This is a genomic window from Mesorhizobium sp. B2-4-3, from assembly GCF_006442815.1.
Taxonomy (GTDB): Bacteria; Pseudomonadota; Alphaproteobacteria; order Rhizobiales; family Rhizobiaceae; genus Mesorhizobium.
Genome location: NZ_VFVL01000026.1, coordinates 1 through 91851, shown reverse-complemented (window position 1 = coordinate 91851; position 91851 = coordinate 1). Strand labels below are relative to the sequence as shown.

The 91851-nt window shown below is 63.6% G+C and carries 86 protein-coding genes and 1 pseudogene; 54 read left to right on the top strand and 33 right to left on the bottom strand.

The features are described 5' to 3' along the window. Together FJ956_RS22410 and FJ956_RS22405 are read left to right on the top strand one after the other, a co-directional pair. Nucleotides 1-1535: SdrD B-like domain-containing protein (locus FJ956_RS22410; RefSeq protein ID WP_281405628.1), on the top strand; the 1535-nt coding region annotated here is incomplete at its 5' end. A gap of 130 nt (nt 1536-1665) precedes the next feature. Next, the gene (locus FJ956_RS22405; protein ID WP_140680426.1) at nt 1666-1953 is read left to right on the top strand and encodes a hypothetical protein; all 288 of its coding nucleotides are present in this window, start codon (nt 1666-1668) and stop codon (nt 1951-1953) included. Between the two features lie 189 nt (nt 1954-2142). On the opposite strand, the gene FJ956_RS22400 is transcribed toward FJ956_RS22405, so the two are convergent. Beyond that, nucleotides 2143-3417 carry an outer membrane beta-barrel protein gene (locus tag FJ956_RS22400; protein WP_181170273.1) on the bottom strand — a complete coding sequence of 425 codons (1275 nt, stop codon included), beginning with the start codon at nt 3415-3417 and terminating at the stop codon, nt 2143-2145. Between the two features lie 235 nt (nt 3418-3652). On the opposite strand from FJ956_RS22400, the gene FJ956_RS22395 reads away from it, so the two are divergent. The 6 genes from FJ956_RS22395 (at nt 3653) to FJ956_RS22370 (ending at nt 11347) form a co-directional block, all read left to right on the top strand. Beyond that, nucleotides 3653-6085, top strand: a complete 2433-nt coding sequence (locus FJ956_RS22395) for an ATP-binding protein (protein WP_140680428.1) — start codon at nt 3653-3655, stop codon at nt 6083-6085. Nucleotides 6086-6090: 5 nt separating this feature from the next. Beyond that, entirely contained in the window at nt 6091-6483 is a 393-nt protein-coding gene (locus FJ956_RS22390) for a response regulator (protein ID WP_140680430.1), read from the top strand. A 256-nt stretch (nt 6484-6739) separates the two neighbouring features. Further along, on the top strand, nt 6740-7132 hold the full coding sequence (locus tag FJ956_RS22385) for a response regulator (RefSeq protein WP_140680432.1): 393 nt from the start codon (nt 6740-6742) through the stop codon (nt 7130-7132). Then, entirely contained in the window at nt 7132-8883 is a 1752-nt protein-coding gene (locus FJ956_RS22380) for a YaiO family outer membrane beta-barrel protein (RefSeq protein WP_140680434.1), read from the top strand. Before FJ956_RS22385 ends, FJ956_RS22380 begins: the two co-directional genes overlap by 1 nt. A gap of 2 nt (nt 8884-8885) precedes the next feature. Then, nucleotides 8886-9923 (top strand): HEAT repeat domain-containing protein, encoded by a 1038-nt coding sequence (locus FJ956_RS22375; protein WP_140680436.1) that lies wholly within the window; start codon nt 8886-8888, stop codon nt 9921-9923. Then, nucleotides 9920-11347: a glycosyltransferase gene (locus FJ956_RS22370; protein WP_181170274.1), complete on the top strand. Its 1428-nt coding sequence runs from the start codon at nt 9920-9922 to the stop codon at nt 11345-11347. Before FJ956_RS22375 ends, FJ956_RS22370 begins: the two co-directional genes overlap by 4 nt. Nucleotides 11348-11410: 63 nt before the next feature. Here the strand turns inward: FJ956_RS22370 and FJ956_RS30875 are convergent, their stop codons facing one another. Further along, nucleotides 11411-11704, bottom strand: coding sequence for an Hpt domain-containing protein (locus FJ956_RS30875; protein WP_281405629.1), 294 nt, complete (start codon nt 11702-11704; stop codon nt 11411-11413). A 245-nt stretch (nt 11705-11949) separates the two neighbouring features. Here FJ956_RS30875 and FJ956_RS22360 point away from each other — a divergent pair, with 245 nt between their 5' ends. The 8 genes from FJ956_RS22360 (at nt 11950) to FJ956_RS22325 (ending at nt 23487) form a co-directional block, all read left to right on the top strand. Next, nucleotides 11950-13089, top strand: a complete 1140-nt coding sequence (locus FJ956_RS22360; RefSeq protein ID WP_140680440.1) for an ABC-three component system protein — start codon at nt 11950-11952, stop codon at nt 13087-13089. 494 nt (nt 13090-13583) lie between these two features. After that, a complete protein-coding gene (locus FJ956_RS22355) occupies nt 13584-15539 on the top strand; it encodes a DUF3732 domain-containing protein (protein ID WP_140680442.1) in 1956 nt (651 codons plus the stop codon). Between the two features lie 70 nt (nt 15540-15609). Next, nucleotides 15610-16755, top strand: coding sequence for a PIN domain-containing protein (locus FJ956_RS22350; RefSeq protein ID WP_140680444.1), 1146 nt, complete (start codon nt 15610-15612; stop codon nt 16753-16755). 254 nt (nt 16756-17009) lie between these two features. Beyond that, a complete protein-coding gene (locus FJ956_RS22345; protein ID WP_140680446.1) occupies nt 17010-18059 on the top strand; it encodes a LacI family DNA-binding transcriptional regulator in 1050 nt (349 codons plus the stop codon). Nucleotides 18060-18134: 75 nt separating this feature from the next. Further along, nucleotides 18135-19382, top strand: coding sequence for a sugar ABC transporter substrate-binding protein (locus FJ956_RS22340; RefSeq protein ID WP_140680448.1), 1248 nt, complete (start codon nt 18135-18137; stop codon nt 19380-19382). Nucleotides 19383-19711: 329 nt separating this feature from the next. Continuing rightward, nucleotides 19712-20626: a sugar ABC transporter permease gene (locus tag FJ956_RS22335; RefSeq protein ID WP_140680450.1), complete on the top strand. Its 915-nt coding sequence runs from the start codon at nt 19712-19714 to the stop codon at nt 20624-20626. Then, nucleotides 20626-21483, top strand: a complete 858-nt coding sequence (locus FJ956_RS22330; protein WP_140680452.1) for a carbohydrate ABC transporter permease — start codon at nt 20626-20628, stop codon at nt 21481-21483. The genes FJ956_RS22335 and FJ956_RS22330 overlap by 1 nt, the downstream gene beginning before the upstream one ends. Nucleotides 21484-21501: 18 nt before the next feature. After that, nucleotides 21502-23487 (top strand): glycoside hydrolase family 127 protein, encoded by a 1986-nt coding sequence (locus tag FJ956_RS22325; RefSeq protein WP_140680454.1) that lies wholly within the window; start codon nt 21502-21504, stop codon nt 23485-23487. A 75-nt stretch (nt 23488-23562) separates the two neighbouring features. Here the strand turns inward: FJ956_RS22325 and FJ956_RS22320 are convergent, their stop codons facing one another. Together FJ956_RS22320 and FJ956_RS22315 are read right to left on the bottom strand one after the other, a co-directional pair. Continuing rightward, a complete protein-coding gene (locus FJ956_RS22320) occupies nt 23563-24474 on the bottom strand; it encodes a DUF1194 domain-containing protein (protein WP_348641088.1) in 912 nt (303 codons plus the stop codon). Beyond that, entirely contained in the window at nt 24471-25448 is a 978-nt protein-coding gene (locus FJ956_RS22315) for a DMT family transporter (RefSeq protein WP_140680457.1), read from the bottom strand. The genes FJ956_RS22320 and FJ956_RS22315 overlap by 4 nt, the downstream gene beginning before the upstream one ends. Before the next feature lie 165 nt (nt 25449-25613). Here FJ956_RS22315 and FJ956_RS22310 point away from each other — a divergent pair, with 165 nt between their 5' ends. After that, nucleotides 25614-27590, top strand: a complete 1977-nt coding sequence (locus FJ956_RS22310) for a BTAD domain-containing putative transcriptional regulator (RefSeq protein ID WP_140680459.1) — start codon at nt 25614-25616, stop codon at nt 27588-27590. A 163-nt stretch (nt 27591-27753) separates the two neighbouring features. On the opposite strand, the gene FJ956_RS22305 is transcribed toward FJ956_RS22310, so the two are convergent. From FJ956_RS22305 to FJ956_RS22295, 3 genes are all read right to left on the bottom strand, one after another. Further along, entirely contained in the window at nt 27754-28563 is an 810-nt protein-coding gene (locus tag FJ956_RS22305; protein WP_181170275.1) for an endonuclease/exonuclease/phosphatase family protein, read from the bottom strand. Nucleotides 28564-28587: 24 nt separating this feature from the next. Beyond that, nucleotides 28588-30048 (bottom strand): phospholipase D-like domain-containing protein, encoded by a 1461-nt coding sequence (locus FJ956_RS22300; protein WP_140680461.1) that lies wholly within the window; start codon nt 30046-30048, stop codon nt 28588-28590. A gap of 149 nt (nt 30049-30197) precedes the next feature. After that, nucleotides 30198-31025, bottom strand: coding sequence for an oxidoreductase (locus FJ956_RS22295; RefSeq protein ID WP_140680463.1), 828 nt, complete (start codon nt 31023-31025; stop codon nt 30198-30200). Between the two features lie 75 nt (nt 31026-31100). On the opposite strand from FJ956_RS22295, the gene FJ956_RS22290 reads away from it, so the two are divergent. Continuing rightward, the gene (locus FJ956_RS22290) at nt 31101-32033 is read left to right on the top strand and encodes an AraC family transcriptional regulator (RefSeq protein ID WP_140680465.1); all 933 of its coding nucleotides are present in this window, start codon (nt 31101-31103) and stop codon (nt 32031-32033) included. Between the two features lie 14 nt (nt 32034-32047). On the opposite strand, the gene FJ956_RS22285 is transcribed toward FJ956_RS22290, so the two are convergent. The 4 genes and pseudogenes from FJ956_RS22285 to FJ956_RS22270 all read right to left on the bottom strand — a co-directional run bounded on the left by FJ956_RS22285 (nt 32048) and on the right by FJ956_RS22270 (nt 35052). Continuing rightward, a complete protein-coding gene (locus FJ956_RS22285; protein ID WP_140680467.1) occupies nt 32048-32710 on the bottom strand; it encodes a class I SAM-dependent methyltransferase in 663 nt (220 codons plus the stop codon). A gap of 37 nt (nt 32711-32747) precedes the next feature. Further along, entirely contained in the window at nt 32748-33770 is a 1023-nt protein-coding gene (locus FJ956_RS22280; protein ID WP_140680552.1) for an aminopeptidase, read from the bottom strand. Between the two features lie 191 nt (nt 33771-33961). Further along, nucleotides 33962-34150 (bottom strand): annotated as a pseudogene (locus FJ956_RS22275) (hypothetical protein); the annotation flags it as partial. A gap of 152 nt (nt 34151-34302) precedes the next feature. Continuing rightward, nucleotides 34303-35052, bottom strand: coding sequence for a DUF899 family protein (locus FJ956_RS22270; RefSeq protein ID WP_140680469.1), 750 nt, complete (start codon nt 35050-35052; stop codon nt 34303-34305). 121 nt (nt 35053-35173) lie between these two features. On the opposite strand from FJ956_RS22270, the gene FJ956_RS22265 reads away from it, so the two are divergent. From FJ956_RS22265 to FJ956_RS22255, 3 genes are all read left to right on the top strand, one after another. Next, nucleotides 35174-36394 (top strand): helix-turn-helix domain-containing protein, encoded by a 1221-nt coding sequence (locus tag FJ956_RS22265; RefSeq protein WP_140680471.1) that lies wholly within the window; start codon nt 35174-35176, stop codon nt 36392-36394. Between the two features lie 28 nt (nt 36395-36422). Continuing rightward, on the top strand, nt 36423-37427 hold the full coding sequence (locus FJ956_RS22260) for an NAD(P)-dependent alcohol dehydrogenase (protein ID WP_140680473.1): 1005 nt from the start codon (nt 36423-36425) through the stop codon (nt 37425-37427). A gap of 102 nt (nt 37428-37529) precedes the next feature. Then, nucleotides 37530-38171, top strand: coding sequence for a DUF5074 domain-containing protein (locus FJ956_RS22255; RefSeq protein WP_140680475.1), 642 nt, complete (start codon nt 37530-37532; stop codon nt 38169-38171). 25 nt (nt 38172-38196) lie between these two features. Here the strand turns inward: FJ956_RS22255 and FJ956_RS22250 are convergent, their stop codons facing one another. From FJ956_RS22250 to FJ956_RS22240, 3 genes are all read right to left on the bottom strand, one after another. Further along, entirely contained in the window at nt 38197-39279 is a 1083-nt protein-coding gene (locus FJ956_RS22250; RefSeq protein ID WP_140680477.1) for an acyltransferase family protein, read from the bottom strand. Between the two features lie 107 nt (nt 39280-39386). Beyond that, nucleotides 39387-40649 (bottom strand): MFS transporter, encoded by a 1263-nt coding sequence (locus FJ956_RS22245; protein WP_246672139.1) that lies wholly within the window; start codon nt 40647-40649, stop codon nt 39387-39389. Next, complete coding sequence (locus FJ956_RS22240; protein WP_246672140.1) at nt 40646-41449, bottom strand: MBL fold metallo-hydrolase; 804 nt, start codon at nt 41447-41449, stop codon at nt 40646-40648. Before FJ956_RS22240 ends, FJ956_RS22245 begins: the two co-directional genes overlap by 4 nt. A gap of 41 nt (nt 41450-41490) precedes the next feature. Between FJ956_RS22240 and FJ956_RS22235 the strand changes: the two genes are divergently transcribed. Continuing rightward, nucleotides 41491-42171 carry a metalloregulator ArsR/SmtB family transcription factor gene (locus FJ956_RS22235; RefSeq protein WP_140680481.1) on the top strand — a complete coding sequence of 227 codons (681 nt, stop codon included), beginning with the start codon at nt 41491-41493 and terminating at the stop codon, nt 42169-42171. A 155-nt stretch (nt 42172-42326) separates the two neighbouring features. Here the strand turns inward: FJ956_RS22235 and FJ956_RS22230 are convergent, their stop codons facing one another. From FJ956_RS22230 to efp, 4 genes are all read right to left on the bottom strand, one after another. Beyond that, nucleotides 42327-43049: a DUF899 family protein gene (locus FJ956_RS22230; protein ID WP_140680483.1), complete on the bottom strand. Its 723-nt coding sequence runs from the start codon at nt 43047-43049 to the stop codon at nt 42327-42329. A 102-nt stretch (nt 43050-43151) separates the two neighbouring features. Beyond that, nucleotides 43152-43535 carry a VOC family protein gene (locus FJ956_RS22225; protein WP_140680485.1) on the bottom strand — a complete coding sequence of 128 codons (384 nt, stop codon included), beginning with the start codon at nt 43533-43535 and terminating at the stop codon, nt 43152-43154. Between the two features lie 218 nt (nt 43536-43753). Then, nucleotides 43754-45328, bottom strand: a complete 1575-nt coding sequence (locus tag FJ956_RS22220) for a winged helix-turn-helix domain-containing tetratricopeptide repeat protein (RefSeq protein WP_246672141.1) — start codon at nt 45326-45328, stop codon at nt 43754-43756. Nucleotides 45329-45442: 114 nt separating this feature from the next. Continuing rightward, nucleotides 45443-46012 (bottom strand): elongation factor P, encoded by a 570-nt coding sequence (efp, locus tag FJ956_RS22215; RefSeq protein ID WP_210241595.1) that lies wholly within the window; start codon nt 46010-46012, stop codon nt 45443-45445. Nucleotides 46013-46141: 129 nt separating this feature from the next. On the opposite strand from efp, the gene epmA reads away from it, so the two are divergent. The 7 genes from epmA to lpxK all read left to right on the top strand — a co-directional run bounded on the left by epmA (nt 46142) and on the right by lpxK (nt 53052). Further along, the gene (epmA, locus tag FJ956_RS22210) at nt 46142-47185 is read left to right on the top strand and encodes an EF-P lysine aminoacylase EpmA (protein ID WP_140680489.1); all 1044 of its coding nucleotides are present in this window, start codon (nt 46142-46144) and stop codon (nt 47183-47185) included. 207 nt (nt 47186-47392) lie between these two features. After that, nucleotides 47393-48736: a TldD/PmbA family protein gene (locus tag FJ956_RS22205; RefSeq protein ID WP_140680491.1), complete on the top strand. Its 1344-nt coding sequence runs from the start codon at nt 47393-47395 to the stop codon at nt 48734-48736. Continuing rightward, nucleotides 48723-49532 carry a 3'(2'),5'-bisphosphate nucleotidase CysQ gene (locus FJ956_RS22200; RefSeq protein ID WP_140680493.1) on the top strand — a complete coding sequence of 270 codons (810 nt, stop codon included), beginning with the start codon at nt 48723-48725 and terminating at the stop codon, nt 49530-49532. The genes FJ956_RS22205 and FJ956_RS22200 overlap by 14 nt, the downstream gene beginning before the upstream one ends. A 73-nt stretch (nt 49533-49605) precedes the next feature. Then, nucleotides 49606-49851 carry a DUF4170 domain-containing protein gene (locus tag FJ956_RS22195; protein WP_140680495.1) on the top strand — a complete coding sequence of 82 codons (246 nt, stop codon included), beginning with the start codon at nt 49606-49608 and terminating at the stop codon, nt 49849-49851. A gap of 5 nt (nt 49852-49856) precedes the next feature. Further along, nucleotides 49857-50636: a lysophospholipid acyltransferase family protein gene (locus FJ956_RS22190; protein ID WP_140680497.1), complete on the top strand. Its 780-nt coding sequence runs from the start codon at nt 49857-49859 to the stop codon at nt 50634-50636. Then, a complete protein-coding gene (gene waaA / locus FJ956_RS22185) occupies nt 50633-51949 on the top strand; it encodes a lipid IV(A) 3-deoxy-D-manno-octulosonic acid transferase (RefSeq protein WP_140680499.1) in 1317 nt (438 codons plus the stop codon). The genes FJ956_RS22190 and waaA overlap by 4 nt, the downstream gene beginning before the upstream one ends. A gap of 74 nt (nt 51950-52023) precedes the next feature. Then, entirely contained in the window at nt 52024-53052 is a 1029-nt protein-coding gene (gene lpxK / locus FJ956_RS22180; RefSeq protein WP_140680558.1) for a tetraacyldisaccharide 4'-kinase, read from the top strand. Nucleotides 53053-53135: 83 nt separating this feature from the next. Here the strand turns inward: lpxK and FJ956_RS22175 are convergent, their stop codons facing one another. The 3 genes from FJ956_RS22175 to FJ956_RS22165 form a co-directional block, all read right to left on the bottom strand. Further along, on the bottom strand, nt 53136-54092 hold the full coding sequence (locus FJ956_RS22175) for a UDP-glucuronic acid decarboxylase family protein (RefSeq protein ID WP_140680560.1): 957 nt from the start codon (nt 54090-54092) through the stop codon (nt 53136-53138). A 93-nt stretch (nt 54093-54185) separates the two neighbouring features. Next, nucleotides 54186-55028, bottom strand: a complete 843-nt coding sequence (locus tag FJ956_RS22170) for a glycosyltransferase family 92 protein (RefSeq protein ID WP_246672142.1) — start codon at nt 55026-55028, stop codon at nt 54186-54188. Nucleotides 55029-55084: 56 nt separating this feature from the next. Continuing rightward, nucleotides 55085-55318, bottom strand: a complete 234-nt coding sequence (locus tag FJ956_RS22165) for a DUF2093 domain-containing protein (RefSeq protein ID WP_040986608.1) — start codon at nt 55316-55318, stop codon at nt 55085-55087. Nucleotides 55319-55432: 114 nt separating this feature from the next. On the opposite strand from FJ956_RS22165, the gene FJ956_RS22160 reads away from it, so the two are divergent. Continuing rightward, nucleotides 55433-56029, top strand: a complete 597-nt coding sequence (locus FJ956_RS22160; protein ID WP_140680501.1) for a hypothetical protein — start codon at nt 55433-55435, stop codon at nt 56027-56029. A 7-nt stretch (nt 56030-56036) separates the two neighbouring features. On the opposite strand, the gene FJ956_RS22155 is transcribed toward FJ956_RS22160, so the two are convergent. Continuing rightward, nucleotides 56037-56963, bottom strand: coding sequence for a LysR substrate-binding domain-containing protein (locus FJ956_RS22155; protein WP_140680503.1), 927 nt, complete (start codon nt 56961-56963; stop codon nt 56037-56039). 90 nt (nt 56964-57053) lie between these two features. On the opposite strand from FJ956_RS22155, the gene FJ956_RS22150 reads away from it, so the two are divergent. Beyond that, a complete protein-coding gene (locus FJ956_RS22150) occupies nt 57054-57947 on the top strand; it encodes an EamA family transporter (RefSeq protein ID WP_140680505.1) in 894 nt (297 codons plus the stop codon). Nucleotides 57948-58065: 118 nt separating this feature from the next. Then, entirely contained in the window at nt 58066-58821 is a 756-nt protein-coding gene (locus FJ956_RS22145; protein WP_140680507.1) for a hypothetical protein, read from the top strand. Between the two features lie 50 nt (nt 58822-58871). Here FJ956_RS22145 and mutL read toward each other — a convergent pair whose 3' ends face one another. Together mutL and FJ956_RS22130 are read right to left on the bottom strand one after the other, a co-directional pair. Next, a complete protein-coding gene (gene mutL / locus FJ956_RS22140) occupies nt 58872-60740 on the bottom strand; it encodes a DNA mismatch repair endonuclease MutL (RefSeq protein ID WP_140680509.1) in 1869 nt (622 codons plus the stop codon). Between the two features lie 277 nt (nt 60741-61017). Continuing rightward, a complete protein-coding gene (locus tag FJ956_RS22130; protein ID WP_140680511.1) occupies nt 61018-61920 on the bottom strand; it encodes a LysR substrate-binding domain-containing protein in 903 nt (300 codons plus the stop codon). A gap of 89 nt (nt 61921-62009) precedes the next feature. On the opposite strand from FJ956_RS22130, the gene FJ956_RS22125 reads away from it, so the two are divergent. From FJ956_RS22125 to FJ956_RS22110, 4 genes are all read left to right on the top strand, one after another. Beyond that, nucleotides 62010-63560 (top strand): trimethylamine methyltransferase family protein, encoded by a 1551-nt coding sequence (locus tag FJ956_RS22125; RefSeq protein WP_140680513.1) that lies wholly within the window; start codon nt 62010-62012, stop codon nt 63558-63560. A gap of 64 nt (nt 63561-63624) precedes the next feature. Beyond that, nucleotides 63625-65274, top strand: a complete 1650-nt coding sequence (locus FJ956_RS22120) for an ABC transporter substrate-binding protein (protein ID WP_140680515.1) — start codon at nt 63625-63627, stop codon at nt 65272-65274. 94 nt (nt 65275-65368) lie between these two features. After that, nucleotides 65369-65842: a DUF3828 domain-containing protein gene (locus tag FJ956_RS22115; protein ID WP_140680517.1), complete on the top strand. Its 474-nt coding sequence runs from the start codon at nt 65369-65371 to the stop codon at nt 65840-65842. Nucleotides 65843-65846: 4 nt separating this feature from the next. Further along, nucleotides 65847-66458, top strand: a complete 612-nt coding sequence (locus tag FJ956_RS22110) for a hypothetical protein (protein ID WP_140680519.1) — start codon at nt 65847-65849, stop codon at nt 66456-66458. 221 nt (nt 66459-66679) lie between these two features. Here FJ956_RS22110 and queF read toward each other — a convergent pair whose 3' ends face one another. Continuing rightward, complete coding sequence (queF, locus tag FJ956_RS22100; RefSeq protein ID WP_095818451.1) at nt 66680-67141, bottom strand: preQ(1) synthase; 462 nt, start codon at nt 67139-67141, stop codon at nt 66680-66682. A gap of 115 nt (nt 67142-67256) precedes the next feature. Between queF and FJ956_RS22095 the strand changes: the two genes are divergently transcribed. The 8 genes from FJ956_RS22095 (at nt 67257) to FJ956_RS22060 (ending at nt 76508) form a co-directional block, all read left to right on the top strand. Then, complete coding sequence (locus FJ956_RS22095; RefSeq protein ID WP_140680521.1) at nt 67257-69302, top strand: NADH:flavin oxidoreductase; 2046 nt, start codon at nt 67257-67259, stop codon at nt 69300-69302. 177 nt (nt 69303-69479) lie between these two features. Then, a complete protein-coding gene (locus tag FJ956_RS22090; protein ID WP_140680523.1) occupies nt 69480-70253 on the top strand; it encodes a glucose 1-dehydrogenase in 774 nt (257 codons plus the stop codon). A gap of 168 nt (nt 70254-70421) precedes the next feature. Further along, on the top strand, nt 70422-71744 hold the full coding sequence (gene hisD / locus FJ956_RS22085; RefSeq protein WP_140680525.1) for a histidinol dehydrogenase: 1323 nt from the start codon (nt 70422-70424) through the stop codon (nt 71742-71744). 12 nt (nt 71745-71756) lie between these two features. Further along, nucleotides 71757-72779 carry an alcohol dehydrogenase catalytic domain-containing protein gene (locus FJ956_RS22080; RefSeq protein ID WP_140680527.1) on the top strand — a complete coding sequence of 341 codons (1023 nt, stop codon included), beginning with the start codon at nt 71757-71759 and terminating at the stop codon, nt 72777-72779. Nucleotides 72780-72813: 34 nt separating this feature from the next. Continuing rightward, entirely contained in the window at nt 72814-73545 is a 732-nt protein-coding gene (gene hutC, locus FJ956_RS22075; protein WP_140680529.1) for a histidine utilization repressor, read from the top strand. Between the two features lie 282 nt (nt 73546-73827). Further along, nucleotides 73828-74829, top strand: a complete 1002-nt coding sequence (locus FJ956_RS22070; protein ID WP_140680567.1) for an ABC transporter substrate-binding protein — start codon at nt 73828-73830, stop codon at nt 74827-74829. A gap of 145 nt (nt 74830-74974) precedes the next feature. Further along, a complete protein-coding gene (locus FJ956_RS22065; protein WP_140680569.1) occupies nt 74975-75712 on the top strand; it encodes an ABC transporter permease in 738 nt (245 codons plus the stop codon). Between the two features lie 13 nt (nt 75713-75725). Beyond that, a complete protein-coding gene (locus FJ956_RS22060) occupies nt 75726-76508 on the top strand; it encodes an ABC transporter ATP-binding protein (RefSeq protein ID WP_140680531.1) in 783 nt (260 codons plus the stop codon). A gap of 127 nt (nt 76509-76635) precedes the next feature. On the opposite strand, the gene FJ956_RS22055 is transcribed toward FJ956_RS22060, so the two are convergent. Then, nucleotides 76636-77043, bottom strand: coding sequence for a hypothetical protein (locus tag FJ956_RS22055; RefSeq protein WP_140680533.1), 408 nt, complete (start codon nt 77041-77043; stop codon nt 76636-76638). A 140-nt stretch (nt 77044-77183) separates the two neighbouring features. Here FJ956_RS22055 and FJ956_RS22050 point away from each other — a divergent pair, with 140 nt between their 5' ends. After that, nucleotides 77184-77702, top strand: a complete 519-nt coding sequence (locus FJ956_RS22050; protein ID WP_140680535.1) for a MarR family winged helix-turn-helix transcriptional regulator — start codon at nt 77184-77186, stop codon at nt 77700-77702. A gap of 4 nt (nt 77703-77706) precedes the next feature. On the opposite strand, the gene FJ956_RS22045 is transcribed toward FJ956_RS22050, so the two are convergent. Next, on the bottom strand, nt 77707-78441 hold the full coding sequence (locus FJ956_RS22045; protein WP_140680537.1) for a polysaccharide deacetylase family protein: 735 nt from the start codon (nt 78439-78441) through the stop codon (nt 77707-77709). A gap of 215 nt (nt 78442-78656) precedes the next feature. Further along, on the bottom strand, nt 78657-80726 hold the full coding sequence (locus tag FJ956_RS22040) for an EAL domain-containing protein (protein ID WP_140680539.1): 2070 nt from the start codon (nt 80724-80726) through the stop codon (nt 78657-78659). A gap of 298 nt (nt 80727-81024) precedes the next feature. Between FJ956_RS22040 and FJ956_RS22035 the strand changes: the two genes are divergently transcribed. Both FJ956_RS22035 and tdh read left to right on the top strand, forming a co-directional pair. Next, on the top strand, nt 81025-82212 hold the full coding sequence (locus FJ956_RS22035; RefSeq protein WP_140680541.1) for a glycine C-acetyltransferase: 1188 nt from the start codon (nt 81025-81027) through the stop codon (nt 82210-82212). Between the two features lie 218 nt (nt 82213-82430). After that, nucleotides 82431-83465, top strand: a complete 1035-nt coding sequence (gene tdh, locus FJ956_RS22025) for an L-threonine 3-dehydrogenase (RefSeq protein ID WP_140684931.1) — start codon at nt 82431-82433, stop codon at nt 83463-83465. Between the two features lie 6 nt (nt 83466-83471). Here tdh and FJ956_RS22020 read toward each other — a convergent pair whose 3' ends face one another. Next, nucleotides 83472-83972: a DUF2380 domain-containing protein gene (locus FJ956_RS22020; RefSeq protein WP_140684932.1), complete on the bottom strand. Its 501-nt coding sequence runs from the start codon at nt 83970-83972 to the stop codon at nt 83472-83474. Nucleotides 83973-84101: 129 nt separating this feature from the next. Further along, nucleotides 84102-84572 (bottom strand): MarR family transcriptional regulator, encoded by a 471-nt coding sequence (locus FJ956_RS22015; protein WP_140684933.1) that lies wholly within the window; start codon nt 84570-84572, stop codon nt 84102-84104. Between the two features lie 129 nt (nt 84573-84701). Between FJ956_RS22015 and hmgA the strand changes: the two genes are divergently transcribed. From hmgA to FJ956_RS21985, 6 genes are all read left to right on the top strand, one after another. Further along, entirely contained in the window at nt 84702-86015 is a 1314-nt protein-coding gene (gene hmgA, locus FJ956_RS22010; protein WP_140684934.1) for a homogentisate 1,2-dioxygenase, read from the top strand. Then, a complete protein-coding gene (locus FJ956_RS22005; protein WP_140684935.1) occupies nt 86012-86911 on the top strand; it encodes an MBL fold metallo-hydrolase in 900 nt (299 codons plus the stop codon). Before hmgA ends, FJ956_RS22005 begins: the two co-directional genes overlap by 4 nt. After that, entirely contained in the window at nt 86908-87921 is a 1014-nt protein-coding gene (locus FJ956_RS22000) for a fumarylacetoacetate hydrolase family protein (RefSeq protein ID WP_140684936.1), read from the top strand. Before FJ956_RS22005 ends, FJ956_RS22000 begins: the two co-directional genes overlap by 4 nt. A 15-nt stretch (nt 87922-87936) precedes the next feature. Beyond that, nucleotides 87937-88473, top strand: a complete 537-nt coding sequence (locus FJ956_RS21995) for a DinB family protein (RefSeq protein WP_140684937.1) — start codon at nt 87937-87939, stop codon at nt 88471-88473. A 68-nt stretch (nt 88474-88541) separates the two neighbouring features. Continuing rightward, on the top strand, nt 88542-88799 hold the full coding sequence (locus FJ956_RS21990) for a BrnT family toxin (RefSeq protein ID WP_140684938.1): 258 nt from the start codon (nt 88542-88544) through the stop codon (nt 88797-88799). Next, nucleotides 88786-89112 (top strand): BrnA antitoxin family protein, encoded by a 327-nt coding sequence (locus tag FJ956_RS21985; protein ID WP_140684939.1) that lies wholly within the window; start codon nt 88786-88788, stop codon nt 89110-89112. The genes FJ956_RS21990 and FJ956_RS21985 overlap by 14 nt, the downstream gene beginning before the upstream one ends. A 121-nt stretch (nt 89113-89233) precedes the next feature. Here the strand turns inward: FJ956_RS21985 and FJ956_RS21980 are convergent, their stop codons facing one another. Genes FJ956_RS21980 through hppD form a run of 3 tightly spaced genes read right to left on the bottom strand, consistent with a single transcriptional unit; the run spans nt 89234 to nt 91010 of the window. Then, entirely contained in the window at nt 89234-89608 is a 375-nt protein-coding gene (locus tag FJ956_RS21980; protein WP_140684940.1) for a type II toxin-antitoxin system VapC family toxin, read from the bottom strand. After that, nucleotides 89605-89835 carry a type II toxin-antitoxin system prevent-host-death family antitoxin gene (locus FJ956_RS21975; protein WP_140684941.1) on the bottom strand — a complete coding sequence of 77 codons (231 nt, stop codon included), beginning with the start codon at nt 89833-89835 and terminating at the stop codon, nt 89605-89607. Before FJ956_RS21975 ends, FJ956_RS21980 begins: the two co-directional genes overlap by 4 nt. Nucleotides 89836-89894: 59 nt before the next feature. After that, nucleotides 89895-91010 carry a 4-hydroxyphenylpyruvate dioxygenase gene (gene hppD, locus FJ956_RS21970; RefSeq protein ID WP_140684942.1) on the bottom strand — a complete coding sequence of 372 codons (1116 nt, stop codon included), beginning with the start codon at nt 91008-91010 and terminating at the stop codon, nt 89895-89897. Nucleotides 91011-91149: 139 nt separating this feature from the next. Here hppD and FJ956_RS21965 point away from each other — a divergent pair, with 139 nt between their 5' ends. Further along, entirely contained in the window at nt 91150-91617 is a 468-nt protein-coding gene (locus FJ956_RS21965; protein WP_140684943.1) for an Lrp/AsnC family transcriptional regulator, read from the top strand. Nucleotides 91618-91851: the final 234 nt, after the last annotated feature.

Here is a 91851-nt window from a genome sequence, read left to right as displayed (position 1 = left end):
CGAGTGCCGAGACGCTGACTTCGGGCGAGAACGACACCACCGGCAACGACTTCGTCAACACGCAGCTCGGCTCGATCTCGGGCACCAAGTGGCAGGACGCCGACGGTCTGGCCTCGACGACGAACGACCGCACGGCGCTTGCCGGCTGGCAGATCACGCTGCATGGCGACACCAATGGCGACGGCATGGTCGACGTCACCTTGACGACGACGACGGACGCCAGCGGCCATTACACGTTCTCCGACCTCAAGCCCGGCCTCTACACCACCGACGAGACCATGCAGAGCGGCTGGTTCCAGGTCTCCGGCTCGAGTGCCGAGACGCTGACTTCGGGCGAGAACGACACCACCGGCAACGACTTCGTCAACACGCAGCTCGGCTCGATCCACGGCTTCAAATTCGAGGACATGGATGCCAATGGCAAATACGATGGAAGCGATACCCCGATGCAGGGCATCACCATCCAGTTGCAGGGCGACGTGGACGGCAACGGCACGATCGATACCCTTACCACTGTGACCGACAAAGACGGCCATTTCTCGTTCGAGAATCTTCGCCCGGGTACCTACACCGTCAGCGAACTGTTCACGGACGGAAAGACCTGGGCAGCGACCGTCGATCATGACGGCAATGGGAGCGGCGACGCCACCACGACAGTAACCGTGCTGAGTGGACAGGAACTTGTCGCGGTCAGTGGGCAGGAGGGGCCGCTCGGCACCCACACCGAAGTCAACGTCGGCAACGCCCTGACCTTCGGCAATCACGAGCTCGGCGCTCTCGGGCTCACCCCGGGCTTCTGGTACAATCATGAATATGTGTGGGATGCTCCGCTCCCCGGCTTCGGTTCGGACAACAGCAATGGCGGCGTGGATGGCAAGGGTGTCTCCCTCGCTTCCAAGCTCGCTGCCGCCGGCACGATCTCGGCGCCGGACATCGCCAACAGTCTACCCGGGAATCTCGATGTCGACGGCGACCACCACAAGGATCTGGTGTTCACCGATGCCAGCGGCAAGTCCCTGGTCATCGAGTGGGACGATGCGCGCGAGATCGTCGGCGGCGCCAACGGTACGGGCGGCGACAAGCTCGGCGATTTCGTCCGCTATGCGATTACCACGCTGCTCAATGAGGCCGGCGTCCCGAACTTCAGCGCGCCGGCAGGCATGAATGCCAACATCACCGACTGGCTGATCGCAAATGGCGGTGTGACGCATACCGACTTCAACGGAGACGGCCAGATAACCGATGCCGACCCTTATATCCTCAACTACAACAATGCCACGGAACCGGGCAAGGACGGCTTCACCAAGACGATCAAGGCAAGCAGCGCCGCCTGGCAGAACACCGTCAACGGCGTGCCGTCCGGCGCCCAGATCTTTGCCGACATGAACGCCACGACCGACGGCGCCACCGGCAACAACATGATGATGTCGTTGAACCAGTCGCATGTTTTCACCACCCAGGACGAGGGCGATCACTTTGGCATTCTCTCGTCTGTGCTGAATTATTCGGGCAGCTACCTGCAGCTCCACGTTTGATGAAGCCATGCGCTGATCTCATGCGAACACCGATCGAGGGCGAACTAATCTCGCCCTCGATCCCTCGCGCCGGAGGCGTCCGATACCAATCGCGCGCGATCAAATTCAAGAAAAGGCGAAGAGGGCCGATATGAACCAGCGCGTTGAGAAGATCATCGATCGGCCCGATGCGCCGGAGATTTTTTGCGATGGCGCCCTTGCCATTAGCTTTCGCCAGGATGTGCTGCGGCTTACCCTCTATTCGGATCGCATCGATGCCGCGGAGCGCGCGAACGTCAATCGCGTCGTTGTCGGGCAGCTATCGATGCCACCGGCGGGTTTCGTCGATCTCTACAATCAGATGACCGCGGTCATGGCGCGACTGACGCAGGCCGGCAAGGTGCAGCCGGTCGAACAACTCGCACAGCAGCTTTCCTAGAGCGGTTCAGCGTTTCACAGAATCGCGGAACCGCTCTAAGTATTTGTTTTTACGCAATTCCGGACGGAAAACCGCTGCGCACTTTTCCTGGAATTGCTCTAGGGCGAGGAAAACCCTCAGCAAAGCGACTCACAAAGAAAAAGCCCGCGATTCGGCGGGCTTTCTTTTGCTTTGGCTGGAGGCCTTTGCTTAGTTGAACTTGTACTTGGCGCCAACGCGGACCGTCTGGATCCGCGGGGTGTCTTCGAGGAAGCCGCCGGAGCCGAAGTCTTCCTTCTGGTACTGGGAATAGCGATATTCGAGACCGACCGTCATGTTGTTGGAAACGGCAGTTTCGAGGCCGCCGCCGATCGAGAAGCCGCTGGAGCCCCAATCAAAGATATCGCCGCTGCCACCGCCTGCGACCGAGCCATGCAGGTTGAAGTGCTGCCAGCTGTAACCGCCAATGACATAGGCCAGCGTCGATTCGTTGACCTTCGCGCCGATACGCGCCAGTGCGTCGAAGCCATAATCGGCGTCGCCCTTGATCGAGAGCGGGCCGAGATCGAGCTTGGAGCGGATGCCGGAGTACCGCGCGTCGAACTGAACGCCGGCCACCCAGGCGCCGAAGTCCTGATCGTAGCCGACGCTGGCCTCGCCGAACACGCCTTCGCCGCCGATGCCGTCCAACTCACCTCCCGTAATCGAAAGGTCATGCACCTGGGCGCCTGCGCCGAGGGCGCCGCCGACATAGAAACCGGTCCAGTTGTAGGTCGGCGCGGCAAACGAGGCTCCACCGCCATCCTGGGCGTTGAACCGGTAGTTGGCGCCGATGAGGAAAGTGTGGGTCGACGGCTCGATGTTCAGCGACGCGCCACCCAGGTCGAGCACCGACTTGTCGCCATAGTCTGCGTAGCGATACTCGGTCTTCAGCGTCCAGTTGCCGCGAAGGACCGTCTCCATGCCGACGCCAAGCACATAGCCGCTGCGATTCTGGGTGAAGCTGAACCCGCCGCCGCCGAGCGACCCGTCAAGCTTGAAATGCTGCCAGCCATAGCCGCCGAGCACATAGCCCAAGGTGCTCGGGTTCAGCAGATAGCCCGCGCGCAAGCCGGCATCGAAGCCGTAGACGTTCTGGAGGTCAGCGTCGAGAAAACCGGACGCGCTCAGCGACGGTCCGATATTGCCGTAGTGGGCGTCGATGAAGCCGCCGAGCAGGAAGCGTTCGCTGACCATGTAGTCATAGCCGGCCGACAGTTCGCCGAACACGCCATTGCCGCCGATGCCGTTGAAGCTCACGCCAGGAACGCTGAGCTGGTGAACGGTTGCGCCGGCGCCGACGCCGAAGCCGACATAGACGCCGCTCCAGTTGAAACCGGGAGCCGCCTGCTCCTGGACCACGTCGGCGGCATGCGCGGCCGACATCAAAGCGACGACCGAAACGGCGCCTAACAAAACAGATTTCGCGGAAAAGCGAGTAAGCATAGCCCATAACCCCAATTAAACCCGACGAGGTTCTAGCAGAGGTTGTTGAAATTTGTGGTGGCAGAAATGCCACACCCATGGGCAAACTGCCGCAACGACAGGCACAAACAGGCGATGCTCCCAAAAATGGCCAGCCGGACCGCTGCAATCACTCCAGCGGGGGTCGATGCGCAGGACCCTTTAGACCTCGGATAGGTTTTGCCGGTATCTATCGGGAAAAAGGAGCTGGAAAGTCATGACCGAGATCTGGCGCTCACTCCTGGGCAATCTTGCCCTCGTCTCGATCCTCGTCGTCGCCTGGGACCTCGTGGCGGATTTCACCGGGCGCCTGCCGCGGTTGATGCAGTCGCTGATTCTGGGCGCGGTCATGTGCGGCGGCGCGATCATTTCCATGGCGACGGCGCTCAACGTCTCCGGCTTCGTGGTCGACCTGCGTGCCGCCTTTATCGCCGCGGCCGCCTTTTTCGGCGGATGGCCGGCAATGTTCATCGCAACCGCCGGCTCCATTGCCTATCGCGTCTATCTTGGCGGGCAGGGCGCGAATGTCGGGGCCATGAGTATCCTGATCACCGCCGTCGTCGGGCTGGCGTGGCATCACGTCGTCGCGGTCCGCTCGCGCACCATGCTCGATATACTCGGCCTCGGCGTGACGGTGGCGCTCACCGGGCTGATCATGCTTGTGGTCATCCCGCAGCAGGTTCTCACCGGCTTCGTTCAGCAGAGCACGCTTCCGTCTCTGGTGTTCCGATTCCTCGGCACCTTCATCATCGGCGTGCTGCTCGACCGGCAGCAGCGGCGCCGCGATCTCGCCATGTCGAACATGATCTACCGTGCCATGGTCCGCGAGCTGCCGGATTGCCTTAATGTGAAGGATGCCGCCGGCCGCTTTGTCGTTGCAAACCCGGCCACCGCCGAAATGATGCGCGCCGCCTCGGCCGAGGACCTTATCGGCAAGACGGATTTCGAGTTCTATCCGAAGGACGTGGCCGAGCGCTTCAGGCAGGATGAGATGGGCGCGCTGGAGGCCGGGCAGACGTCGCGCCTCGATCAGCCGGCACTTTTCCCGGATGGCAGCCAGGGCTGGCTCTACACCTTGAAGGCACCCTTCCGCGACGAGACCGGCAAGATCGTCGGCGTTATCACCTACAACCGCGACATCACCGAGCAGAAACGCAACGCCCAGCTCAAGAACGACTTCATCTCGACGGTCAGCCATGAGCTGCGCACGCCGCTGACGTCGATCCGCGGCTCGCTCGGCCTGATCGCGGCGGGCGTCGCGGGCGAATTGCCGGCCAAGGCCGCCAATCTCGTCAACATCGCCCACAACAACAGCGAGAGGCTGGTTCTTCTCATCAACGATATCCTCGACATAGAGAAGATCGAATCGGGCATGATCAGCTTCAAGATCAAGCAGATGCCGCTGCGCCCGGTCCTGGAGCAGGCCATCGCCGCCAGTTCAAATTACATGGCCGAGAGCAGGATCCGCATCGTCCTGGTCGACGATGCGCCGCGCGCCGAGGCCAATATCGACCCCGACCGCCTGCACCAGGTGATGGCGAACCTCCTGTCGAACGCGATCAAGTTCTCCGATCACGGCGGCACCGTGATGGTGAAGCTGCAGCGCCGCGACAGCGACATGCTGCGCATCTCCGTGATCGATCAGGGCGCCGGCATTCCCGAAGCGTTCCGCAGCCGCATATTCGGCAAGTTCGAGCAGGCCGACGCGTCCAGCACACGCAGGAAGGGAGGCACGGGCCTCGGCTTGAGCATCGTCAAGACCATTGTCGAAAAGCTGGGCGGCGCCGTTTCCTTCGAGACGGAGGAAGGCAAGGGAACGTCGTTTCACGTCGACCTGGCCGAAGCGCACAGGCAGGAGGAAAAACCGGTCTTTGTCGAGCGCCGGTCGCGCAAGCGCGATGGCCGCCTGCGCGTCCTGATTTGCGAGGACGAGCCCGACGTCGCCGCGGTGATCGCCGCGCTTCTCGACGCGGAAGGCTTTTCCAGCGACGTCGCCCCCGACATCGGCACCGCCAAGGCTCTGCTGGCCTCCCGCGATTACGTGGCGCTGACGCTCGACATCAAGCTGGCGGGGGAGTCCGGCATCAAGCTCTTCCACGACATCAGGGCGTCACCGGTGAATTCCGACATTGCGGTCATCGTCATCTCCGCCGTCGCCGACGAGGCCAGGCGCTCGCTGAACGGCACCGCTGTCGGCATCGTCGACTGGCTGGAAAAGCCGGTGGATTCGAAGCGGCTGCACGCCGCTCTCGCCAAGATCGTCGGCCGCAGGGTCGAGCCGAAACCGCGGATTCTGCATGTCGAGGACGACGAGGGCGTGCTTGCCGTGATGTCGGAGGGCCTGGGTTCGGGCGTCTCGATCACCTCGGCGAAAACGCTGAAGGACGCGCAGCAGGCGATCGCGAACCATCGTTTCGATCTTGTCATCCTGGACATCGCGCTCCCCGACGGATCGGGACTGGACCTGCTGACCGATCTGCCGCTCGAAACAGGGGTCATCGTGTTTTCCGCGGCCGAGCTGGACGACAAGCTGGGCGATCGCGTGCAGGCGATCATGACCAAGACCAAGGCGTCGGAGATCGATGTCGCAAGGCTGGTCAGGAACATGCTGGTTTCGACCCGCGACGCCTCCGCGCAAGCCAGGGAGTGATATTTATGCCGGCAAGGATCCTTTATGTCGACGACGAGGACGACATCCGCGAAATCGCCCAGATGTCGCTCGATCTCGAGCCGGAGTTCGAAGTGCGGTCCTGCTCTTCGGGCGCGGCGGCGCTGGTCGATGCGGCGGCATGGCTGCCCGACCTCATCCTGCTCGACGTGATGATGCCGGACATGGACGGGCCGGAGACGCTGAAGCGCCTGGCCGAATCGCCGTCGACGGCGACGATACCGGTGGCGTTCATCACGGCGCGCACCCAGACGCACGAGGTCGAGCGCTATCTCGCCATGGGAGCGGTGGGCGTTATCGCGAAGCCCTTCGACCCGCTGGCGCTCGCCGGCGAGGCGAAGAGGCTGCTTGCATCGCGCGCCGGCGGCCCGGAGGCCTAGCCGGGAGGGCGCGTGCAGCGGCGGGAAGCTTGTCGGCAAGCGCCGGCCTGGTGTTTACGCCTCCTATACCATGCGCCGATATTCATCTACTGATTGCATCGAAATGCGGCCGTCGCGAATCGGCTTGTCTATGATTTGCGCGGCATTGGTCGGCGCGGTGGCCGCGCGGGCTTGGTTCATGGACCGCGTTGGCGGATGTCGGTTCATGGGTCGGTTACTCTCCGGGGGGCACGAGGCGTAAACCGGAGCATGACTGGTGGATGGAGCGAAGGCGAGAATTCTGATCTGCGACGACGATCCCTTGTTGCTCGAGCTGATGGAATTCAGGTTGAAGGCGAAGGGATACGAGGTCGTCAAGGCCGTCGACGGGGCGGAGGCGCTCGAGAAGGTGCGGCGGGACGCTCCCGACGTCGTCGTGCTCGACGCGATGATGCCGAAGGCTGACGGCCTGGAGGTGCTGGCCCGCATCAAGGGCGACCCGGCCCTGTCTGAAATACCGGTGGTCATGCTGACTGCCCGCAAGGGCGAAAAGGACATCGTCTCGGCCCTGGACAAGGGGGCCGACGACTATCTGGTGAAGCCATTCATCCCCGAGGAACTGCTGGCCAGGCTCGCGCGGCTGATCGCGCGCAAGGGCGGGAAGCGCTGATGCGGCGCGGGCGGCGCTTGAGCCTTGCCGCATGCCTGATCCTGGCCGTCGCCGCCGCTCCGCACGCGGCGCTGGCGCAGACGGTCGACGAGCTCTACGCCTCGGCCGTGAAGGCAAGGCAGGCGCAGCATTTCGACGAGGCCGCCGACCTCTTGAAGCGCGCGCTGGCGCTCAAGCCCGACGATGCCGACGCGCTGGTCCAGCTTGGCTTCGCCGAGCTCGGCCGCAACGACCTTCAAGCGGCGCGCGATGCCTTTTCCAAGGCCCTTTCGATTGCCCCGACTTACCGGGATGCCTCCTTCGGCATGGCCGAGGTCGAGTTCCGCTCCGGCAACCTGGACGCCGCGCTGCCGCTCGCCGAAACCGTCGCCAAGGCCGACCCGGCCAATGCCGACGCCGCAGCGCTTGTCGAGAACATCCGCAAGGCGAAACAGCCGGCCGCCAGCAAGCCGAAATCTGCTCGCGTAGCGCCGGCGGCGGTGAAGAAACCGCATCGCCGGCCCGATCGCGTCTCCGGTCTGATGGAAGAGGGCAGGCGCCTGCGCGAAGCAGGCAAGCTGCCTGAAGCGGAAAAGGTCTATCGCCGCGCCCTGGAGCTGTCGCCGAAAAACACCGACATCCTGGTCGCGCTTGGCCTTGTCGTCGGTTCCAGCCAGCGCTTCGACGAAGCCGGGCATTTCTTCGACCGGGCGCTGGCCATCAGGCCCGGCCTTCTCGATGCCAGGCTGGGCAAGGTGCGCCTGGCGATCTGGCAGGGCGACACGCCGCGCGCCCGTGCGCTGATCGACGAGGCGCTGGCGAGCGCGCCGGACAATGCCGAGGCGCTCGATCTCGATGGCAGGATCGCCCTGCTCGAGGGCGACAATAGGCGGGCCGGGCAGTCGTTCCAGCGCGTGCTTGCGCTTGAGCCGAAGAATGCCGAGGCGCTGGTGGGGATCGGCGACGTGCGCCGCGCCGAGGGCGACGACGAGGCCGCACGGCAGGCCTACACCCAGGCGCTCGCCATCGAGCCGGGCTCCGCCGACATCGAGCAGAGGCTGGCCGTGCCGCCGCCGCGCAAATGGCGGCTCGATCTCGGCAGCGAGGTGAGCGACCTCACCAATGGGCTGGGCGACTGGACCGACAGCTCGGCCGGCCTCGCTTATCGGCTGTCGCCACGCACGACGATTTCCGGCCACACCCGGCTGGCGACCCGCTTCGGCCGCACCGACGTGCAGATCGAGGGCCGCATCGACCAGGTCTTGACGCCGGCCTTCTCCGCCTATGCGCTCGCGGCAGTGACGCCGGACGCCGACTTCCTGGCGCGCTATTCGATCGGCGCCGGCGCGTCCTGGCAGGTCGTGGCGCCGGCAAATGCGTTCGGCCCGCTCTCGCTCAACATCGATGCCCGCTACGACGATTTCGCCGACACCAGCGTCACCAGCATCCAGCCCTGGATCCAGGGCTATGTCCTCGACGGCCGCCTGGGGCTTTCCGCCCGCTGGGTGCATGCCGAGGACGACACCGGCACGCGCGCCGACGGCTATGTGCTTCGCGCCGACCTCGCGGTGACGGAGCGTCTCAACGTCTTCGCCGGCTATGCCGACGCCCCCGAGATCGACGACGGCGCGCTGGTGCCGACGCGCACCGTCTTCGGCGGTCTTTCCTTCGACGTCAGCGATCCGCTGACGCTGCGCGCCAGCGTCGCGCATGAAGAACGCCCGACCTTCGACCGCAACATATTCGGCCTCGGCCTGACGGCGCGGTTCTGACCATGTGGTACATCTGGGACCTGTCGATACTGCTCAGCGCGCTTTCCCTGGTGATCATGCTGTTCCTGATCGCGCGCCGCGTGCTGCAGGAGCGCCGGGGCAGGGCGACGGCCGACCAGCGGCGCCAGATTCTGACCGCCCTGATCGCCTTCACCGAAAACCGCGATCGCGAGGCGTTGAAGACGACGGTGCTTGGCGTGCCGGCCGGCATCGCGATCGACGCCGGCTTCGAGTTCATTGCGCTGCTGCGCGGCGAAGAGAGGGACGACGTGCTTGTCGCCTTCAACGAATGCGGCCTGCCGGCCCGTATCGGCAGGCAGTTGCGGAAAGGCAACGTCGCCGAACGCATCCACGCCGCCGAGATGCTGGCGGCGCTGGCTTCGGACGATGCGTCGGCCAGCCTGCTTGCAGCACTCGCCCAGGACCGCTCGCGCGAAGTCAGGATCGCCGCGGCCATCGCGCTCTGCGATCTCGGCAGCCTGCCGCTGCTCGGCACCGCGCTGGACTTTATCGGCGTGGCCGGGCAGCGCTCGCGGCGCCTGATCGAGCTGTTCAGGCGCTTTCCGCGCTCGCGCTTCAACGAGCTTGCGGTCCACGCATCGCGCGTCGACGCCTCGCCCCTCATCAGGGCGGCCGCGATCGACGCGCTGGCGCGGGCCGGCGGCTTCGGCTTCGCCGATTTCTTCGCCGGCCTCGCCGGCGATGCCGCGCCCGAGGTTGCCGCCGCCGCGCTGCGGGCGCTCGGCCTGACGGGGCACGCCCAGGCGCTCGCCATCCTCAAGCGCGCCATGGAAAACGACGACTGGGACGTGCGCGCCGCCGCCGCCGAGTCCGCGGGCCGCCTCGGCCTGCCCGAGCTCGCGGCACCGCTCTCCACGCTGATGGACGACGAGGTCTGGACCGTGCGCTATGCCGCCGCCAACGCGCTGCGCTCCTTCGGCCAGCCGGGGGAGCGGCTGCTGCGCGAGATCGCTTCCGCCGAGGTGTCGCGCAGCCAGCGCACCGCCTCGCTCATCCTTGCCGAGGGACCGGCCCTATGATCGCCGACTGGAGCCACGAGGTCGTTCTTGCCGCCACCATCCTGTCCTGGTTCATCATCGGGGCGGGGCTGGCGCAGACGACGATCTACCTCTTGCAGCTCGTCGTCGCCGGCTACGCGCTGTCCAAGCGCCCGCCGGTGGCGCGCTCGGCGTTGCTGTGGCAGCGCTATGGCGACGTCGCGCCGCCGATCGCGCTCTTGGTGCCCGCCTACAACGAGGCGCTGAACATCGTCGAGAGCGTGCACTCGATGCTGGCGCTCGAATATCCGAATTTCGAGGTTGTCGTCATAAATGACGGCTCGAAGGACGACACCTTGCTGCGCCTCATCGAGGCCTTCAGGCTGGTGAAGTTCCACCGCCCCTACGAGGAGGCGTTGGCGCACCAGCCGATCCGCGGCCTCTATTCCTCGCCGATGACCGAGCGGCTGTTCGTGGTCGACAAGGAAAACGGCGGCAAGGCCGATGCCCAGAACGCCGGCATCAATGTCTGCCGCGCGCCGCTGTTCTGCGTCATCGACGGCGATTCCATCCTCGAGCCCGATGCGCTGATGCGCGCCGCCCAGCCCTTCATCGACGACCCCGAGCGCACCATCGCCGTGGGCGGCACGATCCGCATCGCCAACGGTTCGCGGATCGAGGCGGGCAGGGTGCGCGAGATCCACCTGCCGCGCCGCCTGCTGCCTCTGTTCCAGGTGGTCGAATATCTGCGCGCCTTCCTGATGGCGCGGCTCGCCTGGAGCAGCATCAACACGCTGATGCTGGTGTCCGGCGCCTTCGGCATGTTCCGTCGCGCTGAAGTGGTGGCGGTGGGCGGCTTCACCAAGGGCTCGATGGGCGAGGACCTCGATCTCGTCATCAAGCTGCACCGCCATATGCGCGACAACAAGCGCAAATACCGCATCCAGTTCATCCCCGAGCCGGTGTGCTGGACCGAGGCGCCGGAAACGCTGAGCGTGCTCGCCCGCCAACGCTCGCGCTGGCAGCGCGGCGCGCTCGAATGCTTCTTCCGCTACCGCTCGATGCTGTTCAACCCGCGCTACGGCCGCGTCGGCTTCCTCGGCTTCGGCCACATCTTCATCGTCGACGTGCTGGGACCGGTGGCGGAAGTGCTGGGCTATATCCTGATCCCGGCCTTCTGGCTGCTCGGCATCCTCTCGGCCGAATATCTGCTCGCCTTCACCGCGCTCATCTTCACCTATGGCGTCTGCGTCAGCGTCTGCTCGCTGATCCTCGAGGAGGCCGAGCTGCAGCGCTTCCCCCGCGCCCGGGACCTCGCCGTGCTGACGGCCGCTGCCGTGATCGAGAATTTCGGCTACCGCCAGCTCAACAATTTCTGGCGCGTGAAGGGCTGCTGGCAATTCTTGCGCGGCAACCAGGGCTGGGGCGAGATGACCAGAACCGGCCTCGGCGGCGCCAAGAAATAAGCGCGGCGGGCGGCGTCAGCACTGCAAAGAGGTAAGCCCCCCGGCCGGCGGCTCAGGTCAGCGTCATATCACGCCCAGCGTCCGCTCGATCTCCGCGATCAAAGCATCAAGCGCCGCGCGCACGCTTGCGCCATCCGCCTGCTCGATCAGCAACGTCTCCAGCACCGACGCCCGCGCGCTGATCTCCGCAAACCCGAACGTGCCCGCGGCGCCGGCCAGCGAATGAGCGAGGCGGACCAGCGAGTCGTTGCCGGGCAGGGGCGCGCTTTCACCCGCTATGGCCTTCAGCTCGGCGAGCTGATCGGCGCAGCGGGCGAGGAAACGTTGGCGGAGCGGGGCGAAGGGATCGGTGGAGATGGGGGTGCTCCGGGGTGGGTGGAGGCGGTATTCAAGCAGAAATGTGAGTGGGGTGGAATAAGCTGTCTGCTCGTGCCTTGCGGCGGTGCTCCGCGTGTCTGGGCGAGGTGGCGAGGCCTCATCTCATACAAGGTTGAATACGGGGCTCGTCTGCGGATAATCTAGTGTTCTGGGTCGGGATGATTCTTGGGGGATGCACCTGTAGTGCGTCAGGATAGGTGACTCTGCTAGTCATTGATAAACCGTTGAAGGCTACGGCAGCTGGCCAATATCTTGGCTATTCGCTGCAGCAGTTGCGACTGTGCCATCACCTTTTCAAAGCTCCAGATGGCGATACTGTATCACTAGAGTATTTGGATGATATCGCAGTCCACCGGTCAGACGGAACAACCCTGCTGGAGCAGGACAAAAGTGCGCTCACCGGAAACCCCGCGGCTGATCGATCTGAAGAACTTTGGAAGGCATTTGGAAATTGGGCCGATCTCTGTTCTTCAGGTTCAATTGATCCAGCTAAGACTGATTTCCGGCTATATGTAACGCCGGCTAAGACTGGTGCATTAGTCGGTCAACTACATTCGGCCCTGACGTCGGTGGCGGTCGGCGATGCATTGGCGAAGATTAAGAAGTTGGTCGACCCCAAGAAGCTCGACATCGGGTGCACGCCGCAGATCATTCGCTTTTTGAGCGCTGGTGATGATGTTTGCCGCCTTATCATCCAGCGGTTTCAGCTTGTCGCTGAGATAGATGCCGTCGAGAGTGTCCGTGAGTTTGTGCGCGCTGGCATCCCGTCGGATGCATTGGATGAGCTTACCTCCGCGGCCATTGGAATAGCGCGCGATCGCGTCGACAAGCTTATCCGAGAGGGAAAGCCTCCCGTTATTTCAGCGACAAAATTCCGCCGACAATTCCATACGTTCTCTGGACGTTCCAATCTAACCAATATGCTTCCATCTAAGGCGCCGACGCCAACTGAAGGGGCGATTAGTGCAGTCGTCACCACTGCGCCGACTTTCGTGAGGCAACTTCAGGCAATCAATGCAAGCGACGATATGCTGATTACAGCAGTCAGCGACTACCTACGTTCAACGGCCGACAAAGTTCACTGGGCCGACGAAGGATTGATCGTTGAGGACAGTTTGAGTGATTTCGACGACCAATTGGTACGCCAACATAAGATAGCTCGTGACGAAATCGAGGACACCTGCACCAACGTGGATGAACCTGGACGAGGTCGTACGCTCTACCGAAGATGTGCGGCAACCACGCTACCGTTGGACGGTCGCACGCTTCCATCCCATTTCATTGCTGGTGCCTTCAACGATCTCGCTGATCTCCGTCGCGTCGGTTGGCATCCGCTGTATCAGACGTTGTTTCCCTTGGAGTAAATTGCGATGGTACAGTCGGAGGTATCACCCGTTGCACTGGTTCAGAATCCTGCATTCGGCGCACTCCTGCTTTGGAATTTTGGTAGAGGATTTCAGGTTGAGCGAGTGGGTGACTTGCCAATACTGACGCAGTTTTTCTTAGTCCTGCCATTAGTGCTTCATGGTCCCACGATGCGTGTAATTCGCTCTACAAATCAGAGTTCGGGCCTCGCAAAATTTGTCTCAAAATTGGCTGAAGAGCGAGAGCGCTTGTTCGCTGTGCACGATCGCGCACTAGCAATGCGTAGCTTGACGCTTGAATCCATGGCGGCTGGCATCTCGACCAAGCTTTTGAGCGTTGATTATGACACAGCCGCTGTGCGCTCAAATGAGGCCAAGCCGCCTTCAGCACCGGATCGGTTAAAGCACCACGTCGCTAGCGCGGAAAAACTTGGCGGGTGGCTGGCCCGGCTTCCGTCAAATCAAGGATTCTCACTTCTGCAGGTCGAACCGTAATGCACTTTCAGATATTAAAGCTCATCCTTTGGTCCCGTGCCGGCCATTCTCCACGCATCGTGGAGTTCGAACCCGGCATGGTCAATGTGATCAGCGGTGCTTCGAAAACAGGCAAGTCCGCCGTAATTCCAATCATCGATTATTGCCTTGCTTCAGGAAAATGCAGCATTCCTGTGGGCACGATTCGCGACGCCTGTTCTTGGTTCGGCATCGTTATCGAGACGATCGAAGGGCAAAAGCTGCTGGCGCGTCGGGAGCCTGGGGAGGCGCGGCAGACTGGGGATATGTTTGTGCTCGAAGGGGACACCGTCGAAGCGCCTGAGCATTCCCCTGACAAAAACACTACGGCCGAGATCGTTAAGCGAATGCTAGACAAGCTGGCTGGTCTTTCCCAACTCGGGCTTAATCCGGACAGCGAGGTCGCGCGAGTGAGCTTTCGCGATTTGATCGCGTTTACGTTCCAACCGCAGTATATTGTGGCCAACCCAATGGTGTTGTTTTTCAACGCTGATACGTCTGAGCATCGAGATAAGCTAAAGGCCATCTTTCCCTACGTATTAGATGCCCTCACGCCCGAAATGCTAGCAGCGCGTTGGGAAATGGATCGGCTAAATCGAGAATTACGACGGAAGGAAGCTTCCCTTGCTGCCGCTCGCACAGCTGTGCGGGCATGGCAAACCGAAACACAAGCTTGGCTTCGCAATGCGGTCGAGTTTGGCCTGCTTCCGAGCGACACCCAAATTCCCACGGAGTGGAACGAGGTCGTCGACTTATTGCGGCGCGCTACAGGGGCGAATACGCGCGCGGCCTTCGCCACCATTGAGTCTATCCAGCCTACGATTGAGAGACTGCAGGCGCTACGGCAACTCGAAAGCGATGCGGCAGGAAAGCTCGCGGAGCAACGCCATCGGCTAAATGAAATTCAACGGCTACTAACGAGCAGCCAAGCATATGGCTCGGCTATCCGCATCCAGCGTGACAGATTAAACGTGGCATCGTGGCTCAAGGCTCGTGCTGACGACGCAGGCGACGTTCTAGTCGCCCTTGGCGACGGTGGTCGGGACAAGCTCGATACGCTAACCGAAGCGTTGGCTGGGATAGACGTTCAGCTTCGCACTCAGCCAACCATGTCAGACACCTTTGATAAGGAGCGGCTTAGACTCCGGGAAGAGGTTGAGTCGGCAACCGCAAACCTTATCGCAGTTAGGCAGGAGATCGCTCTTCTGGAGCAACAGTCTGAGCAAGTTCGTGCCCTTACCTACCGGCAAGACCGGATTGAGCGCTTCATAGGAAGACTTGAACAAGCGTTGGTGTCGTTTGATAGGTCGGAGGAAGGTTCTTTATTTGCCGACGAAGTTTCGCTGCTGAGAACCCGCATAGAAGAACTGCGCGGGATTTACTCGGAAACCCAAGTGCAGCGAAAAACACAAAACGCTTTGCGGCAGATTGAAACCTTTGCGGCTGCTATTATCCCGAACTTAGATGCGGAGTGGCCAAACGCACCTATACAGCTGATGGTTAATGATCTCACGATCAAGGTCATACACACCGATCGTGAGGACTATCTCTGGGAAATTGGAAGTGGCGCAAACTGGCTTGCGTATCATGTGGCCATTACATTGGCGCTACAGCGCTTCTTCATTGAGGGGCCACATTCAGTTCCTGGAATGCTGATCTATGATCAACCAAGTCAGGTGTACTTCCCGCGAGGGTTTGACACGGCAGGGGGAGAAACTCGCGTCGGGCGCACCCGGGATGAGGATATTGCGGCCGTTAGGAAGGTGTTTGAAGCGATAGCCAGTGAGATCGTGCGAGGAAAGGGTCAACTTCAAGCGATTGTTCTCGACCACGCGGGTGATGACGTGTGGGGTGAGATCGAAGGTGTGGTTCTGGCGCAGGAATGGCGAGGTGACGAGAAGCTCGTTCCACCCCACTGGCTGGTTAGCAGTCCGTAAGACGCACGAAGGCGGAATTGACAAAATGCGCAGCCTTTCTTCGGTCGCAGTGAACTAAGGGATCAGAAAATTGCCGGAATTGACCGTGGAGCAGTTGGCAAAAGCGATACATGATGGGCAGGTTACCCTCCTCACGATCGATACAAATGTATTCGAGAGATATAACAATGGCTTGGAGTACGGGCTGCTCAAGCGCCTTTCGCAGTTCCGTGACTCAGAAATTGAGCTGGTTCTTTCGGACATCGTTCATCGCGAGCTACAGCGCCATATGATCCACGAGGCCGAGGAAGCGGAGGCGCGCCTGACCTCTGTTATCAAAAAGGTTGGCGGATCCTGGAACATCGGCAAACAAGAGCGGGACAAGCTACAGGTAGGCCTGTTCGGTGGAAACTCGGCGGTCAAGGTTACTCAGCAACGGCTTAACGCCTTTCAGAAAGAAACGGGATTGAAGATTGTTGAGGCACAAGGAAAAGTTGAGATTCGCGATCTCGTCGATGACTATTTTGAGCTTAGACCGCCCTTTGGGAACAAGCCCGACAAGAAGCACGAATTTCCTGACGCGATTGCGGTGAGGACCCTTAATCATTACGCAACGGAAAAAAATACCCTGATGCTCGTCGTATCAAATGACGGAGGATGGCGGGCCTTCGGTGCGGACTCAGGAAATCTTGTGTGCGTTCCGGACCTTGGAACGGCCATGTCCCTTCTCCAACGGCTGCCCTTTCTTGTCGCAGCGCAATTGTCGGAAAAGTTCGAGGCGGGAGAACTCCCGCAGTTGGAAAAGGCGATCAAGGTCGAACTCGATAATTACATTGACAGCATGGATTTACATGTTCAGGCGAGTGCGGCATATTTTTACGAGCACGATCTCCCAGAGAAAAAATTCCTTGGCATTACTCATTTTGAGGAACCTATTTTCAAAGTCGTCGATCATAGTGAGGAGGATGGAGTTTATGTGCTTGAAATTTCTCTTTCCGCGTCCGTCGAAATTAGCTGTACGTTTAATTTCTTTGTAACTGATTGGATTGACAAGGATGAGGTGCCGATCGGGTCAGTGATAGCTGATCAAACAGAAGAAATGCCTTTTGTATTAACGGTAACAATTGTTGGTGATCCTTTCGCGAAATTTGAAGTAGAAGAAACAGAGGTGGTTCAAAGCGAAAGCTCCGTCGATTTTGACTACATTGAGCCTGACTATGGCGACCCAGAAGATTAAAATCGACCTTGTGGCGTAATAGAAGGTTTAGTGCGAACGACCAGCAAGGGGCCTAAGCGTCTCCTTGCTTTTTCTCTGTCATCCCCGGTTGAAGAGCAGGGCCCGGCATCCCCTTGCCAACCCCGCCACCTTCCCCTAATCTCCCCCTGAGAAAACCTTTTCCCAACCCGCTCCGCGCTCGCTGGCCTCATCCGTCATCACCGCGCAGGGCGATAAGAGAAAACCTTTTCCCAGCTAAGGAATCCGTCGCGCCCATGTCCACCGACGCCGAGCCAGCGCCAGTTTCCGCCAAGCCGCCGGTCACGCTGCGCGAGGTTGCGGCCGCGGCCGGCGTCAGCGTCGCGACGGCGTCCAAGGCGCTGAACGGGCAGGGGCGCATGACGGCGGAGACGCGCGAGCGCATCCGCGAGACGGCGCGGCTGCTCGGCTTCCGGCCGAACAGCCTGGCGCAGAGCCTGTTGCGAAAACGCTCCTTCACCGTCGGGCTGCTCACCAACGATACCTATGGCCGCTTCTCGCTGCCGCTGATGGCCGGCGTTTCGGATGCGCTGGTCGACAAGGGCGTCTCGGTGTTCCTGTGCAATGTCGAGGACGACCAGCGGCTCGGCCAGTTGCATGTCGAGGCCATGCTCGACAAGCGCGTCGACGGCATTGTCGCCACCGGAAAACGCATCGACCGCCATCTGCCGGTCGATCTCTCCAATCTGCGCATTCCGGTCGTCTACGCCTTCACGCAACCGGATCCCGGCGCGGTTGGGCTGGTCTCCGACGATGCCGGCGGCGCGCGGCTGGCGGTCGAGCGGTTTGTGCGGCTCGGACGCCGGCGCATCGCCCATGTCACTGGGCCGGCAAGCTTCGCCGTGGTGCATACGCGCGCCGAGGCCTGGCGCGACGTCCTGAAGGAGAACGGCCTGGCCGCCAGCGAACCGCTGCTCGGCGCCTGGTCGGAGGCCTGGGGCCACGATGCGGTGGCAAGGCTGTTCGGCAAGGTGGGGAGGGAAGGCTGGCCGGACGCCGTCTTCTGCGGCAACGACCAGATCGCCCGCGGCGTCATCGATGCGCTGCGCGAGCGCGGCATTAGCGTGCCGGACGATGTCGGCGTCATCGGCTTCGACAATTGGGAGATCGTGGCCGAGGCGACGCGCCCGCCGCTGACCTCCGTCGACATGAACCTGGCGAGCCTCGGGCGCGAGGCCGGGCTTGCCTTGCTTTCGCTCGTCGAGGGCCATCCGGCCGCGCCGGGCATCAGGAAACTGCCGTGCCGGCTGGTGGTGCGTCAGTCATGCGGCAGTCCGCCGCAATGAAGCAACAAGGCCACGCGCCCGGATAGACCGGGCGGCGTGGCCAAAACAGGGAGGAGAACCATGAGGAGGAGTAATATGAAGACCATGTTTGCGAAGCTGACTTTAGCCGCGGCCGTCATCGGCGGCGGCCTGCAGGCGGCGTCCGCCGAGACCGCCAACATCTGGGTGCGCGCCGACGGCTCGAACTTCATGCCGCGCATCGTCGACGCCTTCAACAAGGCCAACAAGGACCAGGTCAAGCTCGACATCATCCCCAATGCCGAGATCATCCCGAAATATGGCGCCGCCGCCGCCGGCGGCACCGCGCCCGACGCGCTCTCGCTGGATCTCATCTACACGCCGTCCTTCGCCGCCGCCGGCCAGTTGGAGGACATCACCGACTGGGCGAAATCCTTGCCCTATTTTGCCAGCCTGTCGCCGGCGCATGTGAAGACCGGCACCTATAAGGACCGCATCTACGGCCTGCCGTTCTCGGCCGACGCCTCGGTGCTGATCTGGAACAAGAAGCTGTTCAAGCAGGCGGGGCTCGACCCCGAGAAGGGCCCGGCCAACTGGGCCGAGATCGAGGCCGACGCCGAGAAGGTCAACGCGCTCGGCGGCGACATCAAGGGCTTCTACTTCTCCGGCAATTGCGGCGGCTGCAACATCTTCACCTTCACGCCGCTGATCTGGGCCTCGGGCGGCGACATCCTGTCCGAGGACGGCTCGAAGGCGACGCTCGACAGCCCGCAGCTGCGCGGCGCGATCGACCTCTACCGCTCGATGGTCAAGAAGGGGCTGGTGCCCGAGGGCGCGCAGACCGACACCGGCGCCAATTTCTTCGCCGCCTTCGCCGGGGGCAAGATCGGCATCTCGCCGTCCGGCGCCTTCGCCATCGGCGCGCTCAACACGCAGTACCCGGACGTCGACTACGGCATCACCTTCCTGCCGGGCAAGGATGGCGGCTGGTCTTCCTTCGCCGGCGGCGACAATTTCGTCGTCACCAAGGGCACCAAGAAGATCGCCGTGGTGAAGGAGTTTTTGGACTTCGCCTATTCGCTGGAGGGTCAGACGATCCTTGCCAAATATGGCAGCCTGCCGGTGCGCAACGACATCGCCAAGGACGCGCTGAAGGATCTCGACCCGCGCTACCAGGTGGCGGCCGAGGCGATGGCCAAGGGCAAGACGCCTTATTCGGTGGTGTTCAACGACCTGATCAACTCCGCCAACGGCCCGTGGACGCAGATGATCAACGAGGTGTTCTTCGGCGACGACGTCGACGGCGCCATCAAGAACGCGCAGGATACCATGCAGTCGATCATCGACCAGGCGCCGAACAAGTAGACACCAGGGCCTATAGGTGGCGAGGATCGCGCAACGCCTTGCCGCCAAGGCTCCGGCCGGCCGCCCGCCCCGTCTCCCTGGCCGGGCGGCCGGGGACTGCATCGCTGAATGGCAGGAACTGACGCGTTGAGAAGACACACTCACCAATTTGAGGCGCCGCGAGGTTCGCTCACTCTTCTCCCCTTGTGGGAGAAGGTGGATCGGCGCGCAGCGCCGAGACGGATGAGGGGTGTTCCAGGGAAAGCTAACGTCTCACTCCGCTGGAACACCCCTCATCCGTCGCCTTCGGCGACACCTTCCTCCACAAGGGGGGAAGGGGAGGCGCTGCCATGACCGCCATTGCTGTCACCTCTGCGCCCGCGCGCTCACGCACCAGCCGCCGGCAATGGGTGGGCCTGCTCTACGTCCTGCCGGCCGTCGCCCTGGTCACCGTCTTCTTCGTCATCCCGCTCGGCATGACGGCATGGATGTCGCTCAACAACTGGCCGCTGATGGGCGAGCATTCCTTCGTCGGCCTCGACAACTACTTTGCCATCCTGCGCGACACGCGCTTCTGGAATGCGCTGAAATTCACCTTCTACTATACGGTGATCGTCACCATCGCGATCTTCGCCGTCGCCTTCCCGCTGGCGATCTTCATCGAAAAGCCGCGCCCGCTCACCAATCTCTATCGCACTGCCTTTTTCATGCCGGCGGTGGTGGGTTTTGCTTCGGCGAGCCTGCTCTGGTCATGGCTGCTCAACGTCGATTCCGGCCTGTTCAGCCCGGCCGCTTACGAGCTCGGCTTGATCGGCAAGAAGATCAATCTTCTCGCCACCTTCCAGCCGGCCTTCTGGTCGATCATCGCCATGGTGGTCTGGAAGGTCGCCGGCTTCACCATGATCATCCTGATGACCGGCCTGCAGTCGATCCCGCAGGATCTGCAGGAGGCGGCGGTCATCGACGGGGCAGGGCCGTTCGCCAGGTTCCGGGCGATCACGCTGCCCTTGATGCGCCGCACGCTGGCGCTGGCGCTGATCCTGTCGGTCGCGGGCTCGATCCTCGCCTTCGACCAGTTCTACATCATCCTGCGCGGCGGCCCGCGCAACCAAACGCTGACGGCGGTCTACTGGATCTTCAACCAGTCCTTCGTCTCGTTCAAGCTCGGCTACGGCGCGGCACTTTCCATGGTGCTGCTCGCAATCCTGGTGGCGCTCAGCCTCATCCAGCTCTGGCTGCTGCGCAAGCCCGAAGGGCTCGACTGATGGCCGAGGCGATGTCGCAAAACCGCAAAATCGGCTTCAGCCTCGCCAGGCATTCCACCGGCATCATAGCCTCGGTGCTGTTTTTGGCGCCGATCGTGTGGACCGTGCTGTCGACCTTCAAGCCGGCGCAGGAAGCGCGCCAGCCACCGCTGCCGCCATGGCCGACTACCGGCTTCTCGATCGAGAATTATCAGACGCTGAACTCCTTCGGCGACGGACTCTGGGTCTCGGCGCAGAACAGCATCTATGTCTCGGTGATGACGGTGTTGCTCTCGGTGCTGGTCAGCGTGCTCGCCGGCTACGGCTTTTCACGCTTCCGCTTTCCGTTCCGAGATTTCTTCTTCGTCCTCATCCTGTCGACGATCATGATCCCGTTCCAGTCGATCCTGACGCCGATCTTCCTGGTGCTGACGAAGCTCGGCCTGCACAACACGCTGACCGGGCTGGTCTGCGTCTATGTCACGCTGCAGCTGCCGTTCTCGATCTTCATGATGCGCAACGCCTTCGACGCTGTGCCGCGCGAGATCGAGGAGGCCGCGCGCATGGACGGCGCCAACAACGTCACCATGCTGGTGAAGGTGATGCTGCCTTTGGTCTGGCCGGGCGTCGTCACCATCGCGCTGTTCGCCTTCCTCGGCGCCTGGAACGAGTTCCTGGCGGCACTCGTGCTGATGACCGACCAGTCCAAATTCACCTTGCCGGTGATGATGACCGCGCTTCAGTCCGGTCGCTTCGGCGCCATCGACTGGGGCGCCGTGCAGGCCGGCGTCACGGTGATGATGGTTCCCTGCCTGATCCTGTTCCTGGCGCTGCAGCGCTTCTACATCCGCGGCCTGATGGCCGGGGCCGTCAAGTAATTCGAATGGAGTGAAATCATGACCGCATCGCAGCCCGCCGCGCAGCCCTCCGCCAGGCCGAAGCTTGCCTTCCGGCCGCTTCCCGTGCCGCAGGTCGATGTCCGCGGCTTCTGGGGCGATCGTGTCGACGCGGTCGCCACGCGCACCGCCGAGATCCTGTACGACCGCTGCGTCGAGGCACGCATGCTGGAGCAGATCGATCCGGACCGCCCGTCGCCGGGCGTGGTCATTCCCTTCCATTCGCCGTCGCCGGATGAAGCCGACGAGCAGGGCGCCGAGTTCACCGGCTCGACGGTGACGACGCAGATGTTCTGGGATTCCGATTGGGGCAAGACCATCGAGACCGCCGCCTATTCGCTTTACCGCCGCCGAAATCCCGATCTGGAAAAGAAGATCGACGCCGTCATCGACATGTACGGCAGACTGCAGCAGGAGGACGGCTATCTGTCGAGCTGGTACCAGCGCATCCAGCCCGGCCTGCGCTGGACCAACCTGCGCGACTGCCATGAGCTCTATTGCGCCGGCCATCTGATCGAAGGCGCCGTCGCCTACTTCCAGGCGACGGGAAAGCGCGCGCTGCTCGACATCATGTGCCGCTACGCCGACCACATCGCCTCGATGTTCGGCCCCGAGCCCGGCAAAAGGAAAGGCTATTGCGGCCATGAGGAGATCGAGCTGGCGCTGGTCAAGCTCGCGCGGGCGACGGGCGAGAAGAGATACATGGACCTCGCCAAATACTTCATCGACCAGCGCGGAGTTGAGCCGCATTATTTCGACGAGGAGGCGCGCGCCCGCGGCGCCGATCCGAAGGCCTATCACTTCAAGACCTACGAATATAACCAGTCGCACAAGCCGGTGCGCGAGCAGGATAAGGTCGTCGGCCATGCGGTGAGGGCAATGTATCTCTATTCCGGCATGGCCGACATCGCGACCGAATATGGCGACGACACGCTGCGCGTAGCGCTCGACCGGCTCTGGGACGATCTCATGACGAAGAGCCTCTACGTCACCGGCGGCCTCGGGCCGTCGGCGCACAATGAAGGCTTCACCAGCGACTACGACCTGCCCAACGAGACCGCCTATGCCGAGACCTGCGCCTCGGTCGGCCTGGTGTTCTGGGCGAGCCGCATGCTCGGCATGGGGCCGAACGCCCGCTACGCCGACATGATGGAGCGGGCGCTTTACAACGGCTCGATCTCGGGACTTTCGCTCGACGGCTCGCTGTTCTTCTACGAGAACCCGCTGGAGAGCCGCGGCGGCCACCATCGCTGGAAATGGCACCGCTGCCCGTGCTGCCCGCCCAATATCGGTCGCATGGTGGCCTCGATCGGCAGCTATTTCTACGGCCTCGCCGACGATGCGCTGGCGGTGCACCTCTACGGCGATTCGACCGCGCGCTTCGAGATCGCCGGCCGGCAGGTGACGCTCGTCCAGACCTGCAACTATCCCTGGGATGGCGCGGTCGCGATCGAGGTCGGGCCGGAGGCGCCGATTGCGTTCACGCTTCATCTGCGCGTGCCTGGCTGGTGCCGCAAGGCAGCGCTTCGGATCAACGGCAAGCTGGTCGATCTCGAAGCGGCCACGGTCGACGGCTATGCAGCGATCCGCCGCGAATGGCGCCAGGGCGATAAGGTCGAGCTCGATCTCGAAATGTCGATGGCACGCCTCTTCGCCAACCCGCAGGTGCGCCAGGACATCGGCCGCGTGGCGCTGGCGCGCGGCCCGCTGATCTACTGCGTCGAGGAAACCGACAATGGCGGCGGGCTGCATCGCATAGCGCTATCGCGCACGGCCAGGCTCGAGGCGCACAAGGAGCCGAACCTGCTCGGCGGCGTCGTCACGCTTTCGGCCATCGGCAGCCGGGCCGAAACGAAGAACTGGGGCGCCGATCTCTATCGTCCCGAACCGCCGACGACGAAGGAGACGAAGCTCAAGGCCGTTCCCTATTTCGCCTGGGACAACCGCGATCCAGGCGAGATGCTGGTCTGGCTGAGGGAGGGGTAGAGTGCCAGAGCTGCGTCGCATCGAGAGATGCAATGCGCTCGAGGCAGGGCCTGACCAAAGCGCGACCTTGCAAGCCTATTGAATGTTGGCAGGCATGAGAGCGAGGGGCGTCCCTTCGCTTGCGGTGTGAGTACCGACATTCATGCTGACTTCGGTCACCAGCTTGCGGCGAAGGGCGGTGGCGTAATCGTGCGACTCCTTTGGCGACATGACGAAGGCCTGCGAGCCGCCGATGACGGACCGGGCGAAGTAGGACGCCAGCGGTTGCTTGGGGTCCTCGTCGTCCGCCGGAATGGCGATCGCGTTGATCGTGTATCCCTTATTGATGGCGTTCTGCCGGCTCGGCTGAACAGGCAGCCCGTCATTGTTCTCGCCGTTTGAAGAGATGTCGATCACCTTCTTCATCGCATTGCCCGGAAACTGGTCGAGCAGAAGGCTTCCGACATCGATAGCCGCCGATACCGACGTTCCGCTCCGGCCTCGACGGAAATAGCCGGTGTCGCCATTCCTTCTGATCACCGACGCGGCTGCGTTGGCATCTTCCAGGCCGCAAATGCGCGTCCACGGCAGCACGGTGTGCGTGTGGCCGGGGCTCGACCATTCGAAATAGGTCACGCCGATGCAGCCAAGGTAATTCTGGGAGATGACCCTGATGATCTCGGGCGAGGTGAGCGCCGCGGCATGTCCCTCGCGCTGCAGGTCGGCGATCTTGGGGTCGATCGAAGAGGAGAAGTCCACGGCGAAGACGACCGCGACGTCGACGTTCAGAACCGCACCGTCGACGTCGGCGGCCTGCGTGGTCGGCACCCAAAACGCCGCGGCGGCGAGCGTCGCCAGTCTCAGCAAGGAATGGGCACGCTTTCGCGGCCCGACATCAAGCCGGGAGCCCGGTTCACTATGAAGGCTTTCGAACATTCTATCCCTCCATCTCAACGACAGGTTGGTTCGGTTGGCAGACGAGCGCGGGGCATCATCGGCAAGGATCATGGAATGTCCTCGTGAACGGGATTGGCGGTGGCGGGAGTCCCCCAGCCGGCCGGAGTACCTGCAAAGGCGCGGACTCCCGCGCTGGAAGTGCCAGCGTCGGGTCGCGAGGTGAGGCACACCGGCGCCCGGGTCGACATAGCAACCGACAGGATCGAGCCGAGGATGATCGTTCCACCCAGAACTCCCACCGCTGAACATTGTTCGCCGAGGAAGATCGCTGCGCCCATGGCGCCGAAGACGCTTTCGGCGCTGACGATCACGACGGCATGGCTGGCCGATGTGAAGCGCAGGGCGGCAATCTGTATGCCGAAGGCGACCGCTGTGGAGAACACCCCAAGCACCACCAGTTCGGGGCCAGCCTCGGAAGCCGCGGTGAATGACAGATTGCCTTGCATCGCCCCGAGCGGAAGGGCGAGCGCTGCGACGGCGAGGAACTGCGCGGCCGCGGCCGTGAAGGGACGGGCATGGGCCTGCATGTGCCGCCCGAGTTCGAGCGTCCAGAGCGCATAGCAGCCGGCCGACAGGAGGGCGGTGAGATCGCCGCCGCTGAAACCAGCGACTCCACCAGAAAGAAGCAGGCAGCCGACGACGGTCGATCCGGCGGCGAGCATCAGACCGGTCGTCGGACGCTCGCCCATCAACAGCCAGGCGGCCAGCGGCGTTATCACCGTTGTCGTGCTGATCAGGAAGCTTGCATTCGTAACGGTAGCGCCGAGATAGCAGAGCTGCTGCAGCACGATGGAGACGACAAACAGCGCAACCACCCGGGCCAGGCTGGAAAAATGGCCGGCGCCGGCAGGCATTCGCCATTCGATCGGGACGAAGGGCAGCATAAGCAGCCCACCGATCAGGCAGCGCAGGCCAACGGCGCTCAGCGCATCGAGGTGATCGAGCACCGTCTTTTGCGCCACGTTCCCGAAGCCCCACAGAGCGGCGGCGAATAGGAGCAGCAAGTTGGCTGTGAGCTTCGACATCCGCCGCACCCCCGGACCGGAAACCCATGGTAGGTTCCAGTTTCCCTAATTCAGCGAAGCCTAATTGATGTATCGTCACGGCAGCGCTTGAGGGCGGGGCGGCGGAGTTTCCGCAGCGTTAGTTTTGAGTTAGAATTTCGTCATTCTGAAAAGCTGTTCAAGCACATGCGAAATGGGGCGGGCGTCGCCGGCAGCAAAGTCTCACTCTTCGGCGGTTTCCAGATTGAAAAGGAAGCTGGCGGTCCGGTTTGGTTGACCGGAAAGCGAGGCCCGGCGATCCTCGCTTATCTGGCCCGCTGTCCAGGCATGGCGGCACCACGGGAGAGACTGGCCGACCTCCTGTGGAGCGATAGCGACAGTGAGCACTCGCGCAACAGTCTGCGACAAACGCTCAGCGTCCTGCGCCGGGACCTGTCGCGGGCAGGCATGGATATCGTCCATTCCCGCAAGGAGCTTATCGGCCTCAGGCCGGACGCGGTGCGGGTTGACGTCGAGGACTTCGAAACGGGCCTGTCGGCCCGTTCCGCGCCGGAACTCGAAACTGCCTTGGCACTTTACACCGGGCCATTTCTCGATGGCTTTTACCTGGGAAGCAACGCTTTCGATGATTGGGCGGCATTGGAACGCGAAAGGCTGCTGAGCCGCGCGCTTCTCTCGATGGAGAAGCTCGCCCGTCTCGTGGATGCTGAAAACGGACTGGCCGTGGCTGATCGAATTCTGGCCATGGAGCCGACGCGAGAGGAATCTTATCGGCTGAAGATGGAACTGCTTGCATCCTGCGGCCAGCGAGACAAAGCGTTGCGAACCTTCGAGGCTTGCAGGAGTGCGCTGAAGAAGGAGTTCGGTGTTGACGTCGGCCCGGAGACAAGAGCGCTCTGGCAATCCATCTCTGCTGCCGACGTCGCGACGAGCCAGCGATCGGCAAACAGCCTTCCTGCCGTTCAGCGCCTCGGCCGTCCATCCATCGGTGTCGCCGACTTCGTCAATTTGACGGGCGAGCGCGGCGACGATTTTTTCGCCAAGGGTCTGGTCCATGACATCACCACGGCGCTTTCCGAGGTGGCCGACTATGTCGTGCTCTCGGGGCTCCCGCCGCTCAAGGAGGGCGGCGAGGAATCCAAGGCGTCGGCGGCCCCGCGGGCCCGCTACATGCTCAACGGCAGCATCCAGAGGTCTGGGGACGAACTGAGGGTGAACGTTCAGTTGGTCGACGCTGCGGATGGCTACAATGTCTGGGCCCAGAAATTCGATGGCCATTCGGAGGACGCGCTCGAATTCCAGGACAGGATCGCGCAGGCGGTCGTGCTGGCGGTCAGCCTCGAACTTCAACTGACCAACTGGAAAGTTCGCGACAAGAGCCCGTCTGGCGCCCCCGAAGTACGCAGGTTGGTGAACGAAGCTCTGATGAAATACTTCGAGATGACTCGGGATTCGCTGCTGGTGTCGAAGGGGCTCGCCGAAAAGGCCCTATCGATCGCGCCCGACAACGCTCGCGCGAAACGGACACTCTCCATCGCGACGACTATGGGGCTTGCATTCGGCGCGCTGCCTGGCAAGCAGGAGCATGTCGACCACGCGCTGGGGCTTGCCGAAGACGCGGTAAGGGCCGTGCCGGATGATGAGATTGCCCGTTGCATCCTGTCGTTCGCCTACGAATGTGATGGCCGGATTGACGAAGCAATTGTGCAATGCCGTCACGCGGTCAGCCTCAACCCAAGCTATCCGAGCGGCCACGGTGATCTCGGCGAGCTCTACGGCCTGCGCGGCCAGGTGAGCGAGGCGCTGCGCGAGGCCAATGAAGCGATCCGGCTCGGCACGCATGACGTCATCGACTTCTGGCGCCACCATGGTCTGGCCGTGGCGCTGTTCGCCGGAGGCGACGACCGCCGGGCGCTTGAAGTCACCCGCAAGGTGGTGAGGACAAAGCCGGGTTTCGTCCGCGGCGCCCTCTATTGGGCGGCTGCGGCCTCGGCGACCGGAAACAATGAAGAAGCCTCACGCGCCATCCATCATTGCCTGTCGCAACTGCCCCATCTCAACCTGGGCAATGCCTGTCCCGGCTTTCTGCCGCGCTACGTGAAGGAAGACCATCACGCCCGGTTCGTTGAAATGCTATCGAAAGCCGGCCTTCCCAATTCCTAGTGCATGTCGCCCAAGAGTGCGCAACCATGCTGCGCCAATGCCTAGAGCATGATGCCGAAAAGTGTGGAGCGGTTTTCGGACGACATCATGCTCTATCTCTTTGATTTAGAGCCGGATTCAGATTTCAGGTCGACTCGACCTGAAATCATCCGGCTCTAGTTCGCTACAGATGCACGAAGGCCGTCAGCGGCAGGTGGTCGGAGGCGACCCGCGACAGCGGCGTGTCATGCGCCTCGACGCCTGAAACCAGATCGTGCCGGTTGCCCATGATGCGGTCGAGCGCCAGCACCGGCAGGCCGGATGGGAAAGTCGGCACCGCCGGCGGAGTCGGGCCGAAGGTGGTGTGCAGGGTGTTCAGCGCCGACCGGTTGCCGAGCCGCCATTCGTTGAGGTCGCCCAGAAGCAGCGTCGGCCTTTCGTCGGCGCTGCTCATGATGTCGAGCACGACGCGGGCCTGTTCCGAGCGCGAGCGGCGCAGCAGGCCGAGATGGGCGGCAATGACGCGCAGCGACCGTTTCTCGTCGAGATCGATCTCGGCGACCAGCGCGCCGCGCGGCTCCAGTCCCGGCAGCTTGAGCTGGTGGACGTCGCGCACGGTGCCGCGCTTGAACAACAGCACATTGCCGCGCCAGCCATGCCCCTTGCCGTTGCCGCTGACCGGCACCGGCACCAGCCCCGTTTCCAGTTCCAGGCGGGCCAGGTCGAGCAGCCCGGCCCTGTCGCCGAAGCGGTTGTCGGCCTCCTGCAGCGCGATCACGTCGGGGCTCATTTCGCGGATGACGCGCACCGTCCGATCCGGATCGAACCTGCGGTCGGTGCCGATGCATTTGTGGACATTGTAGGAGGCAACGACGATTTCAGTATCATTGACGCGCTTGCGCGGCGTCGCCTTCGCCTTGCGCGCGCTTCTGCCGCGGATCGAGAGCAGCACGGTCTCGGGCAGGCTGCGTCCTTTGATGTCGTCTATCTCCATGATCCCGGTGCTCGATTTCCTGCTCTAAAGATAGGGCGATCCCAGCCACAGCAAACGGTCGAAGACGCGGATTGCGAACGGCCTTGCCTTCAGCGTCTGCAGCGTCACCGGCTGGGCGGTGGAGATGGCCGCCGCGATGCGGGCGTCGATCTCGGCGGCGAAGTTTTCATCCAGCACCTCCATGTCGATCTCGAAATTCAGCCTCAGCGAGCGGGCGTCCAGATTGGAGGAGCCGACATAGGCCCACACGCCGTCGATCGCCATCAGCTTCGAATGGTCGAACGCGCCTTCATGGCGCCAGACGCGGCAATAATGCTTCAAAACCTGGTCGAACTGCGCCGTCATCGCATGGTCGACGAGGAAAAGGTTGTTCACCGCCGGCACGACGATGTCGATTTCGACGCCGCGCCGGCCGGCCGTGGTCAACGCGCTGATGAATTCGCGGTCCGGCAGGAAATAGGGCGACATGATGCGGATCGATTTGCGGGCGACCGAAAACGCGCCCATCAGCAGCTTGAGATTGGTTTCGTTGGATGCGTCCGGTCCGGTCGCGACCGCGCGCACCAGCATCGGCTGCCCCGGCGGCGGCGCGGTTCGCTCGACCTGCCAGGGCCCGTCCTTCAAGGCTTCGTTGCCGGCGAAGCGCCAGTCCTCGGCGGCAACCGCGAACAGATCGGCCACCACCGGCCCGGCGACTTCGAAATGGGTGTCGCGCGAACTGTCGGAACCGGCGAATTCGGCCGAGAATCCCTTGCGGATGTTCATGCCTCCCGTGAACGCCACCGTGCCGTCGACGATCAGGATCTTCCTGTGGGTCCTGAGGTTCGCATAAGGAAGTCTCAGGCCCATGACGATGTTGCCGTTGAAGAGATCGACGGTGACGCCGGCCTCCCTGAGCTGCTTCAGGATGCTGGGCACCGAGTAGCGCACGCCGACGGCGTCGATCAGCACCCGCACGGTGACGCCGCGCTTGACGGCGTTGCCGAGCGACTGGACGAAAAGCGCGCCCACCGCGTCATTGTCGAAGATATAGGTTTCGAGCAATACGCTTCTTTGCGCCGCGTCGATCGCCCGGCACATCGCCGTGTAGGCCTCGTCGCCTGTCTTGAGCACGGCGATGGTGTTTCCCGAGGTGAGCGGGCGCCGCGCCACCCTGTCGCCAAGCGTCTTCAGCCCGGTGAAACGCTGGCCGTATTCGGCGTTGATCAAGGCTTCGAGCGCGATGTCGCGGTCGTGCCTGGCGGCAGCCGCCTCGCTGGAAACGGGACGCATGGCGCTGATCGTCGCGCGGCGGATGCGGTTGATGCCGGCGATGGCGTAGATGATCGCGCCGAGGAAAGGCGACAAGAGCATCACGCCCACCCAGCCGGTGGCGGCGCGCACGTCCTCCTTCGTCATGATGGCATGCACGATGCCCACCGCGGCCATCGCCAGCGACAGGATCAGGATAAGCGTGGACCAGTGACTCGCAATCGCCTCGAACATCGGCCCGACTATTGTGCGAGCCGGCGCGGAAGGCAATGCGGGCGGTGAGGCTGGTGTGAACCCGCGCGGCGATGGTCGCCGCCGGCCGCACAATCGGCAAGGTCAGGCTTGCCGGGTGCCTGACCGCGTTTGCCCTTGCCGCTACGCCGTCAGCCATCGGTCGAGACGGTTACGGCCCTCCAGGCTTCGATCTCTTGCTGCAGGCGCTGGATTCGCTCGGACACGAGCTTGAGGGCGTCGCTGCCAAGCAGAAGCTGCGGCGGCGGGGCTTCGGATTCCACCAAAGCCAATACGGCCTTCGCAAGCTTATCCGGATCGCCAAGTTGCTTGCCGCTTTTCGCCTGTCGCGTCTCTCGGATCGGATCGAAGAGCGCATCGTAGTCGCCGATGGACCTTTCGGTCCGGACCATCGAGCGTCCGGCCCAGTCCGTCCGGAAGGAGCCTGGGCAGACGGCGGCAACGCGAACGCCGAACGGGGCCATTTCGGAACGCATCACTTCCGATATGCCCTGGAGCGCGAACTTGCTGCCACAATAGTAAGCGATGCCCGGCATTGTGATCATGCCGCCCATCGACGTGACGTTGACGATGAAGCCGCGACGTCGCTCGCGGAACCTGGGAAGGAACGCCTTGGCGACAGCCACGGCGCCGAAGACGTTCACATCGAACTGACGCCGCATTTCTTCGAGCGGGGACTCTTCAAGCACGCCCTCGTGGCCATAGCCGGCATTGTTGATCAGGACGTCGACGGGTCCGTGCTCTTCCTCCGCCTGTGCGACGACGTCCGGCACGCGGTCGAACTCCGTGACATCGCAGGTGACTGTGCGGATCGCTGGGAGGGATCCGGCAAGTACCGCGCGTGACGTCTCGGACCGGACGGTGCCAATGACCGTATGGCCCATCTGGATGGCGGCGGAGGCGATGGCGAGGCCAAAGCCCGAATTGGCGCCGGTGATGAAGAAGGTCTTTTTTGCCATGATCTGCGGTCCTTCATTGATGGAGTGCAGCTTGGCAAATAGTATGATCTCACGGCGGCCTCGATTGTGGTTTCTATGAATACCTTGCCAAATCCTATTAGGGTGGACATCGGACGAAGACGGAGACTGGTCGAGCTGGCCGGAGCTCTCGCCGGTCGCAATGGATATAATGCGACCGCGCTCGAGAGCGTGCGGGTGCTCCGGACGGAGGCAGTGCTCCATGACGTCCCGGTGCTTTATGAGCCGGGCGCGGTGTTCGTCCTGCAGGGGAGCAAGCGAGGCATCCTCGAACGGGAGGTCTACCTGTACGATGAAGAACACTATCTGGCGGTGTCGGTCCCTGTTCCCTTTCGAATGGAGTCGTCGGCCAGTCCCGATCGCCCGCTGCTTGCGGTCTATGTCGAGTTCGACATGCGCATGGCGGCCGACATTGCCGCGCAGCTGGAGATGCATTCGGCTGTGGGAAGCGACCGGCCGCGAAGTCTCGTATCGAGCAGGATGGGCTCCGATATCGAGGATGTCCTGCTGCGCCTGCTGACGGCGCTTCGCAATCCTGCCGAGACCGCCGTTCTTGGATCAAGCCTTCTGCGCGAGCTGCATTACCGGGTCCTGATTGGCCCGCAGGGAGGCGCGATGGTCGCGGCCCTGCAGCAAAGAGGCAGGTCGGGGAGGATCGTGCGGAGCCTCGCATGGTTGCGGGAAAATTACAGCTCGGAAATCTCGGTCGCCGATCTGGCGAGAGAAGCGGGCATGAGCGTGCCTTCCTACCACGTTCATTTCAAGGAGATGACCGGAAGCAGCCCGATCCAGTACGTGAAAGCCATGCGGCTGCACGAGGCAAGGCTGATGATCGCGCGCAAGGGCACGATCGCTCAGGTCGCGGCTTCGGTCGGCTATGCGAGTGCGGCTCAGTTCAGCCGCGACTTCAAGCGGCATTTTGGACGCACGGCTTCCGAGGAGATGAGCTGGGTCCGTCGCCACCTGGGCGAACTTGCTTGGGCGGAGTAGTCCGTTATTGGCGCTCAGCCGGCTTCAGGGGCCTTCTTCCTGAAGAAGCCTGACAGAATGTTCGGACCCGCTTCGCCTGGCCGCAGCCTGATCCCGTCCTCGAAGCAGTTCAGCGTCACGCACTCGAATCCGCTGGCCGCCAGGAGCGCCACCAGCGAGTCGCGGTCGAAATGGTGCAGGTGCTCGTTGGGCAGGCGCATGCGCCACTTGTCAAACCAAGCGTCGCCGTCGGCGCCGAGCTCGCGCCAGCGGCAATAGGGGACGGCGAGGGCCAGGTGGCGGGTCTGAAGGCGGGAAAGGAAACCGAGATCGGGGATGTGCTCGAGCACGTCGAACATGGCGACGAGGTCCCAGGTGCCGGCGAGCGCCTGATCCCAGTCGACAAAGCGGACCCCTTTGGGCAGGGGAAACTCGGCGATATCGCAGCCGGCGCAATCGGCGACGCCGGTCATCTTGGCGGCCTCGATGAATGTGCCGGTGCCATATCCGATTTCCAGCACCGAGCGAGGAATCTCGCCGGTGATGCCAAGCACCCAGCCAAGCCGCTGATAGCCGAGCTTGATGGTGCGGTCGCTCAAGTCCTCGTAATAGGAAATGTATTTCTTGTCGTATTTGATCGGTGTGAAGTCGATCTGGTGGATCACGCCGAACCTGTCCACCTCATAATTGTCCAACATGTCCGCGCGGCCTCCGGATGCCGAGTTCCTTACATGGTCAACGACACGCAGCCATGGTTCTAAGCGCCTCGGCACGGGAAGGCGCGGGCAAAGCCCCGATCCGCCGAACGGAAGCGTAGAACCTCGGATAGTCGCCGGAGCACAAGTCGAACAAGCGAAGAAACGCCGGAACCTGTTCGCCGTAGACAGCGGTCGCGGCAAGCTTTGCGTTGTTGATCGGGCTATCGAACCAGGCGTCGTATCCGCGGTATCCGGCCCATCGCTTGTCGCGCATTTGCCGATAGCGTATCCGCAGCCTGTCGATCGTGGCGGCTTTGGCGGCCGCCATGTGCTCCGGGCTACGCGGGCTTCCATAGACCTGGCTCAGCTCGTCCCGGGTTTTCGATATCAGTCCGAGAAAATCCGCCTTGCGCTTGCGATCGATTTCGTAGCTGCGCAATGCGGCGCGATTGCCGGTGGCGCGCAGCCATTTCCTCGTACCGGTGGTTTCGACGGAAACCGCGAAAGCCTCGTTGAACGCGGAGTCGCCGTTCACATAGACTTTCTGATGCGCCAGCTCATGGAAGACAAGGCTTGCCAGATAGGTGTCGTTCTGACGCAGCATGGTGCTGAGCAGCGGGTCGCTGAACCAGCCCAGCGTGGAATAGGCCGTGATGCCTGTCACATAGACGTCCAGCCCCTGCCGCTGCAGCCCAGCGGCATTTTCGAGCGCGTCTTTGCGCGAAAAATAACCCTTGTAGGGAACGCAGCCGAAGACCGGAAAGCACCATGTTACCGGCGCGAGAGAAAATTGCGGCGCGGCAAACACGGCCAAGGTCACATCGTTGCGACCGACGTCGACATAGCTGCGGTAGCTGCTGTTGTCGGGCAGTGCCAGCTCTTCCGTGGCAAAGCGGCGTATGACGCTAGCCGAGGTCAACTTGGCGCGCAACGCCTTTGGCGTCGAAGGATCATGGATCAGCTTCGCAACATTCTTGCGGGCAGCCATGATCCCGACATGGCCTTCCAGTGATTGCGCATAGTAGGAAATGCTGGTGCACCCAGTCACGCCGGACGCCATGATCGCCGCGGCAAGCAATCGAAAAACGCGCTTCACAGCTTGCCCACCGCCTGCTCATCTCCCATGGAGCAAATGTCTCCATTTGCCCCCGTGTCTCAGGCGCGCCTATTTTCGTCAAGACCTGGAGGGTAGCGGGTCGGATACTCGATTTCGCAGTGGTGATCGGGCAATACGGCGCTCAAACGAAGATCTCACCCCCGCCGCGCGGCCAGCCGCAGCCACGGCGCAAGATGGAACGCCGCCATCAGGAGATACATCGGCACCATGCCGCCGAGCGCCGAGGCGCCCGACATGCACATCATGTCCTGGCCGCCATAGGCGGCCGTCAGCAGCGCCATCGTGGCGAAGGTGGGCGCCGCGGCGAGGCAAAGCCAGTCGGCGAGGCCGAAGCCGCTCAGGCCGGGCGGGTGAGGGGAGTCGATGCTCATGATATCCACCTTCTGATGCGGGCAGGTTTGCAAGCCCATTGGAACAAGCGCGAGGCGATCGGCTCCGGCGGCGCGCGGTTTGCGCCGCCGGACCAGCTTCACGCTCAGGCGTTCTTGTTGCGGAACGCCGCTTCACCGGCATCCGACACCTCGGCCCATCTCTGGTCGGGGGCGGCGCCTGCTTCGTAACTGTCGTGCCAGTTCCACCATTTGTAGGTCTGGGTCTGCGGATAGCCCTCGGGCGAATCCTCCCACACCTCCTGGCGGCCGAGCGGCGTGACGTCGAGATAGCTCCAGACGGTGCCAAAGGCTTCGTCGCCGCGGTTGTTGACGAAATAGGTGCGGAAGATGCGCTTGCCGTCATGGATGAAGACGTTGTGGCCATGCCATTCGTCGACGCCGAAATCCTTGTCCCAGCTGTCGGTGATGGTGTACCAGGGCATCTTCCAGTCCATCTGTTGCTTCAGGCGCTGGATGTCGGCCTGCGGCGCGCGCGAGGCATAGGCAAGCGTGGTGTCGCGGGCGTTGAGGTGCGCGAGGTTGCCGACCTGGTCGGCACCGAGCGAGCAGCCGCGGCAGGCATGTTCGGGCCAGCCATAGACGCCGGGCTCGAAGAAGGCGCGGTAGACGACAAGCTGCCGGCGGCCTTCGAAGAGGTCGAGCAGGCTCGCCTTGCCGTTCGGGCCTTCGAATACGTAGTCCTTCTTGACTTCCATCCACGGCATGCGGCGGCGTTCGGCGGCCAGAGCGTCGCGGGCGCGGGTGACGGCCTTTTCCTTCACCAGCATCTCTTCATAGGCGCCTTTCCACGCTTCCTGCGAAACGACCGGCGGTGTCTTCATGTGTTGGGTCATTGCTCTTGTCCCGTTCTTGGGTTTGGTTGGGGGTGACAAGGACAGACATAGGGCCGCATCCGGCGATGGTGAGAGTTACAAGTGTGACGCGATTTGCTGTGGCGGGCTTCGAGGCGGCGGCATGGACTCGCTGATCAACGCCGCCGGCCGCGCGCTAGCGGCGGGCGATCCGCTCGGCGCCTTGAAGCGCGTCGCGCTGCGCGACGATGCGCCGGCGCTGGCGCTGCGCGGCATCGCGATGGCGCAGCTCGGCGATTTCGCCAAGGCCAAGGCGCTGCTGAAGGACGCTGCCCGAGCCTTCAGCCCGAGGGAAGCGGTGGCGCGTGCGCGTTGCGTCGTCGCCGAGGCCGAGATCGCGCTGGTGTCGCGCGACCTTGGCTGGCCGGAGAAGGCTCTGCGATCCGCCCGCACGACGCTCGCCGCGCATGGCGACCGGCTGAACGCTGCCTATGCCGGCAGTCTCGAGGCGCGCCGCCTCATCCTGATCGGCCGCCTCGACGAAGCCGAGCGCCTGCTATCGGACTTCGATCCGGCGCCGCTGCCGCCCGTGGCGCGCGTCGCGCATGAACTGGCCGCCGCCGGCATCGCCGTCAGGCGCCTCAGGACCAAGGCGGCGCGCTCGGCGTTCGGCCGGGCGTCGCTTGCCGCCTATCAAGCCAACATCCCGGCATTGCAGGCCGAAGTCGAAGCGGCGTCCCTGGTGCTGAACACGCCGGTCGGCCGGCTGATCGCGCGCGGCACCGAGAAAGAACTGCTGCTCGACGAGGTCGAGGCGTTGCTGACCTCGGGCACGCTGGTCGTCGATGCCTGCCGCAACGTCGTGCGCCAGGCCGACGCGGTCGTTTCGCTTGCGACCCGGCCTGTATTGTTCGCGCTGGCGCGCACGCTTGCCGAGGCATGGCCGGCGGATGCCTCGCGCGAAGTGCTGCTGAGGCGCGCCTTTCGCGCTAGGCACGCCGATGAATCGCATCGCGCGCGGCTGAGGGTCGAGATGGGACGGCTGCGCGCCGAACTCGCCGGGCTGGCAGAAATCAACGCGACGGCCGCCGGTTTCGCGCTCACGCCGGTCAGCGCCGCTGAGGTCGTCGTGCTGGCGCCGCCGGTCGAGGAGGAGCATGGTGCGGTGATGGCCTTCCTGACCGACGGCGAGGCCTGGTCGAGCTCGGCTCTGGCGATCGCGCTTGGCGCCAGCGCGCGCACCGTCCAGCGCGCGCTGGAGCAGCTTTCGGCCGAACACAAGGTGCAGGCCGTCGGCCGCGGCCGGGCGCGCCGTTGGATGATGCCGCCGGTGACCGGATTCCCGACTGTGTTGTTACTCCCAGGACCGCTGCCGAGCGACTAGTTTCCCGACGCTGGATCGAGGAGACGTCATGAAACTGATCAGATTGCGGGCGCCAGGCGGCCTGGAAAAACTGGAACTGGTTGAGGAGGATCGGCCCGAAGCCGGATCGGGAGAGTTGCTGGTCCGGATCCGGGCGTGCTCGCTGAATTTCCACGACAGCATGGTTGTCACGGGCAAGAAGCCCTGCGCCGACGGTCGTATTCCGCTATCCGATGGCGCGGGCGAGGTGGTTGCTGTCGGGGACGGTGTCGAAGCATTCAAAGCCGGCGATGCCGTCGTCAGTTGCTATTGGCCCGATTGGCTGGGCGGCGAGGCTTCGCGCGCGAACAAGCAGGGCGAATTGGGCGACGATCTCGATGGCTATGCACGGGAGTATGCGTGCATGCCCTGGCAGGCTTTCACGAAAGCGCCGGCGGGTTACACCCACGTGGAGGCGGCTACACTCACTTGCGCCGGGGTCACTGCCTGGAGAGGCCTGGTGGTGTGCGGTCAGGTGAAGCCCGGCGATACGGTGCTGATCCTCGGCGCGGGCAGCGTGTCGCTGTTCGCGCTGCAGTTCGCCAAGATGGCTGGTGCCCGTGTTATTGCTACATCCTCCTCTGATGCGAAGCTCGAAAAGCTACGGCGACTCGGCGCCGATGCTCTCATCAACTACAAGGCCGTGCCGGACTGGGGGAGCAAGGCGAGGGACCTGACCGATGGGCGCGGTGTCGATCATGTAGTCGAGGTCGGCGGTCCAGGCACGCTGGCCCAGTCGATAACAGCTTGCAGGATAGGCGGCCACATCGCTCTGATCGGGGTGTTGACCGGCTTCGCCGGAGAAGTGTCGATCCCGGCGCTGTTTTCCAATCAGATCCGCGTTAGTGGAATTTCTGTCGGGAACAGGGCTGACCAGGAAGACATGATCCGGGCGATAACGGTCAATGGCCTCAGGCCCGTGATCGGTCGTAGTTTTCCGCTGCACGAGATTGCTTCGGCCTTCAGGTCGTATGAGAGCCAAAAGCATTTCGGCAAGATCTGCGTCGAATTTTAAGGCGCCGGCTTCGGTAAATTCGCGACTGTGTTGTTACTCTCAGGTTTGTAGCCGGGCGGCTAGAGTCGAAGCTGACACAAGAGACCGATGGAGATTTGGAAAATGAAACGAGCCGCTGCCGAGATCCTGCGTGAATACGGACCGTTCCCCGGCGTCGAGCGCGTTAACGGCGTTACCTATGACGGCGAAAATGTCTGGTTCGCCAGTGGCGACAAGCTGAACGTGCTCGATCCCGACAGCGGCATGATCGTGCGTACGATCGATGTCGCCTCGCATGCCGGTACTGCCTTCGACGGCGAATATCTCTACCAGATTGCCGAGGATCGTATCCACAAGGTCGACCCGAAGATCGGCAAGGTCGTCGCAACCATTCCTGCCCCCGGCAACGGGGGAGACTCAGGCATGGCCTGGGCCGAGGGTTCGCTCTGGGTCGGCGAATACCGGGCACACAAGATCCATCAGATCGATCCTGAAACGGGCAAGGTGATCCGCACGATCGAATCGAAGCGCGTCGTCACCGGCGTCACCTGGGTCGATGGCGAGCTCTGGCATGCCACCTGGGAGGGCGAGGAGGGCGATCTGGTGCGCGTCGATCCCGACACAGGCGACGTGTTGCAGGAACTGGCGATGCCCTCCGGCGTGTCGGGGCTGGAATCCGACGGCGGCGGCTGCTTCTTCTGCGGCGGCGGCAGCAGCGGCAAGATCAAGGCCGCGCGGCGCCCGGGACACGGCGGTGGCAAGTAACGGGCTAACGGATGGGGCGGCCTGATCAGGCCGCCTCGCGTGCCGGCCGCGGCATGCTGGAGGCCTTGGCGGCGTTCGGCCTGTCGACATGCGCCCAGGCCGGCCGTTCGAACAGGAAAGTGCCGAAGCCGATGCGCTTGACGATGAAGTAAAGCACAACCGGGCTGACGATCGAGACGAGCAATACGGCGAGGCTCAGCATGCCGGTGTCGGTCAGAAGGCCGCTTGCCAGCATGACACCGCGGAAGATCGACATCGGGATGGTGAAGGCGACATAGACGACCAGCGAATGCTCGCCGAGCCAGCGCAGCCATTCCATGGAAGTGAATTTCGACAGGTAACCGCCGGCGACGCAGAGCGCCACCGCGCCGGCCACGGCAAGCGACAGATGCAGCGGCGGCCATGCCGCCAGGCCCATCTGCATGCCGACCGGCTGCACGGCGTAGCCCGGCGAATAGACGAGCAGGCCGTTGACGAGCGCCCAGGCGAGCAGGCCGAGAACGGCGACCGCCGGCCGGGCCTGCGTCCACTCCACCACCCGGAATATCAGCGGCGCGAGCACGAAGCCGAGATAGAAGAACACGAAATAGGCGGCGAACTGCTCGAGCGCGTAGCTGTCCGGCTTCGGCGCCCACATCTGCAGCGCGGCGGCAGCCAAGATGACGACCCAGTGCGGCACGCGAAGCTCCCGCAGCAGGCGGATGACGATCCCGAAAACCGCCAGCATGTAGATGAACCACAACACGCCGTACGGCTCGACGGCGGCCATCGCGAGATCGTGCAGCATGCCGGCCGGATCGCGGCTGAAGATGCCGATCTTCAGTCCGATCGAGATGGTCGCCCAAAGCACATAGAAATAGAGGTAATGGACGACGCGCCGGTCGACATAGCGCCGCCATGGCCGGTCGATCACCTGCGACAGGAACAGGCCCGAGATCAGGAAGAATTCCGGCATGCGGAACGGCGTCGCGAAGCCGATGACGTAATGCAGGAAGCCGACGCCGCCGGTGTATTCACCGGTGTTGTAGGCGGCATACATCATCACCACCAGGATGATGGAAAGACCTTTTGCCGTATCCACCCACGGCATGCGGTTCGGGTTGCTCATGAACGATCTCGAGGAAATGTACCTGTCCAGATTGTAGCGGACGGGCACGTCCCGCGCAGCATCAAGCTTCCATTAACGTAAACGCGGCCCTCGTTTTGGAGGCGGTCTCAACGATCGCCCGATGTCGGAACCACGGCGGCGGAACGCGTCTCGCGCATCGTCACCGCGACGATCGCGCCCGACAGGAAGGTCAATGCGGCAATAGCCGCAATCGCGGCGACGAAACCGAAGAAGTCGGCGATCAGGCCTGCGGACAGCGCCCCGACCGCATAGCCGAGATCGCGCCAGAAACGGTAGACGCTGAGCGAGCGCGCCCGCCAGGAGGGATGCGATGCGTCCGACACCGCCGCGATCAGGCACGGATAGACCATCGCCGTGCCGAGGCCCAGCAGCAGGCTCGCCAGCAGCCACCAGCCGAAATCGCGCGTCATGGCGGTGAGCATAAGCCCCGCCGCCTGCACCCACATGCCGGCGACGATCAGTCCCTTGCGGCCCCAGCGGTCGCTCAATGGCCCGGTGGCGACCTGGAAGATGCCCCACACCGCCGGATAGACCGCCTTGAGGATGCCGATGCGCTCGACGCCGAGCCCATTGGCGACGAAGAAAAGCGGAAACAGCCCCCAGCTCATGCCGTCGTTCAAATTGTTGACCAGGCCGGCCTGCGAGGCGGCGAACAAATTGCGGTCGCCGAACGAGGTCAGCATGAAGATCTCGCGGAAGCTCAGCGGCGAAGCCTGTTTTGGATGGTTGGCCAGTTCCAGCCGCACATGCTCGCGCGTGTCACGCACGAGCAGGATCGACAGCGCGGCGCCAAGGACCGCGTAGCCGATGCCGAGATAGATCGGCACCGGACGCAGCCCGTAGCGGCTGGCCATATAGCCGGTGAGGAAGGCGGTGACGCCGACGGCGAGGTAGCCGGCGAACTCGTTGAGCCCGACAGCAAGCCCACGCGATTTCGGCCCAACCAGATCGACCTTCATGATCACCGTCATCGACCAGGCGAACCCCTGGTTGATACCGAGCAGCGCGTTGGCGGCGACGATCCAGCCCCAACTCGGCGCTGAGATGATGATGAACGGCACCGGCAGACCGAACAGCCAGCCGAGGATCAGCACGCGCTTGCGCCCCCATGTGTCGGCAAGCTGGCCGGAGACGAGGTTGGCGCAGGCCTTGACCACGCCGAAGCTGACGATGAAGGAGACGACCAGCGTGGTCGACGCAACGCCGAATTCCTCCGCGCCGATCAGCGGCACCACGGTGCGCTCGATGCCGACCATGCCGCCGACAAAGGCGTTGATCAGCACCAGCAGCGAAAACTGCTTCCAGTTGGCCTTGAGGCCGAGCGCGACGGCGGGCGCCGCTGTGCTCAAGATTTCGCCCCGGCGTTGACGGCCCGGGTCCGCGCGGCCTCTGGCGGCGGGGGAGGGATATCGGCGGTCATCGCGGCCACGAACTCATCCTCGTCCTCGATGCGGAAGGCCTTGTTGAAGCGCCGCTCGAAGCCGATGGTCGACGTCGGCTTGCCGCTCAGCGAGCGGCCGCAGACCGAGCCGGAATAGGCGCCGGGCAGCACCTCGATGTGGTCGGGCAGTTCTTTCAGGCGACGCACGCTGGCGTAGAGCGCGCGAGCGCCGTCCTCGGCGTTTGAAGCAAGCTCGGTGCGACCGAGATCGCCGACCATCAGCGTGTGCCCGGTGAGCACGAACCAGGGTTCGGCCGACCGTGTCCGGTCGGTGACGAGAAGGCTCAAATGCTCCGGCGTGTGGCCCGGCGTATGCATGACGGTCGCCGTGACGTTGCCAAGCTCCAGCACCTCGCCGTCCTTCACCCGCCGGAACGGGAAACCGGCTTCGGCGCCCTCGAACAGCACATAGTCGGCGCCCGTCGCCTCGGCCAGCGCCCGGCCGGCCGAGATGTGGTCGGCATGGATATGAGTGTCGACGACATAGAGGATGCGCATGCCCGCGGCATTCGCCGCCTCGACATAGGTCGCGATGTCGCCGAGCGGATCAACCACGGCCGCGGAAGCCTTGCCGCCGCAGCCGAACAGGTAGGAGGCGGCAACCGGGTCGCTATGCAGGAACTGCCTGAGAATCATCGCTTTTTCCTCCGAGCGGGCGAATGTGCCGGGCAGCGTGCCCTGCTTGACAGTCCGAGCTGAAACTGCCATTCAACAATTCTATTGAATGACGATGCGTTAGCGAAAAGGCGATGTCAATCCGCAATCCGAAACAGGCGCTGTACGAGCAGTTCGCGATCGTGGCCAAGGCGCTCGGTCATCCGCTGCGCCTGGAAATGATCGAGCATCTGGCGCAGGGCGCGCGCAGCGTCGAGGCGCTGGCGGTCAAGCTGGGCCAGCCTGTCGCCAACATTTCCCAGCATCTGCAGGCGCTGCGCCGCGCCGGCATCGTCTCGGCCGAGCGCGACGGCAAATTCGTGCATTATTCGCTGGCCGATGCGAGCGTGCTTTCCGCTTTCGCCGCGGTGCGCGGCGTCGCCGAGCGGCATCTCGCCGAGGTAGACCGCATCGTGCGCGGCTATTTCGACGCGCGTGATGACATGCGGTCGGTCACGCGCGACGAGCTTCAGAGGCTGATGCGCGACGGGTTGGTGACGCTGATCGACGTTCGTCCGGCGGATGAATTCGCGCTCGGCCATGTGCCCGGCGCCATCAATGTCCCGCTCAGCGAAATCAAGGCGTGGTCCGGCGGTGCCGATACCGGCAAGGAGGTCGTCGCCTATTGCCGCGGCCCATGGTGCGTGATGTCCTTCGAGGCTGTCGCGGCGCTGCGCTCGCTCGGGCTTGCGGCGCGCCGGATGGAGGATGGCATGCCGGAGTGGAAAGCTGCGGGCTTACCGGTGGAAATGGCAGCTGATGGTGTGGCCAATTAGACAGCGCGGAATACTTACGCGCCGGATTGGCCACTGAGCACCAATTGCAGACGTTTGGTGACAACATGCGAATGCCTTGAGCGGAACCGTGAGCGGATTGGCAGGTCTCCACCCTTTTCCGCTACGCCATACCTCTGGCAAACCATCTCGACCGCTTAGTAGGTGATCTTCGGGTACCAGTCGGTCCCGCGGCCTTCCGGCGTCCAGTCCAGGACGTTCCACAGCATCATCAAGTCGGGCTCGGTTGTCGGGTCTTTGCCCGGATCGGCTGACTCGAAACCCAGTTCCGCGCCCCAGAAGTGCCGAATGGTTCCGTCGCGCCGGGTGAAGACGTTTTCGGCGGCGGTGTCGGTCCCGTCGTCCATGATCGCGTGGTAGTCCCGGCTAAAATTCCCGTTGACGTCGGCGTAGAGAGGCAGGTTCTTCCAGCCACGCTCTACCTTGAAGGCAATCTGCCGCTCGATGGTCGAAAGGCCGACGACGGCGAGGGCGATTCGTTGGCGGAGGTGGTCGGCGTTGCCGTCCAGGCAGCTCAGCAGCGCGGTGCACATGGGGCAAGGGCGCTGGCGCTTGGGGCCATACATCCAGTTGTAGACGAACAGAGTGTCCTTATCGCCGAAGAGCTCCTCGAAGCCGATTGGATTGGCGCCGGCCACGCTGCTGGCTTCGCCGATGAACTGATAGTCGCCCTTCACCTCGCCGCCAGGCGGCAAGGCGCGACGCTGGGCCGCGACGCGCGCGATGTGGCGGTTGAGTTCGATCTCCTCGATCAATAGGGCCTCGCGCGACTTGCGGTATTCGGCGCTCTCGTTCGGCTGGCGGGCGCGGTTCTTGTGAGCGATCGCAGCAGCGGGTTGCAGGGCGGAACCGTCGGCCATGACGTTGTCTCCTTTCCAATCCCTTTCAACTGGTCACCCGCCTTAGGGTTCCGCCTGGATCGCTGCTGCGCGCGATACGCGGACTGTCGTATAAACGATACCTTATTGCGCCTCGTAGAGTTCCAACGGCAATCCATCCGGGTCGCTAAAGAAGGTGAAGCGCCGATCCGTATATGGGTCGATCCGGATTGCCTCCACGGCAACGCCGGCGGCTTCCAGGCGCGCAACTACGGGGTCGAGGTTTCCTACAGCAAATGCCAAGTGCCGCAGCCCTGTCGCCTCTGGATAGGACGGCCGCGGCGCTGGGTCAGGGAAGGAGAATAATTCCAGCAGGGCGGATCCGATCCGCAGGTCGGCCTTCCAAGACTGCCGCTCCTCCCGATAGACCTCGTGGATCAGGTCCAGGCCGAGGAGCTCGACATAGAACCGTCGCGACCGATCGTAATCGGTGCAGATAAGCGCAACGTGGTGAATGGCGTCCAGCATCTTTCGAACTCTAGCCAAGCTGGGCTTTGGGGCCAAGGTCACCACTTTGTACCTGTCACCGCTGGCAGGATCGCTTCGGGTGAGAGCCTAACACCCAGACGGCGGGCAACCGTGCTGACCGTGGCTCGCTTGGTTGCAGGCGGGCCTGCTGTCCTGTGGGGCATCAGGATCGTCCGCATGTTTACCAAAGTCGAAATAGGCCAGGATCGTAGATACGTTCACGCGGGAAAACCGGCTTTTCTGAAGCCTGAAGTGAAAAGCTCGTGAGCGACTGGGTCGGCGAACGGGAGACCTGAAATCAGTCGAACAGTCACGTCGTGTTTCCTTGTCAGCGCTTCCTCGACTTCAGCGCGCGCCTTCTCCATCTCACCCAAATGTGCGTATGCCGCTGCGAGGAAGGCATGAGTGAAGAATTGGTCTCCGGCTTTCTGATACGAACTGACGGCTTGCGAGTACCTTCCCAGCAGGAAGAGTGAGCTGCCCTTCACCTCCCAGAACCATACCGGAGGCAAGGGGTCGCGCAGCAGCGCACTTTCGAGCACGTTGAGCGCCATCTCGGCCCAACCACCGTAGTTGAGCCAGCTTGCGTAGTCTCCTGCGATATTCACATCTAAAGGGTTCAACGAGCGTGCTCGCTCGAAATGCATTCCCGCATCGCTATGTTGGCGCATATGCGTAAGCACCAATCCCATGCTCTGGTGACAGACGCCATCGCTCCTGTCGAGAGCGAGCGCCGTTCGTGCCGAGTCCCAGGCCTTCTGCAGCGTCCGCGGATCGTTGTCGTACCAAAATCTGCCAACGAGGGCCTGCGCGAGGAAGGCGTGGCCTTGGGCGAATGTCGAATCGAGTTCGACACACCGAACGAAGAGGGGCTCGGACTTGTCCAGTTCATATCGATGGAAGAGCGCACGCCCCTGCAGGTAGTAGTCGTATGCATCCCAATCGGCCGGAGGCTTGCGTCTGGAGCGGCTCGCCGAATCGGCCTCCGCTTGGCCTTCGACCATCGAGGCGATGAGAGCAGCAACCTCGTCTTGCAATGCGAAGATGTCGTTGAGGGCCCGATCGTACCGTTGGGCCCACAGGTGGGTGCCGGTGGCGGCATCAATCAATTGTGTGGTGATCCGAATGCGATCACCGAGCTTTCGTATGCTGCCTTCGACCAGGTAGCGAACCCCGAGTTTGCGATGGACTTCGGCAATGTCCGATGCCGGATCGCGAAACTGAAAGGATGAGTTGCGGGCGATGACGAGGAGGGAGCGAAACCTGGCCAGCTCCGTAATTATGTCCTCGGTTATGCCGTCGCTGAGATACTGCTGGTCGTGATCGCCGCCCAAATTGGCAAAAGGCAGCACCGCGATCGACGGCTTGCCGGACGCTGGTGTCGGTTTGCCGGATGCGCTCGCGGCTGGCTCGACAGTCCCGGTGAAGCGGTAGCCGACGCGAGGCACCGTGGCGATCCACTCACCGCCGTTGTCAGCCGGACCGAGAGCCTTTCTTAGAGTCGCGATTTGGACGGTAAGGTTGCCTTCTTCAACGGCGGTGCCCGGCCAGGCAGCGTCCATCAGCTCGGCCTTGGTCAGGATCTCGCCGGGCCGTGCCGCAAGCGCGGCAAGCAACGTCAGCCCACGATGCCCAACAGCGATCGGGATCCGCTCTTTAAAGAGCGTCCCGGTGTCTGGATCGAGTACGAACGGACCAAAAGCGATGCGAGTCCCCTGCATGTGCACATAGTAGACGCTTGGAAAGTTTTCGGAAAAGGGGTTTGAGAACGGCAAAACCGCTAACTCGGGCATTCTGCGCGCCGCCACGAGGACGGCATGCCGGAATGGACCCGCGGGTTGACTCTTTTCGAAACAAAAACGGCCCGCCTGTCTCCAGGCGAGCCGTTGCAACGAATGCCGTAAATCTCAGTCCTTGGCGCGCTCGACATACGACCCGTCGGCGGTCATCACCACGATACGCGTGCCGGCGGAGATATGCGGCGGCACGGCCGTGCGCACGCCGTTGGAGAGCATCGCCGGCTTGTAGGACGAAGACGCCGTCTGGCCCTTGGTGACCGGCTCGGTGTCGACCACCTCGAAGGTGGCGCGCTGCGGCAGCACCAGCGAGATCGGCACGTCGTTGAACTGCGCCAGCTGGACGGCCATGCCTTCCTGCAGATAGGGCGCGAAGTCGCCGACCACGGCTTCCGAAGCCACGACCTGGTCGTAGCTTTCCGGGTTCATGAAATGAAAACCTTCGTCGTCGGAATAGAGGAAGGTGTGCTCGCGTTCCTCGACATAGGCGCGCTCGACCATTTCGGTCGTGCGGTAGCGCTCCGAGACCTTCACCCCGTCGCCGATGCGGCGCATGTCGAGCTGGGTCACCGGCGTGCCCTTGCCAGGGTGGATGTTTTCGGCAAAGAGGATGACATAGAGCTTGCCGTCCTTATCGACGACGTTGCCTTTGCGTAAGGAACTGGCGATGACCTTGACCACGGTATTCGATCCCATTCGAGTTTGTCGGCCTGCAAGCGTCGATTTCCGCGAAGCGGCGACGGCGGCCATCGCGTGCGCCCTAGCGCATCTTGCGTCGAACCGCCAGCCTGCCGAGCGATTTTCCTGCCCATGACCGCCGCTTCGCCCTGGTGGACGCCTGATATCCATGCCGACCGCCGGCCACGGCTGATGGCGCGCAATGCCATCGCCGCCGCCCTTCGCGGCTGGTTCGCGCAGCGCGATTTCGTCGAGGTGACGACCTCGGCGCTGCAGGTTTCGCCGGGCAACGAGGCGCATCTCGCCGCCTTCGCCACCGAGGCGATTGGGCCCGACGCATCGAGCCGGCCGCTCTATCTCCACACCTCGCCCGAATTCGCCTGCAAGAAGCTGCTCGCCGCCGGCGAGGAACGCATCTTCAGCCTCGGCCCCGTCTGGCGCAACCGCGAGCGTGGGCCGCTGCATCACCCCGAGTTCACCATGCTCGAATGGTATCGCGTCGGCGAAACTTACGAGCGCCTGATGGACGATTGCGCCGAATTCCTGGCGCTCGCCGCGGAAAAGGCCGGCGCCAAGAGTTTCCGGTTCCGCGGCCGCGAGGCCGATCCGTTCGCCGGGCCGGAGCGGCTGAGCGTGGCCGAGGCTTTTACCCGCCATGCCGGCATCGACCTGCTGGCGACCGTGTCAGTCGACGGCAGCACCGACCGCGGCGCGCTTCACGAAGCGCTGGTCCGTGCCGGCCTGCGCACCGCGCCCGACGACAATTGGGCCGACCTGTTCAGCCGGGTGATGGTCGAAAAGATCGAGCCGGCGCTGGGGCAGGGTCGCGCCACCATCTTATACGGCTATCCGATTTCGGAAGCGGCGCTCGCCCGGCCGAGTGCCGAGGATCCGCGCGTCGCCGAGCGCTTCGAGCTCTATTGCTGCGGCGTCGAGCTCGCCAACGCCTTCGGCGAGCTCACCGACCCTGCCGAGCAGCGCCGCCGCTTCATCGCCGAGATGGACGAGAAGGAGCGCGTCTATGGCGAGCGCTATCCGCTGGACGAGGATTTCCTTGCGGCTCTGGCCGTAATGCCGCAGGCAAGCGGCTCGGCCCTGGGCTTCGACCGGCTGGTGATGCTGGCGACGGGCGCCGCAAGGATCGACGACGTGATCTGGGCGCCGGTGGCCGAGTAACGCTCTCTTCTTGCCCGCTGCGGCAAAGCATCCGACACGAACCACGGCGATTGCCTTGAGATTGCCGCATCCGCCATTGCACTAGCGTCGGTGGAACAATAGATGGTGCGGACGTATCTATGATGGTGCCTATGGCATCCATAGATGGTGCGGGTGGTCGTCAGGACACTACCCTCCCAGGCCGCGTGAACAAACAGGAACAACCGCATGACCGATAAGCTCGACGCAGCGAAATTGACCGATCGCGTCGCGGCGCTCGTCGAGGCTGCCAGGCGCGCAGGCGCCGACGCGGCCGACGCGGTGGCGGTGCGCGGTCGCTCGGCCGGCGTCTCGGTCCGGCTGGGCAAGGTCGAGGGCACTGAATCGTCGGAGAGCGAGGATGTTTCGCTGCGCGTCTTCGTCGGCCAGCGTGTGGCGAGCGTCTCGGCCACCGCCGCATCCGACCCGAAGGCGCTTGCCGAGCGTGCCGTGGCCATGGCGAAAGTCTCGCCCGAGGATCCGTTTCAAGGCCTCGCCGACCCCGCGCTGCTCGCCCGCAATTTGCGCGATCTTGACCTTTTCGACCCGACAGAGGTATCGGCGGACCAGCTGAAGGAAGCCGCCCTTGCCGCCGAAGCAGCCGCATTGGCGGTCAAGGGCGTCACCAATTCCGCGGGCAGCAGCGCCGGCGCCGGCCTGGGCGGCCTGGTTCTCGCCACCTCGCATGGCTTTGTCGGCCAGTATGTCGCCTCGCGCTTCTCGCGCTCGACCAGCGTCATTGCCGGAGAGGGCACGGCGATGGAGCGCGACTATGAATTCTCCTCGCGCCAGCATTTCGCCGATCTCGACGCGCCGGAAGAGATCGGCCGCAAGGCCGGCGAACGGGCGGTGCGCCGCCTCGGCGCCCGCAAGGCAGCGACCGGCCCGGTCGACGTGGTGTTCGATCCGCGCGTCGCGCGCGGCATAGCCGGCCATCTGGCCGGCGCCATCAACGGCGCCGCGGTCGCCCGCAAGACCAGCTTCCTGCGCGACATGATGGGCAAGCAGGTGGCCTCGGCCGCCATCACCGTCACCGACGAGCCTTTGCGGCGGCGCGGCCAGGCCTCGCGCCCCTTCGATGGCGAGGGCGTCGAGGGGGACAAGCTGCTGATGGTCGAGAAGGGCATGTTGAACCACTGGTTCCTGTCGACCTCGGCCGCGCGCGAGCTCGGTCTCGTCACCAATGGACGCGGCTCGCGCAGCGGCTCGTCGGTTTCGCCGTCATCGACCAACCTTGCCATCGAGCCGGGCAGGCGTTCGCCGGAAGATCTGATCGCGTCGTTGAAGAGCGGCTTCTATGTCACAGAGGTGTTCGGCCAGGGCGTCGACATGGTGACCGGCGAATACAGCCGCGGCGCTTCCGGCTACTGGATCGAGAACGGCGCGCTGGCCTATCCGGTGGCCGAGGTGACGATCGCCTCGAACCTGAAGACCATGTTCCTCAACATGGTGCCGGCGAACGATCTCGACCGCAATTTCGGCACGGCGGCGCCGACGCTCCTGATTGAAGGGATGACCCTTGCCGGCGCTTGACCAATTGACTTCGAATGAGGCCCGCGACGACCTCGCTCTGCTGCGCGAGGCCGCTCGCGAGGCTGGCGCCATCGCCATGCGTTATTTCGGCAACAACCCGCAGGTGTGGATGAAGGGCGGTACCTCGCCGGTAAGCGAGGCAGACCATGCGGCGGACGCCTATCTGCGCGAGACCTTGCTGCGGGCGCGTCCGGATTATGGCTGGCTGTCGGAGGAGACCGCCGACGACCATGCCAGGCTGTCGGCTCGCCGCACCTTCGTCGTCGACCCGATCGACGGCACGCGTGGCTTTCTCGACGGCCTGCATTCCTGGTGCGTCAGCGTCGCCGTGGTCGAGGACGGACGCTCGCTCGCCGGCGTGCTCGAATGCCCGGCCAAGCGCGAGACCTATTGGGCGCTGCCGGGCGAGGGTGCCTATCTCAATGACAAGCGCATCCATGTGCGTCCGCTTGGGCAGGACGTCGATATCGGCGGCCCCAAGCCGCTGGTCGACTTGATGCCGCAGGCTTGGCAGGAAAGGCTGCGGCGGACGGCCTACATTCCTTCGCTCGCCTATCGGCTGGCGATGATCGCCGCCGGCAAGCTCGACGCGACCTTCGTCAAGCCGAGCGCGCATGACTGGGACATCGCCGCCGCCGATCTCATCCTCACCGAGGCGGGCGGCGCATTGCTCGACCGCGCCGGCAAGCCGCCGCGCTATGCCGGCGAGGTGATCAATCACGGCGCGCTCGCCGCCGGCAGCGGCGAATTGCTCGGCGTGCTTACCGGCGTCATTGCCGGGCTTGACGAAGGGTGAGGCGGTCGGCAGTTCCAAAACCGGCTGCTTTGGTCTAGACCTGTCACAATTCATGAATATGCGAAGGATCGGCATGGCCGCGGAAGACGGAAAGAAGCAGCTTTTGCACCTGGTGTTCGGCGGCGAGCTGAAAAAGCTGGGTGGAACCGAGTTCCGCGATCTCGACTCCCTCGACATTGTCGGCATCTATCCCGACTATCAAACCGCGCTTGGCGCCTGGAAAGCCAAGGCGCAGGCCAGTGTCGACAATGCTCATATGCGCTATTTCGTTGTTCATCTGCACCGTCTGCTCGATCCAGAATCGAAGGTCGGCGGTTGACGTCGATGGAGCATGAAGCGGTGAAAGGGACGACCCGGCGGCACGCCGCCAGGCGCGGCGGAACACGCACGCTGTGGCGGCGCATCCGCGAGCCATTGGCGCAGTCGAGTTTCGTCAAGAACTTCATCGCCAGCTTGTTCGCCTGGTTCCTGCGGCTGATTCGCCTCACCAGCCCGCTGGTCGAGGGCTCGACGCAGGTCGCCGGCGGCGCTTACGCGCATCTCGAGCCCGGCATCATCGCGCTCTGGCACGGCCAGCAGCTCCTGACCCCTGCCTATTATCCCAAGGGACGGCCGCTGGTCGCCATGGTCTCGCGCAGCGCCGATGCGGAGCTCCAGGCGCTGATGCTCGAGAAATTCGGCATTGAGGCGGTGCGCGGCTCGGGCGGCCGCAACCGTTCGAGGCACCTCGACAAAGGCGGCGCCAAGGCCTTGATCGCGCTCAAGAAGTCGCTCCTCGCGGGCAAGAACGTCGCCATGATCGCCGACATCCCGAACGGCACGCCGCGCGATGCGGGGCTCGGCATCGTGCTTCTGGCAAGGCTTTCCGGCCGGCCGATCCTCCCATCTGCCATCGCCACCAGCCGCCGCAAGGTGCTGGAAAAGAGCTGGGACAAGACCACCATCAACCTGCCTTTCGGCCGCTCGGCGGTCATCGTCGGCCCGCCGGTTTTCGTGCCGGCCGATGCCGACGAGGCCGAGATGGAGCGCAAGCGCCAGGAGGTCACGGCCTCCCTCAACGCTGCGACGGCCGAGGCCTATCGCCTCGTGGATGGCGGAAAATGAGCGAGCGTTGGGCACGCGCGGCCCTCACCGCCTACCGCTATGCGGGGGCGGCCGCCTATCCGCTGATCGGACCCTATGTCGCCTGGCGCGCCTCGCGCGGCAAGGAGGATCGCGTCCGCCGCCGCGAGCGCTACGGCGTTGCCGGCCGTCCCCGACCGGAAGGGCCGGTGATCTGGATCCATGCCGCAAGCGTGGGCGAGACGATCGCGGTGGTGCCGCTGGTCGAGAGCATCCTCGACTATGGCGTCAACATCGTCCTGACCACCGGCACCGTGACCTCGGCCAAGGTCGCCGAAGAGCGTCTCGGCAGCCGCATCATCCACCAATATGTGCCGCTCGATCTCAAGCCCGCAGTAAGCCGCTTCCTCGATCACTGGCGGCCGGAACTGGCGATCATCGCCGAATCGGAAATCTGGCCGATGACCATCCTGGAACTTGGCGCCCGCAACGTGCCGCAGGTTCTGGTCAATGGCCGGCTGTCCGACCGCTCCTTCACCTCGTGGAAGAAGCGAGCTGGAGTTGCCGAGGCACTGTTCGAGAACCTCGCCCATGTCATCGCCCAGTCGGATACCGACGGCGAGCGCTTCCGCGCGCTCGGCGCCCGGCCCGTCACCGTCTCCGGCAACCTCAAGGTCGACACCAACCCGCCGCCGGCCGACGAGCGGGCTTTGGCCACCCTGCAGCGCCAGATCGGCGATCGCCCGACCTGGGCGGCGATCTCGACCCATGACGGCGAGGAGGTCGTGGCCGCCGAGGTCCATGCCAGCCTGCACAAACGCCATCACGGGCTCTTGACCATCATCGTGCCGCGCCATCCCGACCGCGCCGACGCGCTTGCAGCGCAGATTTCCGGCATGGGGCTGACGGTCGCAAGGCGCGGCAAGGGCGACCGCATCTCGCCGGACACCGATATCCTTCTGGGCGATACGATCGGCGAAATGGGCCTTTATTTGAGGCTGACCGAGATCGCTTTCGTCGGCCGCTCGCTGACTTCGGAAGGCGGCCAGAACCCGCTCGAGCCGGCGATGCTCGAAACCGCCGTGCTTGCCGGCCGCAACGTGCAGAATTTCCGCGAGGCCTACCAGCGCCTGCTCGACAGCGGCGGCGCCAAGCTGGTGCGTGACCGCGACATGCTGACCGGAGCCGTCAATTTCCTTTTGACCAACGAAGTGGCGCGCCACGAAATGATGGCGGCGGGTGCCGCCACCGTCGACGAGATGCGCGGCGCGCTTGCCCGCACGCTGAAATCGCTGGAGCCCTATATCCAGCCGCTCGTCGTCAAGGCGCGCCTGGAAGGCGCAAACGGTCGCTAGATCATGATGCCAAAAATCGGGACCGGTTTTTGGAAAAGTCCATGCGCGAAGCCAAGACGCATGGGGCTGGCGCGATGACCAGCGAAGCGCCACCCTTCTGGTGGGAAAGGCCGGACTGGCGCGTCTTCGCGTTGTCGCCGGCATCGGTGGTCTATGGGCTGGTCGCCGGCCGCCGCATGCGCCATGCCCCGCGCGAGAAGGTCGCAGCGCCGGTCCTGTGCGTTGGCAACCTTACCGTCGGCGGCAGCGGCAAGACGCCGGTCGCCATCGCCTTGGCCAAGCAGGCCAGGCACATGCAGCTCACGCCAGGCTTCCTGTCGCGCGGTCACGGCGGTTCTTTCGCCAAGCCGCATGTCGTCGACGCGCATCATGACGCCGCCAAGCATGTCGGCGACGAGCCGCTGCTCCTGGCCGAACATGCGCCGGTCGCGGTGACGGCGAACCGCGCCGCCGGCGCGAAGCTGCTCATCGAGGAACATGGCTGCGACTTCCTGATCATGGATGACGGCTTCCAGTCGGCGCGCGTCCATATCGACTATGCGCTGGTCGTGGTCGACGCCCGCTTCGGCATCGGCAACGGCCGCGTCATCCCCGGCGGGCCGCTCCGCGCCAGGGTCGTCGACCAACTGGTCTTCACCAGCGGCTTGCTGAAGATGGGCGAGGGGGCCGCCGCCGACGGCGTCGTGCGCCAGGCGGCGCGCGCCGGCCGGCCAATCTTCCTGGCGCATGTCGAGCCGGCCAACTCGTCGCGCTTCGCCGGCGGGCGCTTCCTGGCCTTCGCCGGCATCGGCCATCCGGAGAAATTCTTCGACACGGTGCGCGACGCGGGCGGCGAGGTCGCGCTGTCGCGAGCCTTCCCGGACCATCATTTCTACGCCCAGGACGAGCTTGCCGACCTCCTGGCGCTTGCCCGGCAGGAGGGGCTGCGCCTCGTCACGACGGCAAAGGATGCCGCTCGGCTGCGCCATGGCGAGACGCCCGCCGGTTTCCTCGACCAACTGGACGTGCTCGATATCGAGGCCGTGTTCGAGCTCGATCATGTGCCCGAACGCATAATCGACGAAACGCTCGACGCCTGGCGCCTGCGCAAGATGCGGGGCTAATTTGATGCATGTCGCCCAGAAGCGTGCGGCGGTTCTGGGCCAACGACATGCATCAAAACAAAGACTTAAAGCGGCGCCCGCCGTCACTTGCCGTCGATCAGCCGGCGGAAGTAGCGAACCGTCTCGCCGAGCCCATCCTCGAGAGCGACGCGAGGGGACCAGTCCAACGTCGCTCGCGCCAGATCTATGTCGGGCTGGCGCTGGCGGGGATCTTCTTGCGGGAGGGGCTTGAACTCGATTTTGGACTTGCCGCCGACAAGGCTCAATACCAGTTCGGCCAGTTCCAGGATCGTGACTTCCGTCGGGTTTCCAACGTTGAGGGGGCCTACGAAATCGGCGGGCGTAGCCATCATCCGAACCATCGCGTCGACGAGGTCGTCGACATAGCAGAAGCTGCGCGTATGGCTTCCGTCGCCGTAGATTGTAATGGGGTCGTTCCGCAGGGCCTGGACGATGAAATTACTGACCACGCGTCCATCCGACGGGTGCATGCGGGGTCCGTATGTATTGAATATGCGCACCACCTTGATGGGTAACTTCGACTGGCGCCAGTAGTCGAAGAACAGCGCCTCGGCGCATCTCTTGCCTTCGTCGTAGCAGCTGCGCGGTCCGATCGGATTGACGTGGCCCCAATAGGCCTCGGTCTGAGGATGGACTTGCGGATCGCCATAGACCTCGGATGTCGATGCCTGAAGGATCCTGGCCCCGGAAGCGCATGCAAGATCGAGCATGTTGATCGCTCCATAGACGCAGGTCCTGGTCGTCTCGATCGGAATCCGCTGATAGTGAACGGGCGAGGCCGGGCAGGCGAGATTGAAGATCTCATCCGTTTCGACTTTGAGAGGCGCGGTAACGTCGTGCCTGAGGAACTCGAAATCTGGATTGCCCAGAAGGTGACGGATGTTTTCCTCCGAGCCGGTCGAAAAATTGTCGGCACATATTACCTGGCGTTCCTGTGCCAACAGCAAGTCACATAGATGCGAGCCGATAAAGCCGGCCCCACCCGTTACAAGAACCTTCACGGTAACCCCCGTACCCATCGCCTTTTGCTGTCTATAGCCCCAGAAAGGTGAAAGTGTCAGCATTGAAGTGACGGCCTGGGACCATCGATGGGAGGGAGGAGATGGCTACGGCTATCCTGCGCGCCGCATCGCCTGCAGAATCGCCTCGTCGCGCTCGACATTGAGCTTGCTTTCGAAGTCGAAATGCCAATCCCTGTCGCGCAGCGCGGACGTCGAGGCATCGCCGCGCCGGATTTTCTGGGCGAGGTCGGCGAGCGAGCGCGACCAATAGTGATTGATCCTCAATATATCGAGCCTGGGGGCCATGCCGGGCACGATGGTCCGTCGATGGGTGTCCACCCCTTCACCGGACAGGAATTTCGACTGATGGACGCCCACCCTGTAGACCATGCGCGGGTTGATGATTGTCTTGACCGTCGTGATGTCCGGCCCGGCTCGCATCATATAGGCCTCGACCACCGGCCGTTCCGGTCGCTCGACATGGCCGGAGGAGCCAAAGAAAGCTTGCCAGACGCAAACGCCTGGCAGGTCGCGGTAGTCCCTGAGAACCGAGGGCACGTCACGTCCGTCGGGTGCGAAAAGAAATTCATCGATGTCGAAGAATCCAATCCACAACGCTTCACGCCAGCGCCTGCGGATGCAGTCCCTGTAAGCCGACAGTTGCCCCACCGGCCGCGGCCAGTCGACCAGCGTAACCAGCCCTTCCTGGATGAACGGGTCCAATACGGCTTTGAAGTCGTCGGTCGAGAAGTTGTTGTAGAGATAAAAATGCTCAAATCCCACACTCTGGTGGAACCTGATCCATTCGGCCAGGAACGGCGCTTCCTCGCGGAAGATGGCGCAGGCCGCCAGCTTGAATCGTGCAGCTTTCGATATCGCCCGATCGCGCAATCTCGCACGCATGATAAGTGGCATGCGAACAAAGGTCTTGAGAGACTTCTTGAAGTTTTTCAACGCGGTAGCCTCGGCACGATCGAGGTGATTGTCACGGTGCCATGCGCTCGCATGGCCTATCCCCGCTTGCGCAATTCCGGGTGCATCTCGATCTCGCGGGCAAGCGAGACCGCCGCGTTCACATAGGGCTCCTGCCGGGCGACGCTCCAATATTTGAGCTCGTCGAGGGGAATGTTCTCGCCCGTCACCGCGCAGCGCACGAAAGAGCCGGGACTGGTGACCTGGAAGTCGCCGTCGAGATAACGGATCCGGGCTTCCCTGCCGCCCGGGCCTTCGAAACGATTCATCATGAAAGGACGCTTGAGTTCATCGGGTTTCAATCGCCATAAATCGCAAGCAACGTCAAGCTTGACGCAATCCTCATCCAGTATGGCTGAGCGGCAAAATGGTTTCCGGAAACCGGCATGGACATCACCTCGACCCGCTTGAACACGCTGATCAATGAGGCGCTCACGCCGCAGGCGGTGCCGTCGCCCAAGGCCGATCCGGCGACGACGGCTTTGATCAAGGCGCTGATCCAGCCGCCGGCGCCCACAACGGGGCAGGCGGCGCAAATCGCTGCCCAGTCGCTGCAAAGCGCGCAGCCGCGCCAGGCCGCTCAGGCATCGCAACGCCTGTCGTCCTCCGAGGTCGAGGACGCCTACCGGGCCGTCATGGAGCCCGATGCCGCCACCGACGATACGCCGGCAAGACCCTCGACGGGCAGGGCGGCGACGGATACCGATCAGGCCCCACGCGGCTTCGTCCCGCCACCGGCAGCGGTTGCCGACAATACGCCCAGGCCCGCGGTCGCGCCGGCATTATCCACATTTTCGCCGGCCGCCGCTTCAACGCTGGTCGCGGCCAATGCCAACGCGCCTCAACCGCGCGGTGCCTCCGTCCGCCCGGCTGGACACGCCCCGCGATCGGAATCCGCGCCGATATCCCTTTGGACGATCTCGGTTGTCACGGCCATCGTCTCGGCGGTGACGGCAACGATCATGGTGCTGCTGCTTCGCTAACCCCGCTCTAGACGTCGTCCTGAAGGAAGGCTTCGAGCTTTTCCGGGGCAAGCCCTGCCTGCTCGGCGATACGCTTGGCAAGGTCCGCCGCCGCCGCTCGCGGCCGGCCGACCGGGCGGTCCATCCAATAAGACACCGGATTGAGCGCGACGCGCTCATCGACGGCGACGACACGGCCGGATTGGAGCTGGTCCGCCGTGAGCGGCGGCCGCGCCAGCGCGATACCCAGCCCGTGCGCCGCCGCGTCGAGCACCAGATTATAGTCCTCGAAACGCCGGTCCTGCGGGCGCGGGCGATAATCCACGTCCTGCGCCGCGAACCAGGCGCGCCAAGCGGAAGCGTCGGAATCGTTGATCAGCGGGAATTTCAGCAGCCGGGCTGGGTCGCCTCGTCCGATCTCCTTCGCCAGCTCCGGCGAGGCGATCGGGAAAATATGCTCCTCGAAAAGCTGCACCGAGACGCGGCCCGGAATGCGGCCGCGCCCGCAGCGCACCGAAAGGTCGATGCCTTCGTCGGCGAGATCGGCCTGGCGGTTGTCGACGTCGAGCACGATGCGCAGCTTGGTCGGATGGTTCTCCAATGCGGCCATGCGCGGCATCAGCCACAGCCCGCTTACCGACGGGATCGAGGCCAGCCGCACCACGGCGGTACCGCGCGGCTCGACCCAGCGGTCGGAATTGAACGAGATCAGCGCGAAGGCCTCAGCGGTCCGCAAATGCAGGCGGTTGCCCTCGATCGTCAGCGTCACGCCACGCGCGTTGCGCTCGAACACCTTCAAGCCAAGCCAGTCCTCCAGCTTGGCGATCTGCCGGCTCACCGCGCCATGGGTGAGGTTGAGCTTTTCAGCCGCCGCGGAAAAACTCCCCATGCGCGCCGCCGCATCGAAGGCGCGCAGGGTTTCCAGCGGCAGTATCTGATCAGAGCTGTGATCCATGCTCACAGCTGACCCTCGAATTGGTCGTTTGTCAATTGCCCGGCAATGGCGTTCTCTGCATCCATGACGCAGAAAGACGAGGCTACGGCAATGAGCGCTTACCCCGGCACGTTGAATGAGACACAGCGCATGGACACCACCGCCGCGATCGCGGTGACGTTGACGGTCATCGGCTGGGCCTCGGCTTTCCCGGCGATCCGCGCCGGCCTTGCCGCCTTCCAGCCGCTGGAGTTAGGGGCGCTGCGCTTTGCCATCGCGGCGGTTCCGGCCGCCATCTTCCTCGCGGTGAAGCGCCCGGCGCTGCCCAGGATCGACGAATTGTGGCGCTTCGCGTTCGGCGGCGCCATCTTCGTCGCGCTCTACACTGCCATGCTCAATTTCGGCGAGCTTACCGTCTCGGCGGGCGCGGCCGGCTTCATCATCAATGTCAGCCCGATCTTCACCGCCATCATGGCGATGGCGCTGCTCGGCGAGCGCTTCTCGCGTCTGGCGTGGCTCGGCACGGTCATTTCCTTTGCCGGCATCGGCATCATCGCGGTCGCGGACGGGCACGGCCTGCATTTCAACGCCGGCGCGCTGCTAGTGCTGGGCTCCGCCCTCTGCTCCGCCGTCAACACCATCGTCCAGAAGCCGCTTTTTGCCCGCCATCATCCGCTGACGATCTCCGCCTCCAATATGGTGCTCGGCGCGCTCTGCTTGTCGCCGTTCCTGCCGGAAGCGTTTTCGCAGGCAGCGGTCGCCAACACCGCCGGTCTCGGCGCCGTCATCTATCTCGGCATCGTGCCCTCGTTGATCGCCTATGCCGCCTGGGCGACCGCGCTGTCGCGCTTGCCGGCGGCGCGCGCCTCGAACTTCCTCTACCTCGTCTCGCCGACCTCCGCCTTGATCGGCTTCTTCTGGCTGGGCGAAGTGCCGTCGCTGCTCGGCATCCTCGGCGGCGCGCTGGCGCTTGGTGGCGTCATCGTGGTCAATCTGAAGCGTTAGTTCAAAAGTTTACGGCCGTTTCCGGACTCGAACTGAAAAGTTGAATTCGGCCGCTGGCTCCCCTGTGACGCAGGTGCAAGGCAAGCTATCCTGACCCGCCTTGACGGAGGGGATCGGGATGGGAAGAGGCTTCATAGCCACGGTTTTCTGCCTGCTGCTGAGCGGGAAGGCCGTCGCGGGCTGGTACCAGGTGGAGAATTACGAAGGCTCCATCGGACCGAACCCGGTCCATCTCTCCCTGCAGCGCTATGCCAGCTTCGGCAGCGGCATCACCATCGAGGGAAGCTACTTCTACGACACCAGGCAAAATCCAATCGCGATCTACGGCAAGGCGGACGGCTCAAGGCTCACGCTATGCGAAATCGCGGACGACCAGGAATTCGAGCGCGTGTTGGTGATGGGGTCGAAAACACCCGTCGACACCACCGGATGTCCTTTCTCTATCGAGATCAGTGAAAGCGGCGCGACGGGAAACTGGAACAAGGGCGTGGACAAATTCCCCGTTACGCTCAGGAAGGTCGCGAGTCTTGACGATACAGGCGACCTGAAGATCGACGGGACCGTCGAAATTCCCTTTTGGGCCGAGACGACCCGCGACAGATTTGCGGGGATTTACAAGAAGTCCGACGCCGGCATCTGCATGACGAAAATGCTGGTGATCAACAAGAAGAAAAAGACGGCCGTTCAGGAGATCGGCTTCGACGATGAGGACTGCAACGCCGGTATGTCGACGACGCCCATTTATATGAACGTGCAAAAATGGGTGGAGGGAGGCAAGGTCATCATTTCGGTGAATTTTGGAGGCGGCAAATTCGCAGGCGCGAACGACTATGTCCTCAACCCGAAGACAAGAAAATACCACCTCAAGAAATGATATTCAGTGTATGGCCCCGACCTGCTGTGGCGCGACGAGCCAGGGGACGCTCACCGCCGCCCGAACAGCCTTTCGATGTCGGCGAGCTTGAGCTCGATATAGGTCGGGCGGCCATGGTTGCAGGTGCCGGACCCGGGCGTCGCCTCCATCTGGCGCAGCAGCGCGTTCATCTCCTCGGCCTTGAGCAGCCGGCCTGAGCGGACGGAACCATGGCAGGCCATGGTCGCCGCGATCTTGTCCAGCCGCTCCTTCAGCGTCTCGACGGTGTCGTTGTCGGCGATCTCGTCGGCGAGGTCGCGCACCAACTGCTGCACATTGGTCTCGCCGAGCATCGACGGCGTCTCGCGCACCGCCACCGCGCCGGGACCGAAGCGTTCGAGGCCGAGGCCGAATTTGGCGAGCGTGTCGGAATGCATCGCCAGCCGCTCGGCGTCTTCTTCCGGCAGGTCGACGATCTCGGGCAAAAGCAACATCTGCGACGGCACCGCGCGCGAGTGCAGCGCATTCTTCAGCGCCTCGTAGACCAGCCGCTCATGCGCGGCATGCTGGTCGACGATGACGAGCGAATCCCTGGTCTGGGCGACGATATAGTTCTCATGCACCTGCGCGCGCGCCGCGCCCAGCACCATGCCGAGCAACGCCTCGGCCGGCTCGGCCATGCCGGCGCGGGCATCGGCGCTGGCAAGCGGGCCGCTGTCGAAGGCGGCCTGCTCGTTCTCGGCGAAGCCGTTTCGTGGCGCCCGTGCTTCGCCCATGTCGAGCGGCCGCTGCGCCGAGCGCAACGGGTCGAAGCCTCCGGAGCCGGAAGCGTGATAAGCGGCCTCGTAGCTGCGATGGCCGTTGGCCGGACCGGGATGCGAGTAGGGTGCCGCGCCAGGCCGGAACGCCGCCATCATGCCGGCGGCACCCGTTGTCGCCGCGCGGATGCCGGCGCCGGCCAGCGCCTCGCGGATGGCTCCGACGATCAGCCCGCGCACCAGGCCGGGATCCCGGAACCGCACATCGGCCTTGGCCGGATGGACATTGACGTCGACGGTTGAAGGATCGAGCGACAGGAAGAGCACCGTCACCGCATGCCGGTCGCGCGGCAGCACGTCGGCGAAGGCGCCGCGGATCGCGCCGGCGATCAGCTTGTCGCGCACCGGCCGTCCGTTGACATAGGCATATTGCTGCAGCGCATTCGCCCGCGTGTAGGACGGGATCGAGACGTGGCCGGCGAGGTGCACGCCCTCCCGCGCGGCATCGATGGCAATGGCATTATCGGGGAAATCCTTGCCCATCACCTGCGCGACGCGGGCAAGTCGGCCCTCCGGCGTGTCGTCCGTAGCCGGCAGTTCCAGCGTCGAGCGGTCGGGACCGGCAAGCGTGAAGCGCACGGTCGGGAAAGCGATCGCGATGCGCTTCACCACGTCGCTGGTGGCCGAGCTCTCGGCGCGCTCGCCCTTCATGAATTTCAGCCTGGCCGGCGTGGCGAAGAAAAGATCGCGCACCTCGACAGTGGTGCCGCGGTTGGCCGCCGCCGGCTTGACCGCCGAGACGCGCCCGCCGTCGATGCCGATCTCGGCCGCGCTGTCGCCGCTTGCCGTGCGCGAGCGGATCGACAGCCGCGCCACCGAGCCGATCGAGGGCAGCGCCTCGCCGCGGAAACCCAGCGAGCGGATGTCGTGGATGTCGTGGGAGAGCTTCGAGGTGCAATGTCGCGCGACTGCCAGCACCAGTTCCTCTTCGGGAATGCCCGAGCCGTCATCGGTGACGCGGATGAGGTTCAAGCCTCCGCCCGCCGTCACGACCTCGACCCGCGACGCGCCGGCGTCGAGCGCATTCTCGACCAGTTCCTTCACCACGCTCGCCGGACGTTCGATGACCTCGCCGGCGGCGATCTGGTTGATCATCGTTTCGGAAAGCGGGCGGATGGGCATGAGGCGAGTATAGGCGGATTCGAACGGTGTGGGGGAGGGGTGGAATGAAGTTGATCACTGCTATGCCGCGTTCCTTCGCGCCCCCCTCTGTCCTGCCGGACATCTCCCCCACAAGGGGGGAGATTAGCTGTGCGGGCGCCTCGACTTATTCTGAGACGTTGGAGATTGGCGAAAGCCGAGGCGACATCTGATCTCCCCCCTCGTGGGGGAGATGCCCGGTAGGGCAGAGGGGGGGCCTGTCCCGCCAGCGTTGCCTGCTTCGTAGAACGAATGAAACCTAGGCCTGCGCCACCAGCCAGTCCCTGACCCTGCGCGCATTCTCGCTGAGATCGCGGTTCTTCGGCCAGATGACGTGGAAGCCGATGCCGGTCCTCATGACATGATCGGTCACCGGCACCAGCAGCCCCGATGCCACCAGGCGCTCGACCAGATGCCGCCAGCCGAGCGAGATGCCTTGCCCCTCCATGACCGCCTGGATCACCAGCGCATAATCGTTGATGCGCAACCCGCGCTCGGCATTGCGCAGGCTGGTACCGGCGGACGCGAACCATTCGTCCCAGTTCGGCGCCTCGCGATAGGGCTCCTCGAGATGGATCAGCCGGTGCGTGGCCAGTTCCTCGACCGTCTTCGGCCTGCCGAATTTGGCGAGATAGCTCGGCCCCGCGACCGGGAAGATCTCCTCGTCGGAGAGCGACAGCGAGTGATAGTCCGGCCAGTCGCGCGGCACGCCGCCGCGCACGCCGAGTGGAATGCCCTCGGCGATGATGTCGAGATCGCGGTCGGCGGTCTGGATGCGCAGGTCGACGCCCGGCAGCTCGTCGCGGAACTGCTGCAGGCGCGGCATCATCCAGAACGAGCCGAAGGCTGTCGAGGCGGCAAGCGTCACGTGCCCGCCCGTCGCCTGCAGACGCAGGTCCTCCGCCGATTTGCGGATATGCGACAGGCCGAGCGAGACGTCGGCATGGAAGCGCTCGCCGGCCTCCGTCAGAATCACCTGGCGGTGGCGCCGCTGGAAGAGCTTGGCGCCGAGCTGCTCCTCCAGGCCGCGCACGGCATAGGAGACGGCCGCCTGGGTCATGCCGAGCTCGCGCCCGGCGGCGGTGAAGCTCGACAGCCGGCCCGCAGCTTCGAAGACGATGAGGCTGCCGGCTGAGGGCAGGAGGTGGCGCAGGCTTCGCATAAGGTGAGCTTATACAGAAGATCAGGATTTTCCAGCGTCACAGCCATATTTTGCCTCGCTAACGTGGGTGGCGGTAAGAAGGAGGCTCCATGAACGCACCGGCCGTTGAATTGACCGAACAGACCCACCGCCGCGGCGGTGGCCGTCTTGGCCGCAAGGCGCTCAGAAGTGCGCCGATCGCGTCCTTCCCGACCCTTGTCCGCAAGATCCCCGCTTACGAGATCGTGCCTGACGAAGCGGTGGAGCTGATCCACGAGGAATCGCTCAAGATTCTCGAGGAAGTGGGGTGCGAATTCCGCGACGACGGGGCGATCGAGCTCTGGAAAGCGGCCGGCGCCGATGTCCGGGAAACGCGTGTCCGCATCGACCGCGCTTTGCTGATGGAACTCGTCTCCAAGGTTCCGGCGGAATTCACGCTCAACGCGCGCAACCCCGAGCGCACCGTGCGCGTCGGCGGCAAGAACTCGATCTTCGTGCCGATGTATGGCGCGCCCTATATCCGCGACCTCGACAACAAGCGCCGTTACGGCACGCTCGCCGACCTCAACAATTTCCACAAGATGGCCTATATGGCGCCGGCGCTGCATTCGTCGAGCTCGGTCATCTGCGAGCCGATGGAAATCGCCGTGCCGAAGCGGCATCTGCACATCATCCATTCGGCGCTGAAACATTCCGACAAGCCGTTCATGGGCATCGTGACGTCGAAGGAGCGCGCCGAGGACACGATGGCGATGGCCGGCATCGTCTTCGGCGAGGACTTCGTGCGCGACAACCCGGTGCTGGTGGCGATCACCAACTGCAATTCGCCGCTGGTCTGGGATGCCACCATGATCGACGCCATGCGGGTCTATGCCAGCCACAACCAGCCGTTGATCCTGGCGCCGTTCGCGCTGTGCGGCGCGTCGACCTCGGCCTCCGCCGTCGGCGCGGTGGCGCAGGTCAACGCCGAGGCGCTTGCCGGCGTGGCGCTCACGCAGCTCATCCGGCCCGGCTCGCCGCAGATCTACGGCCAGTTCATGGTCACCGTCGACATGAAGACCGGCGCGCCGATGGGCGGCACGCCGGAAGCGGCCCAGATGATGTATCTGATGGGCGCGCTGGCCAGGAAATACAAATTGCCCTGGCGCACCTCCGGCTTCCATGTCGGCTCCAAGCTCAACGACGCCCAGGCCGGCTATGAGGCGAACATGCTGATGCATGCCGCGATCCTCTCCGGCGCCAATTACATCTGGCATTCCGCCGGCTGGCTGGAAGCGGGCCTCACCTGCGGCTATTCGAAATTCGCCACCGACTGCGAGCAGCTGGTCGGCTGGTACAAATATGCCGGCGGCGTGCCTTTCGACGATTTCAAGGAGGCTCTTGCCGCGATCCGCGAGGTCGGTCCGCAAGGGCATTTCCTCGGCACGCAGCACACGCTCGAGCATTTCGAGAGCGCCTTCTTCATGCCCAACATCATGGACTTCAATTCCTTCGAGCAATGGAACGCCGAAGGCGCGAAGGACCACGACACGCGCGGCCGAGAAAAGGCGCGCGCCATGCTGGCCGACTACCAGGAGCCGAAGCTCGACGAGGGCATTGCCGAGGGTCTCGCGGATTTGATCGCGCGGCGTGAGGAAAAGCTGCCGGACAGCGTTAGTTGATGGATGGCAGCGTCAGTTGAACCAAAACGGGCGAAGACTCGATCAAATCAATGGGAGAAAGAGAATGACACTATTCAGAAGCAATGGCGACCGGGTCCCGGCCGCTATCGAAGCGATGGCAAAGGAGGCGCGGGCGGGTCGTGTCGACCGGCGCGAGTTCCTGGCCCTGGCGAGCGCCTTCGGCGCGTCGACGGCTTTCGCCTATGGCATGCTCGGCCTTGCCGCGCCGACCAAGGCGCTCGCCGATGAGCCCAAGAAGGGCGGAACGCTGCACGTCGCGATGTCGGTCAAGGCGCAGAAGGATCCGCGCACCTATGACTGGACCGAGATGGCGAACATCACCCGCACGTGGCTGGAGCCGCTGGTGCGCTACACGCACCAGTTCACCTTCGAGCCGGTGCTGCTCGAAAGCTGGGACGTCAATGACGACGCCACCGAATACACGCTGCATCTGCGCAAGGGCGTCACCTGGAACAATGGCGATGCGTTCAACGCCGACGACGTGGTCGCCAATCTGAACCGCTGGTGCGAGAAGGGGGCATCCGGCAATTCCATGGCCGCCCGTGTCGGCGCGCTGATCGACGCCAAGACCGGCAAGGCCAAGGACGGCGCGATCACCAAGGTCGACGACCACACGGTCAAGCTGAAGCTCAACGAAGCCGATATCGCCATCATCCCGGGCCTCACCGACTATCCGGCCTTGGTCGTGCACCGCGACTTCGACAAGGATGGCGCCGATCCGATCAAGAAACCGATCGGCACCGGAGCCTTCGAACTGGTGTCTTATTCGGTGGGGTCGAAGGCGGTGGTCAAGCGCCGCGAGAACGGCAAATGGTGGGGCGGCGAAGCGCCGCTCGACGGGGTCGAGTTCATCGATTACGGTACCGACTTCAACGCCACGCTGAATGCCTTCGATTCCGGCGAGATCGACCTCGACTTCGAGACGCCGGCCGACTTCATCGATCCGCTCGACAAGATGGACCTGGTGAAATCGGAGGTGGCGACGGCAACCACGCTTGTTGCCCGCACCAACGTCACGCACAAGCCCTATGACGACAAGCGGGTGCGCAACGCGCTGCAGATGGCGGTCGACAACAACCAGGTGATGCAGCTTGGCTACAATGGCCGCGGCACGGTCGGCGAGAACCACCATGTCGCCCCGATCCATCCCGAATACTACCCGCTGCCCAAGAAGGAGCGCGATGCCGCCGGCGCCAAGAAGCTGATGGCCGACGCTGGCCAGGCCGACTTCGAGCATGAGCTGATCACGGTCGAGGACGAATGGCAGAAGAACACCGGCGACGCCATTGCCGGCCAGCTGCGCGACGCCGGCATCAAGGTGAAGCGCACGGTGCTGCCCGGTTCGACCTTCTGGAACGACTGGACGAAATATCCTTATTCGATGACCATCTGGTACATGCGCCCGCTGGGCGTCCAGGTGCTGGCGCTCGGCTACCGCACCGGCGAGGCCTGGAACGAGACGGCCTATTCCAATCCGGAGTTCGACGCCAAGCTCAAGGAGGCGCTGTCGCAGATCGATGTCGCCAAGCGCAAGGAGGTGATGAAGGATGTCGAGGCGATCTTGCAGGATTCCGGCGTCATCATCCAGCCGTTCTGGCAGAAGCTCTACTGCCACATGAACAAGAAGGTGAAGAACTACTCGATGCACCAGACCTACGAAATGGACTTCCAGAACGTCTGGCTGGATGCCTGAGCGCGCCGGGACTTCATGAGCCGCAAAAAAGCCGGTATGCAGGATGCGTGGTGGCGATCTCGCCGCCACGCCGCCGAACCTCCGGAGATCCTGCATGAAGCCGATAGTGCTTGCCGCTGCCATGTCGATAGCCTTGCCCGGCGCCGCGCTCGCCGGGCCGGCTTCCAAAGCCGTGAAGTTCTTCTACATGCCGGAAGTGAAGTTCGAGGCGGACGCCAAATACCGCGACCGCTTCACCGAGCCGGTGACCAGGCTGTTCGAAGCCAACGACAAGGCGCAGAAGGAGAAGCCCGACGAGGTGTCCTGCATCGATTTCGACCCCGGCCTCGACGCCCAGGATTTCGATCAGAAGACCCTGTCGAAGACGCTGAAGCTCACCGAGACCGTCGATGGCGACACGGCCGAGGTGACGGCGAACTTCAACCTTTTCCCGGAAGGCGATGACTCCAAACGCGAAATGGTCTGGTCGCTGAAGAAAGTGGACGGCAAGTGGAAGATCGCCGACATCACCTCCAAGACCAGCGACTGGAAGCTCAGCGCGCTGGAATGCGGCGCCTCGACGGAGTGACGCCGTGCTTCGTCGTCTCGTCCTCGCGCTGTCGAGCTTGTCGATGCTGGCCGCGGGGCTGAACGGCGCCGCCTCGGCGCAGGGGCTCTTCGGCGCGCCGCCGAACGCGTCGTCGGGCGACAATGCGCCTGCGGACGATACCTCGCCGCCTGCGCTCGACACCTCGCCGCCCGCCGCAACCCAGGCGCCGGAAAACAAGCCGGTCGAACTGCCGCCGCCCGCGCCTGTCCTGCCTGGATCGCCGACGGCGGTGGTCAAGCCCTTCTACGAACATCTCGGGCTCGAGCTCGATCCGGCCCAGCGCAAGAACTTCGTCGATCCGGCGAAAACCGTGCTCGACAAGAGCGATGCGCTGCGCGCCTCGGGGCAGGGCGAATGCCTGGATCCCAACATGGCGCTCGACAATGCCGACTATGACAAGCTCGCCATCGACAAGAGCTTGCGGACGATCGAAGCCGTCGATGGCGACCAGGCCAAGGTGGTCGTCGCCTTCGTCGTCGAGGGCCACCAGCATCGGCTGGAATGGAAGCTGAAGAAGGTCGGTGGCGCCTGGAAGGTCTCCGATCTTCTGTCGGTCACCGGCGAATGGGCGCTCAGCCAATACCAGTGCGAGTGATGGTGGTGATTGAAGATCAGGGCTGGCGATCCTTCGCGCCCCCCTCTGGCCTGCCGGCCATCTCCCCCACTTGGGGGGAGATCAAATGTCCCGCCGGCTTTCGCCAATCTTCGACGTTGCAGGATAAACGGGCCGCCGAAGCTGCCAATCTCGCCCCTTGTGGGGGAGATGTCCGGCAGGACAGAGGGGGGCGCTGTCCCGCCGGCCTTTCGCAACAAATTTCAACCGCGTCCGCGATAGGGCGCGACGCCGGTATCCGGCAGCCATACATCCTTGGGCGGCGCGCCGGTCTGCCAGAACACGTCGATGGGGATGCCGCCGCGCGGGAACCAGTAGCCGCCGACGCGCAGCCAGAGCGGCTTCGTCGCCTCGACGATCCGGCGGCCGATCATCACCGTGCACTCCTCATGGAAGGCGCCGTGGTTGCGGAACGAGGTCATGAACAATTTCAGCGACTTCGATTCCACCAGCGTCCGGTCGGGTGCGTAGTCGATGACGATGTGGGCGAAGTCGGGCTGGCCGGTGACCGGACAGAGCGAGGTGAATTCCGGGCAGGTGAAACGCACGATCGCTGGCGGGCCGTCGCCGCGCTGGAACGGCACGGTCTCCAGGACCGCCTGTTCGGGGCTCTGTGGCGTCTCGACGTGCTTGCCGAGCTGGGTGAGGTTCTTGGCGTCTGTCATGGGCAACTCCTTGCTGCCGCCGTTCGAGGGGCGGCAGCGCAATCATTGGGCGCCGCATTCAATCGGGCGCGGCGCGCTCATTAGCACAATTTGATTTTGAAACGGCAGGAAGAAGATGACCAGCAACGACCCGCTTCTCCAACCCTACCAGCTCAAGCACCTGACGCTGAAGAACCGGGTGATGTCGACCAGCCATGAGCCGGCCTATTCCGAGGACGGCATGCCGAAGGAGCGCTACCGGCTCTACCACGCCGAAAAGGCCAAGGGCGGCATGGCGCTGACCATGACGGCGGGCTCGGCGATCGTCTCGCGCGACAGCCCGGCCGCCTTCGGCAATCTGCATGTCTATGACGACAGGATCGTGCCGTGGCTGGCTGAACTTGCGGATGCCTGCCATGAGCATGACTGCAAGGTGATGATCCAGATCACCCATCTCGGCCGCCGCACCGGCTGGAACAAGGCCGATTGGCTGCCGGTGCTGTCGGCCTCGCCGGTGCGCGAGCCGGCGCATCGCGCCTTCCCGAAGATCATCGAGGAGTGGGACATCGAGCGCATCGTCGCCGACTATGCTTCGGCCGCGCAGCGCTGCCAGGCGGCCGGCCTCGACGGCATCGAGTTCGAATCCTACGGCCATCTGATGGACGGCTTCTGGTCGCCGCTGACCAACCATCGCGACGACGAGTTCGGCGGCTCGCTCGACAACCGGCTGCGCTTCACCGACATGGTGCTCGACGCGGTGCGTGCCGCCGTCGGCGCGAAATTCATCGTCGGTATTCGCATGGTCGCCGACGAGGATTTCGAAAAGGGCATCTCGAAGGAGGTGGGCGTCGAGATCGCCAGGCGGCTCGCCAATTCCGGCAAGGTAGATTTCCTCAACATCATCCGCGGCACGATCGAAACCGATGCGTCGCTGACCAAGGTCATCCCGGTGGCCGGCATGCGCTCATCGCCGCATCTCGATTTCGCCGGCGAGGTGAGGGCGGCGACGAAGTTCCCGACCTTCCACGCGGCGCGTATTTCCGACGTCGCCACCGCCCGCCACGCCATCGCCGCCGGCAAGCTCGACATGGTCGGCATGACCCGCGCCCATATCGCCGATCCGCATATCATCCGCAAAGTGATGGAAGGCCGCGAGCACGAGATCCGCCCTTGCGTCGGCGCCACCTATTGCCTGGATCGCATCTATGAGGGCGGCGAGGCGCTTTGCGTCCACAACGCCGCGACCGGCAGGGAAGCGACCGTTCCGCACATCATCGCAAAGAGCGAAGGACCGAAGAAGAAAGTCGTGGTGGTGGGCGCGGGTGCCGGTGGCCTGGAAGCCGCGCGCGTCGCCGCCGAACGCGGCCATCAGGTGACTGTGCTCGAAGCCTCCAGCCAGGCAGGCGGCCAGGTGAGGCTCGCAACCCAGAACCCGCGCCGCAAGGAGCTGATCGGCATTATCGACTGGCGGTTGGCCGAGCTCGACCGCCTCGGCGTCGAGATCCGCTACGACACCTGGGCCGAGAAGGACGATGTGCTGGCGCAGGCGCCGGATGTGGTGATCGTCGCCACCGGCGGCCTGCCGCAGAACCCGCCGCTGACCGCCGGCGACAATCTCGTCACCTCGAGCTGGGACATCATGGCCGGCAGTGTCAAGCCGGCCGAGAACGTGCTGCTTTACGACGACAATGGCGGCCATCAGGGCATGGGCGCCGCCGAGCTGATCGCCAACAGCGGCTCCAGGCTGGAGCTTGTCTCGCCCGAGCGCTTCTTCGCACCGGAAATGGGCGGCCTGAACCACGTGCCCTACATGCGCGCCTTCCATGAAAAGGGCGTCACCGTCACCATCAACACCCGCCTGCGCTCGGTGCGGCGCGAGGGCAACCAGCTCGTCGCCGAGCTCGCGTCGGACTTCGCCGATGGCTGGCGCGGCGAGCGTCGCGTCGACCAGGTGGTGGTCGAGCATGGCACAGCACCGCTCGACGATCTTTATCTGTCGCTAAAACCCCTGTCGAAGAATGGCGGCGCGATCGACTACGGGCGGCTGGTGAGCGGCGGCGACATCTTCCCCGATCGCAATGCCGAAGGCGGCTTCGTGATGTTTCGCATCGGCGACGCGGTCGCCTCGCGCAATATCCACGCCGCCATCTATGACGGCATCCGCTTCGGGATCAGGATTTGAGCGCGGCGGCAGGACAGCGCGCCGGATAGGGTCGCGGTATATCGGCACAGGGGCTCACGCTCCCCACCGCCAGCTTCACTGCTGCGCCCAAAATCATTTGTATATGCTTGTATGTATAAGCAATGATCGGCTAGTCTCGCAGGCGAGGGCAGGCCGGCAAGGCCAAGGAGGATCGAGATGCGCAATGCTTCCCTCTTCGACCTGTCGGGCAAGAAGGCGCTCGTCACCGGCGCGAGCCGGGGCATCGGGCGCGGCATCGCCGAGGCGCTGAGCGCGGCCGGCGCTGCTGTCACTGTTACGGCGCGCAGCCTTGCCGCGCTCGGGGAGACGACGACAGCGATCCGGGCCGCCGGAGGGGTTGCGCACGCCATTGCCCTGGATGTCACCGATGTCGCCCGTTGCCGCGCCGCGACCGCCGAGGCCGCCGACCTGCTTGGGGGCCTCGACATTCTGGTCAACAATGCCGGCATGGAAGAGGTCAGGCCTTCGCTCGACGTCGACGAAGCGCTCTGGGACAGGATCGTCGACACCAATCTCAAGGGCGCCTTCTTCTGCGCCCAGGCAGCCGCTCGCCGCATGCGCGATGCCGGACGGCCCGGCGCCATCATCAATCTGTGCTCGCTGACCTCCGAAGTCGGCATCCCCACGGCCGTGCCCTACGGTTCGTCGAAGTCGGGCCTGCTCGGCATGACGCGGGCGTTGGCGGCGGAATGGGCCGATCTGGGGATCAGGGTCAATGCCATCGCTCCCGGCTACTTCAGGACGGCGATGACCGAGGTGTTCTACGCCGACGAGGCGTGGCGGCAGTCGATGCTCGCCAAGATCCCACAGCACCGTTTCGGTGACCTTTCGGACCTGCACGGCATCGCGGTGTTCCTGGCCTCGGACGCCTCGGCCTACATCACCGGTCAGTCCTTTCCGGTGGACGGGGGCTTTCTTGCCTCGATCTGACGCGGCTTGCCGGGGCCAGCCCGATGGCAGAGCACGGAAAATGCTGGCGATGGTTATACATACATGTATATACTTTTAAGGAAGCCAAGATGCGTGTGATCCTTGCCATGTCAAATCCCGGCGTGTTCCGGAATTGTCGTACGTCACCGCGTTTCTGAGGAGCAGCCCATGTCCGACGTCAGCTTCCACGACCTGTCATCCGCCACCCCCGAACAGCGGGCGAGCCTGCTGAAGCGCGCCGAAGCCGACCTCTCGGTCTTCGTCGAGAAGGTGCGCCCGATCCTCGATGCGGTCAGGACCGAAGGCGATGCGGCCCTGCTCCGGTTCGTCCGGGACCTCGACAAGGCCGATGTGACCGCGGGCAGTCTGAAGGTTTCGGAAGCCGAGTTCGATGCGGCCTTCGGCAAGGTCGACAAGGATGTCGTCGACAGCATCCGCTTCGGCATCGAAAACATCAGGCATTTCCACGAGGAGCAGCGCCCGGAGACGATGTGGCTCAAGGAGGTCCGGCCAGGCGCCTATGCCGGCGACCGATACACGCCGATCGCCTCCGTCGCGCTCTACGTCCCGCGCGGCAAGGGCGCTTTCCCGTCGGTGACCATGATGACCTCGATTCCGGCCGTCATCGCCGGCGTGCCGCGGATCGCGATCGTGACGCCGCCGACTTCGGACGGTTCCGTCGACGCCGCAACCTTGGTCGCCGCCCGCCTTGCGGGGGTCGAAACCGTCTACAAGTGCGGCGGCGCGCATGCGGTCGCCGCTGTCGCCTACGGCACCGAGACGGTGAAGCCCGCGCTCAAGATCGTCGGGCCGGGCAGCCCCTGGGTGGTGGCGGCCAAGAGCCTTTTGTCCTCGATCATCGATACCGGTCTTCCGGCCGGCCCGTCGGAAGCGATCATCTTTGCCGACGACAGTGTCGACGGCGGCCTCGCCGCGCTCGACCTTCTGATCGAGGCCGAGCACGGACCGGATTCCTCCGCCTATCTCGTGACGCACAGCCGCAAGGTCGCCGCTGCCGCCCTGGCAGCACTTCCCGAGCACTGGTCGCGCATGAGCGAGCAGCGCGTCGAGTTTTCGCGCGCGGTGCTGACCGGCAAGCGCGGCGGCATCGTGCTGACCGCCTCGCTGGAGGACAGCTACCGTTTCATCAACGACTATGCGCCCGAGCATCTCGAGATACTGTCGCGGGAACCGTTCGCGCATCTCGGCCACATCACCGAGGCGGCCGAGATCCTCATGGGTCCGTACACGCCGGTGACGCTCGCCAATTTCGTCCTCGGGCCGAATGCGGTGCTGCCGACCAGCCGCTGGGCGCGCACCTACGGACCGCTTTCGGTGACCGACTTCCTCAAGCGCTCGTCGGTCGGCTATGTGACGTCGGCCGCCTATCCGGAGCTTGCCGGGCATGCCCGCACGCTCGCCCGCTATGAAGGGTTCAGCTCGCACGAGAACGCCGTCTCGGAAATCCGCGACCGCTATCTCGGCGCCTGACGGACGGTCGCTATGAAGGCCGCCAGACTCCATGGCCCCGGCGACCTGCGCGTCGAGGATATCGCCGCGCCAGGGGCCCCCGACGCGGGCTGGGTGAAGCTGCGTGTCGATGCCGCCGGCATCTGCGGGTCCGACCTCCACAATTTCCGCACCGGACAGTGGATAAGCCGCGTGCCCTCGACGGCCGGCCATGAGCTGACCGGCACAGTGGTAGCGATCGGCGCGGGCGTCGACACCATCGCGGTGGGCGACCGGGTCGTCGCCGATTCCCGTTTCTGGTGCGGAGAATGCGCGCAGTGCCGCGCGGGCAGGCGGCATCTATGCGCCTCGCTGGGCTTCGTCGGCGAAGCATGCGACGGCGGCTTTGCCGAGGAGGCGGTCCTTCCGGCGCGGCTTTTGCATGTCATCGACGCCGCGCTTGACGAAAGGGTAGCGGCGATGGCCGAGCCGCTCGCCGTCGCGCTGCACGCGGTCCGGCGCCTGCCGAAGACGGCGGGTGCGGTGCTGGTCGTCGGCTGCGGCACCATCGGCGGCCTCGCGGCGCTGCTCTTGTCGCGGACGTTCGGCGGCAAGGTGCTGGTCACCGATCGCAATCGGGCGCGCTGCGAGCGTGTCGCCGGCGTGACCGGCGCCACGATCGTCGATCTCGACCGCGAAGCAATTGCTGCCGCGCTCCACGGAGCGCCGTTGCTTGCGGCCGTCGAGGCCACCGGCAGCATCGCTGCGCTCAACCGGTTGCTGGATGTTCTGGGTTCCGGCGCCTCCGTGGCGCTGGTCGGCATTTTCCACGGCCGCCTCGATATCGACCCCAACATGCTGGTCGAGCGCGAGATCGCGCTGCTGGGATGCCATGCCTTCGCCGATGAATTGCCCGACGCCATCGGGATGCTCGGCGAACTGTCCGCACCATTGATCAACCTGATCGATCGCGAGATCGGCCTGGACGACGTTCCGGCCGCCTATGAGCGCCTGCTGGCGGGGCAGGGCGACGGCTTGAAAACCATCATCCGGGTGCGGCGGCCTGCCGGCGCATGATTGCCGACAGCTTGCCGGAAAGGACGTGTGAAACATGAATGCTTTGCCCGATACGGCCAGTCCTCTCTACGAGAAGGTCAAGGACTACATCCTGACCAACATCGGAGCCGGCAAATGGAGCAAGGACCGCAAGCTGCCGTCCGAGAATGAATTCGTCGCGGCGCTCGGCGTGTCGCGGATGACCGTTCACCGGGCCTTGCGGGAATTGACCTCGGCTGGCTTCCTGATCCGGCTGCAGGGCGTGGGGACATTCATCGCGCCGCCCCGGCCGCAGTCGACGCTGATCGAGATCAACAACATCGCGGCCGAGATCGTCGCGCGCGGCAACAGGCATCGCTCCGAGGTTCTCGTCCTTGAAAGGATCACGCCGACCAAGGAGCTCTCGCTGTCCTTCGAATTCGCCAAGCGCCCGGCGATCTATCATTCGGTGGTCGTCAACTTCGAGAACGACCTGCCCGTGCAACTCGAAGAGCGCTTCGTCAATCCGAGCCTGATACCCGACTATGACAAGCAGGATTTCTCGAAGACGGCGACCTACGACTACCTGATGCAGAAGACCCCGGTGACCGAGGTCGAGCACATCATTTCCGCTGTCCCGGCCGATGCCGAGACGGCGCGGCACCTCGCCATCGATATCGGCAGTTGCTGCCTTCTCCTGCATCGCCGGACGTGGACGGGCGCGGTCGTGGCCACCATCAGCAAGCTGACCTATGTCGGTAGCCGCTACTCGCTCGGCAGCCGCTATTCTCCTTCCCGCAAGACGTGAAACGGGTGGGACCGTTCGTGCCTCCGGCGCCAGTCACGAAGGAGCCCGGATCAGCTTGCCCAAATGCTGCCGAGGTCCCGGAAATCAGCCTCGCCAGCTTGTATATGCATGTATGTATTTTCGCCTTGACATCCATTGCCGCCGACGTCGAATATCGTTTCACTTCCGTCGACGTGGCAGGTAGGACGCCGAGGCACAGTGCCGCAAGAAGCAAGCCGCATTCTCGCAAGGCAGGAAGTTTGGTTCAAAAAACGGCCTGAATCATCAAGGGGAACAAAAATGATGCGTAACCTCAAAGGACAATTCCGTGCGCTCGTCGCGGCAGCCGCAGTCGGGTTCGCTCCGCTGGCCCACGCCGCCGACGCCACCATTCCCGCGACGCCTGAGTCTGGGTCGTTTAAGATCGGCATCGAGCCGTGGCTGGGCTACGGCCAGTGGCACGTGGCCGAAGCCAAAGGTCTGTTCAAGGCAAGCGGGCTGTCGGACGTCCAGATCGTCAATTTCGCCGAGGACAAGGACATCAACGCTGCCCTGGCGAGCGGCCAGCTCGACGCGGCGAACATCGCGACCCACACCGCGATGGGCATGGTTGCGGCTGGGCTGCCGGTCAAGATCGTGCTGCTGCTCGACGTCTCGATGACGGCCGACGCCATGATCGCAGGCAAGGACATCGCCTCGATCGCCGATCTCAAGGGCAAGCAGGTCGCCTTCGAGGAAGGCACGACAAGCGACATCCTGCTCAAATACGCTCTTGCCAAGAACGGCATGTCCATTGCCGACGTCCAGCCGGTGCCGATGCCGGCGGCGGATGCCGGCAGCGCGCTGATTGCCGGACAGGTCCCGGTCGCGGTCACCTACGAACCTTATCTCACCGCGGCCAAGGCGCAGAACAAGGACGTCAAGCTTCTCTTCACCGCCGGCGAGGATCCCGGCCTGATCAGCGACGTGCTGGTGGTGCGCGACGAGGTGATCAAGTCGCGGCCCGGCCAAGTGCTTGCCATGATCAAGACCTGGGATGCCGCGCTCAAGGCCTACAATGCCGACACGCCCGGCGGCCGCGCCATCATCTCCAAGGCGGTCGGCTCGAGCGTCGAGGATCTCAACACCGCCTTCGACGGCGTGCGCTACTATTCGCTCGCCGAGAACAAGGACGCTCTGACCGGCGAGTTTTCCACCAAGACATTCGCCGACGTCGAGGCCGCCGCCAAGAATGCCGGGCTGCTGCAAGCCGACGTGACGCCGGAGCAGATGATCGATCCGGCCTTCGTCAAGGCCGCGCAGTAGGCGGGGCGTGGCGGTCGCAGGGATGTCCGACGAGCCTGCCGCCAAAGCGAGACCGTCCGGGGCGGCAACCGGACCGGTTGCCGGGCCGGCGAGGCGCCGCCGATCCTCGGGGATCGGTGCGCCGATCGCGCGCTCCCGCTTCCTGATGATCGCCGTGGCCGTCTTTGCCGGCCTCGGCCTCGCCTGGTGGGCGGCAACGGGTCTCGACCTGGTCAAGCCGATCTTCCTGCCGTCGCCTGCCAGCGTGGCAACGCAGCTCGGCAAGCTCTGGGCCGACGGCACGCTGCTCATCGATCTCAAGGCCTCGATCTACCGTATTTCGATCGGCTTTCTTATCGCCTCGGTGCTCGCCATTCCGATCGGCGTGCTCATCGGCAGCTTCCGAACCTGGGAAGCGGCGATCGAGCCGCTGGTCGATTTCATCCGCTACATGCCGGTGGTCGCCTTCGTGCCGCTCTCCATCCTGTGGGCGGGGACGAGCGACGCCCAGAAATTCCTGATCATCTTCATCGGCACGTTCTTCCAGCAGGTGCTGATGATCATGGACAACGTCAAGCGTGTGCCGGCGGACTTCGTCGGTCTCGGCAGGACGCTCGGCCTGCCGGATCGCAAGATCCTGACGCGTATCGTGGTGCCCAGCGCCTTGCCGGGCATCTGGGATACGCTGCGCATCAGCCTGGGCTGGGCCTGGACCTGGCTCGTGCTGGCCGAACTCGTCGCTGCGACGTCCGGGCTCGGCTATCGCATCACCGTCTCGCAGCGCTATTTCCAGACCAACACCATCATCGGCTACATCCTTCTGCTCGGCATGCTCGGCCTCATCACCGACCAAGTCATGAAGGCTCTGGGCAAGGTGCTGTTCCGCCAGGACACCCGTTCATGACGAGGCAAGGCCGATGAATTCCCCCAAACTGCGGATCAAAGGTCTCCACAAGAGCTTCGGCACCGGCGCGCGGCGCACCGAAGTGCTGCGCGACATCAATCTCGACCTCGCCGACAACGAGTTCGTGTCGCTGGTCGGCACGTCGGGCTGCGGCAAGAGCACGCTGCTGTCGATCGTCGCCGGACTGCAGGATTTCGACTCGGGCGATCTCGAGATCGACGGGTCGCCGATCCTGAAGCCCGGCCTCGACCGCGGCGTCGTCTTCCAGTCCTATACGTTGCTGCCCTGGCTGACGGCGCAGCAGAACATCGAGTTCGCTCTCAAGGCCGCCGGCCACGACCGCGCCACCTGCCGCAGGATCGCGCTTGAGCACCTCGATCTGGTCAAGCTCCCGCGCTCGGCCAATCTCTATCCATCCGAACTTTCGGGCGGCATGAAGCAGCGGGTCGCCATTGCGCGCGCGCTTTCCTACCGCCCCAAGATGCTCTTGATGGACGAGCCCTTCGGCGCGCTCGATGCCCTGACGAGGCATCAAATGCAGGAACTCCTGACCCAGATCTGGGAGGAGCACAGGCTTACCGTGCTCTTCGTCACCCACGACGTCGAGGAGGCTGTCTATCTATCGGACCGCATTGCCGTGATGGGCATCGGTCCGGGGCGCATCATGCGGACTTTTGACGTCGACATCGAGCGCCCGCGCCGCGAAGAGGTCATGGAGAGTGCCGTTTTCATGGACCTGCAGCGCAACGTCCACAAGGCCATTCGCGAGGCCTCCAGGCGCCCTGAAATGGCTTAATTTAGGCGGCTCCTCTCGTCGTCCGGCCCGCCGGCTTGTGGCGCGCAACGGACCATTGCAAGGAGAGCCACCTGCCGCTTCGGTCCGTTGCGCGCCGCGCCCGGTCGGTTGCGCCGGCCGTGCGATTTCAAAATAGCTTGGCGGTCGCCATGCAAAACACGGTGATGACCAGCAGCCCGCCGGCGATGCGTTCGCCTCGGGTCATTTTCGCGCGCAACTGGGTCTGCGTGGCTTGGTCGGCCCCAGCCAGCTGCCTGCTGGCGGAGGCGACAAGCGCGCCTTGCACGCCGGCGGCGATCAGCGCCGTCAAGATGCCGAGCGCCAACACCTTCTCCATAGAGCCGAACGCGCCCTCGTGGAAGAAATACCAGAGCAGTATGCCGGTCAGGAACGCCAGGCTGGAGGCGCCGAGCTGCGGCCGGATGAAACGCTCCGCCTTGATCTCCGGATCGCGGGCAACCGCTATGGTCGTGCCGGCCCAGAACACGCCGGCCATGACGTGCAGGCCGATGGTGACGATGTAGACATATTGCATGACCGCATTCCTCTCTGTCGCCCGCCGCGCCGCAGCCATGTCGCGACGCCATCAATAAGACAAAGTTAGATATCTAACGATTAGGTGTCAATGCATGATGCCGAGTTCCACCTTGCCATTGCGTGCTCTACTGTCAGGTCATGACACCGTTTGACCGTCCACCCGTCGGCATGAATCTCGCGCGCACCTCGAAGGTGGTGGCGCAGGCTTTCGATGCCGCGCTGGTCGAGGCTGGCGGCACGCTGCCGGTCTGGCTGACCTTGCTGTCGGTCAAGTCGAAGGAACTGGCCAACCAGCGCGAGCTTGCCGGCATGATCGGCATCCAGGGCGCGACGCTGACGCATCATCTCAACGCCATGGAAGCGCAAGGGTTGCTGACGCGCCGCCGCGATCCGGAAAACCGCAGGGTCCACCAGGTGGCGCTGACCGAGGCCGGCGACGCGCTGTTCGAAAAGCTCCGCCTCGCGGCCGTCGCTTTCGACAAGCGGCTGCGGGCCGGTATTGCCGACGACAGGCTGGCGGAATTCGCCGAGATGCTGGCCGCGTTGCGGGCGAATGTCGAAGCGCCGCGCTTCGGGCGTCTGCTGGCGTCTTTCCCCGGTGACGAGAGCGACATTCCGCCTCGCCCCAGCAGGCCCGCTCGCGAAATCAAATCATAAGCTCTTAGCGATCATAATCGGCTATCGCGCCGAAGGCGTAATGGCGCAGCTTGAGCGCCGCGATCAACGCCGTCAGCTTCGCCTTGCCGTCGAAGGTGTCCTGGAACATTTCGTCATGCATGAGCAGGATCAGCTTGTTCGGCTTGGCGAAATGACCATAGCCGAACAGATGATCGATCTCGCTGACCAAGTGGTCGACGCTCTGCACCGGCTTGCCACTGTCCTCATGGACCCATTCGTGGTCCCAGCCATAGAGCCAGAAGCCGGAGGCCGCGACGAATTCGTAGTCCGGATCCTCGCGCCCTGCCTCCGCCAGCCCCAGCGAATTGTCGTCCTTCGAGTAATTGGGCAGCCGGAACACGTCGCGTCCCGGCAACCGCGCATGCACGGCCGGCTTCAGGCCGAGCACGGCATTCGCCCTGATCATATCGGCGACCACGCCTTCGGTTTCGCCGTAGAAATGCCGGTAGTGATTGTAGGCATGGCTGTAGCTGTGGTTGCCGATCGTCACCAGCGGCATCGATTTTGCCCGCTGCAGCAGCGCCCGGTTGGTGGCGTTGGCCTCGGCATGCATGCCGACCATGAACAGCGTCGCCGGCACCTGCTCGGCCTGCAGCACGTCGAGGATGTTGCTGGTGCCGTTCAGCGGCCCGTCGTCGAACGTGAGGTAGACGGTGCGATCGGCGGCCAAAGCCGGCGACGCGACAAGCAGCAGCAGTAGAAGAAGTCGAAGCCGCATCCGTGAAATCCGTTGGCAATGCCAGCAAGCCCGCCATGCGAGTATGGCTCTGTCAAGCCTCCGCGAGTTGCTCGGGGTCGATTGGGATTCGGGTCAGGCCGAGTCGAGAATGATGGGCTCCGAGAACCGGAGCGGAACGTACTTGAAGTACATGAGCACCGGAAGCGCAGGAGGCCGCCATTCGCAGACCGGCCTCACCCGAATAGCAATTGACCCTAGGCCAAGCTGCCCTGCAGCACCTTCAGCTTCGTCTTCTTCGGGCTGCGCGCCAAAAGCCATTCGCGCGCCTTGTCCTGCGGCATCGGGAAGGCGATCGAATAGCCCTGGACCTGGTCGCAGCCGATCGCCATCAGCGAGTCGAGCTCGGCCTCGGTTTCGGCGCCCTCGGCGACGATCGAGATGCCTAGGCCCCGCGCAAGCTCGGTGATGGCGCGCACGATCTTGGAGTTGTCGCCGTTCTCGTTGATGTTCTGGACGAAGCGGCGGTCGATCTTGAGCCGGTCGATCTCGTTCGGGTTGACGTGGCTGAGCGAGGCATAGCCGGTGCCGAAATCGTCAAGCTCGAGATGCACGCCCGCGGCGCGGATATGGCGCAGCTTCGCGGCGATCCCGGTCTTTTCGTCGTCGAGGATGACGGATTCGACAATTTCCAGCGCCAGCTTCTGCGGCGCCAGCCCCACGCGCTCCAGCGTGCCGAACAGGAAGGCGTCGAAATCGGGCTCGCGCAGCTCCGTGCCCGAGACGTTGACGGCGATGCGCCCGAAATCGATGCCGGCTCGGTCCCATTCGGCGGCTTCCTCGATCGCCTTGGCGATGACGATGCGGCCGATATCCGGCATGAAGCCGCATTTTTCGGCGACGGGGATGAATTCGCCGGGCGAGATCATGCCGCGCGTCGCGTGCTTCCAGCGCACCAGCGCCTCGATGCCGCTGATCTTGCCGCTGGTCAGCGACACCTGCGGCTGGAAATAGACCTCGAAGCTCTTGTTGGCGATCGCGGTGCGGATGTCCTGTTCGAGCTGCTTGCGATAGTCGAGCTCGCGGCGCAGCTCCTCGGAGAAGAAGGAGAAATTGCCGCCGCCGAGCTTCTTGGCGGAATAAAGCGCGAGATCGGCATGGACGAGCAGATCCTGCGCGTTGTCGGCGTCGACCGGATAGACCGCGATGCCGGCGCTGGCGCCGGGCATGATGGTCGTGCCCTGGAACGTGATCGGCTCGTTGATCTCGTCGAGGATGCGCTTGGCCAGCGCATGGATGTCCTCGGTGGTGCCGGCGCCGTTGAGGATCATGACGAACTCGTCGCCGCCAAGCCGTGCGCACAGATCCGACGCGCGGCAGGAATCGCGCATGCGCTGCGCCGTCACCACCAGCACGTAATCGCCGGCGGCATGGCCAAGCGTGTCGTTGATCTGCTTGAAGCGGTCGAGATCGAGCTGGATCACCGCAAGGCGCTCGCGGCGGCGGTGCGCTCCCTTGATCAGCGTTTCGAAATGGTCAGTCAGGAAGGTGCGGTTGTGCAGCCCTGTCAGGCCGTCATGCACGGCGATGAAGGCCATCGAGTTGCGCGCGTCGACCAGCTCGCGCGTCTTGCGCAGGATGGCGTTGGACATCGGCCGGAAGATGAACAGCGCGACCAGCACGATGACGCCGAGGGTGGCGAAGAACAGCGTGCGGTGAAGATTGAGCAATTGACCGGAGCGTTCGTCGGCAAAGGCGCTGATGCGCTGGCCGAGCGCGGCATAGCCGGACAAGGTCGCATTGGCGACGGAGGCGTCGAGGCCGGCGCGCTCGGTGCCTCCCTTGTAGCCCTCGCTCTGCATGCCAAGTTGGGATCCAAACGACGAGGCCAGTCGCTCGCCGTTGGCCACCAGGCCGACGGAGAAATAGTCGAGATGGAACGGCTTGCTGTACAGCACGTATTCGATCGACTTGGGATCGTTGCGCGCCGCCGACAGCGGGTCGGCGCCGGTCTCGGTGAGCAGCCGATCGTAATTGGTCTCGAACTCGCCGGTCGCCTGCTTGAGCGCGGTCGCCAGCGCCGGCTGCTTGTCGCGCGCGGCGGCACCCGTGGCGCTGGCCAGGAAGACGATGCGCTGCGACAGCGCCTTCTGCGTCGAGACGATGTCGAGCAGCGCGTCGTTATGCTGCTGCTGCGCCATCAACTGCTGTAGAAGAATGAAGGACGCCACCACCATGGCGGCAATGATCGTCAGCGCCAGCCAGTAGCCGGTCTTGATGAGCAGGATCAGCTTGCGCGAAACGCTCTGCACTGGCTGCTGCGACATAACTGGGTGACCCCTCCGGTCGACGGATTCCTGCCAAGGATTCGTGGCGGGAAAACGCTTGCCTTGAAAGGGTTAACAGGTCGGCAAGGGGGAGCGGCGGCCGGCATGGCGGTTCGACAATGCTCGCAAGATGGTTATCACGTCCTTTCCCGCACCCGCATTTTTGATCGTATCGCGGCCGCGTCATCGCAGGGATTGCGACCGGGCTTTCGCGGCGCCACCGAAGCGGTCGCTTTTGCGATGGATTTTTTGCAGCCATGGCGCGACAGTCCGGCCTCGAACCGAACAGGGCCGGACCATGAGCAAAGCATTTCTTTCCCACATCGACAGCGAGCTCCAGGGCCTCAAATCGGCCGGGCTCTACAAGTCCGAGCGGGTGATTTCCTCGATGCAGTCCGCCGAGATCGAGGTCGGCGGCGAAAAGGTGCTGAATTTCTGCGCCAACAACTATCTCGGCCTCGCCGATAGCCCGGATTTGCGCGACGCGGCAAAGCACGCGCTCGACCGCTACGGCTACGGCATGGCCTCGGTGCGCTTCATCTGCGGCACGCAGGAGGAGCACAAGCAACTCGAGGCGACGATCTCGTCCTTCCTCGGCATGGACGACACCATCCTCTACTCCTCCTGCTTCGACGCCAATGGCGGCCTGTTCGAGACGCTGCTCGGCGAGGAGGACGCCGTCATTTCGGACGCGCTGAACCACGCCTCGATCATCGACGGCGTCAGGCTCTCCAAGGCCAGGCGCTTTCGCTACGCCAACAACGACATGGCCGATCTCGAAGCGCGGCTGAAGGAGGCGAAGGACTGCCGCTTCCGGCTGATCGCCACCGACGGCGTGTTCTCGATGGACGGCATCATCGCCAATTTGCAGGGCGTCTGCGACCTCGCCGAGAAATACGACGCCATGGTCATGGTCGACGACAGCCATGCGGTCGGCTTCGTCGGCAGGAACGGCCGCGGCTCGGCCGAGCATTGCGGGGTCGAGGGCAGGGTGGACATCATCACCGGCACGCTCGGCAAGGCGCTGGGCGGCGCCTCGGGCGGCTACACGTCGGGCAAAAGCCAAGTGGTCGACTGGCTGCGCCAGCGCTCTCGCCCCTATCTCTTCTCCAACACGCTGATGCCGGCGATCGCCGGCGCCTCGATCAGGGTGTTCGACCTGATCCGCAATGGCGACGCGCTGCGCCAGCGCCTATATGCCAATGCGGATCGGTTCCGGTCCAAGATGGGCAGGCTGGGCTTCACGCTGGCCGGCGCCGATCATCCGATCATCCCGGTGATGCTGGGCGACGCGGCGCTGGCGCAGGAGATGGCCGCGCGCATGCTGAAGCGCGGCATCTATGTCATCGGCTTCTCCTTCCCGGTGGTGCCGAAGGGCCAGGCGCGCATTCGCACGCAGATGTCGGCGGCGCATTCCAGCGCCGACATCGACCGCGCGGTCGAGGCGTTCGGCGAGGTCGGGCGCGAACTCGGTGTAATTAGATAATCGCGAATGTTTACACTCTACGGCGCCCCCCTCTGTCCTGCCGGACATCTCCCCCACTTGGGGGGAGATTGGCAGTTCGGGCGCGGCGTCCATCTTGCAACGTTCGCGATTAGCGAAAGCGAAGGCGATGATCGATCTCCCCCCTTGTGGGGGAGATGTCCGGCAGGACAGAGGGGCGCGCGAAGGATCGCAAACCTCCGCAGCACTGGGAGATCCTGATGTCGAACATGATGAAGGCGCTGGTGAAGGCCAAGGCTGAGCCGGGCATCTGGATGGAACAGGTGCCGGTGCCGGAGATCGGCCCCAACGACGTGCTGATCAAGGTCAGGAAGACCGCGATCTGCGGCACCGACGTCCATATCTACAATTGGGACCAGTGGGCGCAGAAGACCGTGCCGGTGCCGATGGTGACCGGCCACGAATTCGTCGGCACGGTCGCCGATTTCGGCGCCGCGGTCACCGAATACAAGGTCGGCCAGCGCGTCTCGGGCGAAGGCCATATCGTCTGCGGCCATTGCCGCAACTGCCGCGCCGGGCGAGGGCATCTCTGCCGCAACACGCTCGGCGTCGGCGTCAATCGGCCCGGCGCCTTCGGCGAGTACCTGGCGATCCCGCAGCACAATGTCGTGCCGATCCCCGACGACGTGCCGGACGAGATCGCGGCGATCTTCGATCCGCTCGGCAATGCGGTGCACACCGCATTGTCCTTCGACCTGGTCGGCGAGGACGTGCTGGTCACCGGCGCCGGGCCGATCGGCATCATGGGCGCGCTGATCGCGCAATGCGTCGGCGCGCGAAAAGTCGTCATCACCGACATCAATCCGGTCCGGCTGGATCTGGCCCGAAAACTCGGGGTGCAGCACGTCGTCGACGCCTCGAAGGAGAAGCTGCGCGACGTGATGCCTTCGATCGGCATGAGCGAAGGTTTCGACGTCGGGCTGGAGATGTCGGGCGCCGCGCCTGCCTTCCGCGACATGATCGACACCATGAACAATGGCGGCAAGATCGCCATCCTCGGCATCGCGCCGACCGGCTTCGAGATCGACTGGAACAAGGTCATCTTCAAGATGTTGCACCTGAAGGGCATCTACGGCCGCGAGATGTTCGAGACCTGGTACAAAATGATCGCCCTGGTGCAGGGGCCGCTGGATGTCTCGGGGCTGATCACGCACCGGATCGGGGTCGACGATTTCCAAGTGGGGTTCGATGCGATGCGGAGCGGCAGTTCGGGCAAGGTTGTGATGGATTGGTAGGCCGCCTTACCGCAGAATTCTGTTTGTCATCAGCCATTTCACGGAGCGGGGCCACGCGTAATTCGCACCCATGCGAAGATCGGTGAAGCCCTGCGAGACAGGTCTGCCGGTCTCGGCGTCGAGGATGCGGATGAACATGGTATGTTCTGTTCGGTTGACGCGCGTCACGACGCCAAGCAAGGCAAGAGATGCGCCGTGTTCCCTCGCGATTTTGCCTTCGCAGCCGCCGCAGTTGCGCAGTCCGTGCGGCGCAGCTGGCTGCTCATTCCGGGCTGGTTGGTCGATGACCGCAAAACGCCCGGATTTAGAGAGCATGTCCTTTGCGACTTGTGCCGACTCGGACAGATAGCGCCTGTCGTGTTCATCCGGCGGAATTATCCCCGCTCCAGCGCTCTTGTCTTCCAGTTCAAAAGGAAACACCTCGATTGACGTTGGCTTTGCCTGCTGGGCATGCGCGGATACGCCCGCAAGCAACGTCGCCAGAAGAGTCAATGTGCGAATGCGCATGATAAGTCCTCCCTTCGATGTAGTCCTCCCGCCGGTGCTGCGGCAACTATAGACGGCTTGACCGCCAAAATCACGCTCAGCCGGAATCTCGAGCTGGGACCGAGGCTTGTTTCGCACGGCCTTGGTCGTTCAGAATGAGCGAGCCCGACCTCGGCTGTTGCCCAGGGTCAGACTGGCTTCGAGCGCGGCCAGCCCTTCTGCGATCGCCGCGCGCTCTTCCACACCAAGCCTTCCCAGCAGCTCCCGTTCAAACGCCTTCGCCAGCGGCACCATCTCGCGATAAGCCGCGAGCCCCGCTTTAGTCAGCGTCAGGCGCTCGACGCGGCGATCCTTCTCGTCCGGCGTGCGCGTCAGCCAGCGCCGGCGCTCCAATTCGGCGACCGCACGCGAAACCTTGGTCTTGTGCATGGCCGACTGCTCGCCGAGCTCGGTCGCCGTCATCGTGCCGCGCTGGCCAATGCCTGATAGCGTGCGCCATTCCGGCCGCGTCAGGCCATGCCGATCTTTGTAGATTTTCGAGAATTCGCGGCTGACGGTGTCGGCCAGCCGGTAGAGCCGGTACGGCAGGAAGTCTTCCAGCTCGAGGATATCCGGTTCCATGGAGCGCTCCCGGCGTGCAACACAGCCGTTGATAGTTACATTTTCGATGGTTACAAATGAAACCAGTTTGGTCAACGTCGCCGGCTGGCCAGTTCTCGAAGCTCGCAAGCCGGGATCAGGGAGGATCGGATGGCCTTTTCCTACATGCCGGGTTTCGGCAATGATTTCGAGACCGAGACGCTGCCCGGCTCACTGCCGCAGGGGCGCAACTCGCCGCAGCGGCCGGCCTACGGGCTCTATGCCGAGCAGCTGTCGGGCTCGCCCTTCACCGCCCCTCGCGGCACCAACGAGCGCTCCTGGCTTTACCGCATTCGCCCGAGTGTGAAACACACCGGCCGCTTCAAGGGGGCGAGCTATCCATTATGGAAGACCGGGCCGAATATCGGCGACCACGAGCTGGCGCTCGGTCAGTATCGCTGGAACCCGACACCAATGCCCGGCGAGCCGACGGACTTCATCTCCGGCATGCGCACCTTCACCACGGCCGGCGACGCGGTCGGCCAGTCCGGCATGGCCGCGCATGTCTATGTCGCCAACCGCTCGATGGCGGACGACCACTTCTTCAACGCCGACGGCGAATTGCTGGTCGTGCCGCAGGTCGGCGCGCTGCGCTTCGTCACCGAGATGGGCGTGATCGAGCTTAGTCCCGGCGAGATCGCCGTGCTGCCGCGCGGCCTCGTCTTCAAGGTCGAGCTCGCCGACAAGGAGGCGCGCGGCTATGTCTGCGAGAACTACGGCGCCAAGTTCACCATGCCCGACCGCGGGCCGATCGGCGCCAATTGCCTGGCCAACCCGCGCGACTTCAAGACGCCCTGCGCCTGGTTCGAGGAGAAGGAGACGCCCTGCCGGCTGATCGTCAAATGGTGCGGCGCCTTCCACGTTACCGAGCTCGGCCATTCGCCGCTTGATGTCGTCGCCTGGCACGGCAACTACGCGCCCTACAAATATGATCTGGCGACGTTTTCGCCCGTCGGCGCCCTCCTGTTCGATCACCCGGACCCGTCGATCTTCACGGTGCTGACGGCGCCAAGCGGCGAGGAGGGCACGGCCAATGTCGACTTCGTCATCTTCCCGCCGCGCTGGCTGGTGGCGGAAAACACGTTTCGGCCGCCGTGGTACCACCGCAACATCATGAGCGAGTTCATGGGCCTGATCCATGGCCAGTACGACGCCAAGGAGGAGGGTTTTGTGCCCGGCGGCATCAGCCTGCACAATCAGATGCTGGCGCATGGGCCGGACGCATCCGGCTTCGAGAAAGCGACGCAGGCCGACCTAAAGCCGGTGAAGCTCGACAACACCATGGCCTTCATGTTCGAGACGCGCTTCCCCCAGATGCTGACGCGCTACGCCGCCGAGCTCGGCACTTTGCAGGAGAACTACATCGACTGCTGGGCCGACCTGAAGAAGCGTTTCAACGGCACACCAGAGGGCGACTGGTCTTGAGTGCCGAAAACGTGGGTCGGCTCGTCCTGCTCGACTCCAAGGGCGGTCCGGCAGTCCGGCCGGGCGGCCCCTGGCCGAGTTCGTCGCTGCTCGAAATCGGCGGGCGCACCGTCGTCGTCGATTGCGGACTTGGCGTCACGCGGGCGCTGACTGATGCCGGCGTCAGCCTGCAGGCGCTCGACCTGATCTTCATCACGCACCTTCATTCCGACCACGTTCTGGAACTCGGGTCGCTGATCCATACCGCTTGGACGGCGGGCCTGGCGATGCCGGTCAGCGTTTTCGGCCCGCCGGGTACAAGGGACCACTGGCGGCATTTCTGCCAGGCGATGGCGTTCGACATCGAAATCCGCATCGACGACGAAGGCAGGCCGGATGTTCGCGACCTCGTCACCGTCAAGGAGTTCGGCGAAGGATCGGTCCTGGACCAGCGCGACCTGACGGTGAGGGCGCTGCGCGTCGACCATCCGCCCGTGACCGACTGTTTTGCGCTGCGTTTCGAGCATGGCGGCAAGAGCGTGGTGTTTTCCGCCGACACAGCGTTCTTTCCGCCGCTGGCCGGGTTTGCCAGCGGCGCCGACATCCTTGTCCATGAAGCCATGCTGGAGGAGGGCGTGGAAAGGCTGATCGCCAGGACCGGCAACGGCGCGCGGCTGCGCGAGCACCTCTTTGCCAGCCATAGCCTGGCCGAGGAGGCAGGCCGCATAGCCAGCGAGGCCCGCGTCGGCAGGTTGGTGCTCAACCACCTCATTCCTGCCGACGATCCCGCCATCGGTGAGGACGATTGGATCGACGCCGTCAGGAAAACTTGGTCCGGCGACTTGACGATTGCCCGCGACGGCCTTGTTGTACCGCTAAGCGGCGAACACGCCGCTTCAGGAGAGGAAACCGCATGAAGCTTGCCACATTGAAGAACGGGACGCGCGACGGAAAACTGGTCGTGGTCTCGCGCGATCTCACGCGGTTCACCGATGCCTCGTTCCTGGTGCCGACGCTGCAGGCCGCGCTCGACGATTGGCGCCGCATTGCGCCGCATCTGGCGGCGATGGCGGAATCGCTCGAGACCAACGCAGTTCCCTCGGCGCGTTTCCACGAGCACGACGCGCATTCGCCGCTGCCGCGCGCCTATCAATGGGCGGATGGTTCGGCCTATGTGAACCATGTCGAGCTGGTGCGGAAGGCACGCGGCGCCGAGATGCCGGCAAGCTTCTGGACCGATCCGCTGATCTACCAGGGCGGCTCGGACTCCTTCATTGCCCCGCGCGATCCGATCCGCATGGCCGACGAGGCCTTCGGCATCGACATGGAGGCGGAGGTCGCCGTCATCGTCGACGACGTGCCGATGGGCGCCGGACTGGACGAGGCGAGGAACGCGATCCGGCTGGTGATGCTGGTCAACGATGTCACGCTGCGTGCCATCACCGGGCCGGAACTGGCCAAAGGGTTTGGCTTCTTCCAATCGAAACCGTCGTCCGCCTTTTCGCCGGTTGCCGTCACGCCCGACGAACTGGGCGACGCCTGGGACGGCGGCAAGGTCAATCTCGCGCTGCTCGCCGATCTCAACGGCAAGCCGTTCGGCCGCGCCAATGCCGGCGTCGACATGACCTTCGATTTTCCGGCGCTGATCGTGCATGCCGCCAAGACGCGGCCGCTCGCCGCCGGCACCATCATCGGCTCGGGCACCGTATCCAACAAGCTCAATGGCGGGCCGGGCAAGCCGGTTGCGGCGGGAGGCGGCGGCTATTCCTGCATCGCCGAGCTGCGCATGATCGAGACCATCGAGAGCGGCGAGCCGAAGACGCCTTTCCTGCGTTTCGGCGACACGGTGCGCATCGAAATGAAGGACAAGGCTGGACATTCGATCTTCGGCGCCATCGAGCAGAAGGTCGAGAAATACGAGAGGTGAGGGGGCATTGAGGCGGTGACCATGCTGGAGCATCTGCGCCGCATGGCGCGCAACAATCTCTGGTCGAACGACCGGCTCTACTGCGCTGTGCTCACGTTGAAGCCTGGCGAGTTCGAGGCCGTGCGCACCAGCTTCTTTCCGTCGATCAGGGAGACGCTCAACCACATCCTCGCGGTCGACCGTCTCTATCTCGATTTCCTGACCGATGGCGGCCTAGGCGCCTCGGCATACGACACCTTCCTGCCGTTCGACGATGTGGCGAGTCTGGCGGCGGCACAGGCCGATTTCGACCGTCGGCTGATTGCCTTCTGCGATCGTCTGTCCGAAGCCGATCTTGACCGCCGCGTCGTCACCGACAGGCGCGAGGACGGCATGATCCCCGAAAAGATCGGCGATATACTCGCCCATGTCTTCCTGCACGACATCCATCACCGCGGCCAGGTGCACGCCATGCTCGCCGGCACATCGGTAGCGCCGCCGCAGCTCGATGAATTCCTGCTCGACTATGACCTGAAGCTCAGAAAGGATGAAGTCGAGCGATTGGGGTTGTGAACGAGACGACCTGAAAATTATTGTAGTTACGAAAATTATTGACTTAATTATTGTAGGTACATAAATTCATGAAGATCGTTTGGGATGAGCCGAAGCGACTGGCCAACATCGAGAAGCACGGGCTGGATTTTGCCGTTGTGGATGACGGATTCTTTCTCACGTCGACAATCCGGACAGCCAAGGCCGGACGCTTCATGGCGATCGGGTGGCTTGTTGGCGGAGTCGTTGCGGTGATCTTTGCCCGGCTTGGCTCCGAGGGCATTTCGATAATTTCGATGCGGCCGGCCAACCAGGCGGAAAGGAGATTGTTCGATGGCAAAGTCTAAGCTGAACATCACGGAGCCAGACAAGGAATTCCAGCCAGGCAAGGGCTTCACGAAGGAAGATTGGGACGCCGTTTCCGACAATCCCGAGTGGACTGAGGAGGACTTTCGAAACGCTCGTCCCTTCACCGAGGTCTTTCCCGACCTAGCCGAAAGCATCCGCCGGGCGCGCGGCCGGCCGGCGCTCGACAATCCGAAGAAGCAAGTGACGCTGCGGCTCGACAGCGATGTGATCGCCCGCTTTCGCGCCGGCGGACCCGGCTGGCAGAGCCGGATAAACGATATCCTGCGCAAAGCCGCTGGTCTCCAAAAGTAGCTCGCTCAGCATCGACGCCGGATAGTGCGACCTACTCGCTTTGGTCATGGCGCCCCAAGGACGATTCCCGCTCGACTACGATATTAAGCCGAGGAAGGGTGAGTCGGGCTGCACCGGATGCTTAGACCAACGCAACGTCGTAGGCTGTGAAGTGCCGATCCGCAGTGACCATCGTCAGACCTTCGATTTGAGCCTGCGCGATGAGCAGACGGTCGAATGGATCCCGATGATGAAGCGGCAGATGCTCAAGCCTCGCTGCGTGCAATTCATTGACGCCGAGGATCGGAATACCGTTCGACCGCAAGATTTCGACGATATTGCCTGTGAGCGTGACTTTGCCGAGCGATTTCTTGATGGCGATCTCTGCCACCGAGATTGCGCTGACGACCACATCCTCGCCCGCAAGAAAGATGTCGCGATGATGATCCGAAAGACGTGAATCCGCATTGAGAACCCACAGCAAAATATGGGTGTCGACCAGATATTTTCTGCTCATTTAACAATGTACTCGTCCCATTCGGGACCAAGTTCATCGAAATCATCCGATATCCAGATTTGGCCTTTCAGGGCACCAAACAGGCCCTTGCTCCCCGCAGGCCGGGTAGGGGCGCTCAAGGTTGCCACAATCTCCCCGTGCCGGGTCAGATTGATCTCTTCGCCGGCCTGGGCACGCTTGACCAACTCGGCGAGTTTGGCCTTTGCTTTTGCCATCGGAACGTTCATTGCCAAACCTCTTATGACCAGAATTTAGGTCATAATTGGTCCGGCCGCAAGCTCAAGCGCTACGCCGCCTTGCCGTCCAGCTTGATGACGCCGCGCTTGATCTGGTCCTGCTCGATCGATTCGAACAGCGCGCGGAAATTGCCCTCGCCAAAGCCTTCGTCCCCCTTGCGCTGGATGAACTCGAAGAAAATCGGCCCGATGACAGTCTTGGAAAAGATCTGCAGCAGGATCTTGGTCGTGCCGCCATCGACCACGCCTTCGCCGTCGATCAGGATGCCGTGCTTCTTCATGCGCTCGATCGGCTCGTCATGGCCGTTCACGCGGTCGTGCGACATCTCGTAATAAGTGTCGGGTGGGCCGGGCATGAATTTCAGCCCGTTGGCGGCGAGCTTGTCGGTGGCCTCGTAGATGGCGTCGGTGCCGACGGCGATATGCTGGATGCCCTCGCCATTATACTTCTTGAGGTATTCGGCGATCTGGCTGGTCTCGTCCTTGGACTCGTTCAGCGGAATGCGGATCTTGCCGCAGGGCGAAGTGATGGCGCGGCTGACAAGACCGGTGATCTTGCCGTCGATATCGAAGAAATGGATCTGCTTGAAGCCGAACAGGTCGCGGTAGAAATCCCACCATTTGTCCATGTTGCCGCGATAGACATTGTGAGTGAGGTGGTCGAGGAAATAGAAGCCGACGCCTTCCGGCTTCGGGTCGCGCTCGCCCAGCCACTCGAACTCGGCATCATAGGCCGAACCCTTTTCGCCATAGGTCTCGATGAAATAGAGGAGCGATCCGCCGATGCCGACGATCGCCGGCACGTCCAGCGCCTTGTCGGCGCCTTCATAGGGCGTGGCGCCCTTCGACACGGCATGGTCGAAAGCGTGCTTGGCATCGACCACGCGCCACGCCATCGAGGCGGCGCAGGGGCCGTGCTTTTCGACGAACTTCATCGCATGCGAGCCGGGCTCGGCATTGACGACGTAGTTGATGTCGCCCTGGCGCCAGACGGTGATGTCCTTGCTGCGATGCCTGGCCACCGCGACATAGCCCATGCGGGTGAAAAGCTCGGCGAGCTTTTCGGGCTCCGAATGCGCGAACTCGACGAATTCGAAACCGTCGGTGCCGGCCGGGTTTTGCTTGCTGATTTTCGCGGGCGGGGCGTCGTGCGGGAAGGGGCCCATGGCAATCCTCCGAAAAGCTGTCGCGGCCGTGCTTGGCCAATTTTCACGATGATAGCGCGAAGCCGCCGCACGGTGCTTGCATTCAACCGCTTGAAATGCGCATCATGCGCGTAAATTGTGCATGATTGGAGGAATATCCATGGATGGTGCGCGCCTGGACCAATTTGATCGCAAGATAATGGCGCTTTTGCAGGACGATGCGCGATTCACCAACAGCGACCTGGCGGAGCGCGTGAACCTGTCGCCCTCGCAATGCTCGCGCCGCCGGCTGCGGCTCGAAGAGGACGGCTATATCAAGGGCTACCGCGCCGTGCTCGACCGCGATCGTCTGGGCTTTTCGCTGGTCAACGTCATCTCGGTGACTTTAGCCACCCACAACCGAGACAATGCGCGGCGTTTCGGCGAACTGGTGGCGCGGCTACCGGAAGTGCAGGAGGCGCACGCGCTGACCGGCGAGATGGATTACATCCTGAAGGTGGTGACGCCCGACCTCAAATCATTGTCCGAGTTCGTCAACGGCGTGCTCCTCCCGCATGAATCCGTGCAGCACGTGAAGACGGCGATCGTGCTGGAGACGCTCAAGGAAACCGGCGCGCTGCCGATATAGTTCTCGCGGATTTATTGGACAGGCTGGCGGGACAGCGCCGCCCTCTGGCCTGCCGGCCATCTCCCCCACGAGGGGGGAGATTAGATGTCGCGCCGACTTTCGCCAATCTCCAACCCTGCAGGAATTGTGCCTTCGGCGAAGCTGCCAATCTCCCCCCTGTATGGACTGGGGACATCGCGAACAGGTGTGCGAAGACATCGCGAACAGTTTCCCATGCTAGCGCTGGAACTGGTT

Bases quoted from the DNA above. Each gene is read 5' to 3' on its own strand.
- FJ956_RS22405 (WP_140680426.1), top strand. From the start codon at position 1,666: ATGAACCAGCGCGTTGAGAAGATCATCGATCGGCCCGATGCGCCGGAG.
- FJ956_RS22400 (WP_181170273.1), bottom strand. From the start codon at position 3,417: ATGCTTACTCGCTTTTCCGCGAAATCTGTTTTGTTAGGCGCCGTTTCG.
- FJ956_RS22395 (WP_140680428.1), top strand. From the start codon at position 3,653: ATGACCGAGATCTGGCGCTCACTCCTGGGCAATCTTGCCCTCGTCTCG.
- FJ956_RS22390 (WP_140680430.1), top strand. From the start codon at position 6,091: ATGCCGGCAAGGATCCTTTATGTCGACGACGAGGACGACATCCGCGAA.
- FJ956_RS22380 (WP_140680434.1), top strand. From the start codon at position 7,132: ATGCGGCGCGGGCGGCGCTTGAGCCTTGCCGCATGCCTGATCCTGGCC.
- FJ956_RS22375 (WP_140680436.1), top strand. From the start codon at position 8,886: ATGTGGTACATCTGGGACCTGTCGATACTGCTCAGCGCGCTTTCCCTG.
- FJ956_RS22370 (WP_181170274.1), top strand. From the start codon at position 9,920: ATGATCGCCGACTGGAGCCACGAGGTCGTTCTTGCCGCCACCATCCTG.
- FJ956_RS22355 (WP_140680442.1), top strand. From the start codon at position 13,584: ATGCACTTTCAGATATTAAAGCTCATCCTTTGGTCCCGTGCCGGCCAT.
- FJ956_RS22345 (WP_140680446.1), top strand. From the start codon at position 17,010: ATGTCCACCGACGCCGAGCCAGCGCCAGTTTCCGCCAAGCCGCCGGTC.
- FJ956_RS22340 (WP_140680448.1), top strand. From the start codon at position 18,135: ATGAAGACCATGTTTGCGAAGCTGACTTTAGCCGCGGCCGTCATCGGC.
- FJ956_RS22335 (WP_140680450.1), top strand. From the start codon at position 19,712: ATGACCGCCATTGCTGTCACCTCTGCGCCCGCGCGCTCACGCACCAGC.
- FJ956_RS22330 (WP_140680452.1), top strand. From the start codon at position 20,626: ATGGCCGAGGCGATGTCGCAAAACCGCAAAATCGGCTTCAGCCTCGCC.
- FJ956_RS22325 (WP_140680454.1), top strand. From the start codon at position 21,502: ATGACCGCATCGCAGCCCGCCGCGCAGCCCTCCGCCAGGCCGAAGCTT.
- FJ956_RS22320 (WP_348641088.1), bottom strand. From the start codon at position 24,474: ATGATCCTTGCCGATGATGCCCCGCGCTCGTCTGCCAACCGAACCAAC.
- FJ956_RS22315 (WP_140680457.1), bottom strand. From the start codon at position 25,448: ATGTCGAAGCTCACAGCCAACTTGCTGCTCCTATTCGCCGCCGCTCTG.
- FJ956_RS22310 (WP_140680459.1), top strand. From the start codon at position 25,614: ATGCGAAATGGGGCGGGCGTCGCCGGCAGCAAAGTCTCACTCTTCGGC.
- FJ956_RS22305 (WP_181170275.1), bottom strand. From the start codon at position 28,563: ATGGAGATAGACGACATCAAAGGACGCAGCCTGCCCGAGACCGTGCTG.
- FJ956_RS22300 (WP_140680461.1), bottom strand. From the start codon at position 30,048: ATGTTCGAGGCGATTGCGAGTCACTGGTCCACGCTTATCCTGATCCTG.
- FJ956_RS22295 (WP_140680463.1), bottom strand. From the start codon at position 31,025: ATGGCAAAAAAGACCTTCTTCATCACCGGCGCCAATTCGGGCTTTGGC.
- FJ956_RS22290 (WP_140680465.1), top strand. From the start codon at position 31,101: ATGAATACCTTGCCAAATCCTATTAGGGTGGACATCGGACGAAGACGG.
- FJ956_RS22285 (WP_140680467.1), bottom strand. From the start codon at position 32,710: ATGTTGGACAATTATGAGGTGGACAGGTTCGGCGTGATCCACCAGATC.
- FJ956_RS22280 (WP_140680552.1), bottom strand. From the start codon at position 33,770: ATGGCGTCCGGCGTGACTGGGTGCACCAGCATTTCCTACTATGCGCAA.
- FJ956_RS22270 (WP_140680469.1), bottom strand. From the start codon at position 35,052: ATGACCCAACACATGAAGACACCGCCGGTCGTTTCGCAGGAAGCGTGG.
- FJ956_RS22265 (WP_140680471.1), top strand. From the start codon at position 35,174: ATGGACTCGCTGATCAACGCCGCCGGCCGCGCGCTAGCGGCGGGCGAT.
- FJ956_RS22260 (WP_140680473.1), top strand. From the start codon at position 36,423: ATGAAACTGATCAGATTGCGGGCGCCAGGCGGCCTGGAAAAACTGGAA.
- FJ956_RS22255 (WP_140680475.1), top strand. From the start codon at position 37,530: ATGAAACGAGCCGCTGCCGAGATCCTGCGTGAATACGGACCGTTCCCC.
- FJ956_RS22250 (WP_140680477.1), bottom strand. From the start codon at position 39,279: ATGAGCAACCCGAACCGCATGCCGTGGGTGGATACGGCAAAAGGTCTT.
- FJ956_RS22240 (WP_246672140.1), bottom strand. From the start codon at position 41,449: ATGGCAGTTTCAGCTCGGACTGTCAAGCAGGGCACGCTGCCCGGCACA.
- FJ956_RS22235 (WP_140680481.1), top strand. From the start codon at position 41,491: ATGTCAATCCGCAATCCGAAACAGGCGCTGTACGAGCAGTTCGCGATC.
- FJ956_RS22230 (WP_140680483.1), bottom strand. From the start codon at position 43,049: ATGGCCGACGGTTCCGCCCTGCAACCCGCTGCTGCGATCGCTCACAAG.
- FJ956_RS22225 (WP_140680485.1), bottom strand. From the start codon at position 43,535: ATGCTGGACGCCATTCACCACGTTGCGCTTATCTGCACCGATTACGAT.
- FJ956_RS22220 (WP_246672141.1), bottom strand. From the start codon at position 45,328: ATGCCCGAGTTAGCGGTTTTGCCGTTCTCAAACCCCTTTTCCGAAAAC.
- epmA (WP_140680489.1), top strand. From the start codon at position 46,142: ATGACCGCCGCTTCGCCCTGGTGGACGCCTGATATCCATGCCGACCGC.
- FJ956_RS22205 (WP_140680491.1), top strand. From the start codon at position 47,393: ATGACCGATAAGCTCGACGCAGCGAAATTGACCGATCGCGTCGCGGCG.
- FJ956_RS22195 (WP_140680495.1), top strand. From the start codon at position 49,606: ATGGCCGCGGAAGACGGAAAGAAGCAGCTTTTGCACCTGGTGTTCGGC.
- FJ956_RS22190 (WP_140680497.1), top strand. From the start codon at position 49,857: ATGGAGCATGAAGCGGTGAAAGGGACGACCCGGCGGCACGCCGCCAGG.
- waaA (WP_140680499.1), top strand. From the start codon at position 50,633: ATGAGCGAGCGTTGGGCACGCGCGGCCCTCACCGCCTACCGCTATGCG.
- lpxK (WP_140680558.1), top strand. From the start codon at position 52,024: ATGACCAGCGAAGCGCCACCCTTCTGGTGGGAAAGGCCGGACTGGCGC.
- FJ956_RS22175 (WP_140680560.1), bottom strand. From the start codon at position 54,092: ATGGGTACGGGGGTTACCGTGAAGGTTCTTGTAACGGGTGGGGCCGGC.
- FJ956_RS22165 (WP_040986608.1), bottom strand. From the start codon at position 55,318: ATGATGAATCGTTTCGAAGGCCCGGGCGGCAGGGAAGCCCGGATCCGT.
- FJ956_RS22160 (WP_140680501.1), top strand. From the start codon at position 55,433: ATGGACATCACCTCGACCCGCTTGAACACGCTGATCAATGAGGCGCTC.
- FJ956_RS22155 (WP_140680503.1), bottom strand. From the start codon at position 56,963: ATGGATCACAGCTCTGATCAGATACTGCCGCTGGAAACCCTGCGCGCC.
- FJ956_RS22150 (WP_140680505.1), top strand. From the start codon at position 57,054: ATGAGCGCTTACCCCGGCACGTTGAATGAGACACAGCGCATGGACACC.
- FJ956_RS22145 (WP_140680507.1), top strand. From the start codon at position 58,066: ATGGGAAGAGGCTTCATAGCCACGGTTTTCTGCCTGCTGCTGAGCGGG.
- mutL (WP_140680509.1), bottom strand. From the start codon at position 60,740: ATGCCCATCCGCCCGCTTTCCGAAACGATGATCAACCAGATCGCCGCC.
- FJ956_RS22130 (WP_140680511.1), bottom strand. From the start codon at position 61,920: ATGCGAAGCCTGCGCCACCTCCTGCCCTCAGCCGGCAGCCTCATCGTC.
- FJ956_RS22125 (WP_140680513.1), top strand. From the start codon at position 62,010: ATGAACGCACCGGCCGTTGAATTGACCGAACAGACCCACCGCCGCGGC.
- FJ956_RS22120 (WP_140680515.1), top strand. From the start codon at position 63,625: ATGACACTATTCAGAAGCAATGGCGACCGGGTCCCGGCCGCTATCGAA.
- FJ956_RS22115 (WP_140680517.1), top strand. From the start codon at position 65,369: ATGAAGCCGATAGTGCTTGCCGCTGCCATGTCGATAGCCTTGCCCGGC.
- queF (WP_095818451.1), bottom strand. From the start codon at position 67,141: ATGACAGACGCCAAGAACCTCACCCAGCTCGGCAAGCACGTCGAGACG.
- FJ956_RS22095 (WP_140680521.1), top strand. From the start codon at position 67,257: ATGACCAGCAACGACCCGCTTCTCCAACCCTACCAGCTCAAGCACCTG.
- FJ956_RS22090 (WP_140680523.1), top strand. From the start codon at position 69,480: ATGCGCAATGCTTCCCTCTTCGACCTGTCGGGCAAGAAGGCGCTCGTC.
- hisD (WP_140680525.1), top strand. From the start codon at position 70,422: ATGTCCGACGTCAGCTTCCACGACCTGTCATCCGCCACCCCCGAACAG.
- FJ956_RS22080 (WP_140680527.1), top strand. From the start codon at position 71,757: ATGAAGGCCGCCAGACTCCATGGCCCCGGCGACCTGCGCGTCGAGGAT.
- hutC (WP_140680529.1), top strand. From the start codon at position 72,814: ATGAATGCTTTGCCCGATACGGCCAGTCCTCTCTACGAGAAGGTCAAG.
- FJ956_RS22070 (WP_140680567.1), top strand. From the start codon at position 73,828: ATGCGTAACCTCAAAGGACAATTCCGTGCGCTCGTCGCGGCAGCCGCA.
- FJ956_RS22065 (WP_140680569.1), top strand. From the start codon at position 74,975: ATGATCGCCGTGGCCGTCTTTGCCGGCCTCGGCCTCGCCTGGTGGGCG.
- FJ956_RS22060 (WP_140680531.1), top strand. From the start codon at position 75,726: ATGAATTCCCCCAAACTGCGGATCAAAGGTCTCCACAAGAGCTTCGGC.
- FJ956_RS22055 (WP_140680533.1), bottom strand. From the start codon at position 77,043: ATGCAATATGTCTACATCGTCACCATCGGCCTGCACGTCATGGCCGGC.
- FJ956_RS22050 (WP_140680535.1), top strand. From the start codon at position 77,184: ATGACACCGTTTGACCGTCCACCCGTCGGCATGAATCTCGCGCGCACC.
- FJ956_RS22045 (WP_140680537.1), bottom strand. From the start codon at position 78,441: ATGCGGCTTCGACTTCTTCTACTGCTGCTGCTTGTCGCGTCGCCGGCT.
- FJ956_RS22040 (WP_140680539.1), bottom strand. From the start codon at position 80,726: ATGTCGCAGCAGCCAGTGCAGAGCGTTTCGCGCAAGCTGATCCTGCTC.
- FJ956_RS22035 (WP_140680541.1), top strand. From the start codon at position 81,025: ATGAGCAAAGCATTTCTTTCCCACATCGACAGCGAGCTCCAGGGCCTC.
- tdh (WP_140684931.1), top strand. From the start codon at position 82,431: ATGTCGAACATGATGAAGGCGCTGGTGAAGGCCAAGGCTGAGCCGGGC.
- FJ956_RS22020 (WP_140684932.1), bottom strand. From the start codon at position 83,972: ATGCGCATTCGCACATTGACTCTTCTGGCGACGTTGCTTGCGGGCGTA.
- FJ956_RS22015 (WP_140684933.1), bottom strand. From the start codon at position 84,572: ATGGAACCGGATATCCTCGAGCTGGAAGACTTCCTGCCGTACCGGCTC.
- hmgA (WP_140684934.1), top strand. From the start codon at position 84,702: ATGGCCTTTTCCTACATGCCGGGTTTCGGCAATGATTTCGAGACCGAG.
- FJ956_RS22000 (WP_140684936.1), top strand. From the start codon at position 86,908: ATGAAGCTTGCCACATTGAAGAACGGGACGCGCGACGGAAAACTGGTC.
- FJ956_RS21990 (WP_140684938.1), top strand. From the start codon at position 88,542: ATGAAGATCGTTTGGGATGAGCCGAAGCGACTGGCCAACATCGAGAAG.
- FJ956_RS21985 (WP_140684939.1), top strand. From the start codon at position 88,786: ATGGCAAAGTCTAAGCTGAACATCACGGAGCCAGACAAGGAATTCCAG.
- FJ956_RS21980 (WP_140684940.1), bottom strand. From the start codon at position 89,608: ATGAGCAGAAAATATCTGGTCGACACCCATATTTTGCTGTGGGTTCTC.
- FJ956_RS21975 (WP_140684941.1), bottom strand. From the start codon at position 89,835: ATGAACGTTCCGATGGCAAAAGCAAAGGCCAAACTCGCCGAGTTGGTC.
- hppD (WP_140684942.1), bottom strand. From the start codon at position 91,010: ATGGGCCCCTTCCCGCACGACGCCCCGCCCGCGAAAATCAGCAAGCAA.
- FJ956_RS21965 (WP_140684943.1), top strand. From the start codon at position 91,150: ATGGATGGTGCGCGCCTGGACCAATTTGATCGCAAGATAATGGCGCTT.